The organism is Roseateles sp. NT4 (assembly GCF_051857475.1).
Lineage (GTDB): Bacteria > Pseudomonadota > Gammaproteobacteria > Burkholderiales > Burkholderiaceae_C > Pelomonas.
On the sequence record NZ_JBPZGZ010000001.1, the window covers coordinates 1,005,716 to 1,118,559 of the forward strand.

Genomic DNA, 112,844 nt, shown 5'->3' on the forward strand with positions numbered 1-112,844 from the left:
CGGCCAGGAACTGGATGGGATGGGTCGCCACGACGGGCAGGCCCAGTTCGGCCGCCAGCGGCACGCTGGCCTGCACCAGGGCTTCCTGGCCCGGCAGGCCGGCGCGCTGCAGCTCGATGTAGAAGCGGCCGGGGAAGATGGCCGACAGCTTCTGCGCCCATTCGGTCGCGCGCACCTTGTCGCCCTGCATCAGGGCCTGGCCCAGGCCGCCATGCTGGGCGCCCGACAGGCAGATCAGCCCGCCGCCCAGCTCCTGCAGCCATTCGAGCTTTAGGCAGGCCTGGTTGCGCTGCACGTTCTCGATCCAGGCGCGCGACAGCAGCTCGGAGATGTTCAGATAACCCTGCTTGTCCTGCACCAGCAGCAGCAGGCGCGTCGGCGGCTTGTCGGTGGCGTCGCTCTCCAGCCAGCAGTCGGCGCCGAGGATGGGCTGCACGCCCTTCTTGCGGCAGGCGGAATAGAACTTGATGCCGCCGAACAGGTTGGCCAGGTCGGTGATGGCCGCCGCCACCTGGCCGTCCTTGGCGGCGGCATCGGCAGCGTCATCGGTCCTCAGGGTGCCATCCACGACCGAGAACTCGGTGTGCATGCGCAGGTGGACAAAGGGAAGCTCTTGAACTGCGGTCTCGGACATCGCGGCATTGTAGGAAGCCCCTCCACCTGCCCGCCCAAGACGGGATGGCAACGCTTACATGGCTTAGCGATGCCATAAAACTTTAAGTATTACTTTTGATCGATGCCAATTGCTGGATCGGCGTAATCGCGGGGTGTTTATACATAAATAGTCATGTTTAATTGACCTGCCCGGGGCTGGCGCCGGCTCCGGGCAAAACACGAGGCCCGCCCGCAACGAGGCGGCCCGTCACACTCGGAGACAAACCATGTTCCTGAACTTGAAGCGCCTCGTGCGCCTGGCTGCCGCATGCGCGCTCGGCGCCCTGCTGGCCCCTGCTCAAGCGGCGCCCTGGACGCTGACCGGCTCGCTCGGCACCCACGACCCCCATATCTACAAGACGAGTTCGACCTGGTGGCTGTTCGAGACCACCGACAACGGCGGCATTGGCGTCAAGTATTCGAGCGACGGCCATGCCTGGACCCAGGGCGGCCCCATCTTCAGCAGCGGCCTGGCCTGGTGGAAGACCTATCTGCCCAGCAACAAGACCGCCATGGTCTGGGCGCCCGGTTGCGGCGAATACAACGGCCTGGGCTATTGCTACTACGCCATCTCCAGCTTCGGCTCGCAGAAGTCGGCCATCGGCCTGACGACCTCGGCCGGCGGCATCCAGGCCGGCCAGTGGGTGGACCAGGGCGCCATCCTGACCTCCAGGCCGGGCGACGGCTACAACGCCATCGACCCCAGCTTCGTCGTGGCGGCCAACGGCGACACCTATCTCGTCTTCGGCTCGTTCTGGAACGGCATCCACATCACTCGCGTCAGCAAAACCAACCTGAAGCCGCCCGCCGGCGGCATCACCAACATCGCCAAGGACACCGCCAACGGCATCGAGAACGGCTTCGTCGTCCACAGGGGCAGCTGGTACTACCTGTTCGCCTCCAAGGGCGCCTGCTGCAAGGGCGCGAGCAGCACCTACTACATCGTCGTCGGCCGCTCGACGTCCATCACCGGTCCCTACGTGGACAAGGCCGGTGTGCAGATGATGTCCGGCGGCGGCACCGTGCTGGCGTCCAGCGGCTCGCGCTTCAAGGGTCCGGGCGGGCAGTCGCTGCTGGCCGACGGCTCGGTGATGGCCTGGCATGCCTATGACGCCAGCAACAACGGCGCACCGGTCCTCTTCATCAACAACGTGACCTGGGGCTCCGACGGATGGCCGCAAGCGGTCTGGTGATCGCCCCGCCGGCAGCACTGGCCCTGGGGCTGGCGCTGCTGGGCTGGGCGTGGTGGGGGCAGCCGGCGGTAGACACGCCGCCGGTGGCTCCGGCCGTCGTTGCGCCGCCCGCAGCGAGGCCAGCCATGCCGGAGCGTCGCCACGCGCCGGCCGCGCGCGAGACGCCCCAGGCTCCAGCCCTCCATCTCGTCGGATTGCTCACGGCACCGGAGGCGAGCCTGCGCGCCAGCGTGATGACGGCCTTGAGCCAACCGGCCGAGGGCGGGCGGCTCTACGCCCGAGCCCTCGCGCGGCGCTGTGCCGACCTGGCCGGCTTGCAGGCCGTCACGGCACCGGACGTCAACGACGCCCGCCATCAAAGCGCCGTCGCGCGCCGCGCCGCCTTGGCCGCGGGCTGCAGTCAGTTCGGCAATGGCGAGTGGCTGGGTCTCGTCAATGTCGCTGCTGACGAGGCGGGAGGGGGTGACCCGCTGCTCGCCATCCAGCAGTCCGACCTCGACGATGCGGCCCTCGTGCAGGCCCTCATGGCCCGCCCCGACCCGCTGCTGCTCGACGAACTCGGCGAACGCCTGCTGCTGCGCCGCATCGACGGCGAGGCGCGGCTGTTCTTCGACGGCCAGCGTTTCGACGCTGAAGCCGATCGCGCGACGGCCCAGGCCGCGCTGCGCCTGCTGCCCTGCCATTTCGGCCTCGCCTGCGACGAACGCGACCCCGAAGTCTGGTTCAGCTGCCTGCGTGGCGACGGCTGTGTGGCCTCACGCCTTGAACGCGAACCGCCCGAAGCTCAAGCGCTGGCGTCTCGCCTCGCCGCAGCCCTGCGCAGCCGGGACCTGAAGCGCTTCCTCCCCTGAGGTTTGCGCGGGCTTGCGGTCGCGGAGGTGGCCGCTAAGCTGCGCGCCCATGAAACACATCGCCCTTGCGCTGGCCACCGCCGGCCTGCTGTCCACGGCCTTCGCCGCCCCCAAGGCCGTCAAGCCCGCCGCGAAACCCGTCGCCAAGAAGACCGCCCAGGAAATCCTCGCCGGCTCACCGGCCAGCGACTGGCGCGGCCTGGATCCCGAGAACACGCTGCTGATGGACCTCGTGTCATCTCAAGGCAATGGCCAGGTCATCATCGAGCTCGCCCCGCGCTTTGCGCCCGCACACGCCGCCAACATCCGGGCGCTCGCCCGTGGCGGCTACTGGGACGGCCTGGCCATCCTGCGCGTGCAGGACAACTTCGTCACCCAATGGGGCGATCCCGACGGCGAGGATGCCGCCAAGGCCAAGCCGCTGCCGGCTGGCGCCAATGCCAAGCTGCCGGCCGAGTTCTCGGTGCCGCTGGACAAGATCGGCAAGGACGCCGGCTTTGCCAAGCTGCCCGACGGCGAGGGCTGGGCGCCCCGCACCGGCTTTGCCGGCGGCATGCCGATCGCGGCCGATCCCAAGACGGGCCGGGCCTGGCTGGCCCATTGCTACGGCGTCGTCGGCGCCGGCCGCAGCGATGCGGTCGATTCCAGCAACGGCACCGAGCTCTATGTCGTCATCGGTCAGGCGCCGCGCGGGCTTGACCTCAACATCACGACCGTCGGCCGCGTGCTCAAGGGCATGGAGCTGCTGTCGGGCCTGCCGCGAGGCGGCGCTGCCATGGGCTTCTACGACAAGCCCGAGCAGCGCACCGGCATCCAGCGCATCCGCCTGCTGGCCGAAGTGCCGACCGAGGAACGCCCGGCCCTGCAGGTGCTGCGCACGGAATCCGCCACCTGGACCCAGCTGCTGGATGCACGACGCTATCGCGGCGGTTGGTTCGTGCACAGCCCCGGCTACATCGACATCTGCAGCGCGTCCGTACCCACGCGCCCCACGCCTCAGCCGCCGAAGTAAAGCGCCACGCGGTAGGTGATGAAGGACGCCAGATAGGCCAGTCCGAACAGATAGCCCGTCATGATCAGCGGCATCTTGTAGCCGCCGGTCTCACGCTTCACCGCCGCCAGCGTCGCGATGCATTGCGGCGCGAACACATACCAGGCCAGCAGTGACAGGGCCGTCGCCAGGCTCCAGCTCTGGGCGATCAGCGGTGACAGGGCCTGGGCGGCCTCGTCACCGGTGGCCGACAGCGCGTAGACCGTGCCCAGCGCGCCGATGGCGACCTCGCGGGCTGCAAGCCCCGGCACCAGGGCCAGGCTGATCTGCCAGTTGAAGCCGATGGGCGCGAAGATCTTGGCGAGACCCGCGCCGAGGTAGCCCGCCACGCTGTACTGGATGGGTGCCCCCGTCGCGCCTTCCGGCGGGCCGGGGAAGCTGGACAGCAGCCACAGTGCCAGCGTCAGCACCAGGATGATGCCGCCGACGCGCTTGACGAAGATCATCGCGCGCTGCCACAGGCCGATGGCGATGGAGCGCGGGTGCGGCCAGTGGTAGCTGGGCAGCTCCATCATCAGCGGGCGCACCAGGCGGCCCGTGCTGGTGAAACGCTTCAGCAGCCAGGCCACAACCAGGGCGCCGAGGATGCCTGCGAAGTAGAGGACGAACAGCACCAGGCCCTGCAGCTCGAAGCCGGCCACGTCGCGGTGCGGCACAAAGGCGCCGATCAGCAGCGCATACACCGGCAGCCGCGCCGAACAGGTCATCAGCGGGGCGATCATGATGGTGACCAGGCGGTCGCGCGGATTGGAAATCGAGCGCGTGGCCATGATGCCGGGGATGGCGCAGGCGAAGCTCGACAGCAGCGGGATGAAGCTGCGGCCCGACAGGCCGACGCTGCCCATCAACCGGTCCAGCAGCAGGGCCGCGCGCGGCAGATAGCCCGACTCCTCCAGCAGCAGGATGAAGAAGAACAGGATCAGGATCTGCGGCAGGAAGGCCAGCACGCTGCCACAGCCGGCGATGACGCCGTCGACGATGAGGCTGCGCAGCCAGCCGTCCGGCAGCCAGTTGCCGACCTGGGTACCCAGCCAGGCCATGCCGCCCTCGATGGCGTCCTTGGGCGGTTCGGCCCAGGAGAACACCGCCTGGAAGAGCAGGAAGAGCAGCACCGCCAGGATGACCGAACCGGCCACCGGGTGCAGCAGCACGCGGTCGACACGGTCGCTGGGCAGGTGCGGCAATTCCTCGTCCAGCTGCAGGGCGCGCAGCAACGTCTTGACGGTGACATGGTCGTCGACCTGCTGCTCGGCCGCCGCCGCGATGGGGGCGTTTTCCCAGACCTCGGGCTGGTCGAGCAGGCCGCGCAGCTCGTCCAGGCCTTCCTTGTGGATGGCCACCGTGCGCACGACCGGCAGGCCGAGCTGGGCGCTCAGGGCCGCCGCATCGATCTTGAGACCGCGGCGCGCGGCCAGGTCGGCCATGTTCAGCGCGACGACGACGGGCAGGCCCTGGCGGCGCACGGCCAGCAGCAGGCGCAGGTTGCGGCGCAGATTGGTCGCGTCCAGCACCATGACGACGAGGTCGGGCTTCTTCTCGCCCTTGGCGCGGCCGGCCAGCACGTCGCAGGTCACGCGTTCGTCGGGCGAGCGCGGATGCAGGCTGTAGGTGCCTGGCAGGTCCAGCAGGCGCAGCGTCTTGCCGGCTGCCGTGGTCAGCTTGCCTTCCTTGCGCTCGACGGTGACGCCGGCGTAGTTGGCAACCTTCTGATGGCTGCCGGTCAGGCCGTTGAACAGGGCCGTCTTGCCGCAGTTGGGATTGCCGACGAGGGCGACGAGCTTGCCCCCGCGGTGCACATGGACGATGGCCTCAGTCATGACGCACGGTCACGGCAATGCATTCGGCCTCGGCATGGCGCAGTGCAAACGTCGACTGGCCGACACGCACCACCAGATTGCCCTCGCTCAGGCTGCCGCGGCGCAGCACGCGCACGGCCTCGCCCGGCAGAAAGCCCAGGTCGGCCAGCCAGGACGCCCATTCCGGCGAATGCACGGGTGCGCTGACCAGCTGGACGGTCAGCGCCTGGCCGGCAGGGGCGGCAGCGAGGCTGGAGGGCAGCGGCTCGGACATGAAGGCAGGCTCGGCGGGTGAGCCGATTGGATGAGAATGATTCTCATTATACGCAAGCCATCCCTCGCCCCAGAGCAGGAATGGCTTTTGCCTGTCAGCGCGGGTTGAGACGGTCCAGCAGCAGGTCGCAGGCCTTCAAGGCTTTGGCGAAATCCAGCCTCGCCACGGCAGCGGACAGCGGGGGGAAGTCGGCGCCCAGCAGCCCGGCATGGTGACCCGCCAGTTCCTCGCACACCGCGACCGAACGCATGTTGCGCTCGACCAGCAGCTGGCGCAGCCGGCGCAGGGTTTCCAGTGGATCGCCCGCCGCGGCCGCCGTTGCCGCAGGAGTCGGAGCCGCCACGTTCTGCAGCGCAGCCAGGCTGGCGTCCAGCAAGCCCTGCAGAGCGGCCACGTCCACGGCGCCCAGGCCCACCCCTTCGCGCAAGGCCAGTTCCTGGCGGCCAGCGGCTGCGGCCAGGGCCGTCGCGCCGACGGCGCCCGCCAGCCCTCGCAGGGTGTGCAGCACACGGGTCACGTCGGCGGTCGACTGCTGCTGCTGATGCCGCTTCAAGGCGTCCAGTTCCGCGGGCGCGTCCTGGGCGAACGACAGCGCCAGACGTTCGTACAAGGCCTGCCGCCCCCCCAACCGACGCAGCGCGGCCTCCTTCTCCAGCAGCGGTGCCGGCACCACGGGTGGCGCAGGCCGGGCAGGGACGGGGCCGACATGGCGCAGCAGGCAGGCAACGAGCTGCTCCAGGTCCACCGGCTTGGCGACGTGGTCGCGCATGCCGGCGGCCAGGCAGGCCAGTCGATCCGACTCCATCGCGTTCGCCGTCATGGCGATGATGAGGCTGTCGGGCCGGGCGGCCAGGATGCGCTGCGTGGCCTCGAAGCCATCGATATCGGGCATCTGCAGGTCCATCAGGACGGCGTCGAAACGGGGCTCGGCCACCAGGGCCAGATGGGCCCCCTCGACGCCACCACCCGCCAGCGTGACGACAGCGCCCTCGCCTTCCAGCAGCTCCAGTGCCACCTGCTGGTTAAAGTCGTTGTCCTCGACGATGAGCAGCCGCATGCCCGTCAGGCGCGGCTCGCCGACACCCGTGCGAGCCAGCGGCGCCGGCGCGCCGCGCGTCGCCTCGGCAACGGCGTCGTGGAGCATGGACGCCGTCACCGGCTTGACGAGATAGCCACCCAGGCCCTGAATGTCCTGCTCGCTGCGTTCGGCCAGCAATTCGCGGCCATGGGCCGTCACCATGATGATGACCGGCGCGTCGGACTCATGGCTGTCGCGGATGCGGCGCGAGGTCTCCCAGCCGTCCAGCCCCGGCATGCGCCAGTCCATCAGGATCAGCTGGTATCGAGAATCACCACGCTCGGCCGCCTGATGCACCAGGGACAGGGCCTGCTCGCCACTGGCCGCGATGTCGCAGTCCCAGCCCAGGCTTTCGCCGATGCCTTGCAGCACTTCGCGGGCCATGGGGTTGTCGTCGACGATGAGGACCTTGAGGCCGCGCTGGGCCGCGTCGTCCTCGCCGCTTTCAGCCGGCGCGGCGTCCATCAGCAGCTCGAAATGGAAGCGGCTGCCCTCGCCGACACGGCTGTCCACGCGCAGCTCGCCGCCCATCAGCGCCACCAGGCGGCGGCTGATGGCCAGGCCCAGGCCGGTGCCGCCGTAGCGCCGCGAGGTCGACTGCTCGGCCTGGCTGAAGCCGACGAAGATGTGCTCGAGCTTGTCGGCCGGGATGCCGATGCCGGTGTCACGTACCTCGAAGCGAAGCAGCGCCCGTCCCCCCTCCTCGCCCAGCAGCGTCAGGCCCAGCACGACCTCGCCGCGCTCAGTGAACTTCAGCGCATTGCCGGCCAGGTTGAGCAGCACCTGACGCAGCCGCGTCGCGTCACCGACCAGGGCCGCAGGCAGGCGCGGGTCGAGGCGGAACAACACCTCGATGTCCTTGCTGCCCACATTGGCCGACAGGATGACGGCCAGCTCGCGCATGAAGTCGCTGAGCTCGAAGCGGTGCGGGTCCAGCTCCATCTTGCCGGCCTCGACCTTGGAGAAGTCCAGCACGTCGTTGATGACGGCCAGCAGCGCCTGCGCGGCGGTGCGGGCCTTGCTCGCGTAGTCCAACTGGCGGGGCGTCAGCTCGGTGCGCAGCAGCAGGTTGAGCATGCCCAGGGCCCCGCTCATCGGCGTGCGGATCTCGTGGCTCATATTGGCCAGGAAATCGCTCTTGGCCTGGCTGGCCGCCTCGGCGGCGACGCGGGCGCGCACCAGGTCGACCTCTGCGCGGTGTCTCTCGGTCACGTCGATGAGCATCTGCACGACGTTGACGAGGCGGCCACGACGGTCGCGGATGGCGCTGGCGCTGCCGTCGGCAAACAGCTCGCCGCCACCGGGCAGCGCAAAGCCGCGCTCGAAGCGCACATGCTCCAGCCGCGCCGAGGCCAGGCGCACCAGTTCACCGCCCAGCACGCGCCCGGGACGGAAGTCCGGCAGGTCGGCCAGCTTGGCGCCGCGCAGCTCGCCCGCCTCGCGGCAGAGCATGGCCGTCAGGGCCTGGTTGACGTCGAGGATGACGCCCTGGGCGTCGCACAGCGCGATGCCGACCTGGGCGCGCTCGAAGACGCCGCGGAAACGCTGCTCGCTCTCGTTCAGGGCCCGGGTGCGCTGCTCGACGCGCGCCTCCAGCAGCTGGCGCTCGACGACGAGCTGCTCGGTCATGTGGTTGAAGCTGCGCGCCAGCTCGCGGAACTCGGTGAAGCCACAGACCGGCGCGCGTTCGTCCAGCTTGCCGCCGGCAATGCGTGTCGCCGCGTCGTTCAGCATCTGCACGGGTTCGACCAGGCGACGCCCCAGCAGCAGGCCCAGGCCCAGGGCCAGCAGCAGCGACAGGCCGAGGGCAATGAAGACCCGGTCGCGCAGCGACCGCGCCGGCGCAAAGGCCTCGGCCGCATCGATGTTGACGGAGATGCCCCAGTCCAGGGCCGGCAAATGGCGCCAGGAGGAAATCACGTCGACGCCGGCGTAGTCGCGCGTCAGGCCGCTGCCGCTTTCTCCGCGCAGGCCGCGCACTGCCGGCGGCGGATCGGACGCCGCCAGGTCCAGCACGCCGGTCAGCGTCTGCGATGGCGCGCGCCGGGGTTCATTGATGAAGAGGGCGTGATCGCCGTCGCGCTGCACCAGCACGGTCTCGCCCGTCAGCGCCAGGCCCGAGCGCTCGGTCGCGACGCGCAGCAGGCGGTCCAGGTCGAGTTGCAGCACGACGCTGCCCAGCACGCGGTCGCCGTCGACGACCGGGTGTACCAGGAACAGCGTCACCGGCCCTTCGCCGTGCAGATGCTGGGCTCGCGTCAGCTGCGGGTCCAGCTGCCCGATGGCGCGGCGGTGGGCCGCCAGCAATTCGCTGCCCTCGTAGGCGCCGCCATCCAGGCGCGCCAGCTCGGGGGTCGAGCCCGCCGGCGCCTTCATCGCGAAACTGATGCGACCGTCGGGCTGCACCAGCAGCAGGTTGAGGTATTTGCCGCTGTCGTAGAGGCGCTCGAAGAAGGCCCGGCTGCCGGCGCTGACACGGGTGGCGACGGCGTCGCCGCGCTGCACCAGCAGCTCCCGCGTATCGCTGGACTGGGCGACGAGGCGGCCATCGATCTCGACCTCGTTGAGGTATTCGTTGATCTCGTGGACCTTCTTGCGCGAGATGGCCACCAGTCCTTCCGTCACCGCCTCGTGCAGTCGGCTCTCGAAGCTGGACAGCTGCCAAAGCCCCACCAGCCCGAGGGGCAGCATGGACAGCAGCACCAGGCCCAGCAGCAGGGCCGGACCGACGCGCCAGGCGGACCGCCTCGACTCCGGCGCCTGGACGGCGGCGATCACGGCGCCCCCTCGGCGTGCGGCAGCACCGCCATCCAGTGCTCGTTGGAGCGGAAGCTGGGCCAGGGCTCGGGCTTGATGTAGCGCGGCAGCATGAACACCTCGCCGAGCTGGCCGCCGGGCTTGACCTGGGCGATGCGCAACTGGCGCCACAGATGCCTGCTCTGGCCGTCCACCGCGGCGAAGCCCTGGGGCGCCGCCACGCTCTGCTGCAGCACATTGGCATTGACGGCGTCGGTCTGCACGCTGCCGATCTCACGCACCGCCGCGGCCCACAGCTGCACGCCGATGTAGGCCGACACCGCCGGGTCGCTGACCTGCACGCCCTCGCCCTGGCTGTGGCGCAGGCGCGCCAGGAAGGCCTGGTTGGCCGGCCCGGGCTGGGATTGCAGATAGCTCCAGGCCGTGAAGTGCCGGTCGAGCCGGCCGCCGTCATAGGCCGTCATCTCGGGCTCGGCCGCCCGCAGCGACATCAGCGGCAGATCGGTCAGGCCGGCCGCCACCAACGCATCGAAGAAGGCCCGGTTGCTGCTGCCGCCGATGGTGCTGAGGACGAGGTCGGGCTGCAGGGCCTGCAGGTCGGCCAGCACGCCGCTCATGTCGGTGCCGGCCAGCGGCACATAGCGCTCGCCCAGCACCTGGCCGCCACTGAGCAGGATGAAGTCGCGCAGCATCGCGTTGACGCGCCGGGAATAGAGCGCCTCGGTGCCGATCAGATAGACCCGCCGGCCAAAGCCGGTCATGGCCCAGTCGGCTGCGGGCAAGGCATGCTGGTTGGGCGTGGGGCCGGTGTAGATGATGTGGGGTGACTGCTCCAGGCCTTCATAGGCCAGCGGATAGAACAGCAGGTGGCGGTGGGTCTCGACGACGGGCCTGACGGCCTGGCGGCAGTTGGACGACCAGCAGCCGAACAGGGCCACCGCATGTTCGTTGCTGATGAGCCGCTCGGCCGCCGCGGCCGCCACGCGCGGCTCGGAGCGCGTGTCCTCGATCTTCAGCTCGACGCGCCGGCCCAGCAGCCCGCCGCCGGCGTTGATCTCCTCGACCGCCAGCTTGACGCTGGCGACCAGCGGTGCCTCGCTGGTCGCCATCGAGCCGCTGAGGGCATGCAGCAGGCCGATGACGATGGGGCCGCGGGCGGCTTCGGCCGAGGGCCTGTTGACCAGGTAGAGCACCAGGAGCGCCACCAGCACCAGCAGCAGGCCGCCCAGCAGCGCCAGTCGGGCCCGCATGCCTTCCAGCATCAGCCCGCCGTGCGCCGCGCCTCGGGCGAAATCAGCGGCAGGGTCAGCCTGACCGTCGTGCCCACGCCGGGCGTGGACTCGACCTGGATCTGCCCGCCAAGCGCAAAGGTGACGAGGTTGCGCACGATGTACAGCCCCGGCTCGCTGCGGTTGGGACCGAAACGGGTCGAGAAGAAGGGGTCGAAGACGCGGCCCAGCGTGCCGGGCGGGATGCCGACACCGTGGTCCTGCACGGTGACGACGAGCTGGTCGGTGCCTTGGGACCGCACACGCAGATGCACCTCGCCGCCGGCCTCGCGGTAGGCGTGCTTGATGGCGTTCTGGATCAGCGTGGACAGCACCTTGGCCAGGGCGCCGCGGAAGCTCAGCAGGTGCAGGTCGTCACCGGCGTCGAGCTCGCAGCGCACCTGATGGGCCTCGAGGGCCGGCGCCAGGCCGGCCACCACCTCGTGCACCAGTTCCAGCAGCGAGAAGCTGCGGCGCTGGTCGCCGAAGTTGTCGGCCGTGGACTGCAGGAAGGAGTCGACGATGGACAGGGTGCGCTGCAAATTGGACAGCACCAGGCCGACGCTCTCCTCGCTGACACGCAGATGCTTGTCCAGGTCGCTGCGCTTGATGGTGCCGTGGCCGGACAGGCTGCGCAGATGGGTCAGGTCATCCTGCAGCGTGCAGGCCGAGATCAGCGCATTGCCCAGCGGCGAGCTCAGCTCCTGGGCGATGCCGGAGATGGTGCGGCCGACCGAGGCCAGCTTGTCGCGCTGGAAGAGCTCGATCTGGGAACGCGCAAAGCTCTCGGAGGCCAGCTTCAGGGCCAGCTGGGTGCGCACCCGCGCCTTGACGACGACGTCGACGAAGGGCTTGGGGATGTAGTCGACGGCGCCGTGGGCAAAGCCCTGGGCCTCGTCGTCGGCACTGCCCTGCACCGTCACGAAGATGACGGGCACGCTGCGCGTGCGTGGGTCGGCCTTGAGGCGGTCACAGACCTCGTAGCCGCTCATTTCGGGCATCAGCACATCGAGCAGGATGAGGTCGGGCAGCTGCTGGGCGCAGAAGGCCAGGGCCTCCGCGCCGCTGGTGGCCATGGACACTTCGCATTCGTCCACCAGCAACTGGTAGAGCGCATGGATGTTGCTGGGCTGGTCGTCGACGACGAGGATGAGCGGCATGGCGAATCAGAATAACCGCTGCACCCGGCCGTCGCCTAAGGGCATGCCGGGGGCTTTCCCCAGGACATAGGTGTGGATTCCGTCGCACATTTCGCGCATCCCGCCCTCACATAATCGCCGGGCCTGTCAGCACTGCTGCAGCAGGCCTCAGTTCCACGCGATCGCCCCATGCCCCAGCGCAAGTTCACGCTCGGCCTTCTCTGGCTTGCCATGGCGGCATTGCTGGTGCTGCTGTTCCTGCTCTGGGGCTTGCGCGGCATCGGTGGCACGGCGGCTGATGTCGCGCTGGTGATCAATGCCCTGCTGCTGCCCCTGCCGCCGCTGTGCGTGCTGGCGCTGCGCCGCAATGTCAACGCCGCCGAGGCCCACAAGGCCGCCACCGAAGCCAAGACACGCTTCCTGGCCCAGATCAGCCACGAGATCCGCACGCCCATGAATGCGGTCATGGGCATGACGCAGCTGGCCCTGCAGACCCAGCTCACACCCGAGCAGCGCGACCTGCTGACCAAGGCCGACGCCGCTTCGCGCACCCTGCTCGGCCTCGTCAACGACGTGCTGGACGTCTCCAAGATCGAAGCCGGCCACATGGAGATCGAGTCCCTGCCGCTGCGCCTGGAGGACGTCGTCGGCCAGGCCATGGAACTGGTGCGGCCGGTGCATACCAATCCCGCTGTCGCGCTGATCTGCGACTGGGCCGACGCCAGCCTGCTCGGCCCGCGCGGCCAACTGCGCGGCGATGCACTGCGGCTGCAGCAGGTGCTGGTCAACCTGCTGTCCAACGCCCTCAAGTTCACGCCGGCCGGCCAGGTGCAGCTGCGGCTGGCCGCCGCGCCCACCGACGATCGGGGCCGGGTGCCGCTGACGCTGACGGTGCAGGACAGCGGCATCGGCATGAGTGCCGAGCAGCTCGACGGCTTGTTCGGCGAGTTCAGGCAGGGCGACGCCTCCATCCAGCGACGCTACGGCGGCACCGGTCTGGGCCTGTCCATCGCCCGGCGCCTGGTCGAATTGATGGGCGGCAAGCTGGACGTGCGCAGCGAGCCGGGCCGGGGCAGCAGCTTCGAGATCCGTCTGCCCCTGCTTCTGGACACCACCGCCACGGCGCCTGCACCCCTCAAGCCACAGCGCCTGCTGCTCGCCAAGGCTCGCCCCGAAGGCCGCGAGGCGACGCTGGCCATGCTGCGCCATCTCGGCCTGGGGTCCGGCGTCGCCGCCAGCGTCGATGCCGCCAGCACACTTGCCGCGCTGGGCGGCGCCCGCGAGGCCGGCCGCCCCTTTGAATGGCTGCTGCTGGACTGGCAGCTGCCCGGCCCCGGCGGCGCGGAGTTGCTGGCCCAGTTGCGCCGCGACCACCCGGCCCTGCGCATCGCCGTGCTGTGCCCACCGGGCGCCGATGAAGGCCCGGCCCAGGCCCGCAGCTTCGGCGCGCGGGCCCTCTGCCCCAAGCCCCTGCTGCCCGGCGAGTTGCGTCGCCTGCTCGACGACGCGCCCGCCGATCGCCCCGCCAACGTCGACACGCAATCCCTGGCCGGCCTGCGCGTGCTGCTGGTCGAGGACCACCCCGTCAACCAGGAGATCGCTCTGCGCCTGCTGAGCAGCCGCGGTGCCCAGGTCGACGTGGCCGCCAACGGCCAGGAGGGGCTGGACCGCCTGCTGGCGCGCGGCCCCGCCGCCTACGACCTGGTGCTGATGGACCTGCAGATGCCCGTGCTCGACGGCCTCAGCGCGACGCGCAAGCTGCGCGAGCTGCCCGAGTTCGACGCCCTGCCCGTGCTGGCCATGACGGCCCACGCGCTGGCCGAGGAGCGCGCCGAATGCACGGCCGTCGGCATGCAGGGCCATATCGCCAAGCCGCTGGACGTGACCCGGCTGGTGCGTGAACTGCAGCGCTACCGCCCCAAGCCCCCACCGCAGCCGCCCCGCCCCACGCTGGACCTGCAGACCGGCCTGCGCCAGTTCGATGGCCAATCGGCCCTGTACCGCCGCACGCTGCAGGGCTTCGCGGATCAATACGCCGCGGGCCTCGCCGGCTGGGCCGACTGGCTGGCCAGCGGCAACTGGGCCGAACTGCGCCGCGCGGCCCACACCCTGCAAGGCCTGGCCGCGACACTCGGCGCCCATCCCCTGCACCAGGCCGCCCTCGCACTGGAGCGCAGCGCCGCCACCTCCGATGCCGACAGCGCCGGCCGGCATCTGGACCGTGTCGCACCCGCACTCGACCTGCTGCAGGCCGAGATCCAGGCGGCACTGGCCCGCAGCTGGGACGGCGCCGCGGCGCCCCGCGCCAGCGGGCCGGGCAATGTGGCCGAACTGCACCAGTTGCTGGCCCAGAGTGACAGCCGGGCCTTGGACTGGTGGCAGGCGCACGGTGCGCACAGCGGCCTGGCGCCCGATCTGCACCAGCGCCTGGAGCGCGCCCTCGCCGCCCTCGACTTCGATGCCGCAGCCCATGCACTGAAAGGCAAGGCTTGAGGGCGCCGGTCATCATCGTTCTCGGTCCGGTCGGCACGCGCTGGCTGTTCAAGGTCATCGTCGCTTCGGCGCTGTGTGCCTGGGCGGGCGAGACCCTGCTGGGCGTCATCGAGCCCAGCGACCGCATCGCGTATCCGCTGATCACGACGGCCTTCTCCGCACTGGCCTTGCTGGTCTGGCGCCTGCCGCAGCGGCTGCGCGTCTGGCAGCGCATCGGCGTCACGCTGCTGGCCCTGTATTTCTCGCTGAGCATGCTGGTGTTCACGCTGCGGCCCGACCCGGGCCCCAGCCTCTACACCCTGGGCAGCTTTGCGCCCTGGGCCATGGGAGGCTGCCTGCTGCTGTTCACGACCTGGCGGGCCCGCGAAGCCCTGTTCATCTCGCTCAGCCTGCTCGTCGTCATGCTGGCGCCACCGACGCTGCTGCGCTTTTACGGCACACCGCCGCAATGGCTGATGGAGGGCTGGCCGCTGATCGCCAATATCGGCCTGTGCCAGACCATGTTCTGTCTCGCGCTCTGGGGCTTGTCGCGGCAGATCGGCCGCCTGACGCAGCTGGCGCCGGCGGCCGAGGGCCTGGCCACGGCCGAGGACCTGGTCGCAGCGCGCATGGCCGAGATGGAACGCTCCCGCGCCGCGGCTGAAACGGCTTCGCGGGCCAAGTCCGACTTCCTGGCCAACATCGGCCACGAGATCCGCACGCCGATGAACACCGTGCTCGGCCTGACGCGACTGCTGCTGGAGGGCCGACTGCAGGCCGACCAGCGTGGCCGCCTGCAGGAAGTGGCCAAGGCCGGCGAGTCCCTGGTCAAGCTCATCGACGGCCTGCTGGACTATGCCGACCTGGACGCCGGCCGCATGCAGCTGGCCCATGAACCCCTGCACATCGAGCAGTTGCTGGCCAGCGCCTTCGACGCCGTACGCCCGGCCGCCCAGGCCAAGCAGCTGGAGCTGATCTGCGACATCGCATCGCCCGAGCTGCTGGGCGCTGCCGGTGCACGCCGCGGGGACGCGGTCCGCCTGACCCAGCTCATCACCGAGCTGCTGGTCAACGCCGTCAAGTTCACGCCGGCCGGCCAGATCAAGCTCAGCGCCTCGGTGGACGCCTCCGGCGGCTGGCTGCTGCGGGTGCGCGACAGCGGCGTCGGCATGGCGGCGGAGCATCTGACCCGCCTTTTCACGCCCTTTGCGCAGGCCGAGGCCGGCGCGAGCAGGCGCTTTGGCGGCACCGGCCTGGGCCTAGCCATCTGCCGCGCGCTGGCCGAACGCATGGGCGGCACACTGACAGCGCGCAGCGCCCCAGGCCGTGGCAGCGAATTCGAGCTCAGCCTGCCACCGTCGCCCTGCGCCGACCTGGCCCCGCCACCGCCACCGCCCGCACGGCGTGTGCTGCTGGTGCAGGCCACCCACAGCGGTGGCCACGAGACCCTGATCGCGCTGCTGAAGGCGCTGGCGCCGAGCAGCCGCGTCGACCTGCTGGCCCAGGGACGCCAGGCGCTGGGCCGGCTGGTCTCCGTGCCGGCCAGCCAGCCCTATGACCTGTTGCTGATCGACTGGGTGCTGCCCGACATGGAAGGCAGCGAGCTGCTCGCAAGCCTGAAGGAGAGCGGCCCGCCGCGCGCCCGCCGTACGGTGCTGCTGAGCGCCTTCGACACGCCGGTGCTGCGCGAGCGTGCGCTGCGCCTGGGCGCCGAGTCCCTGTGCGCCAAGCCCCTGCTGCCGCACATGCTGCGCCGCCTGCTCGACCTGGACCGCCCGCTGCCGGTGGACCTGCCCATGCCCGATGTCGTCGACCCGACCACGCCTGGCGCCGATCCCACCACGCTGATGAGCGAGCTCGACACCCTGCTGGGCGAGGCCGACAGCAATGCGCTGACGCTGTACGAGCAGCATGAATCCGCCTTCATCGAGATGCTGCCGGCGCCCCAGGCCAAGGCCCTGGCGGGTGCGATGCAGCGCTTCGATTTCGACGAGGCCCAGGCCGCGCTGCGCGGCAAGACCAAGGATGCGAGCAAGCCATGACGATGATGCCGCCCGAGATCGCCACCCAGGCCACCGTCCTCGTCGTCGACGACACGCCGGCCAACCTGACGCTGCTGGCCCAGGTGCTCAAGCCCGACTACCGCGTGCAACTCGCCGTCAGCGGCGCCAAGGCGCTGGAGATCTGCCGCCGCCAGCCGCCCGACCTCATCGTGCTCGACGTGATGATGCCGGAGATGGATGGCTATGAGGTCTGCCGCCAGCTGAAAAGCGACCCGGCCACACGCCGCACGCCCGTCATCTTCCTGACAGCCCTGACCCGTCCCGAGGACGAGAGCGCCGGCTTCGATGCCGGCGGTGCCGACTTCATCCACAAGCCGTTCAACCCGGCCACCGTGCTGGCCCGGGTGCGCACCCATCTGCAGCTCAAGCTGGCCGAAGACCATCTGCTGCGCCACAACGCCCAGCTGAGCGGCGAGCTGGAAGCGCGCCGGGTCGAGGTCGAACGGCTGCGCGACACCACCCTCTTCGTCATGGTGGGCCTGGCCGAATTCCGCGATGCCGACACCGGCAATCACATCCAGCGCACCCAGGAGTACGTGCGCACGCTGGCGCAGTGGATCGCCGCCCAGCCCGACGGTCCGGTAGACCTGACGGCCGAAGCCATCGATGAACTCGCCAAGGCCGCGCCTCTGCACGACATCGGCAAGGTCGCCATCCCCGACGGCATCCTGCTCAAGCCCGGCAAGCTGTCGCCCGACGAATGGCAGGTCATGAAGACCCATGCGGAGCACGGCGCCGACCTGCTGCAGCGCGCCATCGACAAGCTGGGCGAAGACGCCGGTCCCATGCTGACCTTCGGCAAGCAGATCGCCCGCCACCACCACGAGAAATGGGACGGCAGCGGCTATCCCGACGGCCTGGCCGGCGAAGCCATCCCGCTGTCGGCCCGGTTGATGGCTGTCGCCGACGTCTATGACGCACTGATCAGCGTGCGCCCCTACAAGCAGGCCATGAGCCACGACGACGCCCTGGCCTTCATCCGCGGCGGCAGCGGCAGCCATTTCGATCCGCGCATCGTCGATGCCCTCAATGCCTGCCTGGATGAAGTGCGCGGCATCGCGTCCCGATGGGCCGACTGAGGACAGGCGGCCCAACTGCTTGGGCCGACTCGCCTCAGTCGGGGCACTCGCTCTGCGAGTGCGCGCCCTGCAGGCGGATTGATAATCGCGGGCCCATGCAGTCCGGCCCCATCCTCAATATCTCCTGCTACCTCTTCGTCTCGCTGACCGACACGGCAGCGCTGCGCGACCGCCTCGAAGCCCGGGCGCTGGCCCTGGACCTCAAGGGCACCGTGCTGATCGCCGAGGAAGGCATCAACCTCTTCCTGGCCGGCCCGGCCGACGCCGTGAACGCCTGGGTCGACGAGTTGCGGGCCGACACGCGCTTCGACACGCTCGTGCCCAAGGAAAGCTGGAGCGAGGTGCAGCCCTTCCAACGCCTCAAGGTCAAGGTCAAGCCCGAGATCATCCGCATGAACCGGCCGGCCGTGCGCCCCGACCAAGCGCCGCGCGCACCCGCGCTGGCCCCGGCGACGCTGGTGCGCTGGCTGGACCAGGGCCATGACGACGACGGCCGCGAGGTGGTGCTGCTGGACACGCGCAACGGCTTCGAGGTCGACGAGGGCGCTTTTGACGGCGCCATCGACTGGCGGCTGCACAAGTTCAGCGACTTTCCCGACGCGCTGGCGGCCCACCGCGACGAGCTCGTCGGCAAGACGGTGGTGAGCTACTGCACCGGCGGTATCCGCTGCGAGAAGGCGGCCATGGTGCTCGAGGAACAGGGCCTGACGGCCTGGCAGCTGGATGGCGGCATCCTGAAATACTTCGAGGACACCGGCGGCAAGCATTACCACGGCAACTGCTTCGTCTTCGACGATCGCAGGGGCGTCAACGCTGACCTCTCCCCGAAGTGATGCCCCTCGCCCAGTCTTGCCGCGCTGAACGCGGGCCAGCCCAGTCGGTCCCCGAGGGGACGGCGATGCTCACGGCATCAAGCCGCGAGCAAATCGCCAGGCGGGCCGGCTAGGGAGCGGCCCGGCGCTCGGCCCGAAAATCCCTCCAAGATGAAATTACGTGAATTTGCGCTGAAGGCATTCGGCATCCTGCTGATGCTGGCCGCCCTGGGCTTTGCCGTCAGCAAGGCGCCCGATCGCTCGCTGGAAAGCCTGGTGCCGCGCTGGGCCCCGCCGCCGTCGGACTTCGTCGACCTCGATGGCCTGCTGGTGCACTACCGCGACCAGGGCCCGAGCAGCGACCCGCTGCCCATCGTCCTCATCCACGGCACCAGCGCCAGCCTGCACACCTGGGAGGGCTGGGTGGCCGAGCTCAGCGCCACCCGGCGCGTCATCAGCTTCGACCTGCCCGGCTTCGGCCTGACCGGCCCGAACGCGGAGAACGACTACAGCGACGCCCGCTATGTCGCCTTCGTGCGCCAGCTGCTGGCCCGCCTCGGCGTGGGCCGGGCGATCCTGGGCGGCAACTCCCTGGGCGGTGGGATCGCCTGGCAGGTGGCGCTGGCCGACCCGGCTCACGTCGCCGGCCTCGTCCTGGTCGATGCCGCCGGCTTCGCTTTCGAGCCGGAATCCCTGCCCCTGGGCTTTCGGATCGCCCGCATTCCGGTGCTGCGCGAGCCCATGCGCTGGGTGCTGCCGCGCCGCGCCATCGAGGACAGCGTGCTCGACGTCTACGGCGACAAGAGCCGCGTCACCGCCGCCCTGGTGGACCGCTACTACGAGCTGGCGTTGCGCGAAGGCAACCGTGTCGCCCTGATGAGGCGCATGGACCAGCTCGCACCGGGCCCCGTCGAGCGCCTGGGTGAGATCAAGGTGCCCACCCTCATCCTCTGGGGCGAGCGCGATCGCCTCATTCCGCTGCGCTGGGGCCGTGAGTTCGAAAAAGGCATTCCGGGCAGCCGATTGGTGGTTTTCCCGACCCTAGGCCATGTGCCTCAGGAGGAGGACCCGGCTGCTACCCTTGCGGCCTTGCGCGACTGGCTACCCAACGTCGCCCGCTGAACACCGTCCCACCCAAGAGGTTTGACATGAAGAAACGCTCCCTGATCGCGCTGGCCCTGCTGGCCGCCGCATCGCTGGCCCAGGCCCAGGCTCCTGAATGGAAGAAGCTGCGCATCGGCGTCGAAGGCGCCTACCCGCCTTTCTCCGAGATCGGCCCCGATGGCAAGCTCAAGGGCTTCGAGATCGAACTGGTGCAGGCCTACTGCGCCGAGATGAAGGCCCAGTGCACCCTGGTGCAGCAGGACTTCGACGGTCTCATCCCCGCCCTGCAATCGCGCAAGGTCGACGCCATCTTCGCCAGCGTCTCCATCACCGAGGAGCGCCAGAAGGTCATCGCCTTCACCAAGCCCTACTACAACACCCCGGCCCGCCTCATTGCCAAGACCGGCGTGAAGCTCGACCCGACGGCCGCCGGCCTGAAGGGCAAGAAGATCGGCGTGCAGCGCGGCACGACCCATGAGACCTATGCCGCCGCCACCTTCAAGCAGAGCGAGATCGTGCGCTACGGCAGCCAGGACCAGGTCTTCCTCGACCTGAAGAGCGGCCGCATCGACGCCACGCTGATGGACTCGCCCGCCGGTGACTTCGGCTTCCTGAAGAAGCCCGAAGGCAAGGGCTTTGCCTTCTCCGGCCCGGCCATCATCGACGACAAGGTCTTCGGCGTCGGCACCGGTGTCGGCATGCGCAAGGCTGACGAGGCGACGCTGGGCAAGAAGTTCAACGCCGCCATCGACGCCGTGCAGGCCAACGGCACCTTCAAGAAGCTGGCCGACAAGTATTTCGACTACGACATCGCGCCGCGCACCAAGCAGCAGTGATGCGACGCCGCTCGGCCCTGGCAGCGACGACCCTGGCCTTCGCCGGCACGGCGATGGGCCAGGCCGCGCCCCAGCGCCTGCGCATCGGTTTCGCCGTCGGCTATGCGCCCTTCAGCGAGATCGGCACCGACGGCCAGCTCAAGGGCTTCGAGATCGACGTGGCCCAGGCGCTGAGCACCCGGCTGGCCCTGCCCTACACGCCGGTCATCCTGGAGTTCGACGGGCTGATCCCGGCGCTGCAGTCGCGCAAGATCGACGCCATCATGGCCTCGATGTCCATCACGCCGGAGCGCCAGCAGGTCATCGCGTTTTCGTCGCCCTACTACTTCTCGCCGGCCCGCATGGTCATGCGCGGCGACACGCGCACCGACGTGACGCCGGCGGGCATGAAGAGCAAGCGCGTCGGCGTGGAGCGCGGCACCATCCATGAGCGCTTCCTGGCCGAGCAGTTCGGCGGCATCCAGCTGGTGCGTTATGCGACCCAGGACCAGGCCTTCCTGGACCTGAAGTCGGGCCGCCTGGATGCCACCCTGGTGGACGCCGTCATCGCCCAGTTCGGCTTCCTCAACCATGCCGACGGCCGCGGCTTCGGCTTCGTCGGCCCCGATTTCGCGCGCGACCAGCGCTACTACGGCAAGGGCATAGGCGTCGGCCTGCGCAAGGCCGAGGCCGGCACGCTGGGCCAACGCATCGACGAGGCCCTGGCGGCACTGCGCAGCAACGGCACCCTCAAGACCCTCAACGACCGCTATTTCAGCTTCGATCTCGTCACCCCTCCACGCTGATCGCGGCCTCTCTCTTCATGTTGCACGGATTCCTCCCCAGCCTGCTCGAAGGCTCCGCCGTCACTCTGGCGGTGGCCCTGTCCTCGCTGGCCATCGCCGCCCTGCTCGGGCTCATCGGCGCCCTGGCCAAGCTGTCGCGCTCGCGGGTCGCGCGGGGCGTCGCCGCCACCTACACGACGCTGATCCGCGGCGTGCCCGATCTGGTGCTGATGCTGCTCGTCTTCTACGGCGGCCAGCTGGCCATCAACGCCGCCGCGCCCATGCTCGGCCACGAGGACTACATTGACATCGACCCCTTCTTCGCCGGCGTGCTGACCATCGGCTTCATCTTCGGCGCCTACCTGACCGAGGCCTTCCGCGGTGCCTTCCTGGCCGTGCCGCCGGGCCAGCGCGAAGCCGGCCTGGCTTACGGCATGAGCCCGCGCCAGGTGCTGTGGCGCATCACGCTGCCGCAGATGCTGCGCCATGCGCTGCCGGGCATCTCCAACAACTGGCTGGTGCTGATCAAGAGCACGGCCATCGTGTCCGTCATCGGCCTGTCCGACCTGATGACGCGCGGCAAGCAGGCCGCCGGCACGACGCGCGAGCCTTTCACCTTCTTCCTGGCCGTGGCCGTCATCTATCTCGTGTTCACCAGCGTCTCCGAACTCGTCTTCGCCTGGGCGCAGAAGCGCCTGGCCATCGGCACCAAGGCAGGCCGGCTATGAATTTCGACGCCGTTTTCGAGAACTACCCGCTCTATCTGAACGGCCTGGTCACGTCGCTGCAGCTGCTGGTGCTGTCCCTGCTCGGCGGCCTGGTGCTGGCCGTGCCGCTGGCCGTCGTGCGCACGGTCTTCCTGGTCTGGCCGTCGCGTCTGGTCTGGGTCTACACCTACGTCTTCCGCGGCACGCCGATGCTGGTGCAGCTCTTCCTCATCTACTACGGCGCGGCCCAGTTCGAGGTCGTGCGCGACAGCTGGGCTTGGCCCTGGCTGTCGTCGGCCACCTTCTGCGCCTGGCTGACCTTCACGCTGAACACGGCCGCTTACACGACCGAGATCATTGCCGGCAGCATCCGCGCCCTGCCCGCCGGCGAGATCGAGGCCGCCAAGGCCCTGGGCATGAGCCGCGGCCTGATGCTGCGCCGTATCGTGCTGCCCGCGGCCCTGCGCCGCGCCCTGCCGGCCTACGGCAACGAGGCCATCTTCATGCTGCATGGCACCTCGCTGGCCAGCACCGTCACGCTGCTGGACGTGACCGGCGCGGCCCAGCAGGTCTATGCCAAGTACTACCTGCCCTTTGAGGCCTTCATCACCGCCGGCGCCTTCTACTTCGTGCTGACGCTCAGCCTGGTCGGGCTGTTCCGCTGGGCCGAGAACCGCTGGCTGAAACCCATGATGAGCCGTTGATCATGAACCTCGTCCGCCATCCCCTGATTTCTCCCGCGCCGGGCACCCAGCGCGAACTCGTCTCGCTGCACTACGGCAAGCCTGGCGGCCAGAAGGCGTATATCCAGGCCTCCCTGCATGGCGACGAATTGCCCGGCATGCTGGTCGCCCACCATCTGCGCCAGCGGCTCGATGCCCTCGAGGCGGCCGGCCAGATCACCGGCGAAATCGTCCTCGTGCCCGTGGCCAACCCTATCGGCCTCTCCCAGTTCGTGCTGCATGCCCACCTGGGCCGCTTCGAGCTGACGACGGGTGAGAACTTCAACCGCCACTACCCGGACCAGATCGAGGCCGTGGCCGCCGCCGTCGAGCCCCAACTGGGCAATGACGCCAAGGCCAACGTCGCCCTGCTGCGTCGCGCGCTGAAGGCGGCCGTCGAGGCCGCCCCCGTCGACACCGAACTGCAGTCCCAGCGCCGCCAGCTGATGGCCCTGAGCTGCGATGCCGACATCGTGCTGGACCTGCACTGCGACGCTCAGGCCCTGATGCATCTCTACACCGAGACGCCCTGCTGGCCCGATTGCGAACCGCTGGCAGCCTTCCTTGGCTCGCGCCTGACGCTGCTGGCCCAGGACTCGGGCGACAACCCCTTCGACGAGGCCTGCTCCCAGGTCTGGTGGAAATGGGCAAAACACTTCGGCAACCGCTTCCCCATCCCGCAGGCCTGCCTGTCGGTCACCGTCGAGCTGCGCGGCGCCGCCGATGTGACCCATGAGCTGGCTTCGGCCGATGCGAAGAACATCATCGATTTCCTGCGCTGGCGCGGCCTGATCGCCGGCGACAAGCCCGCGGTCCCCCAGGCCGTCGGCGATGCCCGTCCGCTGGCCGGCAGCATGCCCATCAAGTCGCCCGTCGCCGGCGTGCTGACCTTCGTCAAGGAGGTTGGCGCCGAGGTGCTGGCCGGGGAGGTGCTGGCCCATGTCATCGACCCCATCACGGCCCGCGTCACCGAATTGAAGAGCCCCGTCGACGGCCTCTTCTTCGCCCGCGACTTCCTGCGCTTTGCCAATGCCGGCATGCGCGTGGCCAAGGTGGCCGGCAGAGAAGCGATTCGCACCGGAAAACTCCTCGGCGCCTGAACAACTAGAACAACATGAGCGACATCCAACTCCAGGCCACCAACATCCACAAGCGCTTTGGCGAGCGCGAAGTGCTCAAGGGCATTTCCTTCAGCGCGAAGCGCGGCGACGTCGTCACGCTGATCGGCTCCTCGGGCTCGGGCAAGAGCACCTTCCTGCGCTGCCTGAACCTGCTCGAGCAGCCCAACGAGGGCGAGCTGAGCCTGTGCGGCGAGAACCTGAAGCTGACCCGCGACCGCGACGGCAGCCTGAAGGCCGCCGACGCCAGGCAGCTGCAGCTGTGGCGCGCCAAGCTGGCCATGGTTTTCCAGAACTTCAACCTCTGGGCCCACATGACGGTGCTGGAGAACGTCATCGAGGCGCCCGTGCACGTGCTGGGCAAGTCCAAGGCCGAGGCCATCGAGCGGGCCCAGGCCCTGCTGGCGCGCGTCGGCGTGTCGCACCGCGCCCATGTCTACCCGGCCCAGCTGTCGGGTGGCGAGCAGCAGCGCGTGGCCATCGCCCGCGCCCTGGCCGTCGACCCCGAGGTCATGCTGTTCGACGAGCCGACGTCGGCTCTGGACCCCGAGCTGGTCGGCGAAGTCCTCAAGGTCATGCGCGACCTGGCTTCGGAGGGCCGCACCATGGTCGTCGTAACCCACGAGATGGGCTTTGCCCGCGAGGTCTCCAACCACTGCCTCTTCCTGCACCAGGGCAAGGTGGAAGAGGAAGGCAACCCCAAGGAAATGCTGATCAAGCCGCAGTGCGAGCGGCTGCAGCAGTTCCTCAGCGGGGGTCTGAAATAGCGTGACCCTGCGCAGCCTGCTGTGGCGGGCACTGGCTCTTTTGAGCCTGGCTCTCGGCCTGATCGGCCTGGTGCTGCCGGTCGTGCCGACCGTCCCCTTCCTGCTGCTCGCCGCCTGGGCCGCCGGCAAGGGCTGGCCGGTCCTGGAGCGTTGGCTGCTCAACCATGCGCATTTCGGCCCCCACATCCGCGGCTGGCGGGAGCGCGGCGCGGTACCGCGGCGGGCCAAGTGGATGGCCAGCCTGATGATGACGGCCAGTGCGGTGATGCTGGCGCTGACGCCGGCCCCTCTGGCCGTCAAGATCGCCGTGCCGGCGCTGATGCTGGCCGTCGCGATCTGGCTCTGGCGCCGCCCCGAAGCCTGAGCGTCGTTACTTCAACTCTGCCCAGCTCTTCGTCGTCTGGGCCTCGTAGCGGCCATCACCCTCGGCGTCCACTTCCAGCCGGGCCTGCGTGGCATTCACCGATGAGATGCGCAGGGCCGAACCACCATTGCCCTGCACCATCAGCTGGCCGCTGCTCGGATAGCGGTCGCTGCCGGTGATGACCAGCGGCTGAGGCGTCGTGACGATGACCCGCTTGCCGCCCAGGCCGCTGCTGGAGATCTGGCCCTCGTAGCTGATGGTGGTGCGGCTGACACCGGTGACGGTCTCGGTGCGCAGGGTGAGCTTCACACCGCTCAGCGTCGTCGTGAAGGGCTGGCCGTCCTGGCGGCCCGAGAACATCATGAAGTCCGTCGACAGCTTGAGCTCGCTGACGGTCGGCGTCTGGGTCTGCGTGAAATTGAGCGTGCCGTCACCCTGCACCGTGTCCGCACCGCGGGTGGCACTGAAGGCGCTCAGCGTGACGGCCAGCGTCGCGCCATAGCTGCTGCTGTCGATGAAACCGCTGAGCGACTGCACGGCAAAGCTGACGCGCCCCTGCAGCACCGTGCCGTCCTCTTCCCTGCACGACTGGGCCTCCAGCGCGATGCCATCTCCGTTGTCGAAGCGGCCGTTGCTGTTGCTGTCGGCCAGGCTCACCACCAGGCTGCCGCCTCCACTGCAGGGCAGGGTCTGGCGCAGCTGGATGCCCAGCAGCAGGGCCAGCGGCGTGCCCGGCGAACGCAAGGCACGGCGCGTCAGGTCGACGCTCAGGCGCAGCAGCCAGGGCGCGGCGCCGATCGGGTCGAACACACCGACATCGCCGACACCGATGGGAACGAAGACATTGGCGACGCTGGCCCGTCCGGCGGTTTCGTAATTGCTCGATGCCAGGTTCAAGTCCTGGGAGTCTTCCGGCACCCGCACGATGGGGTCGCTGCTCCCACCGCCACCGCCGCCACAAGCGGCCAAGCCCAGCGCCAAAGCCAGGGCAAGCACAGTGCCGGCGCGGCGCTTTCGATGCAAAGCCATCTTGGTTGACTCCCTTGAATAACGCCGCGATCACCGGGATGTCGATCGCCGCACGCTCAAGTGTGCCTCGGCGCCGTGAAAAGCCAAAGAGCGCCCTGCGCGCTTCAGGCGGGCAGCAACCCGCGATCCTTCAGCATGGGCTCGACCACAGGATCACGGCCGCGGAAGGCACGGAAGGCCTCGCCCGGTTCGCGGCTGTTGCCCGCCGAGTAGATGCACTCGCGCAGCCGCGCCGCCACCGCCGTGTCGAAGACATTGCCGGCCTCGACGAAAGCATCGAAGGCGTCGCAGTCCAGCACCTCGGCCCACAGATAGACGTAGTAGCCCGCGGCATAGCCGGCGCTGCTGAACAGATGCTGAAAATGGGTCAGCCGATGGTTGATGCCGACCTCGGCCGGCAACTCCCACTTGGCCAGCGTGTCGCGCTCGAAGGCCACGACGTCGGCAGGCGACTGCGACGCCGAATGGGCGGCCATGTCGACGATGGCGCTGGCCGTGTAGCGCAGCGTCTCGTAGCCCTGGCCGAACTGGCGCGCCGCCTGCAGCTTGGCCAGCAGCGCGTCGGGCAGGGGCTCGTCGGTTTGCCAGTGGCGGGCGAACTTCTTCAGCACCTCGGGCTCGGCCATCCAGTGCTCGTAGAGCTGGGACGGCAGCTCGACGAAATCGCGCAGCACCTGGGTGCCGGCCAGGCGCTCATGCTCGACGCTGGAGAGCAGGCCGTGCAGGCCGTGGCCGAACTCGTGGAAGAGCGTGCGCACGTCGTCAAAGCTCAGCAGCGTCGGCTCACCCGCCGCGCCGCGAGCGAAGTTGTTGTTGTTCAAGATGACCGGCGTCGCGCCGAGAGCGCGGCTCTGGTTGCGCATGGCATTCATCCAGGCGCCGCTGCGCTTGGTGGGCCGGGCGAAGTTGTCCTGCAGGAACAGGCCGCGCAGGGAGCCGTCGGCATTGAAGACCTCGTAGGCACGCACGTCGGCGTGATAGCCGGCGAGATCCGGCCGCGGCTTGAACTGCAGGCCGAACAGCCGGCTGGCGCAGTCGAACATCGCTGCCACCATGCGGTCGAGCGAGAAGTAAGGCTTGACCTCGGCCTCGTCCAGTTCGAAGCGGGCCCGCCGGGCCTGCTCGGCGTAGAAGCGCCAATCCCAGGCCTCCAGCGCATGCGTGACGCCTGCGGCGGCCATGGCGCCCTGCACCGCTTCACGCTCGCGGACCTGCGCCGCCAGGGCCGGGTGCCAGACGCGCTCCAGCAGGCCCATGACGGCAGACTGCGTGCGCGCCATGGTGTCCTCCAGCGCGTAGTCGGCATAGCAGGCATGGCCATGCAGCTTCGCCTGCTCGGCGCGCAGTTCGAGGATCTCTCGGCAGATCTCGCGGTTGTCCGTCTCACCCGTGTCATCGCCGCGCCCGACCCAGGCGCGCCAGGCCTGCTCGCGCAGGTCGCGACGGGCACTGAAGCTCAGGAAAGGCACGATCAGCGAGCGCGACAGCGTGATGACGTGGATGCCTTCCCCCAGGTCACGGTCGATGGCGGCCTGGCGCGCCGCGGCGCGCACGAAGTCCGGCAGTCCGGCGAGTTCGGCTTCGGTGGTCAGGCGCAACTGGTAGCTGCTCTCGGCGCCCAGCACGTTCTGCGCAAAGCGCGTGTTCAGCTCGGCCAGGCGGGCCATGACGGCGGCATAGCGCGCCCTCGCCTCGGGCGCCAGACGGGCGCCGGAGCGCAGAAAGTCCAGGTGCACGCGCTCCAGCAGGCGCTGCTGCTCGGATGTCAGGGCCAGCTTTTCGCGCTGCTCGAACAGGGCCTCGACCCGCGTGAACAGACCCTGGTGCATGTAGACGGCGCTGCCGTGGTCGGCCAGGGGCGCTGCCATGGCGCGCTGCACGGCCTGCAGTTCCGGCGAAGTGGCCGAGGCGGCCAGCGTGTAGAACAGGTGCTCCAGCCGGGTGAGCTGGCGGCCGCTGGCGTCGAAGGCCGCCAGCGTGTTGGCGAAGCTGGGCGCTTCGGTCTGGCTGGCGATGGCGTCGATCTCGGCGCGATGAGCCGCCAGTGCGGCGTCGAAGGCGGGCTGGAAATGCGCCGGGGCGATGTCGGCGAAGGGAGGCAGGCCGTGTGGGCCGGCCCAGTCCTGCAGCAGCGGGTTGGTGCTCATGAGGAGATCCTGGCGGAAAACAAAAAGGGCCGCTTCCTGCCGGAGGCGGCCCGTTGTGGGGTCAATGCGAGCCGCGGATCACTTGGCGGCGGCAGCCTTTTCCTTGCGGATGGCCTTTTCGTCGTTCTCGTCGTAGGCCTTGTTGCTGCATTCGGCCTTCCACTTGTCGTTGGCGTCGAAGTGCTTCTCGGTGCGCTCCTCGATGGCCTTGAACTGGGCGTCCAGCGCATCGACCTTGTCGGAGAAGGCCTTGCGCTTCGTGGCCTGTTCGGCGTCGGCAGCCTTGACGCTGTCAACCATGGTGCCGAAGGCGGCGGTACGGGCCGTATAGGCTTCGTTGCGGGCCTTGAGTTCGGCCTTCTCGAGCTTGGGAGCCTCGGCCGTCAGCGTCTCATGGGCCTTCAGGATGGCTTCCTTCTCTGCCTTCACGTCGGCCACCTGCTTGGCCAGGGCGGCCTCGCCGGATTCGATGGTGGCCTTCTCGCCCTTGAGCTTGTCGGCATTGGCCTTGTAGGCAGCCTGGTCGGCCTTGATGGCGTCGGCTTCCTTGCTGTTGGCGTCTTGCTGGTCGATGCAGGCGCGCAGTTCGTCGCGCGACATCAGCTTGGGCTTGGGCTTCTCGACAACGGGGTTGCTGACCTTGTTGTTCTTCGGGTCGACCTTGGCCTTGGTGTTGTTGGTGACTTGTGCCTGGGCGGAGACGGCAATGACCAGGGCCAGCGGAAGGAGGATGCGTTTCATGTCGAGGGCGCAACTCGGGTTGCGAAGGTTCCAAACGGGAAGCGGAATCATGCCACGAGGCTTCGCCGCGATAATGTTCGGCTGCTTCCGGTTACCACCATCCCATGGCGCTCAAAGCCACCATCTACAAAGCCCAACTCCAGATCGCCGACATGGACCGACACGTCTATGGCGACCACAGCCTCACCCTGGCCTGCCACCCGAGCGAGACCGAGGAAAGGCTGATGATCCGCGTGCTGGCCTTTGCGCTGAACGTGCCGGCCGATGATCTCAACGGCCGGCTCGAGTTCACCAAGGGCCTGTCCGACGTCGACGAGCCCGACCTCTGGCAACTCGACTTGACCGGCGAGGTGCAGCACTGGATCGACCTCGGCCAGCCCGACGACCGCCGCCTGATGAAGGCCCACGGCCGCGCGCGGCGCGTCAGCGTCTACAGCTTCGCGTCCAGCACACCGGTGTGGTGGGCGGGCCTCGAGAACAAGCTCACCCGCGCGCCCCGCGTGGCGGTCTGGCAGATCCCTGCGGAGCAATCGCAGGCCCTCGCCGCCCTGGCTGAGCGCAGCATGCAGCTGCAGATCAGCATCCAGGATGGCAGCGTCTATGTGTCGACCGCCAACGCCTCGGTCGAGATCCATCCCGTCGCCCTGAAGCCCGCCGCGGAATGACACCCGTCCACGAACCTGACCACCAGCGCTTCACGCTGCCGACCACGCCGACCAGCGTGCTCGACTACGTGCGGGACGGCGGCCAGGTCGTCTTTACCCACACCGGCGTGCCCGAGGCCTACCGCGGCCAGGGCCTCGCGGCCCGGCTCGTCGAGGCCGGCCTGCAATGGGCCCAGGCCGAAGGGCTGAAGGTCGTGCCGGCCTGCAGCTACGCCCAGCTTTACCTCCAGCGCCACCCCGAGTGGCAACACCTCGTCGCCTGAAGAGATTCCTATGTCCACGATCCTGCAATCCGTTCCCGTCGGCCAGAAGGTCGGCATCGCCTTCTCCGGCGGCCTCGACACCTCCGCCGCCCTGCACTGGATGAAGCTCAAGGGCGCCCTGCCCTATGCCTACACGGCCAACCTGGGCCAGCCCGACGAGCCGGACTACGACGAGATCCCGCGCAAGGCCATGCTGTACGGCGCCGAGAAGGCCGTGCTGGTGGATTGCCGCGCGCAATTGGTCGCCGAAGGCATTGCCGCCCTGCAGGCCGGCGCCTTCCACATCAGCACCGCCGGCGTCACCTACTTCAACACCACGCCCATCGGCCGCGCCGTGACCGGCACCATGCTGGTGGCCGCCATGCAGGCCGACGGCGTCAACATCTGGGGTGACGGCTCGACCTTCAAGGGCAATGACATCGAGCGCTTCTACCGCTACGGCCTGCTGACCAACCCGTCGCTGAAGATCTACAAGCCCTGGCTGGACCAGACCTTCATCGATGAGCTGGGCGGTCGTGCCGAGATGTCGGCCTTCATGACGGAGAAGGGCTTCGCCTACAAGATGAGCGCCGAGAAGGCCTACTCAACCGACTCCAATATGCTGGGCGCGACGCATGAGGCCAAGGATCTCGAGCACCTGAACACCGGCATCAAGATCGTCAACCCCATCATGGGCGTGGCCTTCTGGCGCGACGATGTGGTGGTCAAGGCCGAGCAGGTCTCGGTGCGCTTCGAGGAAGGCATGCCCGTCGCGCTGAACGGCGTCGAGTACCGCGACCCCGTCGCCCTGCTGGCCGAGGCCAACAAGATCGGCGGCCGCCACGGCCTGGGCATGAGCGACCAGATCGAGAACCGCATCATCGAGGCCAAGAGCCGCGGCATCTACGAGGCCCCGGGCCTGGCCCTGCTGCACATCGCCTACGAGCGCCTGGTCACCGGCATCCACAACGAGGACACCATCGAGCAGTACCGCGACAACGGCCGCAAGCTGGGCCGCCTGCTCTACCAGGGCCGCTGGTTCGACCCGCAGGCCATCATGCTGCGCGAAGCCGCCCAACGCTGGATCGCCCGCGCCGTCACCGGCGAGGTGGCCATCGAGCTGCGCCGCGGCAACGACTACTCGCTGCTGGACACCAAGAGCCCCAACCTGACCTATGCGCCCGAACGCCTGAGCATGGAGAAGGTGGAGGACGCGCCCTTCAGTCCCGCCGACCGCATCGGCCAGCTGACCATGCGCAACCTGGACATCACCGACACCCGCGCCAAGCTGGGCATCTACACCGGCACGGGCCTGCTGGCCGGCGGCGGCCTGCCCCAGATCGAGTAATCCCTAGGCTGCCCGGCTGGCCAGTCGGAAGCGAATACTGTATAAATCTACAGTATTCGCTTTTGAGGAGTCCGCCATGCACAGCCAGTACCGTCAGAACTACGTCCCCGGCCGCCCGCTGCCCCTGTGGCTGCAGAAGCTGCTGAGCTGGCTGTGATCGGTCAAAACGCTTCCGCCACGCGCAGGAAACTGGCAAAGCGCGGCTTGCCACCCGGCGTCAGGTCGCGATAGCGATAGGTCACGGTGGCGCCGACGGCCGGTGGGTCGCGACGCTGCGCGTCGCTGAAGCCGGTGCCCAGCTTGAAGCGAACACCCTCGGGCGTCTGCACCTCCAGTGCACCCAGCTGACCCGCGAAGCGCCCGCTGCCGGGCTCATGGCCCATCACGACCGCTTCGGCATCCGCCACCGGCTTGAGCTTGAGCAGCAGGTCGCTGCGCCCCGAAGCCAGCGGCGCGTCGGCCCGATGCAACATCAGGCCTTCACCGCCGGCGTCGACCACCTGCTTGAGCCGGGCGCGAAGCTCGGCGTTGGAGTCCAGCCGTTGCTGCTGCACCGGCATGACGACGCCACCGCCCAGGGTCGCCAGCTTGGCGGCACGACGTTCGAAGTCGCCCTCACCTGCGGGCAGCTCGAAGACCCGATAGCTGATGAGGCGCCACTCGGCATCCACTGGCGTGGTGCGCCTCACGGTGGCAGAAAGAGGATCGAAGCTGTGCCGCCCCATCCACAGCTCGCCGTCCAGGGCCAGCTTGGGCAGCTCGGCCAGAAACCAGGCGGGCGCCGCCACGGTTCGGCCGCTGCGGAACTTCAGCACTTGGCCGTTCCACAGCGCGCGAACGCCGTCGAACTTCTCGCTGACGAGATAGGGCTTCGGGTCGATGCCTGCCGGCGCGTTCTTCGCCAGCAGCGGCTCCAATGCCAGCGCCGGCGCGCTCAAGCTCGCCAGCCAAGCCAGCCACATGCGCCGGTTCAGGGTCATCCCATCCATGGCCATCCTCCGTTGACAGCGGAAGCTCCATGATCGATCCGGCAGGCCGCCCATGGGCGGCAGGATTCACCTCTAGACGACCACCGGCTCCGGCTCCAGCCGGATGCCGAAGCGCCCATAGACGCTTTCCTGGATGGCCCGCGCCAGCGTGACGACCTCGGCGCCACGCGCGTCCGCCTTGTTGACCAGCACCAGGGCCTGCTTGTCGTAGACCGCCGCCCCGCCCACGGTCTTCCCCTTCCAGCCACAGGCGTCGATCATCCAGCCGGCGGCCAGCTTCACGCTGCCATCGGGCATGGGATAGTGAACGATGCCGGGGTCGCGGCCGATGATGTCGCGGCACTGCTCGGCCGTAACGACGGGGTTCTTGAAAAAGCTGCCGGCATTGCCGATGACGGCAGGATCGGGCAGCTTGGCGCGGCGCACGGCGCAGATCCAGTCGTAGATCTGGCGCGCATCCGGCGCCGTGATGCCCGTCTCGGCCATCTTGCGCTCGATCTCGAGGTAACCCAGCACCGGCTGCCAGGGCCTGGGCAGGCGGAATCTCACCCGCGTGATGACGCTCTTGCCGGCCAGGCCGCCAAAGTCGCTGTGCTTGAAGACGCTGTCGCGGTAGCCGAAGCGGCAGACCTCGGCCGGCAGCAGCGCCGGCCGGCCGGTGATGAGGTCCATGACTTCGACCGCCTCCAGCCTGTCCTTGACCTCGATGCCATAGGCGCCCACGTTCTGCACCGGCGCGGCGCCCACCGTGCCGGGGATCAGTGCCATGTTCTCCAGCCCCGGATAGCCGTGGTCCAGCGTCCAGGTGACGAATTCGTGCCAGACGACGCCGGCGCCGGCCTCGACGATCCAGGCGTCGTCGCGGGCCTCCAACAGCCGGATGCCGGGAATCTCCACTTTCAGCACGACAGCGTCGACATCCCGGGTCAGGACCAGGTTGCTGCCCCCGCCCAGGACGAACTTCGACGCGCGCCCCAGTTCGGGATGATCGACGACACGGCGGACATCGGCTGCCTCACGGATGCGCACCAGACGCTTGGCCAGAGCAGGCAGGCCGAAGGTGTTGTAAGGCTTGAGATTGACGTCGGTCTCGATGTGCAGGGAGAGCGGCACTCCGTTCGAGGGGGTCTGCAGGGGCGTGGGCATGGGACAATTTTTTGGCGCCCTGCACGACGTGCAGGCAGCAAAATTTTCGCCGATTCCATCCACAGGTCCTGCAAATGCCCAGCTTCGACACCGTTCTCGAACCCGACCACGTCAAGATCCGCAATGGCGTGGACAACGCCATCAAGGAAATCGGCACCCGTTTCGACTTCAAGGGCACGGGCGCCAAGGTCGAACTCAAGGACAAGGAAATCCACGCCACCGGCGACAGCGAGTTCCAGCTGGAGCAGATCGAGGCCGTGCTCTACGGCAAGCTGACCAAGCAGGATGTCGTCATCGGCTTCCTGGACAAGCAGGAAAAGATCGAGAAGCTCGGCGGCGACAAGGTGCGCCAGGTCTACAAGATCAAGGAAGGCATCGAGGCCACGCTGGCCAAGAAGATCGTCGCCTCGCTGAAGGAGAGCAAGCTCAAGGTCCAGGCCAGCATCCAGGGCGATGCCGTGCGCGTGACCGGCAAGAACCGCGATGACCTCCAGACCGGCATTGCCCACCTGAAGAAGAGCTTCAGCGACACGCCGCTCACCTACAACAACTTCCGCGATTGAGCATGCGCTGCATTGCGCGGCCTCTCGCCTTTCCGGCCCTGCTGCTGGGTCTCGGTCTCGCCAACGCCCAGGACCAGGCGCCTGCGCAGGTGCATCTCAACGGCATGCTGGGCACGCGCGCTGCGCTGCTCGTCATCGACGGCGAGGCGCGCACCATGCAAGTCGGCACGACGGCCCTGGGCGTCAAGCTCATCGCGCTGGAAGATGGGCGCGCCACGGTCGAGTACGGCGGCAAGCGCCAGACGCTGGCCATGGGCGCCGCGCCAGGACGGCTCGAGGCCAACCCGGGCGCCCAACGTCAGATCGTCCTGCCGGTCGGCCCCGGGGGTCATTTCACGGCCACAGGGACGATCAACGGGCATACGACCACCTTTCTGGTCGATACCGGCGCCACCAGCGTGGCCATCGGCCAGATCGAGGCCGACAAGCTGGGCCTGCGCTACCTGAATGGCAGGCGCCTGATCACGCAGACGGCCAACGGCATCGCCCCGGCCTACCAGCTCAGCCTGAGCAGCGTGCGCATCGGCGGCGTCGAGATCCGCGACGTTGAAGCCATCGTCATCCCGGGACTGACGAGCCATGTGCTGCTGGGCAACAGCTTTTTGAACCGCTTCCAGATGCGGCGCGAGAACGACGTCATGACTCTGGACTTGCGCCGCTGATCGCGGTGGACAGCTTCTGCAAGAATCCGCCGCCTACTTTCGCCGGCCCGCCTCGATGACACGTCAATCCGCCTCGCTATCTGGCCTGCTGGCCGCCCTGCTGATTGCCGGCGCTCCCGTCGCCCTGGCCCAGGATGCCACCAAGGCCTCGCGTTTCTACGAGGACGCGCTGCAGCGCTACGAGAAACACGACATCGCCGGCGCCATCGTGCAGTTGAAGAATGCGCTGCAGGCCGACAAGAACCAGCTGTCCGTCCACGTGCTGCTGGGCAAGGCCCTGCTGGCCGACAGCCAGCCGTCCGCGGCGGAGTTCGAGTTGGGCGAAGCCCTGCGCCTGGGCGTCAATCGGGCCGAAGTCGCCGTGGCCCTGGCCATGGCCATGAACTCCCAGGGCAAGCAGCCGCAGACGCTGGAAGACCCGCGCCTGCAGCCTGCCGGCCTGCCGCCGGGCATCCAGCAGCAGTTGATGCTGGAGCGCGCACTGGCCCAGTCCGACCTGGGCGACACCAAGGCGGCGCTGGCCAGTGTGCTGGATGCGCGTGCGCTGAACACCGCTGAACCCAATGGCTGGATGGCCGAAGTGCCGCTGCGCGTGCGCAGCCGCCAGTTCAACGAGGCCCATGCCGCCGCCGACCAAGCGCTGAAGCTGGCTCCCGACAACGCCGAGGCCCTCTACCAGAAGGCCTCGATCTTCCATGCCAGCGGCCAGATCGCCCCGGCCCTGGCCGGCTACGAGCGCGCCATCAAGGCCAACCCCAAGCATGCCGAGTCCCACCTCGCCCGCGCCGGCCTGCTGATCGACCTGAACCGCGATGCCGACGCGCTGGCGGAGGTCAACGAACTCCAGGCCCTCAAGCCCAACGATCCGCGCGGCGCCTATCTGCGCGCCGTGCTCGCCGAGCGCGCCAACGACGCGGCGACTTCACGGGCGGCCCTGAAGCGCATCACCGACCTGCTCGACCCGGTGCCCATCGAGTACATCCGTTACCGCACCCAGCTGCTGATGCTCAACGGCCTGGCTCATTACAGCCTGGGCGAACTCGAAAAGGCCAAACCCTTCCTGGAGCTGGCCTCGCGCCAGCAGCCGGGCAGCCCGCTCGTCAAGCTGCTGGCCCAGGTCGCGTTGAAGGAACCCAACGTCAACCGCGCCATCGAGCTGCTGGACGCCTACGTCAAGGCCCGCCCTGGCGACGGCCAGGCCCTGCTGATGCTGGCCTCGGCGCACATGAGCCAGGGCAGGCATGCACGCGCCACTGCCCTGATGCAGGAGGCCCTGCGGGCCAAGGACTCACCGGAATACCGCACGGCGCTCGGCCTGTCGCTGCTGCAGAGCGGCAAGGCGGCACCGGCCGCCGAAGAACTCGCCAAGGCCTACAAGGCCGATCCCAAGCAGACCTATGCCGGGCTGGCCCTGATCACCCTGCATCTGCGCGAAGGCCAGTCCGCCAAAGCCCTCGCCGTGGCCGACAACCTGGCGCGCGCCAACCCGAACAACGCCACGGTCCTGATGGTGCAGGCCTATGCCAAGACCCAGTCCGGCGACTACCCCGGCGGCCGTGCCGGCTATGAAAAGGCCCTCAAGCTCGACCCGCAACTGATGGAGGCCCGGCTGGGCCTGGTTCGCATCGACACCGTGACCGGCAACTACGAGGCCGCCAACAAGCGGCTGCGCGAGGTGCTCAAGGGTGATGAGCGCAACACCAATGTGCTGTTCGAACTGGCCCTGCTGCACGAGCTCTGGGGCAAGGACGACGAAGCCCTGAAATGGCTGGAAAGCGCGGTGGACGCCAGCGGCCCGCGCGAGACGCGCGCCAATTTCGCGCTGGTGGCCTGGCATCTGCGCAAGGGCCAGCCGGCACGCGCCGTCGACGCGGCCAAGGCCTTGCTGGCCAAGCTGCCCGAGGACGTCGAAGCGTTGCAGGCCTATGCCGGCGCCCAGGCCGCCAATGGCGACCCGGCCGGCGCCAAGACGACGCTGACCAACGCCGCCCGGCGCGCCGCTTTCGATGCACCGCGCCTGCTCGAAGTGGCGCGTCAGCAAGCCAGCATCAAGGACTACAGCGGCGCCTCCTACAGCCTGGACAAGGCCCTCAGCGGCAATCCGGACTATGTGCCGGCCCTGGCCATGCTTGCCAGCATCGATCTGGCCCAGGGCGACGCCGCCAAGTCCGAACAGCGCGCCAAGCAGGTCATCCAGGCCGCACCCAAGGCCGCCATCGGCTACAACCTGCTCGCCGAGGTCGCCACCTCCCGCGGCCAGGCAAACGTCGCCATCGATGCCCTGCGCAAGGCCCATGACATCGAGAAGTCCCAGGCCAGCCTGGCACGGCTGATGCGCGCCGTCGGCGCCCAGAGCGGGCCCAAGGCCGCCATCGACCTGGGCGAGGCCTGGCTCAAGAAGAACCCGAGCGACCTGGCGGTGCGCAATGCCGTCGCCATCCAGCATCTGCGCGGCCATGACTACGCTGCGGCCCGCAAGCAGTACGAGATCATCCTGAAGCAGCGGCCCAACCATGCCGACACGCTGAACAACCTCGCCAACGTGCTGATGGAGTCCAAAGACCCCGGAGCACTGGACATGGCCGAACGCGCCTACAAGGTGGACAACCGCAACCCCATGCTGATGGACACCGCCGGTTGGGCCAACCACCTCGCCGGCAAGCCGGACCGCGCCCTGCAGCTGCTGCGTGACGCCCGGCTGCGCGCACCGGACAACCGCGATATTCGCTACCACCTGGCTGCCGTGCTGGCCAAGGCAGGCCGCAGCGCGGAGGCGCGCGAGGAGCTGAAGGCCGCCCTCAGGGATAACGTGAGCTTTGCCTCGGCTGAAGATGCCAAGAAATTGCTGGCCACCCTCAACTGAGGGGGCAAAGCGCCTGATTTGGCTGTCGGTTGTTCTTACAATTTTCAACAGTCACCGCGCAGCCCCAACTGGCAAGCCATTGAATCGCAATAAATTTTCTGGTTTGGCATCAAGCTTGCTACAAAACTCGCAAACGCCAATCGCCGCTGGTGACAGCCCAAAAGGAAAAACGATGAAAGCCCAAAAGTCTCGCTGGATCGCCCTGACCGCCCTCATCGCCGGTCTGAGTCTTGCCTCCAGCGCTCAAGCCTATTGGAGCCTGGACACGACGCCCACCAACACCGTAGGTGACAGCGGCAATGCCGCCTACACGGTCCAGATGTCGGGTTTCTATGCCGCCAACGATGCCAACAACAAGGTCACGGGCAGCAACTGGGTGGCCAATTCGCTGACCCAGTTCGCGGGCAACGGCCAAGGCATGTATTCGGGCAGCGACAACGGTTCGCCCTACCACGCCCTGGACAACAACCAGAACACCGAAGGCGTGCTGCTGAGCTTCAGCGCCTCGACCGTGCTGACCAGCGTCGGCCTGGGCTACACCTCGAACAGCGAAATCAGCTGCAAGAACAACAGCACCCAAGCCGTCACCTACCAGAACGGCGGCACCTGCGGCGCCGGCACGACTCAATTGGCGAGCGGCCTGGTTGACGTGTCTGTGTGGCGCTGGGTGGGCGGCGCGGGTGGCCCCACGGCAGGCGCCTCGCTGACCAACACCAGCTCCAGCACGATGGCAGGCTGGGAACTGGTGGGCAACTATGGCGACATGATCCAGGACACCAGCAACCCCTACAACCAGGTCAACGGCTCCGGCAAGACCTCCAGCTGGTGGCTGATCACGGCCTACAACTCGGGCTTCGCCCAGACGGCCAACAGCTCGACGTCCATCGCCACGGAAAACCGTGCCACGCTGACCAACGGCGACGACTTCTTCAAGCTCTACGCCGTGGCCGGCACCAAGTGCACGCAGACCGTCAACAACAAGGGCGTTTGCGGCGGCACCAACCTCAACGTGCCCGAGCCGGCTTCCCTGGCCCTGACCAGCGTTGCCCTCATCGGTGTGGCCGGCCTGCGTCGCCGCAAGGTCAAGCTCGCTGCCTGATCCGAGTCATCTCGAACGAAAAGCCGCCTCCGGGCGGCTTTTTGCTTTTCCGGCCCGAGCTCGTTGCCCTGTCCCTGGCCGGACAGCCAGGATGCGAACGACCGTGCTAAAACGCGCGGATTCCCATCACGACAACGCCGCGACGCGAGAGACAAATGGACCTCAACTTCACCGATGCGGAGCTGACCTTCCGCGCCGAGGTGCGCGAATGGGTGCGCGCCAACCTGCCGGCCGATATCGCCCACAAGGTGCGCAACGCGCTGCGCCTGAACAAGGACGATCTGCAGCGCTGGGCCAAGATCCTGGGCGCCAAGGGCTGGCATGGCTGGGCCTGGCCCAAGCAGTTCGGCGGCCCGGGCTGGAATGCCGTGCAGCGCCATCTCTTCGAAGAGGAATGCGCCCTCGCCTGTGCGCCGCGCATCGTGCCCTTCGGCCCCGTCATGGTCGCCCCCGTCATCATGGCCTTCGGCTCGCCCGAGCAGCAGCAGCGCTTCCTGCCCGGCATCATGAGCGGCGAAGTGTGGTGGAGCCAGGGCTACAGCGAACCGGGCTCGGGCTCCGACCTGGCTTCGCTGAAGTGCCGGGCCGAGCGCCAGGGCGACAAATACATCGTCAACGGCCAGAAGACCTGGACGACGCTGGGCCAATACGGCGACTGGATCTTCTGCCTGGTGCGCACGTCTTCTGAGGGCAAGCCGCAGACGGGCATCAGCTTCCTGCTGATCGACATGAAGACGCCGGGCGTCAGCGTCAAGCCCATCATCATGCTGGACGGTGAGCACGAGGTGAACGAGGTCTGGTTCGACAACGTCGAGGTGCCGGCCGAGAACCTGATCGGCGAGGAGAACAAGGGCTGGACCTATGCCAAGCACCTGCTCTCGCACGAGCGCACCAACATCGCCGACGTGAACCGCGCCAAGCGCGAGCTGGAGCGCCTGAAGCGCATCGCCAAGGCCGAAGGGCTCATGGATGACCAGCGCTTCCGCGACCAGATCGCGCTGTGCGAGGTCGATGTCGTGGCGCTGGAGATGATGGTGCTGCGCGTGCTGTCCGGCGAGCGCACCGGCAAGCAGCCGCTGGATGTCGCCGGCCTGCTCAAGATCCGCGGCAGCGAGCTGCAGCAGCGCTACACCGAGCTGATGATGCTGGCCGGCGGTCCGCTGGCCCTGCCCTATGTGCACGAGGCCATGGAAGCCGGCTGGCAAGGCGACCAATGGCTGGGCGGCGCCTGGATCGGCGGTGCCGACCACGCCATCCCGCTGACGGGCAACTACCTGAACGTCCGCAAGACGACGATCTACGGCGGGTCCAACGAAGTGCAACGCAACATCGTCGCGCAGACGGTGCTGGGCTGAGGGAGACAAGACATGGATTTCGATTTCTCTGAAGACCAGGAAGCCCTGCGCGACGCCGTGCGCCGCTTTGTCGACAAGGATTACGGCTTCGAGCGCCGCACGCAGATCGAACGCGCCGGCGGTTTCGACCGCGGCGCCTGGGAAGGCCTGGCCGGCCTGGGCCTGACGGCGCTGGCCGTGCCTGAGGCCCATGGCGGCATGGGCTTTGGCGCCGTCGAGGCAATGGTGGTCATGGAAGAGCTGGGCCGCGGCCTCGTCATGGAGCCGGTGGCCCAGGGCGCGCTGATCGCGCCGGCCCTGCTCAGCAAGGCCCCCGACGCGCTGCAGGCCGAATGGCTGCCGCGCATCGCCGGCGGCGAGGCCCTGGTCGTGCTGGCCCATCAGGAAGCCAAGTCGCGCTACCGCCTGAACCGCGTCACCACCCGCGCCGTCGACGGCAAGCTGACCGGTGTGAAGAGCCTGGTGCCGGCCGGCGACGTGGCCGATGCCTTCATCGTGCCGGCTCGTGTTTCGGGCGCGGATGACGCTTCGGAAGGCATTGCCCTCTACCTGGTCGAACGCTCGGCGGCCGGCGTGCACACCCGCCCCTATTCGATCTACGACGGCTCGCGCGCCGCCGAGCTCCATCTCGACAACACGCCCGCCCAGCTCATCGCCGGCCCCGACCAGGGCCTGGCCCTGCTGGAGCTGGCGGCCGACATCGGCATTGCGGCGCAAGCTGCCGAAGCCGTCGGCGTCATGGAGAAATACCTGGCCCTGACCGTCGACTACCTGAACACGCGCAAGCAGTTCGGCGTCGTCATCAGCAGCTTCCAGGCCCTGCGCCACCGCACGGCCGATGTGAAGATGCAGCTCGAGTTGGCCCGCTCGATGAGCTATTACGCCACGCTGCGCCTGGGCGACGTACCCGCCGTGCGCCGCCGTGCCGTTTCGCAGGCCAAGGTGCAGCTCGGCAACGCCATGCGCTACGTCGGCCAGCAATGCACGCAGATGCACGGCGGCATCGGCGTCACCGACGAGTACGCCGGCAGCCACTACTTCAAGCGCCTGACCGTCATGGAGATGCAATGGGGCGACACCCTGCATCACCTGGGTGAAGTCAGCGCGCGGATGCAGGACACTGCAGGGGTGTTTGCCTGACCTTGGAGGTCGCCCCATGAAGCTCTTCGTTGTCCTGACGCTGGCCGGCCTGGCCGCTGGCGCCGCCCACGCCCAGAACATGAAGCCTGGGCTGTGGGAGTTCAAGCAGACGCCCCAGCTCGACCCGGCCCGCCAGGCCCAGATGGCGCAAGCCCAGAAGGCCATGGAAAGCATGCCGCCCGAGCAGCGCCAGATGATGGAGAAGATGATGGCCAGCCGGGGCGTCAACGTCAGCATGTCGGGCGGCGCCATCACCATCAAGACCTGCGTCACCAAGGAGCAGGCCGAGCGCAACATGGCGCCGGTGCATCAGCAGGGCAACTGCAGCCAGGACGTCAAGCGCAGCGGCAACACCATCCAGACGCATTTCGTCTGCACCGACCCGGCGTCCGAGGGCGACGCCACCGTCACGCTGCGCGGCAACGAAGGCTTCACCAACGACGTCACCATGCGCCACCAGCGCCAGGGCAAGACCGAGACCACCAGGGTCAGCGGTGAAGGCCGCTGGCTGGGCGCCGACTGCGGCGATGTGAAGCCCATGCAGTCGCCCCAGGCCAAGTGAAGCAGAAGCTGTCGCAGATCCTGTTCAGCCAGGGTTTCGGGACGCGCCGACTGTGCGCGGGGCTGGTGTGGCACGGCGAGGTCAGCGTCAACGGCGAGGTCGTCGAGGAACCCGATACCGAGTTTGAGACGCAGGGGCTGCGCTTCACCGTCAACGGCCAGGAGTGGCCCTGCTTCGACAAGGCCCTGGTGCTGCTGAACAAGCCGGCCGGCTATGAGTGCTCGCAAAAGCCCAAGCACCATCCCAGCGTGCTGAGCCTGCTGCCGGCGCCGCTGCGCGAGCGCGGCGTGCAGCCCATCGGTCGCCTGGATGAAGACACGACCGGCCTGCTGCTGCTGACTGACGACGGCACTCTGATTCACAAGCTGACCTCGCCCAAGCACCATGTGCCCAAGGTCTACGAGGCGCGCTGCAAGCATCCGCTGACGCCGGCGATGGTTGAGCAGCTGCTGGCCGGCGTGGAGTTGAAGGAGCCTGAGAGCAAGCCGCCCGGCAAATTCCAGCGCCCCCCCGAGATCAGCAAGGCCGAAGGTGCCGAGATCGTCGACGAGACCCTGCTGCGCCTGACCCTGATCGAAGGTAAATACCACCAGGTCAAGCGCATGGTGGCGGCGGTCGGCAACCGTGTCGAGGCCCTGCACCGGCCACAGTTCGGCGCGCTGACGCTGTCGCCCGACCTCAAGCCGGGTGAATGGCGCTGGATAGGCAGCCCGACCGAGGTCTGGGGACAATAGGGCCGATGCGAGTTTTCAGAGGCTTCCACCATCCCGGCATCGCCCCCGCCTGCGCGCTGACCATCGGCAATTTCGACGGCGTGCACCGCGGCCACCAGGCCATGCTGGCTCTGCTGCAGTCCGAGGCCCGGCACCGCGGCCTGCCGACCTGCGTGCTGAGCTTCGAGCCGCATCCACGAGACTTCTTTGCCGCCAAGGCCGGCAAGCCCGAGCTGGCGCCCGCCCGCATCGCCAATCTGCGCGACAAGCTGGTCGAGCTGGAGCGCTGCGGCGTCGACCAGGTCGTCATCCTGCGCTTCGACGAGGCCCTGGCCTCGCTGCCGGCCCAGGACTTCATCCGCCAGGTGCTGGTGGATGGCCTGGGCGCCCGCTACGTGCTCGTCGGCGACGACTTTCGCTTCGGCGCCAAGCGCCAGGGCGACTACGCCACGCTGGACGCCGCCGGCCAGGCGCGCGGCTTCGACGTCGCCCGCATGATGAGCTACGAGGTGCATGGCCTGCGTGTCAGCAGCTCGGCCGTGCGCGAGGCCCTGGCCGCCGGCGACATGGCTGGCGCCGCCTCCCTGCTGGGCCGGCCCTATGCCATCACGGGTCATGTCACGCATGGGCGCAAGTTGGGTCGCCAGCTGGGCGAGAGCCAAGCGGGCGCCGCCGACGGCTTTCGCACGCTGAACCTGCGCTTCGCCCATGACAAGCCGGCTGCGCACGGCATCTTTGCCGTCCTCGTCCACGGTCTGACGCCCGACCCCCTGCCCGGCGTCGCGAGTCTGGGCCGCCGCCCCACCGTCGAGGACGCAGGCCGCGTGCTGCTGGAGGTCCACTGCCTGGCATGGCCCCTGGGTCCCGAGGGGGGCTACGGTAAACTTGCCCGCGTGGAACTGCTGCACAAACTTCGCGACGAAGCCAAGTACGACGGGCTGGAAGCGCTCACGGCTGCCATTGCGGCCGACACGGCTGCAGCGCGCGCCTTCCTGGCCACCCACGCCGCCCAGCGTCGCCAGACCACGCGCGACCGAATTTGAAGCGGCGCCCTGCCGCTCTTCGCTCCGCCCTCCCCGCTTTTGAATTGCCAGGCCCGCAGCCTGGCCGCATGCCATGACCACCCCGGACTACCGTTCCACGCTCAACCTGCCCGACACGCCCTTCCCGATGCGCGGCGACCTGCCCAAGCGCGAACCGGGCTGGGTCAAGGCCTGGGATGAGCAAGGCCTGTACAAGCGCCTGCGCGATGCCCGCTGCGGCAAGCCGAAATTCGTGCTGCACGACGGCCCGCCCTATGCCAATGGCCAGATCCACATCGGCCACGCCGCCAACAAGATCCTGAAGGACATGATCGTCAAGGCGCGCCAGCTGGCGGGCTTTGATGCGGCCTACATCCCCGGCTGGGACTGCCACGGCCTGCCCATCGAGAACCAGATCGAGAAGACCTTCGGCCGCGGCCTGCCGCGCGACGAGGTGCAGGCCAAGAGCCGCGCCTACGCCACCGAGCAGATCGACGGCCAGCGCGCGGACTTCAAGCGCCTGGGCGTGCTGGGCGAATGGGACAACCCATACAAGACGATGAACTACGCCAACGAGGCCGGCGAAATCCGCGTCTTGAAGCGCATGTTCGAGCGCGGCTTCGTCTATCGCGGTCTGAAGCCTGTGTACTGGTGCTTCGACTGCGGCTCGTCGCTGGCCGAGTTCGAGATCGAGTACGCCGACAAGCAGTCGCCGGCCGTCGATGTAGCCTTCCTGAGTGCCGAGCCCGACAAGCTGGCCGCCGCCTTCGGCGTCGCGCCGCTGACCAAGGACGCCTTCACCGTCATCTGGACGACGACCCCCTGGACCATCCCGGCCAACCAGGCGCTCAACCTGAATCCCGAGTTGCCTTACGCCCTGGTCGACACGCCCAAGGGCTATTTCGTCGTCGCCGAGGCGCTGGTGGAGAAGTGCCTGGCGCGCTGGCAGCTGGAAGGCAGCGTCGTCGCGACGGTGCCGGGTCGCAAGCTCGAGCTGCTGAAGTTCAAGCATCCGCTGGCCCATGTGGATCCCGGCTATGACCGCGAAAGCCCGGTCTACCTGGCCGACTATGCGACGGCCGAGGACGGCACCGGCGTCGTCCACTCCGCACCCGCCTATGGCCTGGACGACTTCCAGTCCTGCGTCGCCCATGGCATGGCCTTCGACGACATCCTCAACCCAGTGCAGGGCAACGGCGCCTACGCGGCCGACCTGCCGCTGTTCGGCGGCCAGCACATCTGGAAGGCCAACCCCGTCATCGCCCAGGCTCTGCTGGACGCCGGCCGCCTGATGGCGCAGAGCAAGTTGACCCACAGCTACCCGCACTGCTGGCGCCACAAGACGCCCGTCATCTACCGTGCCGCGGCCCAGTGGTTCGTGCGCATGGACGAGGGCGACGGCCTGTTCACCACCAACAAGGCGCCCGACAGCCTGCGCAAGACCGCGCTGGCCGCCATCGAAGCGACCAGCTTCTACCCCGAGAACGGCCGCGCCCGCCTGCACGACATGATCGCCGGCCGGCCCGACTGGTGCATCTCTCGCCAGCGCAGCTGGGGCGTGCCCCTGCCCATCTTCCTGCACAAGGACACGGGCGAGGCGCATCCCAACACGCTGGAGTTCATCGAGCGCGCCGCGCAGCTGGTGGAGGCCAACGGCATCGAAGCCTGGTCCAAGCTCGACGCCGCCGAATGGCTGGGCGAGGAAGCCGCCCAGTACACCAAAGGCAACGACATCCTGGACGTCTGGTTCGACTCCGGCTCCACCTTCGAGCATGTGCTCAAGGGCAGCCACAAGGGCGCCGGCCATGAGACCGGCCCCGAGGCCGACCTCTACCTGGAAGGCCATGACCAGCACCGTGGCTGGTTCCACTCCTCGCTGCTGATCGCCTGCGCCCTCTACGGCCGCGCGCCCTACAAGGGCCTGCTGACCCATGGCTTCGTCGTCGACGGCCAGGGCCGCAAGATGAGCAAATCCATGGGCAACGTGGTCGCTCCTCAGGCCGTGTCGGACAAGTTCGGCGCCGAGATCCTGCGCCTGTGGACGGCCGCGACCGACTACTCGGGCGACCTCGGCCTGGACGAGAAGATCCTCGCCCGCGTCGTGGACAGCTACCGCCGCATCCGCAACACGCTGCGCTTCCTGCTCGCCAATGTCAGCGACTTCGATCCGGCGACGGACGCGGTTGCCGCTGAGGACCTGCTGGAGGTGGACCGCTACGCCCTGGCCCGTGCGGCCGAGCTGCAGACCGACATCCTGGCCCACTTCGAGCGCTACGAGTTCCACCCCGTCGTCGCCAAGCTGCAGGTCTATTGCTCCGAAGACCTCGGCGCCTTCTACCTCGACGTGCTGAAGGACCGCCTCTACACGACGGCGCCCAAGAGCCTGGCCCGCCGCTCGGCGCAGACCGCGCTGTGGCAGATCACGCACGCCATGCTGCGCTGGATGGCGCCCTTCCTCAGCTTCACCGCCGAGGAAGCGTGGCAGGTGTTCGCCAAGGGCGAGAGCATCTTCACCGAGACGTATTGGGACTTCGGCAAGACGGACGCCTCGCTGCTGGCCAAGTGGAGCCGCATCCACGAGATCCGTGACGAGGTCAACAAGGCCATCGAGGCGGTTCGCACGACCGGCGCCGTCGGCGCCTCGCTGCAGGCCGAGCTGGTGCTCAAGGTCAACGAACAGGATCAGATGCTGCTCGACAGCCTGGGCGATGACCTGCGCTTCGTCTTCATCACCTCGGCCGTCAAATTGATGTCCGCGGCGGAACTCGGCGTGACGGTGACGCCCAGCAGCCACGCCAAGTGCGAGCGCTGCTGGCACTACCGCGCCGACATCGGCAGCAATGCCGAGCACCCGACGCTGTGCGGGCGTTGCGACAGCAACCTCTACGGCGCAGGCGAGACCCGCACCGTGGCGTGATACCCCGCGTTTAGCCGCGGACCGGCGCCGGGCCGCCCCTGGCCGGCCCGCAAGCGATGTGCTTGCGGCTCAATGCCGCAAGCATCGCTGTCCCCTCGGGGGACCGACTGGGCTTGCCCGCGTTCAGCGCGGCAAGACCGGGCGAGGGGCCTACGGGAACGCCGGCACATTAGGTTCAACCCCCTCGAAGTGCGCTTCGGGGTGGGTTCGAGCCAGCAGTTCCTCGATCTCGGTGATGCGCGTGCGCGGCACGTCGACGATGAGCAGGTACTGCCCTTCCTCGATGGCCTGCTCGAAGCGTTTCAGGCGCCGGCTGGGCGTCGAGCTGCCGATCATGCTGGACGACCAGGTGCCCAACATGGCGCCCACGGCGGCCAGGCCGATGACGACGGCTGCCGGCGAGGCCGCGCTGATCGCCATCGCGGCCGCCACACCGCCCGCCGCGCCCAGGCCCGAGCCGATCAGCGCGCCGTTCTGGGCCGCTTCTACCAGATCGGAGGTCTGCAGCACATTGGCGGCATGCAGGCCGTCCATGGACGCACCCTCGGCGGCAACGAAATGGATGTGATGCTCGGTGATGCGGGCGAGCAACAGCTCGTCCATGGTGCGCCGTGCGCTGCTCAGATGGGGCAGCAGCCAGTAGATGCGCTTTCGCATGGTCATCCTCCAACAGGAGCGAGAGTTCCTCTTCTACGCCGCTTCTCCTGCGCCTACAAGCCCCGGTCCGGCGGCAAGTTACATTGGCGACCCTCGCCCCGCGACCCGTATTCCATGCCCTCTCGCTCGTCGTCCTCGTCCTCCGGCCTGACCCACTGGCTGCTGATCGCCGCCCTCATCATCCTGGCCGACCAGCTCACCAAGGTGCTCATCCTGCGCACCTTCCAGCTCGGCGACGTCCATCCCGTCACCAGCTTCTTCGACGTGGTGCGCGCCCACAACTTCGGCGCCGCCTTCAGCTTCCTGCACGGGGCCTCGGGCTGGCAACGCTGGTTCTTCCTCGGCCTGGGCCTGGCCGCAGCCGCCTTCATCATCTGGATGCTGCGCCGCCACGGCCACCAGAAGCTGTTCGGCTGGGCGCTGACACTGATTCTCGGCGGCGCCCTGGGCAATGTCATCGACCGCGCCATCCATGGCTATGTCGTCGATTTCATCCAGGTCCATGCCGGCAGCTGGTACTTCCCGGCTTTCAATGTGGCCGACAGCGCCATCACCGTCGGCGCCGTCCTGCTCATCCTGGACGAGCTGCGTCGCGTACGCCGCAGTTGAGCGCAGGCGCCGTCGCGCGCACTAGTTCACGAGGGTTCAGCGGCCTGAGATGTGACAAGCGGTGACAATCGCGCGCCTCTCACCGCCGCCTCGATGCTCCTCGACTTCTCCAGCCTCGGCCACTACGACTGGCTTGACGTGCCCCTCTGGGTCTTCGACCCCGAGCAGCAGCGCAACCTCTGGGCCAATGCCGCGGCCCTGCGCTTCTGGCATGCCGACAGCGCCGAGGAATTCCTGTCGCGCGATTTCTCCGAACATGGCGATGCCGTGCGCGAGCGCCTGGCCGTCACGGCCGCCGACCATGCCCAGGGCAAGATCGTCCGTGAGCAGTGGACCCTCTATCCCAAGGGCGAGCCGACGACGGTGATGCTGGTCTCGCGCGGCATGCGCACGCCGGAACGCCGCCAAGTCATGCTGTTCGCTGCCGACTCCCTGGGCGGCGGCGCCGATCTCTCCGCGTTGCGCGGTGTCGAGGCCCTGCAGCACACCTCGGTACGCATTGCCGTCTTTGGCCTGGGCCAGGGCGAGCTCCTGATGCGCAACCCGGCCGCGGCCCTGACCTTCGGCGACACGCCGCCCGGCCCCGGCCAGAACGAATTCACCCGCCTGTTCGCCCACACCGGCGACGCCGCCAGCATCCTCGGCCGCGTGCAGCGCGGCGAGACCTGCCGCCAGGACGTGGAGCTGATGACCCTGGCCGGCCCGCGCTGGCATGCGCTGGACGCCCGGCCCATGCGCGACCCGGTCACCGGCGACACCGTCATGCTGCTGAATGCCCGCGATATCGCCGACCTCAAGGCCAGCCAGGCGGCACTCGTCGCCGCGCGCGAAGCCGCCGAGATGGCCAGCCAGGCCAAGAGCAGCTTCCTGGCCAATATGAGCCATGAGATCCGCACGCCCATGAACGGCGTGCTCGGCCTGACCGAGCTGGTGCTGCAGACGGAGCTGAACGAGCGCCAGCGCCGCTTCATCGGCATGGCCCACCAGTCCGCCAAGGGCCTGATGACCATCATCAACGACCTGCTGGACGTGGCCAAGATCGAGGCCGGCAAGATCGTCATCGACGAGCAGCCCTTCAGCCTGCACGACTGCCTCGGTGAGTCGTTGCAGCCCCTGCTGCTGCAGGCCCACGACAAGGGCATCCAACTGCACGCCCGTGTGCAACCCGGCGTGCCGTCCTGGATGATCGGCGACGCACTGCGCCTGCGTCAGGTGCTGATCAACCTGATCGGCAATGCGCTGAAGTTCACCGAGCACGGCGAGGTGCGCATCGAGATCGCCATGGCCGATCCGCATGACAACGACGGCCCCGACCGCCTGCGCCTGCGCGTGGCCGTCACCGACACCGGCATCGGCATGACGCGCGACCAGATCGGCCAGATCTTCGATCCCTTCACCCAGGCTGACGGCAGCATCACAAGGCGCTACGGCGGCACCGGGCTGGGCCTCACCATCGTGCAGCGCCTCGTCGGCCTGATGGATGGCCAGATCAGCGTGGAGAGCGAGCCCGGCGTGGGTTCCAGCTTCAGCTTCGAGCTGCAGCTCGGCCGTGTGATCTGAGCATCGCCTTCAAGGCAGCAGCACGGCGCTGCCGAGCAGTTGGCGGGCTTCCAGGTCGCGGTGCGCCCGGGCTGCGTCCGCCAGGGCATAGCGCTTGTCGATGCGGATCTTGACCTTGCCGCTTCCCACCATCTCGAACAGCTCGTCGCCCATGGCCTGGGTGGACTCGCGCGTGGCGAGGTGGGTGAACAGCGTCGGCCGCGTCACATAGACCGAGCCCTTGGCCGCCAGTGTGCCCACATTGAAGGCCGGCACGGGGCCCGAGGCGCCGCCAAAGCTGGCCAGCAGGCCGAAGGGCGCAAGGCTGTTCAGCGAACCTTCCCAGGTGTCGGCGCCCACCGAGTCGTAGACCACCTTCACGCCGCGACCGCCGGTGATCTCGCGCACCCTGGCGGCGAAGTCAGTGTCGCGACGGTAGTTGATGGCATGCGTGGCGCCATGGTCCAGGGCCAGCTGGCACTTCTCGTCGCTGCCCGCCGTGCCGATGAGCTGCAGGCCCAGGGCCTTGGCCCATTGGCAGGCAATCAGGCCGACGCCGCCAGCAGCCGCATGGAAGAGCACGAAATCGCCCGCCTGCAGTCCGCCCTGGGGCAGGGTCTTGCGCAGCAGGTATTGCACCGTCAGGCCCTTGAGCATCATGGCCGCCGCCGTGTCGGTCGCAATGGCGTCGGGCAGCTTGAGCACGCATTTGGCGGGCATCACACGCGCCGTCGCATACGCGCCCGGCGGCTGGCTGGCGTAGGCGGCCCGGTCGCCAGCGCGCAGATGCGTGACGCCCTCACCCACCGCTTCGACGACGCCGGCGCCTTCCATGCCCAGGCGGGCCGGCAAGGGCAGCGGATAGGTCCCGTTGCGGTGATAGACATCGATGTAGTTCAGCCCGCAGGCTTCATGACGGATGCGGATCTCGCCCGGCCCGGGCGCGCCGACCTCCGCGTCCATCAGCTGCAGTTGCTCCGGGCCACCCGGGGCCTCGATGACGATGGCCTTTTCGCTCATCAACGTCTCCTAGTTGCGATCCCGGTTATCGTGCCAGCCCTTTGCCCGCTCGTCTTGCCTGGATGAAGCTGACCCCACGCCTTGCTGTGCTGCTGACGGTGCCGCCCCTGCTCTGGGCCGGCAACGCCGTCGTCGGCCGCATGGTGCGCAACGACATCCCGCCCATGGCGCTGAACGCGCTGCGCTGGCTGATCGCCTTCCTGCTGCTGGCCCCACTGGCGCGCCGGCTGCTGGCCCGTCCCGGCGAAGCCCTGAAGCGCTGGCGTGGCCTGGCCTGGCTGGGCTTTCTAGGCATGGGTTGCTACAACGCGCTGCAATACCTGGCCCTGCACACCTCGTCGCCACTCAACGTCACGCTGATCACGGCCAGCATGCCGGTCTGGATGCTGGGCGTGGGCGCCGTCTTCTACGGCGTGAAGCCCAAGCCGCGTCAGCTGGCCGGCGCGGCCCTGTCGCTGCTCGGCGTGGCCGTCGTCATCGCGCGCGGCGACCCGGCCTCCCTGCTGGCCGTGCATTTCGTGCCGGGCGACCTGCTGATGCTGGTGGCCCTCTTCACCTGGGCCATCTACTCCTGGATGCTGGCGCGGCCGGCACCTGGCCTGCGCCCGGGTGAGCGGCCCGACTGGAACTGGGCCGAGATGCTGATGTCGCAGTTGATGTTCGGCGTCGTGTTCTCGGGCGTGGCGGCAGGCGTCGAGCAGGTCGTCGCCCCTGCTCCCATCCACTGGAGCCCGACCCTGGTCGCCGTGCTGGCCTATGTGGCCATCTGCCCGTCGCTGATCGCTTACCGCTGCTGGGGCATGGGCGTCGCCGAGGCCGGTCCGGCCCTGGCCGGCTTCTTCGTCAACCTGACGCCGGTCTTCGCCGCCATCATCTCGGCGGCCCTGTTGGGCGTGGCGCCGGCCTGGTACCACGGCCTGGCCTTTGTGCTGATCGCCGCCGGCATCCTGGTCTCGTCGCGCTGATGCAGGTGCTGCACGTCGACGACCGCCTCGTCGTCATCGCCAAGCCGGCCGGCCTGCTCAGCGTGCCCGGGCGAACCGAGCCGGATTGCGCGAGCGCGCGCGTGCAGGCCCTCTACCCGGACGCGCTGATCGTGCACCGCCTCGACCAGGCCACTTCGGGCCTGCTGCTGTTGGCGCGCGGCATCGAGGCCCAGCGCGAGCTCAGCGCCGATTTCGCCGAGCGCCGTGTCGGCAAGTGCTATGTCGCCGTCGTTGCCGGCCGCCTGGAGGGTGAAGGCTTGATCGACTTGCCGCTGGGCGCCGACTGGCCCAACCGCCCGCGCCAGCAGATCGACCTCGAACAGGGCAAGCCGTCGCAGACCCGCTGGCGCGTGCTGGCCCACGAGGGCGATCACACGCGGGTCGCACTGGAGCCGCTGACCGGCCGCAGCCATCAGCTGCGCGTGCACCTGGCCCATCTCGGCCACGCCATCCTCGGCGACGCGCTCTACGCTTCGGCCAAGATTGCCGCGGCCGCGCCACGCCTGCTGCTGCACGCCAGCGAGCTGCAGGTCGCCGGCCATCACTTCATCTGCCCACCGGAGTTCTGAAATGCATCTCTACATCGTCACCGGCAGCTCGCGCGGCCTGGGCGCCGGGCTGGTCCAGCAGCTCACGCAAGCCGGCAACACCGTGGTCGGCATCGCCCGCAAGACCAACCCCGCGTTGCAGGCCGAACAATGGGCCGTCGACCTCGCCGAACCCCAGGCTGCTGCCGAACGCCTGCAGGCCTGGCTGCGCGCAAACACCGGCTGGCAGAGCGCCACGCTGATCAACAACGCCGCCCTGCTCAGCGAGCCCGGTCCGCTGGCGGCATCCGACCTCGGGGAACTGTCCGCCGCTTTGCGCGTCGGCCTGGAAGCCCCCACGCTGCTGAGCCGCGTCTTTCTGGCCGAGACCGCCGGCGTGCCGACACGGCGCATCCTCAACATCTCCTCAGGCCTGGGCCGGCGTGCCATGGCCGGCAGTGCTGCCTACTGCGCCATCAAGGCCGGGCTGGACCACCTCAGCCGCGCGCTGGCGCTGGAAGAGCCCGATGTCGGCATCGTCTCGCTGGCACCCGGCGTCATCGACACCGACATGCAGGTCCAGCTGCGTGGCGCCGATCCGGCCCGCTTCCCCGAGCAGACGCGCTTCCAGGGCTTGAAGGACGGCGGCCAACTGCAGGCGGCCGACGCCACGGCGGCCGCGATTGTTCGGTATTGCATGCGGTCAGACTTCGGAAAAACCGTCGTTGCCGACATCCGGGACGCTTGAAAATCCTGAATTGAGCCTGCAGCTTCGGGCTCGCTTCTGGAGATCCACTTGAACCGCATCCTCGCTGTGACCCTGGCCGCCCTGCTGGCCGTCGCTCTGCCCACCCACGACGCTGAAGCCAAGCGCCTGGGCGGCGGCGGCATCAAGCGCAGCGTGCCCACCCAGACCGCACCGCAGACGCCGCCCGCCCAGCAGCCGGCGCCCCAGCAGGCCGCCCCCAACAAGCAGGCCGCAGCGCCCGCCGCTGCCCCCGCCGCGGCACCCAAGCGCTCCTGGCTCGGCCCCATCGCCGGCCTGGCCGCGGGCCTGGGCCTGGCCGCGCTGGCCAGCCATCTCGGCTTTGGCGAAGGCCTGGCCAACTTCATGATGATCGCCCTGCTGGCCGTGGCCGCTTTCGCCATCCTCCGCTTCGTGATGCGCCGCTTCGCCTCGCCCAAGCCGCAACTGGCCGGTGCCAACGGCGTCAACCTGCGCGCTGACGAGCCAGCCTGGAACCCGGCACCCGTTGCAGCGTCTGGCGCCGCAGCGGCTGCAACGGCCGACTTTGACGCGGCCGGTTTCGAGAAGCTGGCCAAGCAGGTCTTCATCCGCCTGCAGGCCGCCAACGACGCAGGCGATCAGGCCGACCTGCGCCGCTTCACGACACCGCAGATGTACGCCAGCATCCAGGGCGACCTGCTGGAACGCGGCAGCCAGACCCAGCGCACCGAGGTGCTGCAGCTCGACGCCCATGTCGTCGACGTGGCGACCGAGGAGGGCCAGCAGATCGTCTCGGTGCGCTTCTCAGGCCTTGTGCGCGAGCAGAGTGAGCAGGCCGCCGAGAACTTCGACGAGGTCTGGCATCTGGTCAAGGCCGGCGACGGCTGGCTGATCGCCGGCATCCAGCAAACGGCATGACCACAGGCACAGCGGGTTAGCCCCGAGTCCGACCCGACCGAGAATGGGCGCTTCGAGCGCCCATTCCCTTTTGAGGCCCCATGATTCGTTTTTCCCTTCCCGTCTGCATGCTGAGCACGGCCCTGCTGGCCGCCTGCGCATCCGCTACAGCCCCAACGGCCGTCGTCGCCCCCAACGCCAATCTGGTGGCCCAGGGCATCCCGCCTGTGCCCCAAAGCCTGGCCGACTCCATCGGCCGCTACAACGACTTCCGCGGCCACGCCTTCGCCGACTGGCACCCGACCCAGCGCGAGATGCTGGTCAGCCACCGCAAGGCCGGCGCCAACACGGCCCAGATCTTCCGCGTGACCACGCCGCTGTCCGAGGGCGTGCAGTTGACCGACGGCGTCGACCCCGTCACCCGTGCCACCTATGAGCCGCGCAACGGCCAGTACATCGTCTTCGAGCGCGCCACCGGCGGCAACGAGGTGGCCCAGATCTATCGGCTGCCGCTGAACATCGCCGGCGCCCAGCCGGTGCTGCTGACCAGCCCCGACGAGCGCCACAGCATCAACACCTGGCTGCGCAAGAGCGGCCGGCTGATCTATTCCTCCTTGCCCATCGACCGCACGGCCGAGGGCGGCAAGCGCAGCAAGATCACGACCACCCTGTGGCTGATGGACCCCGAGAAGCCCGAAGCGCGCCGCAAGCTGGTCGAACTGGACGGCGGCGGTTGGGCCGCCGGCCGCCCCTCGCCCGACGAGCGACTGGTGACGTTGACGCGCTATCTGTCGGCCAATGAGTCACAGATCTGGATGATGGATCTCGACAGCGGCGTGGCCAAGCAGGTCGCGCCCGCCGTAGGCAGCAAGGAGGCCAAGGCCAGCTATTCGCCGACGGGCTGGACGGCCGACGGCCGCTCGCTGTGGATCGCCAGCGACCGCGCCGGCGAGTTCCGCGAGCTGATGAAGCTGGACCTGGCCAGCGGCCGCATCGACCGCGTCAGCGGCCACATCCCCTGGGACCTCAGCGGCGTCACGCTGACCGAGGACCGCAGCCAACTGGCCGCACAGTTCAATGTGGACGGCCGCGACGAACTGCATTTCTTCGACGCCGCGACGGCCAAGGAAGTCTCAGCGCCGGCCACGCTGCCGAACGGCAATGTCGGCGCCGCGTCCTATCACCCTGGCAACAGCGAACTGGCCTTCTCCATCAGCAATGCCCAAGGGCCGAGTCAGATCTACTCGCTGGGCAGCGACGGCAAGGTTCAGCAGTGGACGCGTGCCGCGGGTGCTGTCGACACCTCGGGCTTCAGCGAACAGAAGATCGTGCGCTGGAAGAGCTTTGACGGCACGACGATCTCGGGCCTGCTGACGCCGCCGCCCAAGAAGTTCACCGGCAAGCGCCCGGTGCTGATCTCCATCCACGGCGGCCCCGAGTCCCAGGCCAGCTTCGGCTTCCTGGGCCGCAACGCCTACTACGTGCAGGAACTGGGCATGGCCCTGATCCAGCCCAATGTGCGCGGCTCCAGCGGCTACGGCAAGAGCTTCCTGGCCATGGACAACGGCTTCAAGCGCGAGGATTCGGTCAAGGACATCGGTGCCCTGTTCGACTGGATCGCGACCCAGCCCGACCTCGACGCCTCAAGCGTTTTGGTCACGGGCGGCAGCTACGGCGGCTACATGACGCTGGCCGTGTCGACCCACTACCCTGATCGCATTGCCGGCTCCATCGATGTCGTCGGCATCTCGCATTTCGTGACCTTCCTGAACAACACCGAGAGCTACCGCCGCGACCTGCGCCGCGTTGAATACGGCGACGAGCGCGACCCGGCCATGAAGGCCCACCTCGAGAAGATCTCACCGCTGACCAATGCGGCCAAGATCAAGAAGCCCCTTTTCGTCGTCCAGGGCAAGAACGACCCGCGTGTGCCCTATACCGAGGCCGAGCAGATCGTCGCGACCGTTCGCCAGGGCGGCACGCCGGTCTGGTATCTGCGCGCCGAGAACGAGGGCCATGGTTTCCAGAAGAAGGACAACCAGGACTACCAGGCCTATGCCACCGTGCTGTTCATGCAGCAGACGGTATTGAAGTAGGCCTGCCGTAGGCGGGCGGGCGCGGCCAGGTCGACGGTGTCGGCAGCCCGCCCTGCCAATGGCGGGCATTGATCCAGCCGCCGTGGCCCACGGCCAGTGCACAAGGCGGCTGCCAGCCCGCGGCGCGTGCCAGCAGCGCGTTCAGCGACTCGCCGCCATCGAAATCGAAGCTACGGAAGTCGCGCATCCAGCGCTCGAATTCTTCGGCCGGAATGTCGCGCCAGGATTGACCGTCCCAGCGGCCGAAGTCCATTTCGGCGAGGGCCGGGTCGATCTGCCAGCGAAAGCCCCAGCGCTCCAGCCAGCGCCCCACGGCGGCAGATCGCGCCAACGGAGACGTGACGACCTCGCGCGCCAGCATGTTTCTCCGTGCATGAGTGCGGATGCGATGGGCCAGGCGCTTGGCCTTGCGCGGGTCCACCGGCAGGTCGGTGCGGCCGCCTATGCAACGCCCTTCAGCGCCGACAGGCTTGGGGTGGCGCCAGATCGTGAACACGGCATTCAGAACGAGGCCGTGAAGGCCAGCAGCACGGCGATCTCTGCCAGTTGTTCGGTGGCCCCCAGGCCGTCGCCGGTATAGCCGCCCAGGCGGCGCTTCAGCCACTGGCGCATCAGCAGCGCGACGACGGCGGCCACGCAGGTCGCCACCAGCAGGCGGGGCAGATGGACACCGGCAACGACCAGCGCCAGGCCCAGCAGACCGCACCAGCCGAGCGCGATGCTGAAGTTGCGCGGCGCCACGGCCAAGGCCAAAGGCTTTGCCTTGGCGTGCTCCACGTCGCCACCATAAGGCAGGCTGACCATGACGCCCACCGCCGCCGCCCGCGCGAACGTATGGCTGGCCAGCAACGCAGCAACCGCGCCCCACAGCGGCCGTGCAGCCAGCACGGCCACCAGCGCCGCGCGCAGCAGCAGGCTCAGGCCCAGGGCCAGAGCGCCATAGCTGCCGATGCGCGAGTCCTTCATGATGACGAGGGCCTTCTCGCGGCTGACAACGCCGCCCAGCGCGTCGAAGGTATCGGCCAGGCCATCCTCGTGGAAGCCGCCGGTCAGGGCGACCGTGGCGGTCAAGGCCAGCAGGGCGGCCACCCAAGCCGGCCAGAGTTGAGCGGCTCCTACGAGAACCACAGCGCCGACCGTGCCGACCAATGCACCGACCAGCGGAAAGTGACGCACGCAGTCGTTCAGCCAGCCAGGCTCGAAGCGCTCCAGCCGCACCGGCAGCCGCGTCAGGAACTGCAGCGCGACGAGGAAAAGGCGCACCGCCGTCAGTCCTTGTTGCTGACCCCGGCGCTCTCGAAGCTGGCCATGTCGGCCAGCAGCGCGCAGGCCGCCGTCAGCAGCGGCCAGGCCAGGGCCGCGCCACTGCCCTCGCCCAGGCGCAGGTCCAGGTCCAGCAGCGGGCGCACGCCCAGTTGCTGCAGCCAGCGTGCGTGCGGGCCCTCGGCCGAGCGATGGGCGAACACACAGGCCGCCAGTACGCCAGGACGCAGCGCCTCGGCCAACACGACGGCTGCCGTCGTGATGAAGCCATCGACGAGGATGACTCGGCGCTGGGCCGCAGCAGCGATGACGCTGCCGGCCATGGTGACGATCTCAAAACCGCCGAGAGCTGCGGCGATCTGCAGCGGCGTCTGGGCGATTGCGTTCGAGGCCAGGGCTTCGCCCAGCACGCCGAGCTTGCGCGCCAGGCCGGCATCGTCCAGGCCCGTGCCACGCCCGACACAGTCGGGCAGCGGCAGACCGGTCAGGCGCTGCATCAGCAGGCTGGCCGAGGACGTGTTGCCTATGCCCATTTCGCCCAGCAGCAGCGCATTGCCCGGCAGGCGCTCGACGAGGGCCATGCCGTTGCGCAGCGCAAGCTCGGCCTGTTCGAGGGTCATGGCAGGCCCCACGCTGGCATCCGCCGTTCCGGCAGCAATGCGCAGATCGACAGCGCCCTCGGCGCGTGGTGCATCCACGCCGCAATCGGCAATTGTCAGCGCCAGTCTCTGCTGCCGTGCAAGCACGGAGACGGCCGCGCCGCCGGCGAGCATGTTGCCAACCATCTGCGGCGTGACTTCACGCGGGTAGGCCGACACGCCACGCTTGGACAAGCCATGGTCGGCGGCATAGACAACCAGCTGCGGCTCTCGCAGCGCGGGTCGCTCGACGCCCTGGATCAGCGCCAGCTGCAGGGCCAGGGCCTCGATGCGGCCCAGCGCCCCCAGGGGCTTGGTCTTGTGGTCAAGGGCGTGCTGGACACGGGCGCCCAGTCCAGGCTCGGCGAGCGCCGGCAGTTCGGGAAAGTTCATGAGGGGATCAGCCGACGAGGTTGGCGAGGGTCAGCAAGGCGAGCAGCAGCATCCACAGCACGACGGAGCGCCAGACCAGGCCGACAACGCTTTGCAGGTGGCCGAGCTGGGGCGGTGCACCGGCCGTCGAGCCGGCAGCACCGGTCGACTCGGGTTCGGAGCCTGCATCGAAGGTCTTGCTGCGATCCGGCGTGACGCCGGGGGCTGCCGCGCCGCCGAGTTGCAGGCCGACAGCACCGGCCGCCGACGCGAGGATGATGCCTTCGTTGGAATGCAGCCAGAGGCTGGCGTCGCGGCGCCAGCCGTTCACGGCTTCCTCGAAGTTGCCGACGATGGCAAAGCCGGTCGCCGTCATGCGAGCGGGCACATGGTCGATGAGGCCGAAGGCTTGACGCGACAGCGCGAGCAGGCGGGGATTGGTCGGTGCGTCGAGGGTGCGGCTCTTGAAGGCCCAGTAGCGGCCGGCAAACTCGGCCATGCGATAGAGCACCGCGCCGGCCGGGCCCAGGCCGATCGTCGAGCAGACGATGAACCAGAAGAACACGCCGAAGACATGGCGATGCGCGGCAAGCAGGGAATGCTCGATGACGTGGCGGATCAGCTCGGTGCGCGGCAGCTCGCTCGCGTCCAGATGGCGCCATTCGGCCAGCAACTGACGCGCGGTCGCGTCGTCGCCGCGCTCCAGCGCATCACGGATGTCGGTGTAGTAGTGGCTGAACTGGCGGAAGCCCAGGGTCAGGTAGAGGATGAGGACATCCAGCCCCAGGGCCAGCAGCACGCTGAAATGCCGCAAGGCCCAGTAGATCAGCGCGACCACCAGGCCGGGCACCAGGACCGTGATGGCCCAGACGATGGCGGCATGGTGCTCGTCGCCCGCGTCGAAGTTACGGCCCGTCCAGCGCACCCAGCCGATGACCGACTGGTGCACGCGGTTGCCATGCCTCAGGGGCTTGAGTTGCTCACACAGCAGAGCCAGCAGCACCGCGAAGAAATTCATGGGCCGGGATGATAGTGGCGCGCTCAGGCGTCGCTGAGCAGTCGGTAGAAGTTGCGCAACATCGCCGCCGTCGCGCCCCAGATGAAGTACTCGCGCTCGACCCCTTGCCAGGGCATGGACAGGAAGCGCCGTTCGGTACCCGCGAACTCGAAACGGTGATGGCGGTGGTGGGCGGGATTCATCAAAAAGGCCAGCGGCACCTCGAAGGCCTCCGCGACCTCGAAGTCGTCCAGCTTCAGCGTGAAGCCCGGCTCGACAAGGCCGACCACGGGCGTCACCTGGAAGGCCGTCACCGTCGAGTAGACGGGCAATTGGCCGATGACTTCGATGTGCTGGCGCGACAGACCGATCTCTTCCTCGGTCTCGCGCAAGGCTGTAGCGACGGGGCCGTCGTCTTCGGGTTCGACGCGGCCGCCGGGAAAGCTGATCTGGCCCGCGTGGTCACGAAGATGGTCGGTGCGGCGGGTCAGCAGCAGATTCAGGCCGGCCTCGCGCTGCACCAGCGGGATGAGGACGGCAGCACCGGCCGGCTCGCGATTGGCGAACAGGCCGCCATCACCGGCGAACTCGGGCGTCCAGGCCGCCGCGGCCGCGAGGCGGGCGCGGATGGCCGAAGCCGTCAGGGCGAGATCGGTTACAGCAGGGAGGTGGTCATCGACGCTCGTGACGGGCGCGAGCTGCGGTTGGGTGATGGCGGGGCGGGTCATGCGTAGAAAAACAAAAGCCGCCTAGAGCGTAGCTCCCGGCGGCTTTGGCTGGAGTGAAGCCAGCTTTTGTCTGCGTTAACGGCGCCGCAAGCGCCGCCATCAACTTCGACGAAAACTCGCTTAGGCGAGTTTTTCCTTGATACGTGCCGACTTGCCCGAACGCTGGCGGAGGTAGTACAGCTTGGCACGGCGGACGTCACCGCGGCGCTTGACTTCGATCGTGGCGATCAGGGGGCTGTACAGCTGGAAGGTACGCTCGACGCCTTCGCCGCTGGAGATCTTGCGGACGATGAAGCTGCTGTTCAGGCCGCGGTTGCGCTTGGCGATCACGACGCCTTCGTAGGCCTGCACGCGCTTGCGGGTGCCTTCAACGACGTTGACGCTGACGATCACGGTGTCGCCGGGGGCGAACGGGGGAATCGTCTTGTTCAGGCGAGCAATTTCTTCTTGCTCAAGGGTTTGGATCAGGTTCATCTGTACTCCTGGGATCTTGGCGGCTCGCTATTTATCGGGATGTTTGCAGCCAGCTTCATGGGTGTGAAGCCAGACCACTCGACCCGCCAGAGGATCGGACAGCCCACAAGTATAGCCCGCGGATGCGGGTTTTGCCTAGCGCTTGGCCAGGAAGGCCTCGTCGGCCTTGCTCAGACGGCCGGCGGCGCGAGCGGCCGCGATCAGGTCGGGACGGCGTGCGGCCGTCAGCGCCAGCGACTGCTCGCGGCGCCAGCGCTTGATGTCGGCGTGGTGGCCGGACAGCAGCACGGGTGGCACCTCGCGGCCGTCGGCCAGCACCTCGGGGCGGCTGTAGTGCGGGCAATCGAGCAGACCGTCAGAGAAGCTGTCCTGCTCATGGGACTTTGCATCGCCCAGCACGCCGTCCTGCAGGCGCGCCACGGCATCCAGCAGCGTGATGGCGGGCAGCTCGCCGCCCGACAGCACGAAGTCACCCAGGCTGAGTTCCAGCGTCACATGGCGGTCCAGCACGCGCTGGTCGATGCCTTCGTAGCGGCCGCAGAGAAGGATGGCGCCGGGGCCAGCGGCCAGTTCCTGCACGAGGGCCTGGTCGATGCGGGCGCCCGTCGGCGTGAAGTGGATGACGGCGGGTTCTGCCTGGCCCCGATCGGCCTTGACGGCAGCCAAAGCTTTCTCCAGCGGCTCGGCCAGCATGACCATGCCGGGGCCGCCGCCATAGGTGCGGTCGTCGACGCGGCGGTAGTTGTCTTCAGCGAAATCGCGCAGCGGCCACATGCGCACGTCGACCTGACGGCTCTCGAAGGCGCGCCGCGTGACGCCATGCGTCAGATGCGGCGCGAACAGCTCCGGAAAGATCGTCAGGACGTCGAAGCGCATGGCTTCAGCTCAGAAGTCGAGACCCCAGTCGACCGTGATCCGCTTCGCTTCAAGATTCACGTCGTCGATGAAGTTGCCGACAAAGGGGATCAGCCTTTCCTGATCGGGCTTGGCGGGCTCTTCCACGCCAGGCGGCAGGATGCGCAGCACCGCATGCGGGCCGGTGTCGATGAGACCGATGACGCGGCCCAGGGCCTGCGACTCGCGGTTGACGACGTCCAGGCCGATCAGGTCCACCCAGTAGTACTCGCCATCGGGCGTGCGCGGGAAGTCGCTGCGGGGAATGTGGATCTCGTGGCCACGCAGGGCTTCGGCGGCATTGCGGTCGTCCACGCCTTCGGCCGTGGCGACGATGCCTTCGCCCTGCTCCCGTACCGATTTCACGGCCAGGATCAGTTGGCCGGGCTTGGGGCCGGTCGACTTCAGATACCAGCGCTTGGCGCTGAACAGCGCGTCCGCGTCGGCCGAGTAGGCCTGCACCTTGAGGCCGCCCTTGATGCCCCAGGCGTCAAGGATGCGGCCCACGGGGAGCAGATCTTCGGGCCAGGAAGCAAAAGACGGCGCCGAGGCGCCGTCTTGCTGAGGCTTGTTGCCTGCCACGCCGAATCAGGCGGCGGCGACAGCCACCGTCTTGGCTTCGCCAACCAGGCGGGCCACGGTGGGCGACAGCTGGGCGCCGACACCGAGCCAGTAGCTCACGCGGTCCTGCTCGACGCGCAGCTTCTCGGCAGCGCCGGAAGCGACGGGGTTGTAGAAGCCGACGCGCTCGATGAAGCGGCCGTCACGACGTTGGCGGCTGTTGGCGACGACGATGTTGTAGAAGGGGCGCTTCTTGGAGCCGCCGCGGGCCAGACGAATCACAACCATGATGTTTCCTAAAAATTGGGTGACTACCGCACGAGGAGACACTCAGGGCGAGCAAGTCGAAAAGCAGGAACCCCCTGCAGGGCCAGCCACTGTAGATACGCCGCAGCCCTTTTCAAAGCCTTGAAAGGAGTGCGACCAGCGCCGAAAACCGAGCATTATAAACTCGGTTGAACCCTTGTTGAGTAGCTTCCAAATCCGACAGATGTCACAGCCCGCCGCCGCCATTTCGCCCCTGACCATCCGCCCCAGCACCGACGCCGACCTCGCCGCCATCCAGGCCATCTATGGCCAGGCTGTGCTGGAAGGAACCGGCACCTTCGAAACCGAAGTCCCGGGCGTCGACGAAATGGCACGCCGCCGTTCCGAGGTGCTGGGCCGCAACCTGCCCTGGCTGGTTGCCGAGCGTGAGGGCCAGGTGCTGGGCTACGCCTACGCCAACTATTTCCGCCCTCGCCTCGCTTATCGCTTTTGCGTCGAGGACTCCATCTATCTGTCCCCTGCCGCGCAGGGTCAGGGCGTCGGCCGGCTGCTGCTGGCCGAGCTGATGGCGCGCTGTGAGGCTGCCGGCGCGCGCCAGATGCTGGCCGTCATCGGCGACGCCGCCAACGCCGGCTCGGTCGGCGTGCACACGGCGTTGGGTTTCGAGCACACCGGCGTGCTGAAGAGCGCGGGCTGGAAGTTCGGCCGCTGGCTGGACGTGGTGCTGATGCAGCGCCCGCTGGGTCAGGGCGACAGCACATCCCCGGCCGAATGAGCTCCGGCACCAAACACAAGGCCGTCGCGACCTGGCTGGCCTTGCTGGTCGGCGTCTTCGGCCTGCATCGCTTCTATCTGCATGGTCTCAGGGATCGCTGGGCCTGGGCTTTTCCGTTGCCGACCCTGCTGGGCCTGGTGGGCCTGAACCGCATGGACCATCTCGGCCAGGATGACCGGCTGGCCTGGGTGCTGATTCCCTTCCTCGGCCTGAGCCTCGTCGCGGCCCTGCTGGGTGGCATCGTCTACGGCCTGACGCCGGATGAGCGCTGGAACGAACGCTTCAACGCTGGCCGGCCGGCCAGCACGGGCGGCTGGGCGGCCATCATCGGCGTCGTGCTCTGCCTGCTGTTCGGCGGCACGGCGCTGATGGCGACCATCGCCTTCAGCGCCCAGCGCTACTTCGAATCCCAGGCGGGTCAGTAGATCGCGAAGCTGATCCAGTAGCAGACGCCGGCCATCAACGCGGCGGCCGGGATCGTGAAGATCCACGCCCAGACGATGCTGCCGGCCACACCCCAGCGCACGGCCGAGGGGCGCTGCACCGAGCCCACGCCGACGATGGCACCGGTGATGGTGTGGGTCGTCGACACCGGGATGCCCAGGGCCGTTGCCAGGAAGAGCGTGATCGCCCCACCCGTTTCGGCGCAGAAGCCGCCGACCGGCTTGAGCTTGGTGATGCGCTGACCCATGGTCTGCACAATGCGCCAACCGCCGAACATGGTGCCCATGCCGATGGCGATATAGCAGGCGACGATGACCCAGCTGGGCGGCGCCTTGTCGCCGACGCTGACCATGCCGGCCGCGATCAGCAGCATCCAGATCAGGCCGATGGTCTTCTGCGCATCGTTGCCGCCGTGGCCCAGGCTGTAGAGACCCGCCGACACCAGTTGCAGCCGCCGGAACCAGCGGTCGATGCGGATGGGTGACTTGTGCCGGCAGATCCAGGCCACGATGACCATCATCAGCGAGCCCAGCAGATAGCCCAGCAGCGGCGAAACGATGATGAAGGCGACGGTCTTCCAGATGCCGCCCGCCACCAGGGCCGAAGGGCCGGCCTTGGCAACGACGGCACCAGCGATGCCGCCGATCAGCGCATGCGAAGAGCTGGACGGAATGCCCCACCACCAGGTGATGCCGTTCCAGAAGATGGCGCCTATCAGCGCCCCGAAGACGACGTGATGGTCGACGACGCCCGGCTCGACGATGCCCTTGCCAATGGTGGCAGCCACCTTCAACTGGAAGAAGGCGATGGCGACGACGTTGAAGAAGGCAGCGAACAGCACGGCCTGCTGGGGCTTCAGCACGCCGGTGGAGACGACGGTGGCGATGGAGTTGGCCGCGTCGTGGAAGCCGTTCATGAAGTCGAACAGCAGGGCCAGCACGACCAGCAGGGCCACCACCCAGAAGGCGATCTCAGCGGATGCCATGAGCGCCGATCAGGAGTTCTCGAGGACGATGCCCTCGATCAGATTGGCCACGTCCTCACAGCGGTCGGAGATGGATTCCAGCTGCTCATAGATGGCCTTGAGCTTGATCAGCTCGCGCACATCCTCCTGCTCGCGGAACAGGCGCGACATGGCCGAGCGCATGACGCGGTCGGCATCGGACTCGAGTCGGTCGATCTCCTCGCAGGTCTTCAGCGCAGCCTCGGTCGTGGCGGGCTTGCTGAGGTGCGGCAGCAGGGTGACGGCATGCTGGACACGCTCGCAGCAACGCACCGACAGCGTGCACAGCTGCAGCACCTGCTCAGGCACAGCGCGCACGTCGTACAGCGACAGCGTCTCCGACGAGTCCTGCAGCAGGTCGAGGATGTCGTCCATCGCGTTGATCAGGCCGTGGATCTGCTCGCGGTCGATGGGCGTGATGAAGGTGCGGTGCAGCAGCCGGTTCACCTCGGCAGTGACGCGGTCGGCAGCATGCTCGGCTTTGTCGACCTCTTCCGCATATTGCTGGCGCAGCACCGGGTCGGCATAGTTCTCGATCATTTTCTGGAAGGCGCGCGCGCCTTCCAGGATGAAGCCACCATGCTCATTGAACAACTCAAAAAAATTGCCCTCACGGGGCAGCAGCTTGCCAAACAGCATGGGCGTCCTTGGATCTCTCGAAGGCGCGGAGTTTACCGGGCGCTGTCACGAAATCGTCATCACGGTGACTCAAGGATGAGGCCAGCAACCTTTCAATTCAGCCCCGCGACGAACAGCAGCCCGTACCCGACGGCCGCTGCGACCAGCAGCGCGGGGATTGCATAGGCATGGAAACTCAGCCAGGCCCGGCGGTCACCCGACAGCCGCAGCGCGATCAGGTTGGCCAAGGAGCCGACCATCAACCCGAAGCCGCCGACGTTCACGCCATAGGCGATCACGCGCCAGTCCTTCGAATACTCGGCCAGCGCGATGGCCGCCGGCACGTTGCTGATGACCTGGCTCGCACCAATGGCCGCAGCGTACAGGTTCAGCGGCCGTTCCAGCCCCAGGCCGAGCATCGCTTTGTGCACCACCGGCAACCCGGCCAGCAGGCGCAGGTCGATGAACATCAGCACGAAGACCAGCAGCAGGCCCCAGTCGAGTTGCGCCAGCACGCCCGGCCGCGCGAGCAGGAGGATCGCAAGGACCGCTGCGACTGCCCAGCCGGCGTGATGCATGTCCGTGGCGATCAGGAACGGCAGGTACAGGGCCAGCGATAGGGCCAGCAGCCGGTGATCCAGAGGCGCAGGCGGGGCCTCGTCGTGCACCTCGATGGCCTTGCCGTCGAAGGCGAGCGCCGTCAGCACGAGCAACGCCGCCGTCAGCGCCACGACCAGCGGCAGCAGATGCCAGATGAAGGCGCCGAACGACACCTGACCCAGTTGCCAGAGGAAGAGGTTCTGCGGGTTGCCGATGGGCGTCAGCGCTGAGCCGGCATTCACGGCCAGGGCCTCGAACACGATGAGCTTGGTGGCAGGCATGCGCGCGAGGCGGCAGACGCCCAGGGTCAGCGGCACGACGACGAACAGGGCGACGTCGTTGGTCAGCACCGTGGACAGCAGCGCTGCGGCGGCCACGAGGGCGAGCGCGGCGGAGCGCTCCGTGGGCATGGCGTCGATCAGCCTGTGCCCCAGGCGATTCAGCGCGCCGCTGAGCTCCAGACCCTTGGTGAGCGCCAGCAAGCCGGTCAGCGCGGCGATGGTGGGCCAATCGACCAGCGACCCATAGCCCGAAATGCGCCCCGGCGCGTACAGGCTGAGCAGCAGCAGCCCCACCAGCAGGATCTGGAAGAACCGGTCCTCGCGCAGGCCGCGCAACACCCTGACGAGTGGGTTTCTTCCCTCGAAAGGCGCAGACATCAACCGGATCTCCGATTCACAGCGACAAGGGCGCCAGACGCTCGATACGCTGCGCCTGCCAGTCCTCGCCCACGGCCAGATGGCCCAGCTCCGGTGCAATCTCCAGCAGCGGCAGCAGCACGAAGGCGCGTTCGCCCAGGCGGGGATGGGGCAGCGTCAGGCGCGGCGTGTCCAGGGTCAGCTCACCGTAAAGCAGCAGATCCAGATCCAGCGTGCGCGGCGCATTGCGGTAGGAGCGCTCGCGGCCATGGGCCAGCTCGATGGCCTGCAGCGCATCCAGCAGTTCGAGAGGCGCCAGCGTCGTGTCCAGGGCCGCAACAGCATTCAGGAAGTCGGGACCACCGGCATCCACGGGTGCACTGCGCCAGGTGCTGGAAAGCGCAGCGACCTGGGTGCCAGGCAGCGCGGCGAGCCGCAGCGCTGCCTGTGTCAAGGTGGCAGAGAGATTGGCACCCAGGTTGGCGCCAAGGCCGACGTAGGCGCGCGAACTCACTCGGCTGCAGGTGCGGGCGCCGCGGCGCCCTCTCCGCCGCCACCGGGCTTGCGGCGGCGACGGCGGCGCTTCTTGGCGGGCGCGTCGACGGCCGACGGCTCTGCATCTTCGCCCGCCGGCGTTTCGGGGCGCGGCGCGCGGACGACGCGAGGCTGCTTCTGCTGCGTCGCACGGGCATCGGCCAGCAGGGCCTGGCGGTCGTCGTCGCTGCCCAGGGCGAAGTCTTCCCACCAGTCGGCCAGGGCCGGGTCGATCTCGCCGACGTCGGCGCGCAGACGCAGGAAGTCGAAACCGGCGCGGTAACGGGGCTGCTCGATGAGGCTGAACACGCCCGAGCCGCTGCGACGCTCGAAGCGGATCTGCATCATCCAGATCTCGCGCATGTCAGCCGCCAGCTTGCCGCGACCGGAAATGTCGCCGATGCGGGCGTCGAAGACGGCGTCGATGGCCTGAGCCAGGGCCGGAACGGGCGGTTCGCCCGCGTTGCGAGTCTTGGTCCAGCGGTCCAGTACCTCGTGCCAGAGCATGCAGGCCAGCATGAAGCTGGGGCTGACGCCGCGGCCTTCGTTGACGCGGCGGTCGGTGTCCTCGAAGGCCTGGCGCACGAAGTTGCCACGCACGCCCTGCGGCAGATCGCCGGTCTCGGTCAGCATGGCATCCAGCACGGCAAAGACCTTGCCGCCCTGCCCCACCAGGCCAAGTTTCTTCAGCTGCACCAGGCTGGACAGCGAGTGCCCGGTCTGCAGCAGCTTGATCATTTCGTCGAAGAGGCGCGACGCCGGCACATTGGTCAGCAGCGGGATGCATGCCGCCACCGGGGCCAGCGTCTTCTTCTCCAGCTCGAAGCCCAGCTTGGCCGCAAAGCGCACGGCGCGCACGATGCGGACCGGGTCTTCCTTGTAGCGGGTCTCGGGGTCGCCGATCATGCGCAGCAGCTTGGCCTTGGCATCAGCCAGGCCGCCGTGATAGTCCACGACCAGGCGGCGCTGCGGGTCGTAATACATCGCATTGACGGTGAAGTCGCGGCGGGCGGCGTCCTCGATCTGCGGGCCCCAGACGTTGTCGCGCAGCACGCGGCCGCTGGCGTCCACGGCATGGTGCTTGCCGTCGAGTTCGGCCTTGGCCGTCTTTTCGTTGCCGGCCACGGCTTCCGATTCGGTCGGCAAGGCGCGGAAGGTCGAGACCTCGATGACCTCGTGCTCACGGCCGCGGCCATAGACGACGTGGACGATGCGGAAACGCCGGCCGATGATGAAGGCGCGGCGGAACAGGCCCTTGACCTGCTCGGGCGTCGCGTTGGTGGCGACGTCGAAGTCCTTGGGCCGCATGTTCAGCAGCAGGTCACGCACGGCGCCGCCGACGATATAGGCCTCGAAGCCGGCGTCGGTCAACGTCTTGACGACCTTGACGGCGCGCTCGTCGAGCAGATCGGGGTTGATGCCGTGAACCTCGGCGGGAACCTCGACCCGCTTGCCCAGCGGGCTGGTCTTCTTGGGCGCGGCTGCGGGCTTGCCGAGCAGCTTGTCGATGAACTTTTTGATCATGCGAAGAGGTGCAACTGGGGCCAGCCGCGCTCGGCGGCAATGGCGGCGAGCGTCGGGCTGGGATTGGTCGCCACCGGGTGGCTGACGCGTTCGAGCAGCGGGAGGTCGTTGGTCGAGTCGCTGTAGAAGGTCACGCGCTCGAAATCGCGCCATTGTGCCCCCAGCCCCTGCAACCAGCTCTCAACGCGCGCGATCTTGCCCTCACGGAAGCTCGGCACGCCGCGGATGGCACCGGTGTAGCGCCCTTCTTCATCGCGCTCAAGCTGCACCGCGATCAGGTGCTCGATGCCGAAAGCGTCCGCGAACGGCGCCGTGACGAATTCATTGGTCGCGGTGACCAGTGCGATCAGGTCGCCGGCGGCGCGGTGCTTCTCGACCAGAGCCATGGCCTCGGGTCGCAGCGCCGGCGTCATGACCTCGGCCAGGAAGCGTTCGCGCACGGCCAGGGCCTCGGCCAGCGGGCGGCTGCGGAAGGCCGAGGTCGCGAAATCGACATAGGCCGGCAGGTCCAGCGTGCCGGCGTTGTACTGGGCGAAGAACTCGTCATTGCGCGCCCCCCAGACCTTGCCGTCGACCCAGCCCTTCTCGACCATGAAGGCCCCGAAGGAATGATCGGAATCGATGGGGATCAGCGTCCCGTCCAGGTCAAACAGCGTCAGATTCATAAATTGGGGTCAGTGTCGATTTTCTCGTCGGCCAGCATGGCCTTCAGCAATGGCAGCGTCAGCGCGCGTTTGCTGGCCATGGCGAATTCATCCAGACGCTCCAGCAGCACCATCAAGCCCTTGAGGTTGCGCTCGAAGCGGGTCAGCAGATAGCTCAGCACGTCGTCGCCAAGCAGCAGACCGCGGCGGTCGGCCTCACGGCGCAGCACGGCGCGCATTTCGGCCTCGCGCAGCGGCTCCAGCGCGAAGCTCGGCCCCCAGCCCAGGCGGGTGCGCAGGTCCTCGCGCACATCCAGGTCGACAGCGGGCGCATCCGCGGTCGCAACCACGGTATAGCCCTGCCCTGCTGAAGCCACGAAGAGAGCGAAGGCCGCATGCTGCTGGCCGGCGTTAAAGCGCTGGCAGTCGTCCAGCAGCAGCAGGCTCTCATGAGCCGGCAGCTCCCAGGGCAAGGCGGTGTCGGCGTCATACCAGGCGACGCGCTGGCCAGCCGCCTGCCAGCGCTCGGCCAACGCTTGCAGCAGATGGGTCTTGCCGGAGCCGGTCGGCCCCCACAGCAGCACCGGCGCATCGCCCGGAATCAGGCCGTGCAGATAGGCCAGGGCCTCGGCATTGGCGCCGGTCAGGAAGTTGTCGAAGCTGTGCGCCGGCGGCGCCAGCAGCGCGAGAGGAATCTGCCTCATGGACGGATCAACGGAACAGCGAGCTCGCGAGATAGGCCTTGTGCAGGCGCTTGACGGCCACGGCTGCCACAGCCGACAGCGGCAGCGCGATCAGCACGCCGACAAAGCCAAGCAGGTGGCCGAAAGCCAGCAGCGCGAAGATGACCATCAGCGGGCTCATGCCGATGCGTTCGCCGACGAAGCGCGGCGTCAGCACGAAACTCTCCAGCAACTGGCCGACACCAAAGACGATGGCCACGGCCACGACGCCATAGATGCTGGCGAACTGCAGCAGGCCAGCCAGCAAGGCCAGCACCAGGCCCAGACCAAAGCCCAGGTAGGGAATGAAGACCGCCAGCCCTGTGAAGACGCCGATGGGCAGTGCCAGGTCGAAGCGCGCCAGCGCGAGGCCGACGCTGTAGTAGACGGCCAGGGCGCCCATGACGAGGAGCTGGCCGCGCAGATACTGGCCCAGGGTCTCGTCGCATTCGTCCAGGAAGCTGCCCACCGAGTCACGCGCCGCCGGCGGCACCAGGGCTCGCATGCGCTCGACCAGGCTGGGCCAATCGTTCAGAAGATAGAAAAGCACCACCGGCAGCAGCACCGCATTGCCGACGAAAGCCAGCAGGAAACTGCCGCCGATGCGGGCCGAGCTCAGCACCGTGGCCAGCCATTCCTCGAAATTGGCGTCCAGATACTTCAGCACGAAGGCCTTGATGCTGGCCGGGTCGAGCTGCATGTGGATGCCATGCTCGGCCAGCCAGGGCGAGACCTTGTCGTTGGCCAGCTTGGCCAGCGCCGGGATCTGCTCGCGCAAGGCCGGCAGCTCCTTGCTGAGGATGGGCAGCACCAGCAGCACCAGGGCCAGCAGGGCCATCGCGAACAGCATCTCCACCATCACGACGGCCAGGGCGCGCGGCGTGCGCCGGTTCACCAGGGCCTGCACCACCGGCGCCAGCGCATAGGCTAGCACCAGGGCCGCAATGAAGGGCGCCAGCACCGGCGACAGCAGCCACAGCAGCAAGATGAGGGCGAGGGCGACACCACCCCAGGCCAGGGCGGTGCGTTGGGTCTTGCTGAGCTTCATCATGGTGGTTGGCGGGCGGGCGCGGATTGTCACTGAAGCGGCGGCCGGGCCTGGTCGAGCAGCAGGGCCAGGCGGGCACGCAGATTGGGAGCGTCGGCCGCATCAGGCCGTTCCGCAAGATAGAAGCTCAGGTCTTCGGCCGCTGCGGCAAAGGCGCCCAGGGATGCAAGCACCAGGCCGCGGTCGCGGCGCTCGGCCGGGTCGCCAGGCAGCAGGACGACCAGGCGCTGCTGCACGGCCAGCAGGCGCGTCCAGTCCTCCGCGACGCGGTGGACCTCCTTCAGGTTGCGCAGCATGCGGGCCAGGATCTGGCGCGGCGTTGCGGCACGCAGGAAGAACTCCAGCGGCAGCTCCAGGTCGTCCGGCAGGCCGCTGCCCTGGCGATAGAGGGCCAGGCGTTCGTCCAGGCGCGATGGCGACAGGGATTCGCCGGTGAAGGGGTCGATGACAGCCTCGCCCAGACCGATCTTGCATTTGACGAGGAAGTGGCCCGGAAAGGCCACGCCGGCGGCGCGCAGGCCAGCTTGCTCGGCCAGCTCCAGCAGCAGCACGGCCAGCGTGATGGGGAGGCCACGACGCGTTTCCAGCACGCGGTGGACATGGCTGTTGTCCGCAGCGTAGTAGTTGTTCAGGTTGCCGGCAAAGCCGAGCTCGCCATGGAAGAAATGCGTCAGCAGCCGCAGGCGCTGGGCCGGCGCGGCATCCTGCGCGATGCGCTCGCGCAGTCGGCGCGCAAGCCCGTCCACATGGGCGAGCACGGCCTGCACGTCGAGCTGGGGGTGGTCATCCTGGGCCAGGCTGATCGCGGCCTCCAGCAGATTCAGACCCTGGTCCTGCGCCACCAGGGTGGCGAAGTAGTCCAGCGGGGTGGGCACCGCGTACTTCATCTCAGCTCGGCCGCCCCAGGGCGCGGGGCCGCATGCCGACCAGCAGCAGCACCCCGAAATAGACGGCGGCACTGGCGGCCAGGCTGGCCGCCATGAAGAGGCCACGTTGGAACTCGTGTGCGCCGAGCGCCAGCCAGTCCAGGCGGACAGCCAGTTGCCATTGCAGCAGCCCCATCGCCGTGCAGCCCAGCACCACGCGCAAGCCGAAGGCCAGCCAGCCCGGCTCGGGGCGGTAGCTGCCCAGCTTCCTCAGCCCCCAGAACAGCCAGCTCGCATTGACCAGGGCGCCCAGACCGATGGACAGGGCCAGGCCGGCCACGCCGATCCAGGGCACAAACACCAGGTTGAAGCCCTGCGTCAGCACCAGCACGCCGACGGCGATCTTGGCCGGCGTACCGGTATCCTGGCGGGCGAAGAAGCCGGGGGCCAGCACCTTGACGGCGATCAGGCCCAGCAGGCCGATGCCCCACCCCATGACGGACTGCGCCGTGTGGGCCACATCGCTCGCCGTGAAGGCGCCGCGGTGGTAGAGCACGGCCGTCAGCGGCTGGGCGAACACCAGCAGGGCCACGGCGCAGGGCAAGGCAAACATCATCACCATGCGCAGTCCCCAGTCGAGCAGGCGGCTGTAGCGCTCGGTCTCGCCCGAAGCCTGGGCCGCGGACAACTGCGGCGTCAGCACGGCGCTGAGGGCCACGCCGAGCAGCCCGATGGGGAACTCCATCAGCCGGTCGGCATAGTTCAGCCACGAAGTGGCGCCCTCCCCCAGGCGGCTGGAGATCTGCGTGTTGATCATCAGCGACAGCTGCGACACGCCCACGCCCAGCAGGGCCGGCGCCATATTGATCAGCATGCGCTTCACGCCCGGATGCGCTTGCGACTGGCGCAGGCCGCGCCAGCTCCAGCGCAGCCGCGGCCGCATGCCGATGCGGCTCAGCGCCGGCCATTGCACCGCCAGCTGCAGCAGGCCGCCCAGCATCACACCCGCCGCCATGCCGTAGATGCCGGGCATGCCGGCACGCTCCAGCGGGCCGACCAGGGCCCACCCGCAGGCGATCATGCTGAGATTGAGCAGCACCGGCGACGCCGCCGGCACGACGAAGCGCCGCCAGGTGTTCAGGATGCCCGCCGACAGCGCCACCAGCGACATGCAGCCGATATAGGGGAACATGAAGCGCGTCATGACCACCGAGGCATCGAAGGCCGGCGCTGGCAGCCCGCCGCCCAGCAGCCAGACCAGCAGCGGCGCGGCGACGATGCCCAGCACCGACGTGGCAACCAACGCCCACAGCAGCACCGTGGCGACGGCATCGATGAGGTCGTGGGTAGCCTCGTCGCCCTGCGTCGCGCGCGCACCCGCCAGCAGGGGTACGAAGGCCTGGGAGAAGGCGCCCTCTGCGAACAGGCGCCGCAGCAGGTTGGGAATGCGGAAGGCCACCAGGAAGGCGTCGGTCATGGCCGAGGCGCCAAAGAGGCCAGCCGTCATTTGCTCGCGGACGAGCCCGGTGATGCGCGAGGTCAGGGTTAAAAGGGAAATGGTCGACGCAGCGCGCAGCAGATTCATGGCGGCGGATTATCTGTGTCGTGAATTGCGTCTCTCCCGATACTCTGCGCAGGCACTTGGCTTTAACCCTGATTTCAGGCTATACTCGTCGTCTTTGCACCAACTGGGTATAGATACAGCATGGCAACCAGCTCCAAAGCCAAGAAGAAGACGGTTCGCCTGGCATCGGGCCGCAAGCGCGCCCGCCAGGACGTCAAGCTCAACGCCGCGAACACCGCGCTGCGCTCCAAATTCCGTACGGTCATCAAGAACGTGCAAAAGGCCGTGACGGCCGGCGACAAGCCCAAGGCCGCCGACCTGTTCAAGACCGCCCAGGCCGTCATCGACTCCGTCGCCGACAAGGGCATCTTCCACAAGAACAAGGCTGCTCGCCACAAGAGCCGCCTGTCCGCCAAGATCAAGGCGCTCGCCGCCTGATAACCAATCCAGCTCTGGTGCAAGCAGAAGGCCCGCGAAAGCGGGCCTTCTGCATTTCCGGGTGGATTTTGCGGGCCGAGCGCCGGGCCGCTCCCTAGCCGGCCCGCCTTAGGCGATGTGCTTGCCGGTCGAGCCGGCCAGCATCGCCGTCCCCTCGGGGGCTGAGGTCGGACACATGGCGCCCAGTGGGCGGCATGTGCCTACCGAAGAACTGCGGCACGGCCGCAGCGCGGTCTGCAAGACCGACTGGGCTAGCCCGCGTCCAGCGAGGCAAGACCGGGCGAGGGGTCAGCAATCTAATGCCACTCGCCGGCCGTCACGCCCTGGATGCTGCGGTCGCGCAGCCATTCGGCGACGGCCCGGGCCACCCACTGCGGATCGTCCAGCGGCAGATCGTGGCCAGCCTTGGTGTGCAGGCGCAGTGGCGCCCCCCAGGCCCGGCTGATGGCCTGGGAGCAGCGCCAGTCGACCAGGCTGTCTGCCTTGCTGCACAGCAACAACATCGGCGCGCCCGGGCGGGTGCGGCTGGCCCGGTAGCGCATGCTGGCAAGCAACTGGCGCGCGGTATTGCGCACACCCAGCGGATGCTGGCGCTGCAGTTCCACCCAGCGGTCGATGACAGCCTGGGTTGGCGTGAGCCGCGTCGTCAGGCTGAGCACGCGCTCTTCACGCAAGCGGGCGCTGAAGCGGCTCAGCGACAGCAGCGCCAGTCCCAGATAGTTCAGCGGCCGCGGCTTGCGGAAGAGTTCGCTGAAGGGCCTCAGGCTGGGATTGATCAGCACGCCGGCCTCGACTTCCTTCGGATAGCTGCTCGCCCATTCGCTCAGCACGGCAGCACCCAGAGACATGCCGATCAGCGACACCGGTCCAGTGACGCCCTGGCGCTCCAACTGCGCGCGGCAAGCATCGACGATGGCCGAGACCTGGGTCGGGCTGGCCTGGCGGCGCAACGCTCCCGTACCGGGCAGGTCCAGCATCACCAGCCTGGAGGTCGGGTGCAGAACCCTGAGTTCACGCAAGAGGTGCTCGGGAAAGACACCCCAATGCCCGCTTTCGCGCGACAAGCCGCGCAGCAGCACCCAGACCGGCGCTGGCGGCTCGCCCACCCCGGGTTCGATGGGCATGGGCTGAGTCACGGCAAGGGAGGTGCTGGGATGGGTCGGCATGTGTCCAAACATTGCCGGCGAGGATAACGGCGCCGCACCTTGGTGCGCCTCAGGAGTCTCGCTAGGAGACCACGCGTTCAGGCGGTCGGCTTGCCGCCAGGCCCGTCGGGCAGCAGGCAGGCGTCGGCGACCTGCAGGTTGTTGTCGCGCGCGAAGTTCATGACAAAGTCCCAGGCCATGGGCTCCAGGCGCTTGAGCTCCTCGTTGACGATGACGCACTTCACGCCGTTGATGACGGTGGGCACGCAAAGCGGCGAGTAGCCGATATAGGCGCCAATGCCGCCACGCGCGCCGCCGGGGCGAAAGCAGGACATCGCGCCGGCCAGCCGCTCGGCCCAGTCGCTCGGGCGGAAGGTGCGTCCATCCAGAGTGACACCTTGGATGAAGACTTCGCGCGGCGGGGGAGCAACGGTCATGAACAGAGGGGCTTCGCGTCTACAGCGGAGCACCGCTGTCAAAGACCGCTATTGTGCCTCGACACGGGCCAATCTGCTGCGGCGCAGCAATTGCGGCCCATCTCGACTCTAGAATCAAAAGTCCACTTTTTCACAAGCCAATCGGAGACCCGATGAACGCTGTCCCGCCCTCGTCCGAGCCCCATGTCATGCCGACCTATGGCCGCCTGCCCGTTGCGTTGTCGCACGGCCAGGGCTGCTGGGTGTGGGACACGGAAGGCCGACGACTGCTGGACGGGCTGGGCGGCATCGCGGTCAACACCCTGGGCCACAACCACCCGCGCCTGGTGCCGGCCCTGCAGGATCAGGTCTCCAAGCTGATCCACACCAGCAACTACTACCGCGTGCCGCTGCAGGAGCAGCTCGCGGCCAAGCTGTGCGAGCTTTCGGGCCTGGCCAATGTCTTCTTCTGCAACAGCGGACTGGAAGCCAACGAGGCGGCACTGAAGATCGCCCGCAAGTTCGGTCACGACCGCGGCAACGACAACCCCGCCGTGCTGGTCTTCGAGGGCGCCTTCCACGGCCGCTCCATCGCCACGCTGTCGGCCACGGCCAACCCCAAGATCCAGGCCGGCTTCGCGCCGCTGGTGCCGGGATTCGTGCGCGTCAAGCTCAACGACATCGCCGCCGTCGAAGCCGCGCTGGATGCCAACCCCAACATCACGGCCATCTTCCTGGAAACCATCCAGGGCGAAGGCGGCATCAACCCGGCCCGCGTCGAGTTCCTGCAGGCCCTGCGACGCCTCTGCGACGCCCGCGACCTGCTGCTGATGCTGGACGAGGTGCAGTGCGGCATCGGCCGCACCGGCAAGTGGTTCGCTCACCAATGGGCCGGCATCAAGCCGGACGTGATGCCCCTGGCCAAGGGCCTGGGCTCGGGCGTGCCCATCGGTGCCATCGTCTGCGGACCGCGCGCTGCCGACGTGCTGAAGGCCGGCAACCATGGCACCACCTTCGGCGGCAACCCGCTGGCCATGCGCGCCGGCGTCGAGACGCTGAAGATCATGGAAGAAGACGGCCTGCTGGCCAATGCCGAAGCCGTGGGCGCCACGCTGCGCAACGCGCTGGCCGAGGGCCTGGCGGGCGAAACCGGCCTCGTCGAGATCCGCGGCCAGGGCCTGATGCTGGGCGTCGAACTCGACCGCCCGGCCGGCCCGCTGCTGGGTCAGTCGCTGGACGCCGGTCTCCTGATCAGCGTGACGGCCGACCGCGTCGTGCGCCTGCTGCCGCCGCTGATCCTGACGCATGAAGAGGCCCGCCAGATCGCGGCCATCCTCGTGCCGCTGATCAAGTCGCTGCTCGCGCAGCCCAAGCCATGAAGCCGGGGGACGCATTGATGCGCCACTACCTGCAGTTCAAGGACCTGCGCGCCGAGGAATACGCCCATCTGTTCGACCGCGCCGCCATCATCAAGCGCCGCTTCAAGAACTACGAGAAATACCAGCCGCTGCAGGACCGCACGCTGGCCATGATCTTCGAGAAGGCGTCCACGCGTACCCGTGTCAGCTTCGAGGCCGGCATGTACCAGATGGGTGGCTCCGTCGTGCACCTGACGACGGGCGACAGCCAGCTGGGCCGCGCCGAGCCGGTGGAAGACTCCGCGCGCGTCATCAGCCGCATGGTCGACATCGTCATGATCCGCACCTTCGAGCAGAGCAAGATCGAGGCTTTCGCAGCGCACTCGCGCGTGCCGGTCATCAATGGCCTCACCAACGAGTACCACCCCTGCCAGATCCTGGCCGACCTGTTCACCTTCATCGAAAACCGCGGCATGGACCGCCGCGGCGCCATCGACATGGACTGCCTCAAGGGCCGTGTCGTGGCCTGGGTGGGTGACGGCAACAACATGGCCAACACCTGGCTGCAGGCGGCCGAGATCCTCGGCTTCAAGGTGCATGTCAGCACACCCAGCGGCTATGGCGTCGACCCGGCCGTGGCCGGCATCAAGGACGACAGCTGCTACAAGGTCTTCAAGGACCCGCGCGAGGCCTGCGATGGCGCTGACCTGGTGACGACCGACGTCTGGACCAGCATGGGCTACGAGGCCGAGAACGAGGCCCGCAAGGCTGCGTTCGCGGACTGGTGCGTGGACGCCGGCATGATGGCGCGCGCCAAGTCCGATGCCCTCTTCATGCACTGCCTGCCAGCGCACCGCGGCGAAGAAGTCGCGGCCGAGGTCATCGACGGACCGCAGTCGGTGGTCTGGGATGAAGCAGAGAACCGCATGCATGTGCAGAAGGCACTCATGGAGTACCTCTTGCTGGGCCGCATCGGCTGACGCATCGTTCCAAAGCAAAAAGCCGGCTGCTGCCGGCTTTTCTTTTGGGCTTGTCGCTGGCGATCAGCCGCGGCGACGGCGCGCGATGGCCAGGCCGCCCAGGGCGGCCAGCACCAGAGAAATCTCGCCCGGCTCCGGCAGGGCCGAGAAGTTGTCGAAGGCGGCGACATTGGCAGCGCCGCTGAGGTCGAACGACATCGCCTTGCCCGCGAAGGCGAAACTGGCCGCGGTCCAGCTGTCGTAGTCGCTGCCGGTATTGGCGGCCAGGTCGAACACGCCCAGCAGGGTGCCGGTGCCGTCCAGGCCGGAATAGGCCTTGATGGCGCCGGTGATCGCAGCGGGGCTGGCGTAGAAGAAGTCCAGCACGCCGTTGACGCCGGCGGCGACGTTCATGTAGGCCGTCGTGTTGGTCACGCCGTCCAGTTGCACGAAGCCCACGCCCTGGGGCGACGGCGAGTTGCTGAAATAGGCCGGCATGGTCGGGTCGTTGGACAGGCCCAGCATGTTGGTGAACGTCACGCCCGAGGCGGCGTAGGCGTTGTCCACGGTCTGGCCGTAGTCCCAGGTCTTCTCGAAATCGACCAGGAATTGGGTATTGGCCTGGGCGGGCATCGCGAAGGGGATCAACAGGCCCAGGGCGAGGGTGGCGAGCTTCATCGAAAACTCCAGAACTGAAAGGGGATGGGGCGGCCGACGCCGCTGCGTTTGAATCGGGGCGGAGTGTGGTGATCAAAGACGACAGGCGCGTGACGCGATTGCTTCACCTCGTTGTCACGGCCGGCTGCGATCGTCACCCTCCATGTCGCTTCCCGCCCTGCCCCGCCGCCATCTGCTGCTCGCCGCGAGCGCCGCCTATCTGGGCCTGCCTCGCCCGGCCCGGGCCTGCGAGTTCTTCAGCAGCCACCTGCGCATCTGGCATCCCTGGACACGCTCGACCCGCGTCGATGCCGACACGGCCCGGCTCTGCATGCGCTTCGACGAGGTGCAGAGGACCGACCGCCTCATCGGTGTCGAGACCCCCGTGGCCACGGGGGTTCGCCTGGCCGGCCCCGGCGCACCAGCGTCCGCGCAAGACCTGTCCCTGCTGATCCGCGAAGGCGAAACGCTGACGCTGACCGAGGACGGCCTGCACCTGGAACTGCTGGACCTGCAGCACCCGCTGCAGATCGGCCGCAGCTACCCGCTGCGCCTGATCTTCGAGCGCGCCCAGGCCGTCAACGCGACGCTCAACGTCGACTTCGCCGGCCTGCGCTGAGCCGTCACATCGGGGTCACGCCAGGGTCACGGCGGCTTCCTAGCATCCGGCGGTTTTTCGAGCCCCTCCCCCTTCCTCCTGGAGCCGATCCATGTCCCACATCTTCACCAAGAGCCAGATCGCCCTGGCCACCCTGGCCGCGCTGAGCAGCGCCGCGGTCATCGCCCCCAACCTCGCGACCGCCGCCGGCAAGACCGCCGGCAAATACGTGTCCGGCGACTTCCACAACCACACCACCTGCTCGGACGGTTCCATCTCCATGCAGAAGCTGGTCAAGAAGGTCACCGACAAGGTCGAGACGCCTTGGGGCCTGGACTGGTTCGTGCAAGCCGGCCACGGTGGCAACGGCAACCGCAACTGCACGCTGGTGGAAGACGCCACGCTGTCGACGCCCGCCTACCCCTATGTGGCCGGCCAGGGCCCGACGACGACCTGGACCAACAGCATCGGCGCCGCCAACCTCAAGGGCAGCGGCGGTGGTGTCGGCGGCAACGGCAATATGTGGCGCTGGCAGTCCATCCAGGAGTACCAGTACCCGGTGCTGGAATACCTGTCGGTGCAGAAGAACCTGCCGCTCTTCATCGGCATGGAGTCGGTCGTTGCCGGCCACGAGCACTCGTCCATGTCCGTCATCACCGGCCAGATGCCCACGGCCATCGACAACATCACGCTGCCGAACGCCCCGGGCTACACCGCCACCGGCAATGCCGACGCACTGGCCAAGTGGTCCTACTGTTTCGACCGCGGCGACACCGACACCAGCCGCGGCAACGTGACCAACTCCAACGTCGGCAACAACTGGAACTGCGCCAACCCCGACAGCGCCGACTCGACGTCCGCCGCACTCGGCTGGAGCGCCACCGGCCAGAAGCTGCTGCAACCCGGTGGCGCCGGCACCGGCACCAAGGGCCACCTGAAGACCATCGAGGCGCTGAAGTGGATGGCCAAGTTCCACGGCCAGGGCAGCTACTACGTGCCGGCCCACCTGGAGCGCGCCGGCCCCTTCAATGCCGATGGCAACAACGGCTACAACATCGAGCACCTGCGCAACTTCAACAACGCCGCGCCCGGCATCGCCTTCGGCTTCGAGTCCCAGCCCGGCCACGGCGCCGCCAACAACCGCGGTGAATACCAGGTCAAGCGCAACAGCATCGCCGGGGTGCTGACCGACTCCGTCGGCGGCACCACCTTCGGCGGCACCGGCGTCTACGCGGCCCAAGTCGGCGGCGTCTGGGACGCCCTGCTCGGCGAAGGCCGCAACTGGTGGTTCTTCGCCAGCTCCGACTGGCACAACCGCGGCAGCTTCGGCCCCGATGACCGCCGCTCCACGCAGGACTTCTACCCTGGCGAGTACCAGCGCACCCACGTCATGGTGCGCAACGGCAGCGACAAGCTGCGCCCGCAAGCCATCGTCGACGGCCTGCGCACCGGCAACGTCTGGTCCACCACCGGCCAGCTGGTCGACCGCGTGGCCTTCATCGCCTGCGCCTCCTACGCCGGCCCGGCCGCACGCAGCAACGCCTCCGTCGAAGCCCTGGCCGTGGCCGCTGCCACCAAGAGCACGGACATCGACGCCACCGGCTGCGCCACCATGGGCGAGAAGCTGGCCGTGCGCGCCGGCGCCGAGATCGTCGTCGCCGTCGTCGTGCGCGACCCGGACGGTGTCAACTTCGCGCCCTACAGCTTCCCCAATCCGTCCCTGGCCCAGGTCGGCATCAGCCAGCCCATCAACAAGCCGGTGCTCGACCACGTCGACGTCATCCGCGGCCTGGTGACCGGCTACAAGACGCCGGGCGCCGCCGACTACGCCGGCGAATGGCCGCGCAACACCAACTGGCTCAAGGCCGACGGCACCACCACCGGTCTGGCCTCGGTGCCGGCCGCCGCCAAGAACACCTCGGCCGCCATCATCAAGACCTTCAGCGGCAACGGCGCCACGCCGTGGACGCCGGTGCAGTCGGGCGTGGACAACACCACCTTCCTGAAGATGAGCTTCCGCATCCCGGCGGTGCAGGCCTCGCAGTACGTGCGCCTGCGCGGCAGCAACCTGCCGGCCTCGGTGCCCTACGAGACCGACGCCAGCGGCAACCCGCTGTCCGACATCTACACCAACGCCAACGACTCGACGATGCTGCGCATCCCGTGCACGACGGTGGGCACCAACGTGCCGGCCGCCGGCGCCAACTGGACGCAGGCCAACGGTCCCATCGATGGCTGCCCCAGCCATCTCGCGACGGCCACGGGCGCCAGCCCCATCGCCGGCCAGAAGGCGGTGTCCTATGACATCGCGGCCTGGTCCGACCTCTGGTTCTACAGCAACCCGATCTATGTCGAAGTGGCCGGTTCGACCCTGGTCGCCGGCGTGAAGTAAGCGCCTGGGAAGGCGTAGGCGGCGGGGCTCTCGAGCCCCGCCGCTGTCTTGGTCCTGTCTTGTTCGCTGCCTAGCATGGCGGGCTATGTCCAGCGTCCTGCCGCCCATCGCCCTGCCCTCGTCCACCCGCCGCGCCCTGCCGACCTGGACCCGCGAGCCCCTGCTGCACTTCCTGCTGCTCGGCGCCCTGCTCTTCGGTGTCGACCACCTGCTCAACCGCCGCAGCGGCGAGGCCAACGAGATCTTCGTCGGCGCCGAGGTCGATGAAGAAGCCCGCCAGATCTTCAAGGCCACGCGCAACCGCGAACCCAGCGCCGAGGAGATGGCAGCCCTGCGCAAGGTCTGGCTGGACAACGAAGTGCTCTACCGCGAAGGCCTGGCCCTGCAGCTCGACAAGGGCGACACGGCCATCCGCGAACGCGTCATCTTCAAGGCGCTCTCGGTCGTCGACAGCGGCACCCAGCTGCCGCCGGCCGACGACAAGACCCTGCGCGACTGGTTCGAGCAGCACCGCGCCAAATACGACGAACCGGCCCGCTTCGACTTCCAGGAAGCCGTGCTGCCCGGGGAGGCCAACGAGTCGACGGTGCGCGCCTTTGTCGACACCCTGAACCACGGCACGCCGGGCGATGCCCAGGCCGGCCTGCGCGTCTTCAAGAACCGGCCACACAGCAATCTGCTGCAGAGCTACGGCGAGGCCTTCGCCAAGGCGCTGGAGACTGCCACGCCGGGCCAATGGCTGGCCCTGGAAAGCCGCGAGGGCTGGCGCGCCGTGCGGCTGGACGTGGCGAGCGGTGCCAAGCCCGCCAGCTTCGAGGCCCTGCGCAATGTCATCCAGCAGGACTGGACCGACGCGACGCTGTCCGAGCAGCGCAGCGCCGCCGTCGCGGCCTTGGCCAAGAAGTACGTCATCAAGGTCGAGGCGCCCAAGAGATGAGTGCCCCCAGACCCGCCGCTTCGCGGCAGGCCCCCCAAGGGGGCAAGAAACCTCGGGAGCGGCCCTTCGGCTTCTTATGAAGCGCCTGCTGATCTGGCTGCTGGCCCTGGCCGCGGCCTCGCCCGCTTTCGGCCACGAGATGAGCATGGCCGAGATGCAACTGCGCGAGACCCAGCGCGGCGAGTTCCTGTGGCAGTGGATGGCCAGCGACAAGCGCCCCGCCGCCCAGGACCTGACGCCAGTCTGGCCCGCCGGCTGCACGGCCGACGCCACCATGCTGCGCTGCGGCCCTCAGGGCCTGTCCGGCACGCTGTCCGTCAATGGCGTGGGCGAGCGCTACTCGGCCGCCATGGTCAAGGTCTTCTGGCTGGACGGCCAGAGCCGCGTCTACACGCTGACCAAGGCCCAGCCCACAGTGCAGCTCTACGGTGCCGCCGACGACCCGCGCGGCACGGGCGAGATCGCCAGCGCCTACACCCTGCTCGGTGTCGAACACATCCTCGGCGGCGTCGACCATCTGCTCTTCGTTATCAGCCTGCTCTTCCTGGTCGGCTTCCAGCGCCGCCTGGTCTGGACCATCACGGCCTTCACCGCTGCGCACAGCCTCACGCTGGCCTGCAGTGCGCTGGGCTGGCTGACGCTGCGCGCGGCACCCGTCGAAGCCAGCATCGCCCTGTCCATAGTGCTGGTGGCGGGCGAGGCCCTGCACAAGCGTGACACCCTGGCACGCCGCTGGCCGGCCGTCGTCGCCTTCCTGTTCGGCCTGGTGCACGGCCTGGGCTTTGCCGGCGCGCTGAAGGAGATCGGCCTGCCCGGGAACCACCTGCTCGTCGCCCTGCTGACTTTCAACGTCGGCGTCGAGCTCGGCCAGCTGCTGACGGTGGGCCTGTGCTGGTGCCTGTGGCGCTTCACCAGCCGCTGGCCGGCCACGCAGCGCCTGCGCACGGTGCTGCTCTACATGATCGGCGCGGTTGCCGCCTACTGGTCGTGGCTGCGCGTGGCGGCGGTGCTGGCATGACAGACGAGGTCATCGGCCTGTTCCCGGTGCCGCTGCAGCGCTCTGTCGGCGTGCTGCCGCGGCCCCTGGTCAACGCCCTCGTCGACCACTTCAGCACCCAGGCGCTGCAGGCCAACAACAGCTCCGAGTCGCTGTCCCACACGCGCATGCTTCAGCCCTCGGACAGCCCGCTGCTGGTGCAGGTCGCGGCCCTGATCACGCCCAGGATCGTCGAGTTCGGCCGCCACCTGTTTGGCGAGCAGCTGGGCTGGGCCATCAAGGAGATGTGGGTCAATGTGCTGGACACCGGCGGCCGCCAAGCCATGCACAACCACGCCAACAGCTTTGCCTCCGGCGTGGTTTACCTGACCGAGACCCACGACTCCGCGCGCACCGTCTTCATGAAGTCGCCCGGCGGCCATGACTTCACACTGAAGAACGACCATGCCGGCGTCGTGACCGGTCCCTACAACGCCGAGAAATGGGTCAGCCCCGCACCGGCTCCGGGCGACATGGTCTTGTTCCCGAGCTATCTGATGCACGCCGTGCCGCCGAACGCCGGCGGGCGCCGCATCAGCCTGGCTTTCAATGCCATCCCGACCAGGCTTGAAAGCTGGGGCTACACCTTGAGCTTCAACGCTTGAAGCCTCTGGCCCTGCTGTTGATGGCCGCGTCCGGCTTTGCCGGCCTGGGCTACCAGATCGTCTGGACCCAGCAACTGGGCCTGGTGCTGGGACACGAGTCGGCCGCCGTGCTGGCCGTCGTCGCTGCCTTCTTCGGCGGGCTGTCGCTGGGCTCACTGCTGCTGGGCCGGCGCATCGAAGCCAGCCCACGGCCCTTGCGCTGGTATGCGGGTTGCGAGGCGCTGATCGGCCTGTGGGGCGCGGCGCTGATGGGCGCCATGCCAGCCGCCAGCCATGCGGCACTGACGTTGATCGGCCCGGACGCCGCGCCGCTGTGGCAATGGAGCGTCGCGTTCGGCGCGAGCTTTCTGCTGTTGCTGCCCGCCACCGCCGCCATGGGCGCGACGCTGCCGGCGATGGCGCGCATCGGCACGACCGGCGTCGCGACGCTGTATGCCGCCAACACCCTGGGCGCTGTCGCTGGCGTGCTGGCCACGGCTTTCTGGCTGATCCCGGACTGGGGTCTCACGCGCAGCGCCGGTTGGTGCGTCGCCCTCAATCTGGGCTGTGCGCTGCTGGCTGGCTCGGCGCTGAAGTCACAGCCTGCAGCCGAGCTGCCCCCCCCGACGTCGAAACGCCCACTTGTGCTGCTCGCGCTGACCGGCGTGCTCGGCATCGCCTACGAAGTGCTGGCTGTTCGCGTGCTCAGCCAGGTCGCCGAAGACACGGTCTACACCTTTGCCCTGCTGCTGGCCGTCTACCTCGCCGGCAGCGCGCTCGGCGGCGCCGCGTTTGCACGCTGGCCCGGCCTGCGCAACACGTCGCGCCTGTTGCAGGCCCTGGCCTTCAGCACGCTGCTGGGCATGGCCGCGCTGTGGAGCGCCGAAGCCATCAAGAGCTGGCTGCAGCCGGAAACCCTGGCCGCCGCCCTGGCGACCGAAGCCCTGCTCGCGCTCGCCGTGTTTGCGCTGCCGACGCTGCTGATGGGCGCCCTGTTCTGCCAGCTCAGTGGCGAAGCCTGCAAGGAGGGCATCGCCTTCAGCCGGGCACTGGGCGTCAACACGCTGGGCGCCATGCTGGCCGCGCCGCTGTTCGGCGTCGCACTGGCACCGGCCCTGGGGCCCAAGCTGGCGCTGCTGCTCGTCGCGGCCGGCTATCTGCTGCTCCTGCCGGCTTGGCGCAGCCCCGGCTGGTGGCTGCCTGCCGTGGCGACGACGGCTCTCGCTCTGTTCGCACCACCGCTGGCCTTCGTCGATCTGCCCGACGGTGGCCGCCTGCTCAGCTACCGCGAAGGTGCCATGGCTGCCGTCAGCGTCGTCGAAGACGCCAACGGCGTGGCGCGGCTGCGCATCAACAACCGCCAGCAGGAAGGCAGCAGCGCGACCCTGCATGTCGACGGTCGCCAGGCCCTGCTGCCCCTGCTGCTGCACCCGGCGCCGCAACGCGCCCTCTTCCTGGGGCTGGGCTCGGGCGTGACAGCCGGTGTCGCGACACGCCTGCCAGGCGTGCAGGTCGACGCCGTCGAACTGCTGCCCGAGGTCATCGAGGCTTCTGCCCTGTTTCGCACCGGCTCAGGTCCTGGTCCACGCCTGCATGCGGCCGATGCACGCCGCTTCGTGCGCACCAGCACGCAGCGCTACGACGTCGTCGTCGCCGACAACTTCCATCCCGCGCGCAGCGGCTCGGGCGCCCTCTACACGGTCGAGCATTTCCGCGCCGTGCGCGAACGCCTGGCGCCGCAAGGCCTGTTCTGCCAGTGGCTGCCCTGCATCAGCTCGACCTGGACACGCTGCGCAGCATCACGGCCGCCTTCCTGCTGGCCTTTCCCGACGGCGCCGCCATCCTCGCCAGCAACAGCCTGGATACCCCCACTGTCGGCCTCATAGGACGCGCGGGCAGCACGCGATTCGCGCCCAGGGCAGCCCCCGAGCTCGCCGGGGCGTTCGGCCTTGGCGACGGCTTCGCCGTCCTCGGCAGCTTCATCGCCGATGCCCCTGCCCTGCGCCGATTCGCCGCAGACGCGCCGCTGAACACCGACGACCGCCCCTGGGTGGCCTATCGCGCACCGCGCGTCACCTATGCGCCCGACTCGGCACCGCGTGACCGGCTGCTGGTGCTGCTGGGCGAGGTCAGCGTCGACATGAGCGCCCTGCTGGCCCAGCCCGAGGCGGACTTCGGCACCCGGCTGACTGCCTACACCCAGGCCCGCCGCGGCTATCTGGAACTGGGCCGGCGCACGTCGCCGAGCGCAGACCCGGGTGTCATGCTGGCCCGCATCGGCCCGCCGCTGCTGGCCGTGCTGCGCCAAAGCCCCGACTTCCAGCCCGCCGCTGAACCGCTGCGCCGCATCGCACGAGCCCTGGCCCAACGCGACCCCGCCGCCGCCAATCGGCTGCTCGACGCCTTGGCCCGCATCCGCCCCGATCTGGCAAGCCTCTGAACGCGTGTCGGCCCGGCGTCAGCGCTTCATGGCAAGCTGCGCCCCATGCGCTGGGCTTTCATCACCGACATTCACGCCAACCGGCCGGCCCTCGAAGCCGTGCTGGCCGACGCCCGCGCCCAAGGCGCCACGCGCTATGCGCTGCTGGGCGACTTCGTCGGCTATGGCCCCGACCCGGCCTGGGTGGTCGACCAGATCATGGCCCTGGTGGCCGACGGCGCCATCGCCGTGCAGGGCAACCATGACGAGGCGGTGGCCCACGGCAGCAACCCGGGCATGCACCCCGATGCCCGAGCGGTTGTCGACTGGACCCGCGCCCAGCTGAACGAGGACCAGCTGCGCTTCCTGAGCCGGCTGCCGCTGCAGGCCCATGGCGAGCCCGGCCACTGCCTGTTCGTGCATGCCAACGCCTTCCAGCCCAGCGGCTGGGAGTACATCCAGGGCCGCGCCGAGGCGGTCAAGAGCCTGCATGCCAGCGCGGCCCGCATCCAGGTCTGCGGCCACATGCACGAGCCCATGCTCTTCCACCTGTCGGGCACCGGCAAGGCGGGCGACTTCCGCCCCGTGGCCGGCGTGCCCATGCCCCTGCCGGCCCACCGCCAGTGGCTCATCATTCCGGGCTCCTGCGGCCAGCCGCGCGACGGCAACCCGGCCGCCTGCTATGCCCTGCTTGACCCGGCCAAGTCGGAGCTGGACGATGCACGCATCAGCTTCCAGCGCGTGGCCTACGACGTCGACGCGGCGGTGGCGGCCTTGCGGGCCACCGACCTGCCGCAGCTGATCGCCGAACGCCTCGCGGCACGCCTGACCCGCGGCGAGTGATGACGACGACAGCCCCCACACCTTCCTCTGCGCCTGCGCCTCTCGAGGCCGGCCAGGTGCTGGATGGCTTCCTGCTCGGCGCCCGCCTGCACCAGGGCGGCATGGCCAACCTGTGGCGGGTCAGCCGCGCCGATGGCGCCGTCGACGACGGCGTCGAGCTGCTGATGAAGGTGCCGCGCATCAAGGGTGGCGAGGACCCCGCCACCATCGTCGGCTTCGAGGTCGAACAGATGCTGATGCCGCAACTGAGCGGCCCCCATGTGCCCCGCTTCATCGCCCGCGGCGACTGGACGCGCCAGGCCTTCATCGTCATGGAGCACATCCCGGGCGACACCCTGCGTCCGCTGCTCGACGAGGCGCCGCTGCCACCCGAGCAGGTGGCCGACATCGGTGCCCGCGTCGCCACGGCCCTGGCAGCCCTGCACCGCCAGTACGTGGTGCACCTGGATATCAAGCCCAGCAACATCATGTTCCGGCCCGACGGCACGGCGGTGCTGGTCGACTTCGGCCTCAGCCGCCACGAGCAGCTGCCCGACCTGCTGGAGGAAGAGTTCACACTGCCCATGGGCACGGGCCCCTATATGAGCCCGGAGCAGGTGCAGTTCGTGCGCAACGACCCGCGCAGCGACCTGTTCGCCCTGGGCGTCATGCTCTACCACCTGGCCACCGGCGAGCGTCCCTTCGGCCAGCCGGACTCGGTGCGTGGCCTGCGCCGGCGCCTCTTCGTGGAGCCGGTGCCGCCGCGCGCCATCCGGCCCGAGCTGCCGCCCTGGCTGCAGGAAATCATCCTGCACTGCCTGGAGGTCAAGCCCGAGCGCCGCTACCAGAGCGCCGCCCAGCTGGCCCTGGACCTGCGCGAACCCGCCGGCGTGGCCCTGACCGCGCGCGCCGAGAAGCTGCAGGTCAGCGGCGCCATGAGCCGGCTCAAGCGCTGGTTCTTCGCCATGGGCGCCGAGCCCGCGCCCCCCGCCCCGGCCGGCCAGCAGCTGGCGCGCAGCCCCATCGTCATGGCGGCCGTGGACGTCGACCACGCCACGCCCGAACTGCTGGCCCAGCTGTGCGAGACCGTGCGCCGCATCGTGCAGACCGAGGCCGGCGCCCGCCTGGCCTGCGTGTCCGTCATGCGCGTGAATCGCATCGGCATCGACGAGCTGACCGACCAGCATGGCCAGAGCCTGCATGTGAAGCAGCTCATCGCACTGAAGCACTGGGCGCGCCCCATCAGCAAGGCCCTGGCGCTGGACGACGGACGGCTGACCTTCCATGTGCTGGAAGCCCCCGACGCGGCCGGCGCCATCATCGACTTCGCCCACCGCAACGGCGTGGACCACATCGTCATGGGTGCACGCGGCGCGTCGGCGCTGAGGCGCTATCTGGGCAGCGTGTCGGGCCAGGTGGTGGCGGAGTCGGATTGCACGGTCACCGTGGTGCGCGAGCCGCCAGCAGGTTCTTGAAGAAACAAGCCTCCAGTTGACCTGATCCGGCGCCTGAACTCAATGACTTCCAAGGTCATCGACGCGCCCCCATGACGCGGCCAGACTCCCTGTTGCCAACACACCAAGGAGTTATTGAGATGCCTGCCTTCGATGTCCTGCCCCTCGCCGTCGCCCTGCTGATCGGCATCCCCGCTTTCGGTTCCTGCCTGGGCATCGGCCTGGCCAGCATGAAGCTGCTGGAAGGCATGGCGCGCCAGCCCGAACTGGCACCCGCCCTGCAGACCAAGTTCTTCCTCGCGGTGGGCGTCACCGACGGCGCCTTCATCATCGCCACCGGCGTCGGGCTGTGGTTCGCGACCGCGAACCCCTTCGCCCACTAGCCCCCGAAATACGGGTCGCCGGCCGGCCGCTTCTTGCGCGCCGGGGCGATCTGGGTCGAGATGGATACCGCGCTGCCATTGGCAGCGACCTTCACTTCCGTCGGCGCACCGTCAACGAGCTGGTCAGGGTGCCAGATGCGCACCTTGGCCGGGCCTTCCGGCAGGCCTTGCAACACGGCCTTGCCGTCTTCACCACCCAGCTTGGCCCAGGGCGTGTCGGCCACGTAGATGTGGCCCCGCATCGAGCCATGGATGTGGCAGCCCAGCAGATAGGCGCCGGGCTGGTTCAGCACCTTGCTGTCGCTGGACGGCGGCTTGTTGCCGACGCGACCGGCGAGGCGGAACTGCGTGTTCTGGCCTGGGTCGACATAGACTCCACCGGCCCCCATCAGGCCCAGGATGACGTGGTGGTCCCAGGTGTCGAGGTTGTTGAAGCTGACCTTGGCGCCCAGGCCGACCACGGTGACGGTGGGCACGAAGCGCAGCTTCTCCTGCGCGACGCTTGCCTCCATGACCATGGCGGGCCGTGGGCCCTGCACGGCGCTGTCGACCAGCACGACGGCGTCGGCCAGCGGTTTGCCGTTGCGGTCCAGCACGGTGACGGTCAGGTCCGCGGCCTGGGCCGCTGCGGCGGCCAGCATCAGGAGGGTGCCAAGAAATGCGCGCATGGTGGGCAGAGATGAGATCGGATCGCCCCAGTGTCTCACCGCTGCCTACACTGGACGGATGAGTGACAACCCCTGTTTGAGCTGTGGCGCCTGCTGTGCGAGTTTCCGGGTCGATTTCGATCGCAGCGAGCTTGAGAGCGAAGGCGGCCGCGTGCCCGACGGGCTCGCCGTGGAGCTGACAGCGCGCCTGGTGCGCATGCGCGGCACCGACCATGCGCAACCGCGCTGTGCAGCCTTCACGGGCAAGGTCGGCGTGAAAGCCAGCTGCGGCATCCACGAGTGGCGCCCCTCACCCTGCCGCGAGTTCGGCGAGCGCTCGCCCATGGGCATCGGCGACGAGGCCTGTGCCCGAGCCCGTGCCAGGCACGGGCTGGAACCAATCTAGGACCCGGCGCCGTTGCGCATCAGCGGCGTGCGCTGGCGCTGCTGGTCACGCGCGTGCTCGCGCATCTCGTTCAGCCATGCCAGCTTGGCTCCATACATCTCGCGGTCCTTGACCGTGGCACTGTTCTCCAGCGCCTTGGCGATCTCGCCGCGGGCCCCCGAAACATCGCCCATGCCGTAGTTGGCCAGGCCGAGCCAGAAGTGGAACTCGGGCACATAGGCGGCGCGGGCGACCTCCTTGCGGAACAGCTGGCGCGCGGCCGCGAACTCGCCGGCCTTCATGGCGGCCAGGCCCTCGTCGAAGAACTTGTAGGGCGGGATGGGCTGGATCTGCGCCAGCTGGTTGGCATAGCCCTCGGCCTCCTTGCCGCGACCGGTATCGCTCAGCACCAGGATGAGGTTGGACATGGCCTGGGTGTTGAGCGGCTCGCGCTCCAGCACCAGGCGCAGCGTGGACTCGGCGCGGTCCATCAGGCCCTTGCGGCGGTAGAGCACGGCCAGGGTGTTGTAGGCCGACAGCCAGCGCGAATCGGTCTTGATGGCGGCACGCGCCCACCAGTAGGCATCGTCCACCTTGCCCACCGTCAGCGCTTCGGCAGCACGGTTGTTCAGGAACATCGCGAGGATGGTGGACTCGTCGATGACGCGCCCGCGGTGGCCACGCACCTGGTCGGGCGGCAGGAAGTCGATGGTCATCAGCTCGGGATCGCCGAAGACCGTCGAACGACCGACAGTGAGGGGCCGCGCCAGGCTGATGTTGACGTGGCCGGCCACGAAGAAGATGTTGTTGGAGCGCGTCCAGCTCTCCTCCAGGAAGACGCTGTTGAAGCGCACCGGCATGTTGAAGTGGCGCGCGAAGGCCGCCGTCATCAGCACCAGCGACATGCAGTTGCCACGCCGCGCGTCGAAGGCCTCGGCGGCGGTGCGCGTGGCCTCGGCGTCGTAGTCCAGTTGCAGCCGGCCACGGGTGTAGAGGGCGTCGATGAGGCCGTCGCGCAAGCCCTTGTTGCGGATTTCGCTGGCCATCTCGGTCTCGGCGAAACGCTGCATCGCCGGGCTCAGTGCCAGGGCCTCCTGAGGATCGATGTTGACGCTGGCCGGCTTGAAGGCCGAATCGACGAAGACGTTGGTGGGCGGTGGCGCCGGGGTCTCCACGGCGCAGCCGCTCAGACCGGCCGCCGTGGCCATCAGGGCCAAGGCGGCACAAAGGGTGCGGATCTTGTTCATGGCAGCTCTCCTGCTCTGCGGGCAGTCTCCTGGTGGAAGCTTAGTCCTGCGCTGCCGACATGTCGTGAGTCATCCTCACGATTTCCGACGCGGTCACATCTGCCACTCGCCTCGCCATCCCACGACGAGGATGAGAAACAAAACTACAACACCGTCAAATTGGATTTCATCAATCCCGGAGAGATCGCTATCCGTGCAGAGATGATTCGTGAAATTCTCCTCGGGATTCCACCAGCTTACCTATGTAGTTTTACTTCAATAGCATCCGCGCACTTCAAAGGAGTGCACGGACATGAAGGCATGGGCAAGCTGGGCGCGGCAGATGCGCCAGGCGATCGCGGGGGTGGCCATCGGCACGATGGCACTGCTCAGCGGCTGCGGCGGCGGCAGCGCCGCGTCGCCGGACATCACGAGCAGCGCAAGCAGCGCGGCAGCGGCGGACGAAGGCGTTGAGCTGCTGGCCGGCGTTCCCGCCGCGCCTCAGCAACTGCGCGCCAAGATCGCCGCAGTCGCGACGCCGGGCGCCCCAGCCACCTCGCTGCGCGTGCACTACCGCCGCACGGGCGGTGATTACGCCGGCTGGCAGATCCACACGTGGAATGCCGCCCAGAGCCCGAACTGGAATGGCGGCTGGAACGCCGCCGGCAGCGATGACTTCGGTGCCTACTACGACGTGCCGCTGGCGGCCGGCACCGGCACGGTCGGCTTCCTCTTCCACAACGGCGACAGCAAGGACAACGGCGGCGCCGACCAGAGCTATGCGCTGCAGGCCGGCGCCAACGAGATCTGGCGCCTGCAAGGGGACAGCACCAACTACGCGAGCAACCCGCTGCTGCTGCCGGTGCCCGACATCAAGACGCTGCGCGTGCACTACAAGCGCTTCGATGGCGGCTACGCCAACTGGGGTCTGCATCTGTGGAACGGCAGCGGCCTCAACGCGGCTGCCCTGCCGACATTCCCCTCAGGCGTCAACATCGAGAACTGGGGCCAGCCGGTGCCGCTGAGCGCCATGCCCGGCTATGCGACCGGCGACGGCGAGGTCGTGTTCGACATTCCCGTGCTGAACCCGCAGGGCGATGTGAACCGCAAGAGCCTGGAATTCATCATCCACGGCATGCCGCCCAACGAGAACGACAAGGACGGCCGCCCCGACAACATCCATGTCGAGTACGCCGCGCTGAACATCCAGAACCAGGTTGGCCAGATCTGGATGGTGGAAGCCGATGCCACCGTCTACACCGCACCGCCCGACCTGCGCCAGGTCTCCAGCACCGACGCCCGCGCCGTGTGGCTGAACAAGAGCCTGGTCAAGTGGCCGCGCGTGGCCACCAGTGGCCCGGTGCGCCTCTATTACTCGGCCACCGGCCAGATCAGCGTCGCCCTCGAAGCCGCCGTGCAGGGCGCCGACGGCTACATCACCCTCGATGCCTTCACCGGCACCGTGCCGGCCGCCGACGCGCTGCGCTTCAAGTACGTGGCCAGCGGCACCGTCTTCAATGTGCGCGCCGCCGACCTGGCCCGCCTGCCCGCCCTGCACCAGCAGCAGTTGGTGCTCGTGCAGCAAGACGCCAACGGCAAGGTGCAGAACGCCACGACTGCGCAGATCGCCGGCGCGCTGGATGAGCTTTACGCCGCGGCCATCAACGTGCCCGACCTGGGCGCCACCGTCGCCGGCGGCAACACCAGCTTCAAGCTCTGGGCACCCACGGCCCAGGCCGTGTCGCTGGTGCTGACCTCGCCCGTCAACGGCTCGCCGCTGCTGACCCGCACGACGACCGACGCGATGACGCGCGACGCCGCCACCGGCGTGTGGCAGATCGCCAAGCCCGGCAGCCTGCAGGGCTCGACCTACCGCTACCAGGTGCAGGTCTTCGTCAAGGGCACGGGCCTGGTGAAGAACCTCGTCACCGACCCCTATTCCCTGGGCCTGACCCTGGGCAGCCAGCAGAGCGTCGTCATGGACCTGAACGCCGCCGTGACCAAGCCGGCGGGCTGGGACAGCGGCACGCCGCCCGCCACGGTGAACGCGCCGTCCGACCTCAGCATCTACGAACTGCATGTCCGCGATTTCTCGATCAACGACGCCACCGTGCCCGCCGCCGAGCGCGGCAAATACCTGGCCTTCACCGAGGCCGGCTCCAACGGCATGAAGCACCTCGCCGGCCTGGCCGCCGCCGGCCTGACCGACGTGCACCTGCTGCCGGTCTTCGACATCGCCAGCGTCAATGAGAAGAGCTGCACGACGCCGTCGCCGAGTGGCGCGCCGGACAGCGAATCGCAGCAGGCCGCCGTCGCCGCCACCGCCGGCACCGACTGCTTCAACTGGGGCTATGACCCGCTGCAGTTCAGCACCCCCGAAGGCAGCTACTCCAGCAACGCCAACGACCCGCTGGCTCGCGTCGTCGAGTTCCGCCGCATGGTGCAGTCCCTGAACGCGGCAGGCCTGCGTGTGGGCATGGACGTGGTGTTCAACCACACCTCCTCGTCGGGCCAGAACACCAACTCGGTGCTCGACAAGGTCGTGCCGGGCTACTACTACCGCCTGAACTCGACCGGCGGCATCGAGCGCTCGACCTGCTGCGAGAACACCGCAGCCGAGAACCTGATGATGGGCAAGCTGATGATCGATTCGGCGGTGACCTGGACGCGTGACTACCGCATCAGCTCGCTGCGCTTCGACATCATGGGCCACCATCCGCGCTCGGTCATGGAGGCGCTGAAGGCCCGGGTCAAGGCCGCCGCCGGCCGCGAGGTGCAGATCCTCGGCGAAGGCTGGAACTTCGGCGAAGTGGCCAATGGCGCGCGCTTCGTGCAGGCCGAGATGCTGTCGCTGAACGGGTCCGGCATCGGCAGCTTCAACCCCATCATCCGCGACGCCGTGCGCGGTGGCGGCTGCTGCGATTCCGGCAGCGCCGTCGTCGCCAACCAGGGCTATGTCAACGGCTTCTTCTACGACAGCAACGCCAGCGCCTCCGGCCAGAGCCGCGGCGAGCTGATGTGGCAGGCCGACCGCATCAAGGCGTCCCTCGCGGGCTCCATCCGCAGCTTCCAGATGCAGACGAGCTGGGACGCCAACCTGCGCCTGGACCAGATCGACGTCGGCGGCATCCCGGCCGGCTGGGTGCTGGAGCCGGGCGAGACGGTCAACTACATCGAGAACCACGACAACCTGACCCTGTTCGACAACAACGCCTTCCGCCTGCCCACCGGCACCAGCAAGGAAGACCGCGCCCGCGTGCAGATCCTGGCCAGCGCCATCAACGCCTTCAGCCAGGGCGTGGCCTATTTCCACGCCGGTGTCGACACGCTGCGCAGCAAGAGCCTGGACCGCAACAGCTACGACAGCGGCGACTGGTTCAATCGCCTGGACTGGAGTTATCAGGACAACAACTTCGGCGTCGGCCTGCCGCCCTCGCGCGACAACGGCGACAACTGGAACTACGCCCGCCCGCTGCTGACCAACGCACTGCTCAAGCCCCACGCCAACGACATCGCCTGGACGCGCGACGCCTTCCGCGACCTGCTGCGCATCCGCAAGAGCAGCACCCTGCTGCGCCTGCGCACGGCCGCCGACATCAAGGCGCGCCTGAGCTTCCTGAACACCGGCTCCAGCCAGGAAGCCACCGTGCTGGTCGGCCGCCTGGACGGCGTGGGCTATCCAGGAGCCAACTTCGATGAACTCGTCTATGTCATCAACGTCGACAAGACGGCCAAGCAGTTGAGCCTGCCGAGCCTGGCCGGCCATGCGCTGGAACTGCATCCCGTGCACACCGCCGCCACGGCCGTCGACTCACGCGCCAGGCAGGCCACGTTTGACCGCAGCACCGGCACCGTCAGCGTGCCGGCTCGCACCGCCGTCGTCTTTGTCGTCCGACCCAACCCCTGAAGACCCCAGCCATGAAAAAGCAACTCCAACACCTGGCCGCCGCGATCACCCTCGGCCTCGCCAGCCTCACGGCCCAGGCCGCGCCCGTCGCTATCGATGTCAGCGGCGCGCAGAGCATCAACCTGCTGGGCGAGGCCGGCAACACGGTCTGGCTCATCGACGTCGGCGCCAATGCGCTGCTGACCTCGCTGGACTGGGCCCTGGAGCTGAACGCCTTCTCGCCCAGCCTGCTGGCCGAGATGCAGGTCAGCTTCGGCGACTCCAGCGGCGCCAACCTGCTCACCTTCACGCCGGGCGGTGCCGACTTCAACAGCGGCAACGGCAGCTACAGCGGCTCCCTCGACCTCAGCGCCTATGGCATCAGCGTCGGCGCCGATGGCCTGCTGCGCCTGGAGTTCAGCGATGCCTTCAAGGACTTTGCCGCTGGCGTGTCCGAAGGCGAATGGGTCAGCGGGAGTCTGACGTTCGGGGTCAGCGCCGCGGGCGCATTGCCGGAGCCAGCCAGCGTGGCGCTGGTGCTGTTGGGCCTGGGACTGGTCGGCAGCGCGCGACGCATGCGCCACGGCTGATTCCGAATCAGTTCAAACAAAAGGGCCGGCTACGCCACCAGGCCCTTGTTCACTCCTGCGCTGCTGCGTCGATCCGCGGCCCTACATACGGGAATAGTGAAGCTGTGCGGTCTTTGGCCTTTGGTCGGCCACCACAAGGCAGGCTGGATGCATGGCCGCAAAGTCGCGTATCACGGCTGACGCCTGGGCGCCTTCGCACATCAGATTACCCGGCTTGATCGCCTCCAGTGCAGCCGTCGGCTCAAACCTGTACGTCAGGCTCAACTGGCTGATCGCGTTGTCATCCTGAGCATCCTTTTCGATGAACTGGCGGGCATCAGCCGCCCGGGCAATCTCGAGCGTTCTGGGCCATGGCGCTGACCACAGGCGCTTCTTCACGCATTCGCGAAACCAGGATGATGAGGATCAGCGCAACCAGATTGACGCCGAGCCCATACGGCGCACCCTGGGAAAAAGACACCCACGCGACGCTTCCGAGGAAAGGCGAGGTGGTCATCGTCACGACACCTCCATCGACAATACCGAACGAAAAGCGAAACGCGAACGCCGAGAAAAGCTCGTAACCCACTAGAGGGGACGACACATAGGGCAGTTGCAGGAAAAGGTAGCTTTTCACCCAGGGAACGCCGTCACGCTCATCCTGACTGAGCCTCCAACCGGAATAGATGCCGAGGACAAACAGGCCGCCCATGCCCAGCAGCAGAAGATAGCCCAGCGGGCCTCCCGGCGTGTTCACCCACAGCGGCAGCAGCGCCACGAAGCCAGCGAAGCCACCGCCTATGGCATTCAGCAACAGAGCGAATTTGAGCCAGCGTTTCATCCAGCGCATGAAGTGAAGCGGAGCCAGACTGGCTCGGGCCGAGCATCATGCCAGCCCCGCCGCGCCAGTGGCCGGGCTTCTCAATCCGGCACGAATACCGCCCATTTTTACTTCCTGTCGGGCGACGATGGCGGTTCGAAGCTCAAATGCCGGCACAAAGGCCAAGCCATGGCGGGCGACTCGGCACCCGTGCCACACGCCAGACCGAAGCTCCGAACAACTTGCATCCAGGGAGAGGGATATGGCGTTCTCAATCAACGGCTTTGGAACCACCTTCTACGGCAAGGCCGAAGAAGACGAAGATGGCTCCTACGTCGTCACCGAATGGATCGTCGCCGCTTTCGTCCCCTTGATCCCTCTCGGCTCGAAGCGCTTGTGGCCCGTGAGCCAGGCCGATACGCCCTGGTGGAAGCGCGACATCGGCGAGAAGTTCCAGGTGGAGAAGGTCCCGCTGCACATGCCCCATCTCCTCAAGGGCTACGCCGTGACGCTGGGAATCTTTCTGCTGCTCAAGCTGGCCTAGCTAGCCGCCTGAGCTGGTCCATTGTCGCTGATGCAACAGTCCCAAGGCCCGGCCCAATGCCTCAACTCGGCGCCAGCATGAGTTGCGCGGTGTCGCTGCACAACAGGCAGCGGAAGGCCTGCTTGGACAGGTTCGGATAGGCCGCGCCGAAGGTCTGCTTCACCGCCGCTTCCGTGGCGCGCCGGGGCTGGATGCGCAGGTGGGTTGTCGTCGTCGGAAAACCGTTCTGGATGTACTGTGTCACGTCGTAGCTGCCGAGGTGCGTCACGCAGCCGGCATTGACCGTGAACGGCTGACCCAGCACCGGATTGGCAATCGGACGCCGACTCATGACCTCCTTGGTCAGGGTCGCGTAGGTGATCCACTGCGTGATGGTGTACTTGCCGGGCGGCAGCTTGATCACCACGCTCTGGTCATTGACGGCGGTCGGCCAGTTGCCGTCCTCACCCAATGGCATCAGGTATTCCGCGCCGCCGTCCGCCGCTCGAATGACGAAGGCGAAGCCACGCGCCTTCATTCGGGTGAACAAGCCGGCGACGTAACCCGAATTCGGATCGACGGCGGCTTCGGGCGTCAAGACGGGTTGCACGCTCGCGCATCCCGAAAGAAGGGTCACGGCCAGGGCGCAGACCAGGTGTCGACGTTGCATCTTTCCTCCACTGTTCGATGCTTTGTTGTTGGAATCTCCTTCTCAGTATCTGCGGCGCAACCGGGCAGCATCCAGCCCTAACACGACAGGCTTGCGCGGTCGCTGAGCCCGTCTTACTCCATCACGAACACGACGGCGCTGCGCGCCGGTACTTCGAAGCGCCCGGCGGCATAGCGGGCGCCCCGAGAGCGCAGATCGGCGCCATGTCGCTGCACCGGATGCAGCACCCAGGGCTGACTTTCTTCGGCGGGCAGTTCCAGCACCTGCGCCGTCGGCGCCACATTGATCAGCGTCATCACCGCCTTGAAGCGCGCGCCGGCCAGGCCACGACCGTCGATGCGTGTCGCGATCAACACCGGGTTCTGGCTCGCACCGCTGCCAGGGAAGCTGACGCGTTTCTGGATCTCAGCGGCGTTCGGCAGGCGCAGCAATGTCGTGCTGGCGCGGATCTTCAGCAGGTCGCGGAAGACGTCGCGCGCCCAGGCGATCTCGGCCGGGCCGGGTGCAATTGACGGGTCGGCCAGGCGCTCGCGGGCCAGCGCCCAATCGCGGCCGTCCTGGCCATGGTTGTCCTGCCGGGGTGGCAGACCGGTGCCGAAATGGTTGGTCCGATAGCTCCAGTCCAGCCGGTTGAACCAGTCGCCCGAGTCGTAGCTGTTGCGGTCCAGGCTCTTGCTGCGCAGGATGTCCTGACCGGCGTGGAAATAGGCGACGCCCTGGCTGAAGGCGACGAAGGCCGCACCCAGCATCTGCACACGGGCCCGGTCGTCGCGCGAGGTGGCCAGCGGCAGCTTCAGCGTGTTGACGTCGAACAGGGTCTGGTTGTCGTGGTTCTCCACGTAGTTGACGACCTCGCCGGGCTCGCTGACAAAGCCCGCCGGCTGGTCGCCATAGGGGATGGCGTCCAGGCGCTTCTTCTCGCCGCGCCAGGTCGTCAGCTCATAGCCGCGCAGCGAGCCGGCCAAGCCGACGCGGATCATGTCGGCAGCGGCCAGCAACTCTTCAGGCTTCCCGTTGCCCAAGGCATTCGGCGCATAGACCAGGCCATTGAGCCAGCCCTGGCGGCGCACGCTGTCGTCCCCCCCCTCGCCCGCGCCGCCGCCCCGGATGGCGTCGCGCGCGCGGTCGCTGAAGGCGCCAATGCCGCTGCCGTTCAATGACAGCTGTGAAGCCTGCACAAAGCGGGCACCGTTGGCGACTTCGCCGAAGTTCCAGCCCTCGCCCAGCAACTGCACCGGCCGGCCGGCCTCGGCATTGACGCGCTGCTGCAGCTGCTCCATCGCCTCACGCGGTTGGTGCCCCATCAGGTCGAAGCGCATCGAATCGATCTTGTACTCGCGCACCCACAGGGCCGCCGAATCGATCATCAGCTTGGCCATCATGCGGTGCTCGGTGGCCGTGTTGTCGCAGCAGGTTGAGCGCTCGATCTCGCCCTGGGCGTTCAGGCGGTGGTAGTAGCCCGGCACGATGCGGTCCAGCACCGACTTCTGAGCCTGACCGGCCGCAGCCATGTGGTTGTAGACCATGTCCATGCCCACGCGCAGGCCGGCGCTGTGCAAGGCCATGACCATCTGGCGGAACTCGACAACACGGCGAAAGACGCCCCCAGGCGACGCCAAATGCGCATCGCCGCCCCCCGAGGGGGTCGAACCGCCTAGGGAGCGGCCCGTCGTCGGCTCGTGCGGATCGGTCGCATAGCTGCCCTCGGGCACATTGAAGTGCCAGGGGTCATAGCCCCAGTTGAAACAGTCGTTGGCCGCCACCGCCATCACGGCGGCCTGCTGAGCCTCGCTGTCGGCGGGTGCATCGGGCACGGTCGGCACCTTGCAACCGCGCTCGGGCACGCTGGCCAGGTCAAAGACGGGCAGCAGATGCACGTCGGTCAGGCCGGCCTTGGACAGGGCCTGGAGGTGCTTCATGCCATTGGACCCGCCCTCGGTGAAGGCCAGGTATTTGCCGCGCCAATCCGGCCGCACCGTCGCGTCACTGACCGAGAAGTCGCGCACATGCAGCTCGTAGATGACCTGGTCGGTCGCTGCCTTGACGCGATTGGGGCGGGGCGCCGCATCCCAGCCTTTGGGCTTGAGTGCCGATGAGGCGAGATCGGCCACCACGCTGCGCCGCGAGTCCGCCGTCAGCGCCACCGAATAGGGATCGGTGACGACATTGCGCACGCGGCCATGCGTGGGCGTCACGACATCGACGAGGTAGCGATAGGACTGGCCACTCAGGTTGCCCGGCAGCTCGGCGCGCCAGACGCCAGTGGCGGCGTCCTGGCGCATCGCATCGACGGCGATGGCCGGTGATTCGGCGCCCGCATGGCGGCACAGCAGCACGCGCTGGGCCGTCGGCGCCCAGACGGCAAAGCGGGTCCGGGCGCGGGTGGGATGGACACCCAGGTCATCGACCTTGTCGGCAGCGGCATAGAGATCATCCAGCGCCCCCGGCAACTGCACGCTGGTCGCCGCGATGACGCGCCCATCGGCCGCCTCGTGCACCAACAGCAGTTGCTCGCGCAGCAGGGCCGCGACATCGGCGCTGGCCGGAACGGCCACACGCGGCCCGTCGCCAATGAAGCGAAAGCGCGTGGGCAGCGGTGTCGCGCTCGGCTGCAGCTCCACCACGCCATCAGCACCGGCGACAACCTCACCCACCCTCGGCTTCAGTCCCGCTGCTCTGGCGTGATACAGCCGCAGCCTCTCGCCGGCCTGCAGCTTCAAACCCGGCCATTGCAGCGTTCTTGCGTCCAGCCAGTAGCCCTCGGCCGAGGGGCGCGCGGCCGGTGCCGGCGGCGGAACCTCCGCATTGCAGTCGTCCAGATCGCTGGCTCGCGCCGCCGTGGCGACCAGCGTCAGGCCCAACAGCAGCGACAGCATGGGACGGACGGGCATCAAGGTCTCCTTTGCGTTTTTGGAATAGTAGCAAAACTACATGATTGCAAATCCCTCTAGCGCATTTCATGGAGACGGGTCTATGCTTCCCGAAAACAAATGAGTAGTTTGATTACATGAACAGCTCTAGAGACAAATTTTCGATCGCCGCGGCCCTGCTTGCGGCAGCAGCGCTGGCGGCATGCGGCGGGGGCGGCGGCTCCGCTCCCAGCCCTTCGCCTGCCCCTGCGCCAACCCCCGCTCCAGCGCCTGCACCGCTGCCAGCCCCCGACGTCAGCACCGTCGTCGCGGCCGACCCCGGCTATGCCCTGCCCGACGGATGGCAACTCGGCGCCTTCATGCAGATCTTCGTGCGCAGCTACCAGGACAGCGACGGCGACGGCATCGGTGACCTGCGCGGCGTGACCAGCCGCCTCGACTATCTGAAGGATCTGGGTGTCAAAGGCATCTGGCTGATGCCCATCACCAAGAGCCAGGATGGCGACCACGGCTATGCGGTGGCCGACTACCGCGACATCGAGCCCGCCTACGGCAAGCTGGCCGACCTGGACGAGCTGATCAAGCAGGCGCATGCGCGCGGCATCGGCGTCATCCTCGACTACGTGATGAACCACAGCGCCGGCCAGCACCCGCTGTTCGTCAACGCCAAGGACTCGGCCACCAACCCCTGGCGCGACTGGTATGTCTGGCAGAACCCGGCGCCCACGGGCTGGAGCATCTATGGCGGCAACCCCTGGCGCAGCACGGCCAATGGCGCCTACTACGCCCCCTTCTGGGACCAGATGCCCGACTTCAACCTGCTGAAGACCGAGGTCGTCGACTTCCACAAGAACACGCTGCGCTTCTGGCTCAACCGCGGCGTCGATGGCTTTCGCTTCGATGCCGTCGGCAACCTCGTCGAGAACGGGCCGAACGCCTGGGAAGACCAGCCGCGCAACTACACGCTGATGAACGAGATGCGCGTGCTGCTGAACGGCTATTCGAACCGCTACATGGTGTGCGAGGGCCCGGCGGACCCGCAGGGCTTCGGCGCCCCGTCGGCCTGCGGCAGTGCCTTCGCGTTCGACCTGCAGAACGCGTTGATGGGCTCGGCCAAGGGCCAGGTCTCGGCCGTCGCCAGCCTGGCCAACTATTTCAAGACAGCCACGCCAGGCATGGCGCCGATGCTGTCCAACCACGACAGCTTTGCGGGCCTGCGCCCTGCCGACCAACTCAACGCCGACCTCACCCAGCTCAAGCTCGCCGCCAGCGCCTACCTGCTGCTGCCCGGCACGCCCTTCATCTATTACGGCGAAGAGATCGGCATGCGCGGCGCCACCTCGCTGAGTGGCGACGCGGCCATCCGCACGCCCATGAGCTGGTCCACCGCCGCCAACGCGGGCTTCTCCACCGCCGCACCCTATCGCGCCCTGGCATCGAACGCGGCCACCAACAACGTCGCCGCCCAGCAGGCCGACCCGGACTCGCTGCTCAACCATTACCGCGCCCTGCTCAATCTGCGCAACACCCTGCCCGCACTGCGCAACGGCGCGCTCTGGTACGGCACCGCCGTGGATACGGTGCTGACCTACCAGCGCTTCTTCGCTGGCCAGACCGTCGTGGTTGCGATCAACTTCGGCACCAGCGCGGCCCAGACCAGCAGCCCGAACCTGCCCAGCAATGCCATCCTGGAGGGCAAGCTGGGCGCTGCCGATATCAAGGTCGATGCCACAGGCACGGCCCAGATTGCCGTGCCCGCGCAAAGCCTGCGCGTCTACGTCCTCCGTTGAACATGATGATCAAGCACCTCATCTGCACGGCCATCGCCACCGCGCTGGCCCTTCCCGCGGCAGCCCAGGTCGACACCCGCCCCGTGCCTGCCCAGCCGCAGGCCAGCACCCTGCCCGCGAACTGGCAGCACGGCGTCTTCATGGAAGTCTTCGTGCGCGGCTACCAGGACAGCAATGGCGACGGCATTGGCGATCTGCGCGGCCTCACGCAGCGACTGGACTATCTGAAGAAGCTCGGCGTCAGCGGCCTGTGGCTGATGCCTATCACGGCCAGTTCCGACCACGACCACGGCTACGCGACGAGCGACTACCGCAACATCGAGCCGCAGTACGGCACGCTGGCCGACTTCGACGAGCTGATCCGCGAGGCCCACAAGCGCGGCATCGGCATCGTCATGGACTACGTCATCAACCATGCGTCCTGGCAGTTCCCGCCCTTCCAGGAAGCACTGAAGGATCGTGCCAGCCCCTGGCGCGACTGGTTCGTCTGGAATACCAACCCTGGCCCGGGCTGGGACATCTGGGGCAAATACCCCTGGTACGACGCCGCCACCAAGCCCTGGACCTGGACCGGCGAATGGAAGGACCTGCCGGCTGTTCAGCCCGGCTCGCCCGACATCTTCTTCGGCACCTTCGGGCCCCACATGCCCGACTTCAACATGCGCAATCCGGTGGTCGTGCAGTACCACGAGGACTCGATGCGCTTCTGGCTCAACCGTGGCCTGGACGGCTACCGCCTGGATGCCGTGCCGCATCTGATCGAGAACAACGCCAAGGACTGGAACGACCAGCCCGAGAGCCGAGCCCTGACCAAGCATTTCCAGGACTTGATCAAGAGCTATCCCGGCCGCTATGTCGTCTGCGAAGCCACGGCTGAGCCCATCGCCTATGGCAACCCCGACCTGTGCGGCGGCGCCTTCGCCTTCAACCAGAACTACGAAATCATCAAGGCGGCCAAGGGCGACGCGGCCGCCGTGCAGAAGATGGCCGACTACTACCGGGCCATGTCACCGACGATGGCGACCTTCCTGCACAACCACGACATCTTCACCGGCCAGCGCGTCTGGGACCAGCTGCACGGCGATGAGGCTCGCTACCGTTTGGCGGCGGCCAGCTATCTGCTGCTGCCTGGCACGCCCTTCGTCTACTACGGCGAGGAGATCGGCCAGGCGGGCATCGACGGCAAGGGCGACGATCCGCTGCGCTCGCCGATGAGTTGGACGTCCGCCGGAGGCTTCACGACCAACACCCAGCCCTTTCGCCTGCTGGCCCTGAACCGCAGCGCCCACAACGCCGAAAGCCAGCAGCGCGACGCCGGCTCGCTGTTCAACTTCTACCGCGAGCTCATCGCCATGCGCCGCGCTTCGGACGCGCTGACCCTGGGGCGCTACGAAGCCGACAAGGTGGAAGGCCTGGTGTGGAGCTTCCAGCGCGTGCAGGGCAAGGAGCGCGTCCTCGTCGCCATCAACTATGGCGACACGCCGGCCGCCATCGAGCTGCCCGCCCGCGCCCGCCCGCTCTATCCCAAGGCTGCCGCCGCGCCCCGCACGCGCGCCACGGTGCCACCGCTCTCGCTGCGCGTCTACCGACTGGAAGCGCCATGAAGAAAGCCCTGATCACCCTGACCACCACCCTGTTGATGAGCCTGAACACCCTGGCCGCCGGCCTTGATCACGTCGAACCACCGAACTGGTGGGTCGGCATGCGCGACACCTCCCTGCAACTGATGCTGCACGGCGCCGGCATCGCTGACGCCCAGCCGACGCTGGCACCCTACCCCGGCGTGACGCTGCAACGCAGCCACCGCGCCTCCAGCGCCAACTACCTCTTCATCGATCTCGACATCGCGCCCGGCACGCAGCCCGGCGAGCTGTCCCTGACCGTCGCCGGCCGCACCCTGCACTACCCGCTGCTGGCCCGTGCGCCCGGCTCGGCCCAGCGCCAGGGCTTCGGCCCCAAGGACGCCATCTATCTCGTCGTGCCCGACCGCTTTGCCCAGGGGGGCAGCGGCCGGCAGGCCGACATGAAGGAAGGCATTCACCGCGACGAGCCCGGCGGCCGCCACGGCGGCGACCTGGCCGGCATGCGCCAGCACCTGGACTACATCGCCGGCCTGGGCTTCACCCAGGTCTGGCCGACGCCCCTGGTCGAGAACAACAGCGCCCACTACAGCTATCACGGCTATGCGGCGACGGACTTCTACAAGATCGATCCGCGCTTCGGCAGCAACGATGACTTCGGCGCCTTCGTCACGGAAGCCAAGGCCAAGGGCGTCGGTGTCATCCAGGACGTCGTGCTCAACCACATCGGCGGCGGGCACTGGTGGATGGCCGACCTGCCGGCGCCGGACTGGGTCAATGCCTGGCCGCAGTACACGGAAACGCATCACGCCCGCATGACGCTGCAGGACCCCTACGCCTCGGCCGAAGACCGCAAGCGCTTCACCGACGGCTGGTTCGTTCCCGGCATGCCCGACCTCAACCAGCGTCGCCCCGAACTGGCCACCTATCTGACGCAGATGACGCTGTGGTGGATCGAGCGCTACGGCCTGTCGGGCATCCGCACCGACACCTACTCCTACTCCGACCGCGACTTCCTGACCCGCTGGTCGGCCCGCGTCATGCAGGAGTACCCGCGGCTGAACATCGTCGGCGAGGAGTGGAGCCCGCATCCCGCCGTCGTGTCCTACTGGCAGCGCGGCAAGAAGAACCACGACGGCTATGTGTCGTATGCACCCAGCCTGATGGACTTCCCGCTGCAGACGAATCTGCTGGCCGCTTTGACCGAGGAAGACGGCGCCCACACCGGCCTGACCAAGCTCTACGAAGGCCTGGCCCATGACTTCGTCTACCCCGACCCGGCCAACCTCGTGCTGTTCGACGGCAACCACGACACGCCACGGCTGTTCTCGCTGCTGAAGAACGACATCGGCCTGACCCGGATCGCGCTGGCCTATCTGGCAACGACGCGCCGTATCCCCCAGCTCTTCTACGGTAGCGAGCTGCTGATGCGCAGCCCCGTCGAGCGCGACGACGGCCGCGTGCGCGCCGACATGCCCGGCGGCTGGACCGGCGACGCGGTCAACGCCTTCACGGGCGCAGGCCTGACGGCCGAGCAGCGCGAGATGCAGGACTGGACACGCCGCCTCTTCAACTGGCGCAAGGGATCAGCCGCCATCCACGACGGCGCGCTGATGCAGTACGCGCCGCTGGAGGGCTGCTATGTCTTCTTCCGCTACGGCGGTGGCCGCACCGTCATGGTGGTGCTGAACAAGGGCAGCAAGCCGGTGGAGCTGGCGCTGGGCCGCTTCAGCGAACGCCTGGCGGCGGGCGACCATGCACGCGACGTGCTGGGTGGCCGCGAGTTCAAGCTCGGCGCCACGCTCACCGCGCCGGCGCGCAGCCCGCTGATCCTCGAGATCTCGCGCTAAGAAAAAAGGGCTCCTTGCGGAGCCCTTCTTCATGCAGCGACTGCCGATCAGCGCGGCTGGCGGCGGCGGGCGATCAGGCCGACGGCAGCCAAGCCGGCCAGCATCAGCGCGTAGGTTTGCGGCTCGGGAACCGGCACGGCTTCGGCCGTGAACGAGTAGGACAGCTTGTTCTGGCTCTGGCCGGTGATGGCCGCAAAGCTGGCCGCGCCGGCATTGGCCGTCAGCACCAGCTTGACGTCCTTGACCGTGAAGGCCGTGGCATCGTTCAGGGCGCTCGACGTCGAGCCGAAGTAGTAGCCGCTGGTGGTGCCCGACTTGCTGAGCGCCGTCTGCGGCAGCACCGTGGTCGCACCGCCCAGCACGCTGAGCGTGCCGCCGGCCGTCAGGCTGGTGGAGGCCAGAGCACCAGCCTCGAAGAACACCACATTGCCAGCCGAGCTGGTCAGCGTGTTGCCCAGATTCCAGCCGCTGTTCGCCGTCACGGTGAACTGGGGCAGCAGCAGGTTCTGGGTCACGGTGCCGGTGCTGAAGGACTGCACGCTGACGTCCTTGAAGCTCCATTCGAAGCCGGCGGCGGTCACCGAACCGAGCACGAAATCGCTGGCGGCGGCGTTGTCATAGCTCAGCGTGTACGTGCCGGCGTTGACGTTCACGATGGCAGCACTGGCCACACCGGAAACGAACAGAGCCGCGACGGCGGCCAGAGTCTTCAACTTCATGATTTGCTTTCCCTCCTGGACACCGGGCGAGGTGCCCGGTGAAAACCCGCAAATGCTAGTCAAGGTACCGGCAGGTAATCGCGTCCAAGCGGCCAAACTGATGATCCTAGGGGGGCCAAAACGCCCCCCGATCTGCGGGGATCAGGGCAGGAGTCAGCCGTTCAGGGCAGGCGCAGCAGCTCGAAAGGCCCACGGCCGGACGCCGCGGTGATCAAGCCCAGCACGCGGGCGGGCTCGCTGCCCAGCATGCCCCAGTGGAAGCGCCAGCCCCAGTTGCCGCCCAGCACGCCGGGCACATTCATGCGGTGGTGGCTGTCCAGGCCGAGCACGTCCTGCAGCGGATAGACGGCCATGTTGGCCACCGAGTTGGCGCAGGCGCGGATCATGGCCCAGTGCACATCCTGCTCATTGCAGGCGAGGTAGGAACCGGCAAAGGCGCGCTCGCGGGGCTTGGCCTGGTTCCACCAGCCGCGCACGGTGTCGTTGTCGTGGGTGCCGGTGTAGGCCACTGAGGTGGTGGGCCACATATGCGGCAGGAACTCGTGGTCGCCCTCGGCACCGAAGGCGAACTGCAGGATCTTCATGCCGGGGAAGCCACAGCCGTCGCGCAGCTCGTTCACGTCTTCGGTGATGAAACCGAGGTCTTCGGCCACGATGGGCAGCGGGCCGAGGGCCTTCTTGATGGCATCGAAGAGCGGCATCCCCGGGCCCTTGAGCCACTGGCCTTTGGTGGCGTCGGGGCTGCTGGCCGGGATCTCGTAGTAGCCGGCAAAGCCGCGGAAATGGTCGATGCGGAAGACGTCGGCCTGGGTCAATGCACGTTGAACGCGCGCAGTCCACCAGGCGTAGTTTTCGGTGGCCATCTTGTCCCAGCGGTAGAGCGGGTTGCCCCAGCGCTGGCCCAGCGGGCCGAGGTCGTCAGGTGGGCAGCCGGCGACCACCGTGGTCTGGAAGTCCTTGTCCAGGTAGTAGAGGTCGGGGCGCGACCAGCAGTCGGCGCTGTCGTGGGCGACGAAGATGGGCAGGTCGCCCATGAGGTGGACGCCGCGCTCGTTGGCATAGGCCTTCAGCGCGGCGATCTGCACGTCGAACTGCCATTGCACGAACTGCCAGAAGGCGATCTCGTCGGCGTAATCCTTGCGCGCCTGGGCGATGGCCTTGGGCTCGCGCTTCTTGAGGCCTTCCTGCCACTCCCACCAGGGCTGGCCGTTCAGTGGCGAGCGGATGGCCATGAAGAGCACATAGTCGTCCAGCCAGCTCTGTGCCTCCAGGCACCACTTGGCGAAGGCGATCCGGTCGGCATCTACCCCATTGGCGAAGAAGCCCTTGGCCGCCGCGCGCAACTGCTGCTCGCGCCAGGGCGTGACCTCGCCATAGTTGATGAGGCTGCCGTTGAAGGCGGGCACCTGCGGCTCGGTCAGCCAGCCCTTGGCGATCAGCGGCTCCAGGGCCACCATCCACTGGCTGCCGGCAAAGGCGGACACGCCTTGGTAGGGGCTGTCGCCAGGGCCGATGGGCGTCGTCGGCAGCAGCTGCCAGACGCTCTGGCCGGCCGACTGCAGCCAGTCGATGAAACGGTAGGCATCGGGACCGAAGTCGCCCATGCCATGCGGGCCGGGCAGCGAGGTGATGTGCAGCAGCACACCGGAGGAGCGTTGGTTCAGGTTCATTGATGCCTCAGCACGAGGAGGGAGCGGGCCGGCACATTCAGCGGCTGGCCGGGAAGAACGAGGGGCGCGGCGGACTCGCCGCTGCTGTCCAAGACCAGCTGCCAGGGCCCGTTGCAAAGCAGGAAGGGCAAAGGCGCCGGGTCGGGGTTGAAGACGATCATCAGCCGTGGCGATGCGGCATCGGCTTCGCGCAGTTGGGCCCCGAAGGCGCGCTGGCCGGCGTCGTGCCAGTCATGCGGCGTCATCTCGTGGCCGCTGGGGGCGTACCAGGCGATGCTGGCCTCGCCGGGGCCGGCGGCGAACCAGCGCGGGTGGCGCAACAGCGGCTCGGCAGCGCGCAGGGCCAGCAGCTGGGCGACGAGCTCGGTGGTGCGGCCTTCCGCCTGGTCCCAGTTCAGCCAGGTGATGGCGTTGTCCTGGCAGTAGGCGTTGTTGTTGCCGCCCTGGCCATTGCCGATCTCGTCGCCGGCACACAGCATGGGCGTGCCCTGGGCCAGCAGCAGCGTGGCCAGCAGCGCACGGCGCACACGTTCGCGCGTGGCGTTGATGGCGACGTCCTCGGTCGGGCCCTCGACGCCGAAGTTGGCGGCCAGCTCGCCGTCGCGGCCGTCGCGGTTCTCTTCACCGTTGGCGTGGTTGTGCTTGCTGCTGAAGCTGGTCAGGTCGGCGAGCGTGAAGCCGTCATGCACGGCGACGAAGTTGACCGAGGCCGTCGGCAGGCGCTGGCCATGGTGGAAGACATCGCTCGAAGCCATGAAGCGCCGCGCCAGCTCACCGCGGCCAATGCCCGGCCCGGCTGTACCTTGACCATGGAGCCAGTAGCCGCGCACGGCGTCGCGGAACTTGTCGTTCCATTCCAGGAAGCGGCCCGGAAAGCGGCCCACCTGGTAGCCGTCATAGGCCGCGTCCCAGGGCTCGGCGATCAGGTGCACGCCGGCCAGCACCGGGTCCTGCCGCAGCGCCGTGAAGAAGGCGGCGTTGGGGTCGTAGCCCTGGTTCGTGCGGCCCAACACCGGCGCCAGGTCGAAGCGGAAGCCGTCGACGCCCATCTCGGCCACCCAGTAGCGCAGCGAGTCCAGCACGAACTGGGTCACGCGCGGATGGGCGCAGTTGACGGTGTTGCCGCAGCCGGTCAGGTTCTCGTTGCGGCTCCTGTCATCGGCGACGAGGCGATACCAGGTCTTGTTGTCCAGGCCGCGGAAGCTCAGCGTCGGGCCGAACTCGTTGCCTTCGGGCGTGTGGTTGTAGACGACGTCGAGCACCACCTCGAGGCCAGCTTCGTGCAGCGCATCCACCATGCGGCGGAACTCGGCCGTCACGGCGGTGGGGTCGTTCCGGTGCGAGACGTTGGCCCAGCGCGGGTCCGGGCAGAAGAAGCCCAGGGTGTTGTAGCCCCAGTAGTTGTGCAGGCCACGCTCGGCGAGGTGGGGCTCGTCGATGCAGTAATGCACCGGCAGCAAAGACAGCGTCGTGATGCCCAGCCGCTTGAAGTGCGCGATGGAAGCCGGATGCGCCAGGCCGGCGTAGGTGCCGCGCAGCTCCTCCGGCACGCCGGGCAGCAGCTTGGAGAAGCCCTTGACGTGGACTTCATAGAGCACGACCTCGGCAGGCGTACGGCGCGGCCGGTGCGCCCGCGAATACATGACCGGTGCAGGCGCCACGCGCGCCTTCAGCGCCTGAGTCGCGTTGTCGCGGTGATCCAGCGAGCGCGGGCCGTCCGGGTGGCCCAGTTCGTAGCCATGGTGCTCCGCCCGCCAACCGAAGTGGCCGACGATCTCGCGGGCGTAAGGGTCCAGCAGCAGCTTGTGCGGGTTGAAGCGGTGGCCCTGCTCGGGCGCATAGGGGCCGTGGGCGCGCAGGCCGTAGACGAGGCCGGGGCCAACACCGGGCAAGAAACCGTGGAAGACGCCGTCGTGCGGGCCCACCAGTTCGTAGCGGCGCAGCTCGCGCTGGCCTTCGCCGTCGAACACGCAGAGCTCGATGCGCGTTGCGTTCTCGCTGGCGACGGCGAAGTTGACGCCGCCATCGCGGGCGAGCGCCCCCAGCGGCTCGTGCCAGCCGGGTTGCAGATCAGGCAGATGAGCCATGGACTACAGACTCAAGGTCAGATGGGGACGAAGAAAAGCGTCGCCAGCGGCGGCAGGTTGATCGTGATGGACAGGCGCTTGCCATGCGCAGGATGCGCCTGCACCGGCAGGCCGGCAGCGGCAACGCCGTTGCCCATATTGCTGCCGCCGTAGTACGCGGAATCGGTGTTCAGCGCTTCCTTCCAGGCCGTCACGCCATCCGGCACGCCCAGCGAGTAGCCCTCGCGCGGCACCGGCGTCATGTTGACGACGACCAGCACCATGCGGCCCGTGCCGTCGCGGCGCACCCAGGCGTAGATGGAGTGCTCGGCGTCATGGGCGCTGATCCACTCGAAGCCACCCGGGTCGCAGTCCAGCCGGTGCAGGGCCGTGTGGTCGCGGTAGAGCTTGTTGAGGTCGCGCACCAGGCGCTGCACGCCGGCATGGCGGTCATCTTCCAGCAGCCCCCAGGGCAGGCTCTCGGCGTGGTTCCACTCCTGGCGCTGGGCGAACTCCTGGCCCATGAAGAGCAGCTTCTTGCCGGGGTGGCCCCACATGAAGCCGTAGTAGGCGCGCAGGTTGGCGAACTTCTGCCAGTCGTCGCCCGGCATCTTGGCCAGCATGCTGCCCTTGCCGTGCACGACCTCGTCGTGCGAGATGGGCAGCATGAAGTTCTCGCTGAACGCATAGATCAGGCCGAAGGTCATCTTGTCGTGATGCCAGCGGCGGTTGATCGGGTCCTCGGCCATGTAGCGCAAGGTGTCGTTCATCCAGCCCATATTCCACTTGTAGTGGAAGCCCAGGCCGCCGGCGTAGGTGGGCGCCGAGACGCCGGGGAAGCTGGTGCTTTCCTCGGCAACCGAGATGGCGCCTTCGATCTCGCCGACATGCTCGTTCATCTCGCGCAGCATGGAGATGGCTTCGAGGTTCTCACGGCCGCCACGGATGTTGGGGATCCATTCGCCCGCCGGCCGGGAGTAGTCGCGGTAGAGCATGCTGGCCACGGCGTCCACGCGCAGGCCATCCACACCCCAGCGCTCGATCCAGTAGATCGCGCTGCCGACCAGGAACTCGCGCACTTCGGTGCGGCCGAAGTTGTAGATCAGCGTGTTCCAGTCGCGGTGGAAGCCTTCCTTGGGATCGGCATATTCGTAGATGCGCGTGCCGTCGAACTCGGCCAGGCCGTGGGCGTCCATGGGGAAGTGGGCAGGCACCCAGTCCAGCAGCAGGCCCAGGCCCTGGTCATGGCAGGCCTTGACGAAGCGCGCGAAACCTTCGGGCGGACCGAAGCGGGCGCTGGGGGCGTACATGCCCAGCGTCTGGTAGCCCCAGGAGCCGTCGAAGGGATGCTCGCTGATGGGCATCAGCTGCACATGGGTAAAGCCCATGTCGGCCACGTAGGCAGGCAGGTGATCGGCGAGTTCGTCCCAGGTCGGAAACTCACCCGACACGCCGCGGCGCCAAGAGGATGCGTGCACCTCGTAGACGCTGATTGCCGACTCGCGGCGGTTGGCGCGCTCGCGCTGGCGCGGCAGCGGCGTGACCTCGGGCAGGGCCGCGACGATGCTGGCCGTCTCCGGCCGCAGCTGGGCACGGCGGGCATAGGGGTCGGCCTTCAGCGGCAGCAGCTGGCCGTTGCCGTTGACGATCTCGAACTTGTAGAGGTCGCCCTCGGCCGCGTGCGGCACGAAGATCTCCCACACGCCGGCCTGGTGGCGCAGCCGCATGGGGTGGCGGCGGCCGTCCCAGTTGTTGAAGTTGCCGACGACGCTGACGCGCTTCGCGTTCGGCGCCCAGACCGCGAAGCGCACGCCGCTGACATCGCCGTACTGCACGATGTGGGCACCCAGGCTCAGCCAGGGCCGGAAGTTGCGGCCTTCGGCAAAAGCCTTCAGCTCCTCGTCGCCGAGCTGGGGGTAGAAGTTGTAGGGGTCGGCATAGACGCCCTCCCCGCCGCCGGCCCAGCTCACGGCCAGGCGGTAGTCGAAGCGGTGCTTGCGACGCGGCACCATGGCCTCGAAGAAGCCGCCGCGGCGCTGCTCGAGGTCGACGATGTGCTTCTTGCTGCCGGCGTCCAGCAGCGCCACCGTGGCGGCACCCGGCAGCAGCACGCGCACCCACAGCCGACCGTTGTCATCCGCGTGCAGGCCCAGCCGGCCGAAAGGATCGGCATGGCGGCCCGCCAGCAGGGAATCAAGGTCGGCTTCGTTGAGCATCGTCAGCTGTTCAGACTTTTCACGGACCAGACACGGTCCACGTACTCGGCGATCGTGCGATCGGACGAGAACGGGCCCATGCCGGCGATATTGCGCAGGGCTCGCTCGGCCCAGGCGGCACGGTCGGCAAACAGCGCATCGACCTTGGCCTGGGTGGCGACGTAATCGGCGAAATCGGCCATCAGCAGGTAGACGTCGCGGTGCAGCAGGCTGTCGACCAGCGCGCGATAGCGCTCGGTATCACCGTTGCTGAACACGCCCGCTGCGATGGCATCGATGACGCGCTTGAGCTGGCGATTCTCTTCGACATACAGGCGCGGGTCGTAGCCCAGCTGCTTGATCTTGGCCACGGCATCGGCGCGCAGGCCGAACACGAACATGTTCTCCCCGCCCATGGCCTCGGCCATCTCGATGTTGGCGCCGTCCCAGGTGCCGATCGTGACCGCGCCGTTCATGCCGAACTTCATGTTGCCGGTGCCCGAGGCCTCGGTGCCGGCCGTTGAGATCTGCTCGGACAGGTCAGCCGCCGGGATGATGCTTTCGGCCAGCGTGACGCTGTAGTTGGGCAGGAAGACGAGCTTGAGCTTGTCACCCACGCGCGGGTCGCTGTTGATGACGCGGGCCACGTCATGCGCCAGGCGCACGATGCTCTTGGCCATCTGGTAGGCCGAGGCCGCCTTGCCGGCAATGATGACGGTGCGGGGGACCCAGTTCGAGCCATTCACACCTTCAGGGTTGTCGCGGATGGCCTGGTAGCGGGCCACGACGTGCAGCAGGTTGAGCAGCTGGCGCTTGTACTCGTGGATGCGCTTGATCTGGATGTCGAACAGGCTATCGACATTGACCGAGATGCCCAGCTCGCGGCGGATCACGGCGGCCAGTCTCTCCTTGTTGGCCCGCTTGACGACGAGGAACTCCTCGCCCAGCTCGCGATTGGCGGCCAGGGGCGCCAGTTCGCTCAGCTCGGCCAGGTCCTTGCGCCAGCCTTCGCCGATGCGGCTGTCCAGCAGCGCGGACAGGGCCGGGTTGGCCTGCTGCAGCCAGCGCCGCGGCGTGACGCCGTTGGTGACGTTGTGGAAACGCTCGGGCCAGATACGGGCGTAGTCGGCAAAGATGGTCTGCACCATCAGCTCCGAATGCAGCGCAGCCACGCCGTTGACGCGGTGCGACGCGACCAGCGCGAGAGCCGCCATGCGCACGCGACGCTCACCACCGTGGCTACCCTCGTCGATGAGGGAGACGCGGCCGGCCAGGGCGTGGTCGCCGGGGAAGCGCTCCTGCAGCTCTTCCAGGAAGCGGTGGTTGATCTCGTAGATGATTTCGAGATGACGCGGCAGCAGGTTCTCGAACATGCGCACAGGCCAGGTCTCCAACGCCTCGGGCATCAGCGTGTGGTTGGTGTAGGCCACGGCCTGGCGCGTGATCTTCCAGGCCTCGTCCCAGCCCAGGCCATGC

Annotated in this window: 102 protein-coding genes (2 of these 102 running past the window's edge); 56 read left to right on the forward strand and 46 right to left on the reverse strand. The window is 68.0% G+C overall.

The annotated features are described in order from the left end of the window. Positions 1-634 carry the beginning of a DNA polymerase III subunit alpha gene (dnaE, locus tag ACS5PN_RS04735; protein WP_439462781.1) on the reverse strand. Its footprint begins 2,915 nt before the window's first position, so only the first 634 of its 3,549 coding nucleotides appear in the window; the start codon lies at positions 632-634; its stop codon lies off the left edge, out of view. Positions 635-881: 247 nt separating this feature from the next. Here dnaE and ACS5PN_RS04740 point away from each other — a divergent pair, with 247 nt between their 5' ends. Genes ACS5PN_RS04740 through ACS5PN_RS04750 form a run of 3 tightly spaced genes read left to right on the forward strand, consistent with a single transcriptional unit; the run spans position 882 to position 3,710 of the window. Then, positions 882-1,847: a glycoside hydrolase family 43 protein gene (locus tag ACS5PN_RS04740; RefSeq protein WP_439462782.1), complete on the forward strand. Its 966-nt coding sequence runs from the start codon at positions 882-884 to the stop codon at positions 1,845-1,847. Further along, a complete protein-coding gene (locus tag ACS5PN_RS04745) occupies positions 1,826-2,698 on the forward strand; it encodes a hypothetical protein (protein WP_439462783.1) in 873 nt (290 codons plus the stop codon). The genes ACS5PN_RS04740 and ACS5PN_RS04745 overlap by 22 nt, the downstream gene beginning before the upstream one ends. A 49-nt stretch (positions 2,699-2,747) precedes the next feature. Then, a complete protein-coding gene (locus ACS5PN_RS04750) occupies positions 2,748-3,710 on the forward strand; it encodes a peptidylprolyl isomerase (RefSeq protein ID WP_439462784.1) in 963 nt (320 codons plus the stop codon). Here the strand turns inward: ACS5PN_RS04750 and feoB are convergent. The 5 genes from feoB to ACS5PN_RS04775 all read right to left on the reverse strand — a co-directional run bounded on the left by feoB (position 3,695) and on the right by ACS5PN_RS04775 (position 12,082). Further along, positions 3,695-5,566, reverse strand: a complete 1,872-nt coding sequence (gene feoB, locus ACS5PN_RS04755) for a ferrous iron transporter B (protein ID WP_439462785.1) — start codon at positions 5,564-5,566, stop codon at positions 3,695-3,697. The two genes, ACS5PN_RS04750 and feoB, sit on opposite strands and share 16 nt — an antisense overlap. Next, positions 5,559-5,819 carry a FeoA family protein gene (locus tag ACS5PN_RS04760; protein WP_439462786.1) on the reverse strand — a complete coding sequence of 87 codons (261 nt, stop codon included), beginning with the start codon at positions 5,817-5,819 and terminating at the stop codon, positions 5,559-5,561. Before ACS5PN_RS04760 ends, feoB begins: the two co-directional genes overlap by 8 nt. A gap of 94 nt (positions 5,820-5,913) precedes the next feature. Then, the gene (locus ACS5PN_RS04765; RefSeq protein WP_439462787.1) at positions 5,914-9,675 is read right to left on the reverse strand and encodes a response regulator; all 3,762 of its coding nucleotides are present in this window, start codon (positions 9,673-9,675) and stop codon (positions 5,914-5,916) included. Then, positions 9,672-10,904 carry an urea ABC transporter substrate-binding protein gene (locus ACS5PN_RS04770; protein WP_439462788.1) on the reverse strand — a complete coding sequence of 411 codons (1,233 nt, stop codon included), beginning with the start codon at positions 10,902-10,904 and terminating at the stop codon, positions 9,672-9,674. The genes ACS5PN_RS04765 and ACS5PN_RS04770 overlap by 4 nt, the downstream gene beginning before the upstream one ends. Before the next feature lie 11 nt (positions 10,905-10,915). Next, positions 10,916-12,082, reverse strand: a complete 1,167-nt coding sequence (locus ACS5PN_RS04775; protein WP_439462789.1) for a response regulator — start codon at positions 12,080-12,082, stop codon at positions 10,916-10,918. Positions 12,083-12,250: 168 nt separating this feature from the next. On the opposite strand from ACS5PN_RS04775, the gene ACS5PN_RS04780 reads away from it, so the two are divergent. The 12 genes from ACS5PN_RS04780 (at position 12,251) to ACS5PN_RS04835 (ending at position 24,869) form a co-directional block, all read left to right on the forward strand. After that, entirely contained in the window at positions 12,251-14,554 is a 2,304-nt protein-coding gene (locus ACS5PN_RS04780; RefSeq protein WP_439462790.1) for a response regulator, read from the forward strand. Further along, positions 14,551-16,575, forward strand: a complete 2,025-nt coding sequence (locus ACS5PN_RS04785) for an ATP-binding response regulator (protein WP_439462791.1) — start codon at positions 14,551-14,553, stop codon at positions 16,573-16,575. Before ACS5PN_RS04780 ends, ACS5PN_RS04785 begins: the two co-directional genes overlap by 4 nt. Beyond that, positions 16,572-17,675 carry an HD-GYP domain-containing protein gene (locus ACS5PN_RS04790; protein ID WP_439462792.1) on the forward strand — a complete coding sequence of 368 codons (1,104 nt, stop codon included), beginning with the start codon at positions 16,572-16,574 and terminating at the stop codon, positions 17,673-17,675. The genes ACS5PN_RS04785 and ACS5PN_RS04790 overlap by 4 nt, the downstream gene beginning before the upstream one ends. A 95-nt stretch (positions 17,676-17,770) precedes the next feature. After that, positions 17,771-18,508: a sulfurtransferase gene (locus ACS5PN_RS04795; RefSeq protein ID WP_439462793.1), complete on the forward strand. Its 738-nt coding sequence runs from the start codon at positions 17,771-17,773 to the stop codon at positions 18,506-18,508. A 150-nt stretch (positions 18,509-18,658) separates the two neighbouring features. Continuing rightward, positions 18,659-19,609 (forward strand): alpha/beta fold hydrolase, encoded by a 951-nt coding sequence (locus ACS5PN_RS04800; RefSeq protein WP_439462794.1) that lies wholly within the window; start codon positions 18,659-18,661, stop codon positions 19,607-19,609. Positions 19,610-19,635: 26 nt separating this feature from the next. Continuing rightward, on the forward strand, positions 19,636-20,427 hold the full coding sequence (locus tag ACS5PN_RS04805) for an ABC transporter substrate-binding protein (protein ID WP_439462795.1): 792 nt from the start codon (positions 19,636-19,638) through the stop codon (positions 20,425-20,427). Continuing rightward, positions 20,427-21,212, forward strand: coding sequence for a transporter substrate-binding domain-containing protein (locus ACS5PN_RS04810; RefSeq protein WP_439462796.1), 786 nt, complete (start codon positions 20,427-20,429; stop codon positions 21,210-21,212). Before ACS5PN_RS04805 ends, ACS5PN_RS04810 begins: the two co-directional genes overlap by 1 nt. Positions 21,213-21,229: 17 nt before the next feature. Continuing rightward, the gene (locus ACS5PN_RS04815) at positions 21,230-21,919 is read left to right on the forward strand and encodes an ABC transporter permease (protein ID WP_439462797.1); all 690 of its coding nucleotides are present in this window, start codon (positions 21,230-21,232) and stop codon (positions 21,917-21,919) included. Then, positions 21,916-22,602, forward strand: coding sequence for an ABC transporter permease (locus ACS5PN_RS04820; RefSeq protein ID WP_439462798.1), 687 nt, complete (start codon positions 21,916-21,918; stop codon positions 22,600-22,602). The genes ACS5PN_RS04815 and ACS5PN_RS04820 overlap by 4 nt, the downstream gene beginning before the upstream one ends. A gap of 2 nt (positions 22,603-22,604) precedes the next feature. Then, a complete protein-coding gene (locus ACS5PN_RS04825; RefSeq protein WP_439462799.1) occupies positions 22,605-23,720 on the forward strand; it encodes a succinylglutamate desuccinylase/aspartoacylase family protein in 1,116 nt (371 codons plus the stop codon). Between the two features lie 14 nt (positions 23,721-23,734). Further along, positions 23,735-24,505, forward strand: coding sequence for an ABC transporter ATP-binding protein (locus ACS5PN_RS04830; RefSeq protein WP_439462800.1), 771 nt, complete (start codon positions 23,735-23,737; stop codon positions 24,503-24,505). Position 24,506: 1 nt separating this feature from the next. Continuing rightward, on the forward strand, positions 24,507-24,869 hold the full coding sequence (locus ACS5PN_RS04835) for a YbaN family protein (RefSeq protein ID WP_439462801.1): 363 nt from the start codon (positions 24,507-24,509) through the stop codon (positions 24,867-24,869). A 6-nt stretch (positions 24,870-24,875) separates the two neighbouring features. On the opposite strand, the gene ACS5PN_RS04840 is transcribed toward ACS5PN_RS04835, so the two are convergent. From ACS5PN_RS04840 to ACS5PN_RS04850, 3 genes are all read right to left on the reverse strand, one after another. After that, positions 24,876-25,898, reverse strand: coding sequence for a hypothetical protein (locus ACS5PN_RS04840; RefSeq protein WP_439462802.1), 1,023 nt, complete (start codon positions 25,896-25,898; stop codon positions 24,876-24,878). A 104-nt stretch (positions 25,899-26,002) separates the two neighbouring features. Further along, complete coding sequence (locus ACS5PN_RS04845) at positions 26,003-28,045, reverse strand: M3 family metallopeptidase (protein ID WP_439462803.1); 2,043 nt, start codon at positions 28,043-28,045, stop codon at positions 26,003-26,005. Between the two features lie 78 nt (positions 28,046-28,123). After that, the gene (locus tag ACS5PN_RS04850) at positions 28,124-28,786 is read right to left on the reverse strand and encodes a hypothetical protein (RefSeq protein WP_439462804.1); all 663 of its coding nucleotides are present in this window, start codon (positions 28,784-28,786) and stop codon (positions 28,124-28,126) included. 104 nt (positions 28,787-28,890) lie between these two features. On the opposite strand from ACS5PN_RS04850, the gene ACS5PN_RS04855 reads away from it, so the two are divergent. The 3 genes from ACS5PN_RS04855 to argG are packed head-to-tail and all read left to right on the forward strand — an operon-like array spanning position 28,891 to position 31,041. Continuing rightward, positions 28,891-29,451: a YaeQ family protein gene (locus ACS5PN_RS04855; RefSeq protein ID WP_439462805.1), complete on the forward strand. Its 561-nt coding sequence runs from the start codon at positions 28,891-28,893 to the stop codon at positions 29,449-29,451. Beyond that, entirely contained in the window at positions 29,448-29,714 is a 267-nt protein-coding gene (locus ACS5PN_RS04860) for a GNAT family N-acetyltransferase (protein WP_439462806.1), read from the forward strand. The genes ACS5PN_RS04855 and ACS5PN_RS04860 overlap by 4 nt, the downstream gene beginning before the upstream one ends. Before the next feature lie 10 nt (positions 29,715-29,724). Continuing rightward, positions 29,725-31,041 carry an argininosuccinate synthase gene (gene argG / locus ACS5PN_RS04865; RefSeq protein WP_439462807.1) on the forward strand — a complete coding sequence of 439 codons (1,317 nt, stop codon included), beginning with the start codon at positions 29,725-29,727 and terminating at the stop codon, positions 31,039-31,041. Between the two features lie 161 nt (positions 31,042-31,202). On the opposite strand, the gene ACS5PN_RS04870 is transcribed toward argG, so the two are convergent. After that, positions 31,203-32,030: a DNA ligase gene (locus ACS5PN_RS04870; RefSeq protein ID WP_439462808.1), complete on the reverse strand. Its 828-nt coding sequence runs from the start codon at positions 32,028-32,030 to the stop codon at positions 31,203-31,205. A 72-nt stretch (positions 32,031-32,102) separates the two neighbouring features. Then, positions 32,103-33,131, reverse strand: coding sequence for a UDP-N-acetylmuramate dehydrogenase (murB, locus tag ACS5PN_RS04875; protein WP_439463693.1), 1,029 nt, complete (start codon positions 33,129-33,131; stop codon positions 32,103-32,105). A gap of 119 nt (positions 33,132-33,250) precedes the next feature. On the opposite strand from murB, the gene ACS5PN_RS04880 reads away from it, so the two are divergent. The 10 genes from ACS5PN_RS04880 (at position 33,251) to ileS (ending at position 46,072) form a co-directional block, all read left to right on the forward strand. Beyond that, positions 33,251-33,739, forward strand: a complete 489-nt coding sequence (locus tag ACS5PN_RS04880; RefSeq protein WP_439462809.1) for a YajQ family cyclic di-GMP-binding protein — start codon at positions 33,251-33,253, stop codon at positions 33,737-33,739. 2 nt (positions 33,740-33,741) lie between these two features. After that, on the forward strand, positions 33,742-34,401 hold the full coding sequence (locus ACS5PN_RS04885) for a retropepsin-like aspartic protease family protein (protein ID WP_439462810.1): 660 nt from the start codon (positions 33,742-33,744) through the stop codon (positions 34,399-34,401). 55 nt (positions 34,402-34,456) lie between these two features. Continuing rightward, positions 34,457-37,264, forward strand: coding sequence for an XrtA/PEP-CTERM system TPR-repeat protein PrsT (gene prsT, locus ACS5PN_RS04890; RefSeq protein WP_439462811.1), 2,808 nt, complete (start codon positions 34,457-34,459; stop codon positions 37,262-37,264). A gap of 172 nt (positions 37,265-37,436) precedes the next feature. Next, positions 37,437-38,363, forward strand: coding sequence for a PEP-CTERM sorting domain-containing protein (locus tag ACS5PN_RS04895; protein ID WP_439462812.1), 927 nt, complete (start codon positions 37,437-37,439; stop codon positions 38,361-38,363). A 155-nt stretch (positions 38,364-38,518) separates the two neighbouring features. Beyond that, positions 38,519-39,718 carry an acyl-CoA dehydrogenase family protein gene (locus ACS5PN_RS04900; RefSeq protein ID WP_439462813.1) on the forward strand — a complete coding sequence of 400 codons (1,200 nt, stop codon included), beginning with the start codon at positions 38,519-38,521 and terminating at the stop codon, positions 39,716-39,718. A gap of 12 nt (positions 39,719-39,730) precedes the next feature. Continuing rightward, entirely contained in the window at positions 39,731-40,858 is a 1,128-nt protein-coding gene (locus ACS5PN_RS04905) for an acyl-CoA dehydrogenase family protein (RefSeq protein WP_439462814.1), read from the forward strand. 16 nt (positions 40,859-40,874) lie between these two features. Then, complete coding sequence (locus tag ACS5PN_RS04910; protein ID WP_439462815.1) at positions 40,875-41,420, forward strand: DUF3617 domain-containing protein; 546 nt, start codon at positions 40,875-40,877, stop codon at positions 41,418-41,420. Further along, entirely contained in the window at positions 41,417-42,154 is a 738-nt protein-coding gene (locus tag ACS5PN_RS04915; RefSeq protein ID WP_439462816.1) for a pseudouridine synthase, read from the forward strand. Before ACS5PN_RS04910 ends, ACS5PN_RS04915 begins: the two co-directional genes overlap by 4 nt. Before the next feature lie 5 nt (positions 42,155-42,159). Next, on the forward strand, positions 42,160-43,176 hold the full coding sequence (locus ACS5PN_RS04920; protein WP_439462817.1) for a bifunctional riboflavin kinase/FAD synthetase: 1,017 nt from the start codon (positions 42,160-42,162) through the stop codon (positions 43,174-43,176). A gap of 73 nt (positions 43,177-43,249) precedes the next feature. Next, entirely contained in the window at positions 43,250-46,072 is a 2,823-nt protein-coding gene (gene ileS, locus ACS5PN_RS04925) for an isoleucine--tRNA ligase (RefSeq protein ID WP_439462818.1), read from the forward strand. Between the two features lie 150 nt (positions 46,073-46,222). Here the strand turns inward: ileS and ACS5PN_RS04930 are convergent, their stop codons facing one another. Beyond that, complete coding sequence (locus tag ACS5PN_RS04930; RefSeq protein WP_439462819.1) at positions 46,223-46,729, reverse strand: DUF1269 domain-containing protein; 507 nt, start codon at positions 46,727-46,729, stop codon at positions 46,223-46,225. Between the two features lie 114 nt (positions 46,730-46,843). On the opposite strand from ACS5PN_RS04930, the gene lspA reads away from it, so the two are divergent. Both lspA and ACS5PN_RS04940 read left to right on the forward strand, forming a co-directional pair. After that, positions 46,844-47,338, forward strand: a complete 495-nt coding sequence (gene lspA, locus ACS5PN_RS04935) for a signal peptidase II (protein ID WP_439462820.1) — start codon at positions 46,844-46,846, stop codon at positions 47,336-47,338. A 93-nt stretch (positions 47,339-47,431) separates the two neighbouring features. Continuing rightward, a complete protein-coding gene (locus ACS5PN_RS04940) occupies positions 47,432-48,898 on the forward strand; it encodes an ATP-binding protein (protein WP_439462821.1) in 1,467 nt (488 codons plus the stop codon). 9 nt (positions 48,899-48,907) lie between these two features. Here ACS5PN_RS04940 and ACS5PN_RS04945 read toward each other — a convergent pair whose 3' ends face one another. Next, positions 48,908-49,897, reverse strand: coding sequence for a quinone oxidoreductase family protein (locus ACS5PN_RS04945; protein WP_439462822.1), 990 nt, complete (start codon positions 49,895-49,897; stop codon positions 48,908-48,910). A gap of 62 nt (positions 49,898-49,959) precedes the next feature. Here ACS5PN_RS04945 and ACS5PN_RS04950 point away from each other — a divergent pair, with 62 nt between their 5' ends. The 5 genes from ACS5PN_RS04950 (at position 49,960) to ACS5PN_RS04970 (ending at position 55,130) form a co-directional block, all read left to right on the forward strand. Beyond that, positions 49,960-50,862, forward strand: coding sequence for a DMT family transporter (locus ACS5PN_RS04950; protein ID WP_439462823.1), 903 nt, complete (start codon positions 49,960-49,962; stop codon positions 50,860-50,862). Then, entirely contained in the window at positions 50,862-51,452 is a 591-nt protein-coding gene (locus ACS5PN_RS04955) for an RluA family pseudouridine synthase (protein WP_439462824.1), read from the forward strand. The genes ACS5PN_RS04950 and ACS5PN_RS04955 overlap by 1 nt, the downstream gene beginning before the upstream one ends. A 1-nt stretch (position 51,453) precedes the next feature. Continuing rightward, positions 51,454-52,158 (forward strand): SDR family NAD(P)-dependent oxidoreductase, encoded by a 705-nt coding sequence (locus ACS5PN_RS04960; RefSeq protein ID WP_439462825.1) that lies wholly within the window; start codon positions 51,454-51,456, stop codon positions 52,156-52,158. Positions 52,159-52,206: 48 nt separating this feature from the next. Beyond that, on the forward strand, positions 52,207-53,055 hold the full coding sequence (locus ACS5PN_RS04965; RefSeq protein ID WP_439462826.1) for a Tim44 domain-containing protein: 849 nt from the start codon (positions 52,207-52,209) through the stop codon (positions 53,053-53,055). Between the two features lie 80 nt (positions 53,056-53,135). Further along, positions 53,136-55,130 carry a prolyl oligopeptidase family serine peptidase gene (locus ACS5PN_RS04970; RefSeq protein ID WP_439462827.1) on the forward strand — a complete coding sequence of 665 codons (1,995 nt, stop codon included), beginning with the start codon at positions 53,136-53,138 and terminating at the stop codon, positions 55,128-55,130. Here the strand turns inward: ACS5PN_RS04970 and ACS5PN_RS04975 are convergent. The 9 genes from ACS5PN_RS04975 to rpsP all read right to left on the reverse strand — a co-directional run bounded on the left by ACS5PN_RS04975 (position 55,105) and on the right by rpsP (position 61,345). Further along, positions 55,105-55,626: a histidine phosphatase family protein gene (locus ACS5PN_RS04975; RefSeq protein ID WP_439462828.1), complete on the reverse strand. Its 522-nt coding sequence runs from the start codon at positions 55,624-55,626 to the stop codon at positions 55,105-55,107. The two genes, ACS5PN_RS04970 and ACS5PN_RS04975, sit on opposite strands and share 26 nt — an antisense overlap. A 5-nt stretch (positions 55,627-55,631) precedes the next feature. Beyond that, positions 55,632-56,393 (reverse strand): adenosylcobinamide-GDP ribazoletransferase, encoded by a 762-nt coding sequence (gene cobS, locus ACS5PN_RS04980; protein ID WP_439462829.1) that lies wholly within the window; start codon positions 56,391-56,393, stop codon positions 55,632-55,634. Positions 56,394-56,398: 5 nt separating this feature from the next. Further along, positions 56,399-57,424 (reverse strand): nicotinate-nucleotide--dimethylbenzimidazole phosphoribosyltransferase, encoded by a 1,026-nt coding sequence (cobT, locus tag ACS5PN_RS04985; protein ID WP_439462830.1) that lies wholly within the window; start codon positions 57,422-57,424, stop codon positions 56,399-56,401. A 7-nt stretch (positions 57,425-57,431) separates the two neighbouring features. Continuing rightward, positions 57,432-58,421, reverse strand: a complete 990-nt coding sequence (locus ACS5PN_RS04990) for a CobD/CbiB family protein (protein WP_439462831.1) — start codon at positions 58,419-58,421, stop codon at positions 57,432-57,434. Positions 58,422-58,444: 23 nt separating this feature from the next. Beyond that, complete coding sequence (locus ACS5PN_RS04995; protein WP_439462832.1) at positions 58,445-59,128, reverse strand: CoA pyrophosphatase; 684 nt, start codon at positions 59,126-59,128, stop codon at positions 58,445-58,447. Between the two features lie 120 nt (positions 59,129-59,248). Then, a complete protein-coding gene (rplS, locus tag ACS5PN_RS05000; RefSeq protein WP_056201923.1) occupies positions 59,249-59,602 on the reverse strand; it encodes a 50S ribosomal protein L19 in 354 nt (117 codons plus the stop codon). Positions 59,603-59,737: 135 nt separating this feature from the next. Beyond that, a complete protein-coding gene (gene trmD, locus ACS5PN_RS05005) occupies positions 59,738-60,478 on the reverse strand; it encodes a tRNA (guanosine(37)-N1)-methyltransferase TrmD (protein WP_439462833.1) in 741 nt (246 codons plus the stop codon). Between the two features lie 9 nt (positions 60,479-60,487). Further along, positions 60,488-61,003, reverse strand: coding sequence for a ribosome maturation factor RimM (rimM, locus tag ACS5PN_RS05010; RefSeq protein WP_439462834.1), 516 nt, complete (start codon positions 61,001-61,003; stop codon positions 60,488-60,490). An 81-nt stretch (positions 61,004-61,084) separates the two neighbouring features. Beyond that, a complete protein-coding gene (rpsP, locus tag ACS5PN_RS05015) occupies positions 61,085-61,345 on the reverse strand; it encodes a 30S ribosomal protein S16 (protein ID WP_439462835.1) in 261 nt (86 codons plus the stop codon). Positions 61,346-61,547: 202 nt separating this feature from the next. On the opposite strand from rpsP, the gene ACS5PN_RS05020 reads away from it, so the two are divergent. Beyond that, on the forward strand, positions 61,548-62,099 hold the full coding sequence (locus ACS5PN_RS05020) for a GNAT family N-acetyltransferase (RefSeq protein ID WP_439462836.1): 552 nt from the start codon (positions 61,548-61,550) through the stop codon (positions 62,097-62,099). Then, positions 62,096-62,524, forward strand: a complete 429-nt coding sequence (locus ACS5PN_RS05025) for a hypothetical protein (RefSeq protein WP_439462837.1) — start codon at positions 62,096-62,098, stop codon at positions 62,522-62,524. Before ACS5PN_RS05020 ends, ACS5PN_RS05025 begins: the two co-directional genes overlap by 4 nt. On the opposite strand, the gene ACS5PN_RS05030 is transcribed toward ACS5PN_RS05025, so the two are convergent. The 10 genes from ACS5PN_RS05030 to murJ all read right to left on the reverse strand — a co-directional run bounded on the left by ACS5PN_RS05030 (position 62,518) and on the right by murJ (position 72,325). Beyond that, the gene (locus ACS5PN_RS05030) at positions 62,518-63,528 is read right to left on the reverse strand and encodes an inorganic phosphate transporter (protein ID WP_439462838.1); all 1,011 of its coding nucleotides are present in this window, start codon (positions 63,526-63,528) and stop codon (positions 62,518-62,520) included. The genes ACS5PN_RS05025 and ACS5PN_RS05030 overlap by 7 nt on opposite strands. 9 nt (positions 63,529-63,537) lie before the next feature. Beyond that, a complete protein-coding gene (locus ACS5PN_RS05035) occupies positions 63,538-64,185 on the reverse strand; it encodes a DUF47 domain-containing protein (RefSeq protein WP_439462839.1) in 648 nt (215 codons plus the stop codon). Positions 64,186-64,277: 92 nt separating this feature from the next. Next, positions 64,278-65,384: an SLC13 family permease gene (locus ACS5PN_RS05040; RefSeq protein WP_439462840.1), complete on the reverse strand. Its 1,107-nt coding sequence runs from the start codon at positions 65,382-65,384 to the stop codon at positions 64,278-64,280. Positions 65,385-65,439: 55 nt separating this feature from the next. Beyond that, a complete protein-coding gene (gene folK, locus ACS5PN_RS05045; RefSeq protein WP_439462841.1) occupies positions 65,440-65,916 on the reverse strand; it encodes a 2-amino-4-hydroxy-6-hydroxymethyldihydropteridine diphosphokinase in 477 nt (158 codons plus the stop codon). Continuing rightward, positions 65,913-67,460 (reverse strand): polynucleotide adenylyltransferase PcnB, encoded by a 1,548-nt coding sequence (gene pcnB / locus ACS5PN_RS05050; RefSeq protein ID WP_439462842.1) that lies wholly within the window; start codon positions 67,458-67,460, stop codon positions 65,913-65,915. The genes folK and pcnB overlap by 4 nt, the downstream gene beginning before the upstream one ends. Next, positions 67,457-68,125: an HAD family hydrolase gene (locus tag ACS5PN_RS05055; protein ID WP_439462843.1), complete on the reverse strand. Its 669-nt coding sequence runs from the start codon at positions 68,123-68,125 to the stop codon at positions 67,457-67,459. Before ACS5PN_RS05055 ends, pcnB begins: the two co-directional genes overlap by 4 nt. Beyond that, entirely contained in the window at positions 68,122-68,808 is a 687-nt protein-coding gene (locus ACS5PN_RS05060; protein WP_439462844.1) for an HdaA/DnaA family protein, read from the reverse strand. The genes ACS5PN_RS05055 and ACS5PN_RS05060 overlap by 4 nt, the downstream gene beginning before the upstream one ends. A gap of 7 nt (positions 68,809-68,815) precedes the next feature. After that, a complete protein-coding gene (locus ACS5PN_RS05065; RefSeq protein ID WP_439462845.1) occupies positions 68,816-69,877 on the reverse strand; it encodes an AI-2E family transporter in 1,062 nt (353 codons plus the stop codon). Between the two features lie 26 nt (positions 69,878-69,903). Then, positions 69,904-70,761 carry a SirB1 family protein gene (locus ACS5PN_RS05070; protein WP_439462846.1) on the reverse strand — a complete coding sequence of 286 codons (858 nt, stop codon included), beginning with the start codon at positions 70,759-70,761 and terminating at the stop codon, positions 69,904-69,906. A 1-nt stretch (position 70,762) separates the two neighbouring features. After that, positions 70,763-72,325: a murein biosynthesis integral membrane protein MurJ gene (gene murJ, locus ACS5PN_RS05075; protein WP_439462847.1), complete on the reverse strand. Its 1,563-nt coding sequence runs from the start codon at positions 72,323-72,325 to the stop codon at positions 70,763-70,765. 120 nt (positions 72,326-72,445) lie between these two features. Here murJ and rpsT point away from each other — a divergent pair, with 120 nt between their 5' ends. After that, positions 72,446-72,742, forward strand: coding sequence for a 30S ribosomal protein S20 (gene rpsT / locus ACS5PN_RS05080; protein WP_119046154.1), 297 nt, complete (start codon positions 72,446-72,448; stop codon positions 72,740-72,742). A 296-nt stretch (positions 72,743-73,038) separates the two neighbouring features. Here the strand turns inward: rpsT and ACS5PN_RS05085 are convergent, their stop codons facing one another. Further along, the gene (locus ACS5PN_RS05085; protein WP_439462848.1) at positions 73,039-73,866 is read right to left on the reverse strand and encodes an alpha/beta fold hydrolase; all 828 of its coding nucleotides are present in this window, start codon (positions 73,864-73,866) and stop codon (positions 73,039-73,041) included. A 119-nt stretch (positions 73,867-73,985) separates the two neighbouring features. Beyond that, on the reverse strand, positions 73,986-74,324 hold the full coding sequence (locus ACS5PN_RS05090; RefSeq protein ID WP_439462849.1) for a DUF3579 domain-containing protein: 339 nt from the start codon (positions 74,322-74,324) through the stop codon (positions 73,986-73,988). Positions 74,325-74,476: 152 nt separating this feature from the next. Here ACS5PN_RS05090 and ACS5PN_RS05095 point away from each other — a divergent pair, with 152 nt between their 5' ends. Further along, positions 74,477-75,682, forward strand: a complete 1,206-nt coding sequence (locus tag ACS5PN_RS05095; RefSeq protein ID WP_439462850.1) for an aspartate aminotransferase family protein — start codon at positions 74,477-74,479, stop codon at positions 75,680-75,682. Further along, a complete protein-coding gene (gene argF, locus ACS5PN_RS05100) occupies positions 75,679-76,641 on the forward strand; it encodes an ornithine carbamoyltransferase (protein WP_439462851.1) in 963 nt (320 codons plus the stop codon). The genes ACS5PN_RS05095 and argF overlap by 4 nt, the downstream gene beginning before the upstream one ends. A gap of 63 nt (positions 76,642-76,704) precedes the next feature. On the opposite strand, the gene ACS5PN_RS05105 is transcribed toward argF, so the two are convergent. Further along, positions 76,705-77,298: a PEP-CTERM sorting domain-containing protein gene (locus tag ACS5PN_RS05105; protein WP_439462852.1), complete on the reverse strand. Its 594-nt coding sequence runs from the start codon at positions 77,296-77,298 to the stop codon at positions 76,705-76,707. A gap of 142 nt (positions 77,299-77,440) precedes the next feature. Between ACS5PN_RS05105 and ACS5PN_RS05110 the strand changes: the two genes are divergently transcribed. The 9 genes from ACS5PN_RS05110 to atpE all read left to right on the forward strand — a co-directional run bounded on the left by ACS5PN_RS05110 (position 77,441) and on the right by atpE (position 87,902). After that, complete coding sequence (locus tag ACS5PN_RS05110; protein ID WP_439462853.1) at positions 77,441-77,896, forward strand: copper chaperone PCu(A)C; 456 nt, start codon at positions 77,441-77,443, stop codon at positions 77,894-77,896. 91 nt (positions 77,897-77,987) lie between these two features. After that, positions 77,988-80,267, forward strand: a complete 2,280-nt coding sequence (locus ACS5PN_RS05115; RefSeq protein ID WP_439462854.1) for a hypothetical protein — start codon at positions 77,988-77,990, stop codon at positions 80,265-80,267. 85 nt (positions 80,268-80,352) lie between these two features. Further along, positions 80,353-81,204: a peptidyl-prolyl cis-trans isomerase gene (locus tag ACS5PN_RS05120; RefSeq protein WP_439462855.1), complete on the forward strand. Its 852-nt coding sequence runs from the start codon at positions 80,353-80,355 to the stop codon at positions 81,202-81,204. A 76-nt stretch (positions 81,205-81,280) separates the two neighbouring features. Further along, positions 81,281-82,222: a HupE/UreJ family protein gene (locus ACS5PN_RS05125; protein WP_439462856.1), complete on the forward strand. Its 942-nt coding sequence runs from the start codon at positions 81,281-81,283 to the stop codon at positions 82,220-82,222. Continuing rightward, entirely contained in the window at positions 82,219-82,845 is a 627-nt protein-coding gene (locus ACS5PN_RS05130; RefSeq protein ID WP_439462857.1) for a putative 2OG-Fe(II) oxygenase, read from the forward strand. The genes ACS5PN_RS05125 and ACS5PN_RS05130 overlap by 4 nt, the downstream gene beginning before the upstream one ends. Next, a complete protein-coding gene (locus ACS5PN_RS05135; protein ID WP_439462858.1) occupies positions 82,842-84,710 on the forward strand; it encodes a hypothetical protein in 1,869 nt (622 codons plus the stop codon). Before ACS5PN_RS05130 ends, ACS5PN_RS05135 begins: the two co-directional genes overlap by 4 nt. A 599-nt stretch (positions 84,711-85,309) precedes the next feature. Beyond that, positions 85,310-86,086 carry a metallophosphoesterase family protein gene (locus ACS5PN_RS05140; protein ID WP_439462859.1) on the forward strand — a complete coding sequence of 259 codons (777 nt, stop codon included), beginning with the start codon at positions 85,310-85,312 and terminating at the stop codon, positions 86,084-86,086. After that, positions 86,086-87,540 (forward strand): protein kinase domain-containing protein, encoded by a 1,455-nt coding sequence (locus tag ACS5PN_RS05145; RefSeq protein WP_439462860.1) that lies wholly within the window; start codon positions 86,086-86,088, stop codon positions 87,538-87,540. Before ACS5PN_RS05140 ends, ACS5PN_RS05145 begins: the two co-directional genes overlap by 1 nt. A gap of 119 nt (positions 87,541-87,659) precedes the next feature. Next, complete coding sequence (atpE, locus tag ACS5PN_RS05150; RefSeq protein WP_439462861.1) at positions 87,660-87,902, forward strand: F0F1 ATP synthase subunit C; 243 nt, start codon at positions 87,660-87,662, stop codon at positions 87,900-87,902. On the opposite strand, the gene ACS5PN_RS05155 is transcribed toward atpE, so the two are convergent. Then, positions 87,899-88,570 (reverse strand): plastocyanin, encoded by a 672-nt coding sequence (locus tag ACS5PN_RS05155; RefSeq protein WP_439462862.1) that lies wholly within the window; start codon positions 88,568-88,570, stop codon positions 87,899-87,901. The two genes, atpE and ACS5PN_RS05155, sit on opposite strands and share 4 nt — an antisense overlap. A gap of 58 nt (positions 88,571-88,628) precedes the next feature. On the opposite strand from ACS5PN_RS05155, the gene ACS5PN_RS05160 reads away from it, so the two are divergent. Then, positions 88,629-88,955, forward strand: coding sequence for a YkgJ family cysteine cluster protein (locus ACS5PN_RS05160; protein ID WP_439462863.1), 327 nt, complete (start codon positions 88,629-88,631; stop codon positions 88,953-88,955). Here ACS5PN_RS05160 and ACS5PN_RS05165 read toward each other — a convergent pair. After that, the gene (locus tag ACS5PN_RS05165) at positions 88,952-90,181 is read right to left on the reverse strand and encodes a tetratricopeptide repeat protein (protein ID WP_439462864.1); all 1,230 of its coding nucleotides are present in this window, start codon (positions 90,179-90,181) and stop codon (positions 88,952-88,954) included. The two genes, ACS5PN_RS05160 and ACS5PN_RS05165, sit on opposite strands and share 4 nt — an antisense overlap. A 292-nt stretch (positions 90,182-90,473) precedes the next feature. Here ACS5PN_RS05165 and ACS5PN_RS05170 point away from each other — a divergent pair, with 292 nt between their 5' ends. Both ACS5PN_RS05170 and ACS5PN_RS05175 read left to right on the forward strand, forming a co-directional pair. Then, positions 90,474-94,067 (forward strand): alpha-1,6-glucosidase domain-containing protein, encoded by a 3,594-nt coding sequence (locus ACS5PN_RS05170; RefSeq protein WP_439462865.1) that lies wholly within the window; start codon positions 90,474-90,476, stop codon positions 94,065-94,067. Between the two features lie 11 nt (positions 94,068-94,078). Then, on the forward strand, positions 94,079-94,636 hold the full coding sequence (locus ACS5PN_RS05175; RefSeq protein ID WP_439462866.1) for a PEP-CTERM sorting domain-containing protein: 558 nt from the start codon (positions 94,079-94,081) through the stop codon (positions 94,634-94,636). 81 nt (positions 94,637-94,717) lie between these two features. Here ACS5PN_RS05175 and ACS5PN_RS05180 read toward each other — a convergent pair whose 3' ends face one another. After that, positions 94,718-95,014 (reverse strand): hypothetical protein, encoded by a 297-nt coding sequence (locus ACS5PN_RS05180; protein WP_439462867.1) that lies wholly within the window; start codon positions 95,012-95,014, stop codon positions 94,718-94,720. Next, a complete protein-coding gene (locus ACS5PN_RS05185) occupies positions 94,953-95,456 on the reverse strand; it encodes a hypothetical protein (protein ID WP_439462868.1) in 504 nt (167 codons plus the stop codon). Before ACS5PN_RS05185 ends, ACS5PN_RS05180 begins: the two co-directional genes overlap by 62 nt. A 241-nt stretch (positions 95,457-95,697) precedes the next feature. On the opposite strand from ACS5PN_RS05185, the gene ACS5PN_RS05190 reads away from it, so the two are divergent. Continuing rightward, positions 95,698-95,979, forward strand: coding sequence for a hypothetical protein (locus ACS5PN_RS05190; protein ID WP_439462869.1), 282 nt, complete (start codon positions 95,698-95,700; stop codon positions 95,977-95,979). A 61-nt stretch (positions 95,980-96,040) separates the two neighbouring features. On the opposite strand, the gene ACS5PN_RS05195 is transcribed toward ACS5PN_RS05190, so the two are convergent. Both ACS5PN_RS05195 and ACS5PN_RS05200 read right to left on the reverse strand, forming a co-directional pair. Continuing rightward, positions 96,041-96,556 (reverse strand): hypothetical protein, encoded by a 516-nt coding sequence (locus tag ACS5PN_RS05195; RefSeq protein WP_439462870.1) that lies wholly within the window; start codon positions 96,554-96,556, stop codon positions 96,041-96,043. A gap of 185 nt (positions 96,557-96,741) precedes the next feature. Beyond that, entirely contained in the window at positions 96,742-99,519 is a 2,778-nt protein-coding gene (locus tag ACS5PN_RS05200) for an alpha-1,6-glucosidase domain-containing protein (protein WP_439462871.1), read from the reverse strand. A gap of 116 nt (positions 99,520-99,635) precedes the next feature. Between ACS5PN_RS05200 and ACS5PN_RS05205 the strand changes: the two genes are divergently transcribed. From ACS5PN_RS05205 to ACS5PN_RS05215, 3 genes are read left to right on the forward strand one after another with little or no spacing between them, the layout of a single operon-like run. Then, positions 99,636-101,288 (forward strand): alpha-amylase family glycosyl hydrolase, encoded by a 1,653-nt coding sequence (locus ACS5PN_RS05205; RefSeq protein ID WP_439462872.1) that lies wholly within the window; start codon positions 99,636-99,638, stop codon positions 101,286-101,288. A gap of 5 nt (positions 101,289-101,293) precedes the next feature. Next, on the forward strand, positions 101,294-102,892 hold the full coding sequence (locus ACS5PN_RS05210; RefSeq protein ID WP_439462873.1) for an alpha-amylase family glycosyl hydrolase: 1,599 nt from the start codon (positions 101,294-101,296) through the stop codon (positions 102,890-102,892). After that, the gene (locus tag ACS5PN_RS05215) at positions 102,889-104,718 is read left to right on the forward strand and encodes a glycoside hydrolase family 13 protein (RefSeq protein WP_439462874.1); all 1,830 of its coding nucleotides are present in this window, start codon (positions 102,889-102,891) and stop codon (positions 104,716-104,718) included. The genes ACS5PN_RS05210 and ACS5PN_RS05215 overlap by 4 nt, the downstream gene beginning before the upstream one ends. A gap of 47 nt (positions 104,719-104,765) precedes the next feature. On the opposite strand, the gene ACS5PN_RS05220 is transcribed toward ACS5PN_RS05215, so the two are convergent. The 5 genes from ACS5PN_RS05220 to ACS5PN_RS05240 form a co-directional block, all read right to left on the reverse strand. Next, positions 104,766-105,437 carry a PEP-CTERM sorting domain-containing protein gene (locus tag ACS5PN_RS05220; protein WP_439462875.1) on the reverse strand — a complete coding sequence of 224 codons (672 nt, stop codon included), beginning with the start codon at positions 105,435-105,437 and terminating at the stop codon, positions 104,766-104,768. A 161-nt stretch (positions 105,438-105,598) separates the two neighbouring features. Further along, positions 105,599-107,107 (reverse strand): 4-alpha-glucanotransferase, encoded by a 1,509-nt coding sequence (gene malQ / locus ACS5PN_RS05225; protein WP_439462876.1) that lies wholly within the window; start codon positions 107,105-107,107, stop codon positions 105,599-105,601. Beyond that, on the reverse strand, positions 107,104-109,194 hold the full coding sequence (gene glgX, locus ACS5PN_RS05230) for a glycogen debranching protein GlgX (protein ID WP_439462877.1): 2,091 nt from the start codon (positions 109,192-109,194) through the stop codon (positions 107,104-107,106). Before glgX ends, malQ begins: the two co-directional genes overlap by 4 nt. 17 nt (positions 109,195-109,211) lie before the next feature. Further along, positions 109,212-111,389: a 1,4-alpha-glucan branching protein GlgB gene (gene glgB, locus ACS5PN_RS05235; protein ID WP_439462878.1), complete on the reverse strand. Its 2,178-nt coding sequence runs from the start codon at positions 111,387-111,389 to the stop codon at positions 109,212-109,214. 2 nt (positions 111,390-111,391) lie between these two features. Then, positions 111,392-112,844, reverse strand: the 3' portion of a protein-coding gene (locus ACS5PN_RS05240) for a glycogen/starch/alpha-glucan phosphorylase (RefSeq protein WP_439462879.1). 1,019 nt of this gene lie beyond the right edge of the window; 1,453 of the gene's 2,472 nt are visible here — the last part of the coding sequence; its start codon lies off the right edge, out of view; the stop codon is at positions 111,392-111,394.

Coding starts and splice junctions, on each gene's coding strand:
- cobT (WP_439462830.1), bottom strand. CDS start 57,424: ATGAACTTTCCCGAACTGCCGGCGCTCGCCGAGCCTGGACTGGGCGCC.
- ACS5PN_RS05055 (WP_439462843.1), bottom strand. CDS start 68,125: ATGAATCTGACGCTGTTTGACCTGGACGGGACGCTGATCCCCATCGAT.
- ACS5PN_RS05215 (WP_439462874.1), top strand. CDS start 102,889: ATGAAGAAAGCCCTGATCACCCTGACCACCACCCTGTTGATGAGCCTG.
- ACS5PN_RS05035 (WP_439462839.1), bottom strand. CDS start 64,185: ATGCTGTTTGGCAAGCTGCTGCCCCGTGAGGGCAATTTTTTTGAGTTG.
- ACS5PN_RS04805 (WP_439462795.1), top strand. CDS start 19,636: ATGAAGAAACGCTCCCTGATCGCGCTGGCCCTGCTGGCCGCCGCATCG.
- ACS5PN_RS04795 (WP_439462793.1), top strand. CDS start 17,771: ATGCAGTCCGGCCCCATCCTCAATATCTCCTGCTACCTCTTCGTCTCG.
- ACS5PN_RS04800 (WP_439462794.1), top strand. CDS start 18,659: ATGAAATTACGTGAATTTGCGCTGAAGGCATTCGGCATCCTGCTGATG.
- ACS5PN_RS05110 (WP_439462853.1), top strand. CDS start 77,441: ATGTCGCTTCCCGCCCTGCCCCGCCGCCATCTGCTGCTCGCCGCGAGC.
- ACS5PN_RS04850 (WP_439462804.1), bottom strand. CDS start 28,786: ATGAAACGCATCCTCCTTCCGCTGGCCCTGGTCATTGCCGTCTCCGCC.
- ileS (WP_439462818.1), top strand. CDS start 43,250: ATGACCACCCCGGACTACCGTTCCACGCTCAACCTGCCCGACACGCCC.
- argF (WP_439462851.1), top strand. CDS start 75,679: ATGAAGCCGGGGGACGCATTGATGCGCCACTACCTGCAGTTCAAGGAC.
- ACS5PN_RS04855 (WP_439462805.1), top strand. CDS start 28,891: ATGGCGCTCAAAGCCACCATCTACAAAGCCCAACTCCAGATCGCCGAC.
- ACS5PN_RS04960 (WP_439462825.1), top strand. CDS start 51,454: ATGCATCTCTACATCGTCACCGGCAGCTCGCGCGGCCTGGGCGCCGGG.
- argG (WP_439462807.1), top strand. CDS start 29,725: ATGTCCACGATCCTGCAATCCGTTCCCGTCGGCCAGAAGGTCGGCATC.
- rplS (WP_056201923.1), bottom strand. CDS start 59,602: ATGAACCTGATCCAAACCCTTGAGCAAGAAGAAATTGCTCGCCTGAAC.
- lspA (WP_439462820.1), top strand. CDS start 46,844: ATGCCCTCTCGCTCGTCGTCCTCGTCCTCCGGCCTGACCCACTGGCTG.
- ACS5PN_RS04750 (WP_439462784.1), top strand. CDS start 2,748: ATGAAACACATCGCCCTTGCGCTGGCCACCGCCGGCCTGCTGTCCACG.
- ACS5PN_RS04820 (WP_439462798.1), top strand. CDS start 21,916: ATGAATTTCGACGCCGTTTTCGAGAACTACCCGCTCTATCTGAACGGC.
- rpsP (WP_439462835.1), bottom strand. CDS start 61,345: ATGGTTGTGATTCGTCTGGCCCGCGGCGGCTCCAAGAAGCGCCCCTTC.
- ACS5PN_RS05105 (WP_439462852.1), bottom strand. CDS start 77,298: ATGAAGCTCGCCACCCTCGCCCTGGGCCTGTTGATCCCCTTCGCGATG.
- ACS5PN_RS04780 (WP_439462790.1), top strand. CDS start 12,251: ATGCCCCAGCGCAAGTTCACGCTCGGCCTTCTCTGGCTTGCCATGGCG.
- ACS5PN_RS05185 (WP_439462868.1), bottom strand. CDS start 95,456: ATGAAACGCTGGCTCAAATTCGCTCTGTTGCTGAATGCCATAGGCGGT.
- ACS5PN_RS05125 (WP_439462856.1), top strand. CDS start 81,281: ATGAAGCGCCTGCTGATCTGGCTGCTGGCCCTGGCCGCGGCCTCGCCC.
- ACS5PN_RS05155 (WP_439462862.1), bottom strand. CDS start 88,570: ATGCGCGCATTTCTTGGCACCCTCCTGATGCTGGCCGCCGCAGCGGCC.
- ACS5PN_RS04895 (WP_439462812.1), top strand. CDS start 37,437: ATGAAAGCCCAAAAGTCTCGCTGGATCGCCCTGACCGCCCTCATCGCC.
- pcnB (WP_439462842.1), bottom strand. CDS start 67,460: ATGATCAAAAAGTTCATCGACAAGCTGCTCGGCAAGCCCGCAGCCGCG.
- feoB (WP_439462785.1), bottom strand. CDS start 5,566: ATGACTGAGGCCATCGTCCATGTGCACCGCGGGGGCAAGCTCGTCGCC.
- ACS5PN_RS04790 (WP_439462792.1), top strand. CDS start 16,572: ATGACGATGATGCCGCCCGAGATCGCCACCCAGGCCACCGTCCTCGTC.
- prsT (WP_439462811.1), top strand. CDS start 34,457: ATGACACGTCAATCCGCCTCGCTATCTGGCCTGCTGGCCGCCCTGCTG.
- ACS5PN_RS04845 (WP_439462803.1), bottom strand. CDS start 28,045: ATGAGCACCAACCCGCTGCTGCAGGACTGGGCCGGCCCACACGGCCTG.
- ACS5PN_RS04860 (WP_439462806.1), top strand. CDS start 29,448: ATGACACCCGTCCACGAACCTGACCACCAGCGCTTCACGCTGCCGACC.
- ACS5PN_RS05085 (WP_439462848.1), bottom strand. CDS start 73,866: ATGCCCATCGAACCCGGGGTGGGCGAGCCGCCAGCGCCGGTCTGGGTG.
- murJ (WP_439462847.1), bottom strand. CDS start 72,325: ATGAATCTGCTGCGCGCTGCGTCGACCATTTCCCTTTTAACCCTGACC.
- ACS5PN_RS04840 (WP_439462802.1), bottom strand. CDS start 25,898: ATGGCTTTGCATCGAAAGCGCCGCGCCGGCACTGTGCTTGCCCTGGCT.
- ACS5PN_RS05165 (WP_439462864.1), bottom strand. CDS start 90,181: ATGAACAAGATCCGCACCCTTTGTGCCGCCTTGGCCCTGATGGCCACG.
- ACS5PN_RS04920 (WP_439462817.1), top strand. CDS start 42,160: ATGCGAGTTTTCAGAGGCTTCCACCATCCCGGCATCGCCCCCGCCTGC.
- ACS5PN_RS05160 (WP_439462863.1), top strand. CDS start 88,629: ATGAGTGACAACCCCTGTTTGAGCTGTGGCGCCTGCTGTGCGAGTTTC.
- ACS5PN_RS05140 (WP_439462859.1), top strand. CDS start 85,310: ATGCGCTGGGCTTTCATCACCGACATTCACGCCAACCGGCCGGCCCTC.
- ACS5PN_RS04930 (WP_439462819.1), bottom strand. CDS start 46,729: ATGCGAAAGCGCATCTACTGGCTGCTGCCCCATCTGAGCAGCGCACGG.
- ACS5PN_RS04775 (WP_439462789.1), bottom strand. CDS start 12,082: ATGCCGCTCATCCTCGTCGTCGACGACCAGCCCAGCAACATCCATGCG.
- ACS5PN_RS05170 (WP_439462865.1), top strand. CDS start 90,474: ATGAAGGCATGGGCAAGCTGGGCGCGGCAGATGCGCCAGGCGATCGCG.
- ACS5PN_RS05115 (WP_439462854.1), top strand. CDS start 77,988: ATGTCCCACATCTTCACCAAGAGCCAGATCGCCCTGGCCACCCTGGCC.
- ACS5PN_RS04910 (WP_439462815.1), top strand. CDS start 40,875: ATGAAGCTCTTCGTTGTCCTGACGCTGGCCGGCCTGGCCGCTGGCGCC.
- ACS5PN_RS05220 (WP_439462875.1), bottom strand. CDS start 105,437: ATGAAGTTGAAGACTCTGGCCGCCGTCGCGGCTCTGTTCGTTTCCGGT.
- ACS5PN_RS04945 (WP_439462822.1), bottom strand. CDS start 49,897: ATGAGCGAAAAGGCCATCGTCATCGAGGCCCCGGGTGGCCCGGAGCAA.
- ACS5PN_RS05120 (WP_439462855.1), top strand. CDS start 80,353: ATGTCCAGCGTCCTGCCGCCCATCGCCCTGCCCTCGTCCACCCGCCGC.
- ACS5PN_RS05020 (WP_439462836.1), top strand. CDS start 61,548: ATGTCACAGCCCGCCGCCGCCATTTCGCCCCTGACCATCCGCCCCAGC.
- ACS5PN_RS04880 (WP_439462809.1), top strand. CDS start 33,251: ATGCCCAGCTTCGACACCGTTCTCGAACCCGACCACGTCAAGATCCGC.
- malQ (WP_439462876.1), bottom strand. CDS start 107,107: ATGAACCTGAACCAACGCTCCTCCGGTGTGCTGCTGCACATCACCTCG.
- ACS5PN_RS04810 (WP_439462796.1), top strand. CDS start 20,427: ATGCGACGCCGCTCGGCCCTGGCAGCGACGACCCTGGCCTTCGCCGGC.
- ACS5PN_RS05190 (WP_439462869.1), top strand. CDS start 95,698: ATGGCGTTCTCAATCAACGGCTTTGGAACCACCTTCTACGGCAAGGCC.
- ACS5PN_RS04950 (WP_439462823.1), top strand. CDS start 49,960: ATGAAGCTGACCCCACGCCTTGCTGTGCTGCTGACGGTGCCGCCCCTG.
- ACS5PN_RS05060 (WP_439462844.1), bottom strand. CDS start 68,808: ATGAGGCAGATTCCTCTCGCGCTGCTGGCGCCGCCGGCGCACAGCTTC.
- ACS5PN_RS04905 (WP_439462814.1), top strand. CDS start 39,731: ATGGATTTCGATTTCTCTGAAGACCAGGAAGCCCTGCGCGACGCCGTG.
- ACS5PN_RS04955 (WP_439462824.1), top strand. CDS start 50,862: ATGCAGGTGCTGCACGTCGACGACCGCCTCGTCGTCATCGCCAAGCCG.
- atpE (WP_439462861.1), top strand. CDS start 87,660: ATGCCTGCCTTCGATGTCCTGCCCCTCGCCGTCGCCCTGCTGATCGGC.
- rpsT (WP_119046154.1), top strand. CDS start 72,446: ATGGCAACCAGCTCCAAAGCCAAGAAGAAGACGGTTCGCCTGGCATCG.
- ACS5PN_RS04995 (WP_439462832.1), bottom strand. CDS start 59,128: ATGACCCGCCCCGCCATCACCCAACCGCAGCTCGCGCCCGTCACGAGC.
- ACS5PN_RS04760 (WP_439462786.1), bottom strand. CDS start 5,819: ATGTCCGAGCCGCTGCCCTCCAGCCTCGCTGCCGCCCCTGCCGGCCAG.
- ACS5PN_RS04740 (WP_439462782.1), top strand. CDS start 882: ATGTTCCTGAACTTGAAGCGCCTCGTGCGCCTGGCTGCCGCATGCGCG.
- ACS5PN_RS04830 (WP_439462800.1), top strand. CDS start 23,735: ATGAGCGACATCCAACTCCAGGCCACCAACATCCACAAGCGCTTTGGC.
- ACS5PN_RS04825 (WP_439462799.1), top strand. CDS start 22,605: ATGAACCTCGTCCGCCATCCCCTGATTTCTCCCGCGCCGGGCACCCAG.
- ACS5PN_RS04900 (WP_439462813.1), top strand. CDS start 38,519: ATGGACCTCAACTTCACCGATGCGGAGCTGACCTTCCGCGCCGAGGTG.
- ACS5PN_RS05210 (WP_439462873.1), top strand. CDS start 101,294: ATGATCAAGCACCTCATCTGCACGGCCATCGCCACCGCGCTGGCCCTT.
- ACS5PN_RS05030 (WP_439462838.1), bottom strand. CDS start 63,528: ATGGCATCCGCTGAGATCGCCTTCTGGGTGGTGGCCCTGCTGGTCGTG.
- ACS5PN_RS04990 (WP_439462831.1), bottom strand. CDS start 58,421: ATGAATTTCTTCGCGGTGCTGCTGGCTCTGCTGTGTGAGCAACTCAAG.
- ACS5PN_RS04885 (WP_439462810.1), top strand. CDS start 33,742: ATGCGCTGCATTGCGCGGCCTCTCGCCTTTCCGGCCCTGCTGCTGGGT.
- ACS5PN_RS04940 (WP_439462821.1), top strand. CDS start 47,432: ATGCTCCTCGACTTCTCCAGCCTCGGCCACTACGACTGGCTTGACGTG.
- ACS5PN_RS04745 (WP_439462783.1), top strand. CDS start 1,826: ATGGCCGCAAGCGGTCTGGTGATCGCCCCGCCGGCAGCACTGGCCCTG.
- ACS5PN_RS04770 (WP_439462788.1), bottom strand. CDS start 10,904: ATGCGGGCCCGACTGGCGCTGCTGGGCGGCCTGCTGCTGGTGCTGGTG.
- ACS5PN_RS05145 (WP_439462860.1), top strand. CDS start 86,086: ATGACGACGACAGCCCCCACACCTTCCTCTGCGCCTGCGCCTCTCGAG.
- ACS5PN_RS05130 (WP_439462857.1), top strand. CDS start 82,219: ATGACAGACGAGGTCATCGGCCTGTTCCCGGTGCCGCTGCAGCGCTCT.
- ACS5PN_RS04815 (WP_439462797.1), top strand. CDS start 21,230: ATGTTGCACGGATTCCTCCCCAGCCTGCTCGAAGGCTCCGCCGTCACT.
- ACS5PN_RS04870 (WP_439462808.1), bottom strand. CDS start 32,030: ATGGATGGGATGACCCTGAACCGGCGCATGTGGCTGGCTTGGCTGGCG.
- glgB (WP_439462878.1), bottom strand. CDS start 111,389: ATGCTCAACGAAGCCGACCTTGATTCCCTGCTGGCGGGCCGCCATGCC.
- ACS5PN_RS05070 (WP_439462846.1), bottom strand. CDS start 70,761: ATGAAGTACGCGGTGCCCACCCCGCTGGACTACTTCGCCACCCTGGTG.
- glgX (WP_439462877.1), bottom strand. CDS start 109,194: ATGGCTCATCTGCCTGATCTGCAACCCGGCTGGCACGAGCCGCTGGGG.
- ACS5PN_RS05025 (WP_439462837.1), top strand. CDS start 62,096: ATGAGCTCCGGCACCAAACACAAGGCCGTCGCGACCTGGCTGGCCTTG.
- ACS5PN_RS05065 (WP_439462845.1), bottom strand. CDS start 69,877: ATGATGAAGCTCAGCAAGACCCAACGCACCGCCCTGGCCTGGGGTGGT.
- ACS5PN_RS05175 (WP_439462866.1), top strand. CDS start 94,079: ATGAAAAAGCAACTCCAACACCTGGCCGCCGCGATCACCCTCGGCCTC.
- ACS5PN_RS05095 (WP_439462850.1), top strand. CDS start 74,477: ATGAACGCTGTCCCGCCCTCGTCCGAGCCCCATGTCATGCCGACCTAT.
- ACS5PN_RS05205 (WP_439462872.1), top strand. CDS start 99,636: ATGAACAGCTCTAGAGACAAATTTTCGATCGCCGCGGCCCTGCTTGCG.
- ACS5PN_RS04970 (WP_439462827.1), top strand. CDS start 53,136: ATGATTCGTTTTTCCCTTCCCGTCTGCATGCTGAGCACGGCCCTGCTG.
- trmD (WP_439462833.1), bottom strand. CDS start 60,478: ATGCGCTTCGACGTCCTGACGATCTTTCCGGAGCTGTTCGCGCCGCAT.
- ACS5PN_RS05200 (WP_439462871.1), bottom strand. CDS start 99,519: ATGCCCGTCCGTCCCATGCTGTCGCTGCTGTTGGGCCTGACGCTGGTC.
- ACS5PN_RS05090 (WP_439462849.1), bottom strand. CDS start 74,324: ATGACCGTTGCTCCCCCGCCGCGCGAAGTCTTCATCCAAGGTGTCACT.